Origin of the sequence: Pseudomonas rustica (assembly GCF_049959085.1) — a bacterium.
GTDB lineage: Bacteria > Pseudomonadota > Gammaproteobacteria > Pseudomonadales > Pseudomonadaceae > Aquipseudomonas > Aquipseudomonas rustica.
The window spans coordinates 2259831-2374850 of record NZ_CP188200.1; the positions used below are offsets into that span (position 1 = coordinate 2259831).

The following is a 115020-nucleotide window of genomic DNA, read 5'->3' on the forward strand; positions in this document are numbered from 1 at the left end:
GCAGGTTGTGATGTTGGGGGAGTTGGCGGTGAATAAGGCGCTGGATAATGTCGAGCTGAAGGCTTCGGCTTAGGGCAGTCATTTGTGGTGAGGGGCTTGCTCTTGCTGGGGAGTTGGGGGATCTGGCTTTTCAAAACGGGGCCTGCTTCGCAGTCCAGCGGGAGCAAGCTCCCTCGCCACAAAAGGCTTTACCCCTGAGGTTAGTAGGTTTTAGATGCATTCTGGGGCGTTAGGTCGCCAGCGAAATGATGAAGTCGATCACGCTCAGAGGCACGTAGACCAGGGTGATGGTCGTATAGCCTTTACGCGATCGCGCGAAGAACGCGCAGATTGGCAATACAATCATGATCACGTCCAGCAGGCCCCACAGTGCTAAAGGCGAGGCGTCGAACAACATGACGTTGACGACCATTCCCAGGCACAGATACGTGGACAGCGACAGCAATGCATATCGCCCATCCTGTTCGAAGTAGACACGCAATCCGCTCTGCTCATCCTCGCTACGGCTCGGCAGCAATAATGCGGCCGTGACAAACAGCGACAGTGTCAGCATCACCAGCAGTAAAAACTCGAGAAACGAGAAGGTCTGTTTGACCGTCGACAGTGCGTTGACGGCCCACCAGAATTCCAGTTGCGTGGTGAATAGCATCACCGCCCAGACCAGCGGCACCCAGTCTGGCGCGGCCACGCGGCGGATGCGGAATACCGTGAGAGCGCCGAGCAGGAGGCGAGTGACGGAGAGGCCGAGGATCATCGAGAGAACGGTGGCCACGATCGGGAAGTTGTTCATCAAGCCTCCCGTGGATTCGTACTGGGCGAGGGCGGGGTCGTTGTTGTCACTGACCTTAAATTTAGCGTGGAAAAGCGTTTGGGCAAGTTGCCTTGGCACCCGGCGATCCTGATTTTTGCACTCCGCGGGGTCACACCTGAACAGAGTCAGCGGTGGTCTCATTCAATTCTATTTTTATGCCGTACTTCTTTTTCAGCTTTTCGTCATGGGTGACGATGATCAAGTTGCGTGTATGCAGGGCGAGCCATTCAACGATTTTGTGCGCGGTTCGTTCATCAAGCGCGGCAGTGGGTTCATCCAGTATCAGCGTGGGCTTGTCTCTTAATATCGCCCGGCCGATGGCGATTCGCTGTCTCTCACCACCACTCAATCCGCTGCCGGCGACGTCTATTACTGTTGCCAGCAAAGCGTCAGCGTCAGTGCCTTGCCGTGTGAATCCGAGCAGTTCGACAATTTCCTTCAGCCTGTTTTGGCATACATCACCAGCGCCATACAGCAGGTTATCTTCGAGCGTACCGGACACCAGAACCGGTTTTTGCGGCGCGACGGAAACCTCTGACAGTATGTGTTCGGTGAGTGCCTCACTGATCCGGTGTCCTCTGTAGAGGGCCGTTCCTGTATGGGATTCTTCGAGACCCAAAAGAATGTTTATCAGCGTTGTTTTTCCCGCGCCGGATTTTCCTGAAATGATATTTACGCCAGACATCAACTGACCGTTGATGTTGTTCAGGATGGTTCTGTTGTCCTTTGCCAGTGTTACGCCTGTGAGCGTAAAGCCTTCGACGTCTGCGTGATGCTTCGGGTGGTACTGCTCTTTAATGTCTTCTTCGATGTATTTGATGCCGTCGTTCAACGATATGAGGTGGGCTTGAAGGTTGAACAGTGTGCCCGCCAATAGATGGAGTTGCAGGGTGAACAGGGTGATGTATCCAACGATCATGATGAAATCGCCAGCCGTAAAATTCGTGCGGTAGTACAGGCCGGATAACAGTATGAAAAATGTCACTACGGCGCCAATGGCCAAGCCTTGGCAGGCAATCCGAATGCCCATGCGAAGGTTGGCGTCTCTGATGGTTTTGACGTAGTTGTCGAAGAAGGTTCGGCCAAGAGCGAGTTCCTTGGGCAGGCTGTTGTTGATCTTGATGTCGTAAACCCTGCCAAGCCTTTCGACGGTATAGCTTGAAAGGTTGTTGTCGGCTTCAAACAAGGCGCGATGAATGCTTGAACTGGACTTGGCGACGTAGATGGCCAGGGATGTCAGTGCGACGCAGGCGACGAGAAACAGCATCGCGTAAGCCGCACCCATGATGGTGTAAAGCACGCTGATGGCGACGATGATTTCAACTGCGATAGGAACGATGGTCCAGAAAACGCCAACAGTGATCAGGCTGAAACTGCTGGCCGATCGATTGATGTCAGCCGCCACATAGCCAGGGTCGAGCGTTCGCTGTTTGCTGTGAGCGTACTGAAAAATTCGGGTGAGGATGGTTTCGTAAAGAGTCGCGTCGCACTTGGCGAGTATCCACGCCGAAAAGACGCCGCGGACGCTGGAAAGCACTTGTGAGACTGTCCAGAGTAAGGCGTAGCAACCTGCGAATAAGAGGAATTGGGTGCTTGCGTTCGGAGCGCCGTCAAAGGTGTTCGCGGCATTTCTCAGTAGTATTGGAAGCAAGGAATTAAGGGCACTGCAGAGTATGAACAGTGTGGATACCGCGATGAAGCTGGCGGTAAACCATCGATAGTTGTTCGAGATTATTTTGAAACTTTTCAGGTAATGGCTGACCCAGTTCATATGAATCCGTTCTTGATGGGGTTAAAGCGAGTTGCTTGGGTTGCGGCAAGCGTTCAACGATAGGGTTTGACCTGAGGACAAACAAGTCGGTGAGATCCGAGGTGGCTGTAGGCGATTGCCTGCGATGTTGTAGTTTTTGCGCTTGAGTGGCGGGCACCTTCCAATGATGGTCGGACGTTGGGTTAGGATGATCGGCAATCGGAACGGAAACTCTGAACACAAGGACGCAGCCTTTATGGAATCTGCTTTTTCACAAATCACCGAGCGTTTGCACGACCGTCGATTTGCCGTAGCGAACAACGCGCAAGGGTTGTCGGGGGCTGATACGGTGTTTCATTACCGTGTCGAGGGCTCAGGCATTTTGAGTACTTATCAGGGCGGTCGGATTCGTGCGGGGCATCAGGTTGGCCGGGTCACTGGGGTCGATACGATTGAGCTGCTTTTCCATTGTTTGACGACGGAGGGCGAGATGCTTTCCGGTTGGTCGCGGGGGACGGTGGGGGTTGATGAGGCGGGGCGGACGACGTTGAGTTTTGTCTGGGGCTGGCTGTCGGGGGCGAGTGGGGGTGGGGAGTCGAGTTATGTTGAGGTTGTTGGGGAGTAGTTGAGCGGGATTTATGGCTGTTGGATTTGGGTTGGATGGGCTGACGCCTTCGCGGGCAAGCCCGCTCCCACAGTGTTGGTGGCGGGTTTGGGGGCTGGGTAAGCATGCAAAATCCCTGTAGGAGTGAGCCTGCTCGCGATGGCGGTGGGTCATTCAATGTTGATGTTGGCTGGATAGACGTTATCGCGAGCAGGCTCACTCCTACAGGGGTGGGCGATTAGTTATAGCCCGCCGAAGCCTGCGAACCATGGGAATACCACGTTGCCTTTATGCCCTTTGTAGTGGGCTTTTTGGCTGAGCTGCTTGCGGCAGAGGATCCAGCTGATGAAGGCGGGGAGGAAGATCAGGTTGATCAGCCACTGGAAGGGGTTGGTGGATTGGTAAAGGATGGCGGCCAGGATGTTGATCAGGACGAGGCCCATGATGATGAGGTTGTAGTGGATGTGCCTGCGTTTGATGGCGGCAAAGCTTTCCCAGTCGTCGATGAGCCAGTCGTGGGAGAAGTGGCCGCAGTCGGGGCATTTGTGGGTGGGCGGGATGTGGCTGACGAGATGGTTGCAGTCAGGACATCGGAAGTTCATCGAGGTATCCAGTGGTGGGGGATGCTTAGCGGGGTTGGGGTGAGGTTAGCAGGGTGGGGGTGGTTTTCCATTGTTGCGACTGGGCAGGGTGGGTTAGTTGTTTAGGTGTTGAATGTGCTGGCGTCTTCGCGAGCAGGCTCGCTCCCACAGGTTTCTCAGTCGCACACTAAACTCGGGAGAACACCACGAATCCCCTGTAGGAGTGAGCCTGCTCGCGATGGCGGTGGGTCATTCAATAGTAATGTTGGCTGGATGGACGCTATCGCGAGCAGGCTCACTCCTACAGGAGTTTTGTGCCGAACAGAGAATTCGGGGCACACCACAAATTTACTGTGGGAGCGGGCTTGCTCGCGAAGGCGGTGTGTCAGGTTAGGTGATGTTGGATGTACTGGCGCTTTCGCGAGCAAGCTCGGCTCCTACAGGGGTTGGGGTTGTACTCGGAATTTGGGGTAGGGCGAAGCTCAGTTTCCTTTAATAAGAAATTTTATTAGTTGCGAATGAAACGCGGTGCGCGGTGTTTAGTTGCTAAAAGCTTTAACAACTTCAGCGGCTAAACCCAATCGCACTAACCCAACTTATAAAGTTGCCATTGATCGCTAAAACCCCTCACTCGCCGTTGTGTTTTTGCCAACTGTTCTAGTCTGATTCCCCATCAGGCTGGAGGCATACCAATGCCAACACTCAACGAGCCAAATGAGCCAAAAACTCAGCGCCGCAAGGAAACGCGTCTATTCCTTTTCCTGGTCGTGTGCCTGTTTCCATTGCTTTCCATCGCCATCGTCGGTGGTTACGGTTTCATGATCTGGTTTTTCCAAATGCTTTATGGCCCGCCCGGGCCGCCTAACTGATCGTCCTCAGCACTCTGTTGGAGTCAGCACATGGAAGAAGCGCTGCATATCGCCAGCCTTGTGGTACTTGCCCGGCCAGAACTGTTTGATGCGGTTAAAGCCAACTTGCGTTTGTTGGACGGTCTGGAATTGCATCATGAAAGTGCTGCCGGAAAACTCGTGGTGGTACTTGAAGCCACGCACGAAAACCAGATCCTGCAACGTATTGAACAGATCAATAACTTGCCCGGTGTGCTCAACGCCGCGTTGATCTATCACGAACTCCTCGAACCCGCAGGAGGCTCCCAATGAGCATGTCGCGCCGCGAATTCGTCAAAGCCCAGGCCGCTGCGATTGCGGCAGCGGCGGCCGGGCTGCCGATTGTCACGTCGGCGAGCAATCTGATTACCGAAGCCGACATGGTCACGCTGGACTGGAACAAGGCGCCGTGCCGGTTCTGCGGCACGGGCTGCAGTGTGATGGTGGCGACGCGCGACAACAAAGTCGTGGCCACCCATGGCGACGTCAAGGCCGAGGTCAACCGTGGCTTGAACTGCGTGAAAGGCTATTTTCTGTCGAAAATCATGTACGGAGTCGACCGTCTGACCCAGCCGATGTTGCGCATGAAGGACGGCAAGTTCGACAAGCAGGGCGAGTTTCAGGCGATCAGTTGGGACAAGGCTTTCGACATCATGGAGGAGAAATTCAAGCAGGCCCTGAAAGCCAAAGGTCCCGAGTCCGTGGGCATGTTCGGTTCCGGGCAGTGGACGGTCTGGGAAGGCTACGCCGCCAACAAGTTGATGAAGGCCGGTTTTCGCAGCAACAACATCGACCCCAATGCGCGCCACTGCATGGCCTCGGCGGTGATGGGTTTTATGCGCACGTTTGGCGCGGATGAACCGATGGGCTGTTACGACGACATCGAAGTCACGGACGCCTTTGTGCTCTGGGGTTCGAACATGGCTGAGATGCACCCGATTCTCTGGAGTCGCGTGACCGACCGGCGCTTGAGCCAGCCGAATGTGAAGGTCGCGGTGCTGTCGACTTTCGAGCATCGCAGTTTTGAACTGGCCGATATCCCGATGGTGTTCAAGCCGCAAACCGATCTGCTGATCCTCAATTACATCGCCAATCACATCATCGAAACCGGCGCGGTGAATCAGGATTTCATCAGCAAACACACGCGCTTCGCCAAAGGTGCCGATGACATCGGTTACGGCTTGCGCCCGGACGATCCACGGGAGAAACAGGCGAAAAATGCCGACAAGGCCAACACGTGGACGGACATGTCGTTCGAGCAATACGCCGCGTTCGTCAAACCCTACACGCTGGAGCGCACGGCGAAAGAAACCGGTGTTTCCGCTGAGCGGCTCAAGAGCCTTGCCGAGTTGTATGCCGACCCTAAACGCAAGGTCGTGTCGTTCTGGACGATGGGGTTCAACCAGCACACGCGCGGGGTTTGGGCCAACAACCTGATCTACAACATCCATTTGCTTACCGGCAAAATCAGCGAGCCCGGCAATAGTCCGTTCTCCCTGACGGGCCAGCCTTCGGCCTGTGGCACCGCGCGCGAAGTCGGAACGTTTTCCCATCGTTTGCCGGCAGATTTGGTGGTGACCAATCCCAAACACCGAGCCACGGCGGAGAAGATCTGGAAGCTGCCGGCTGGCACGATTCAGGAGAAAGTCGGCTTCCACGCGGTGCAGCAGAGCCGCATGCTCAAGGACGGCGTGCTCAATGTTTACTGGACGCAGGCCAGCAATAACATGCACGCCGGGCCGAACATCATGCAGGAGGTGCTGCCCGGTTGGCGCAAGCCCGACAACTTCGTGATCGTGTCGGATGTTTACCCGACCGTGTCGGCCCAGGCTGCCGATCTGATTCTGCCCAGCGCAATGTGGGTGGAGAAGGAGGGCGCGTTTGGCAACGCGGAGCGGCGTACGCAATTCTGGCATCAGTTGGTCAGCGCGCCGGGTGATGCGAAGTCGGATCTGTGGCAGTTGATGGAGTTTTCCAAGCGCTTCACCACCGATGAAGTCTGGCCTGCCGAGTTGCTGGCGAGTGCGCCGGAGTACAAGGGCAAAAGCCTGTTCGAGGTGCTGTTCAAGAACGGTCAGGTCGACCAGTTCCCGGTCGAGCAGATTGTGGCCGGCTTCAAAAATGACGAGGCCAAGGCCTTCGGTTTTTACGTGCAGAAAGGTCTGTTCGAGGAGTACGCGCAATTCGGTCGCGGCCACGGTCATGACCTCGCGGCCTTCGATCGTTATCACGACGAACGCGGTTTGCGCTGGCCGGTGGTCGATGGCAAGGAAACCCGTTGGCGCTATCGCGAAGGGCTCGATCCGTATGTCGAGGCCGGCAGCGAAGTGCAGTTTTACGGGTATCCGGACAAGAAGGCGATCATCTTCGCCTTGCCTTACGAGCCGCCGGCGGAAGCGCCAGATGCGGATTTCCCGTTCTGGTTGAGCACCGGTCGGGTGCTTGAACATTGGCACACGGGCACCATGACGCAACGGGTCGAGGAGCTCTATAAAGCGGTGCCGGATGCGCTGGTTTACATGCACCCCGAGGACGCGAAAGCCTTGAAGGCGCGGCGAGGCAGCGAGGTGAAGCTGATCAGCCGACGCGGGGAAATCCGTGCGCGCATTGAAACGCGCGGGCGTAATAAACCGCCGCGCGGATTGGTCTTCGTGCCGTTTTTCGACGCCAACAAGTTGATCAACAAAGTCACGCTCGACGCCACTGACCCGATCTCCAAGCAGACCGACTACAAAAAATGCGCCATCCGCATCGAGTTGATCAGCGCGGCTTGAGGAGAACCGTGATGCCTTTTCGAATCCTGCCGTGGGTATTGCTCGCCGTGATCGGCGTGACGATTGCCGCCGAAGTCGATTACCCGCTGGATGCCCCGGCCCCCGACGGCCGGCGTCTGGGCGGCACCATCACCCAGAACTCGCCCGCGCCGCCGATTGCTAACGACGAGAACAAGGATCTCAAGCGCGAGCGCAATTACCCGGATCAACCACCGACGATTCCGCACAGCATTCGCGGCTATCAGATCGACAAAAACGGCAACAAATGCCTGTCGTGTCACAGCCGTGCAAACAGTGCGCGCAGTCAGGCGACCGCGATCAGCATCACGCATTACATGGATCGCGATGGCCAGGCATTGGCGGCGGTGTCACCGCGTCGCTACTTCTGCAACCAGTGCCACGTGCCGCAAAAAGAGGTACAGCCGCTGGTGGGCAACAGCTTTGAGACCATCGACAAGATCCTGCAAGACGACGCCAATGCTGCGCAGAAACCTTGAGGAGGCGCCATGAAAGCACTGTTCGCCCTGCTTAAGGATTACTGGGGCATCCTCTGTCGGCCGAGCGTTTATTACAGCCTGGGGTTTTTGACGTTGGGCGGGTTTGTTGCCGGGATTATTTTCTGGGGCGGTTTCAATACCGCACTGGAGATGACCAATACCGAGAAGTTCTGCATTTCGTGCCACGAGATGCGCGACAACGTGTACGTCGAGTTGCAGGACACCATCCACTACACCAACCGTTCCGGCGTGCGCGCCAGTTGCCCGGATTGCCACGTGCCGCATGAGTGGACACATAAGATCGCGCGCAAGATGCAGGCGTCGAAGGAAGTGTGGGGCAAGTTGTTTGGCACGATTGATACCCGCGACAAGTTCCTCACACTGCGCCGTGAACTGGCGGAGCATGAATGGGCGAGGCTTAAGGCCAATGATTCACGCGAGTGCCGGAACTGCCATAACTTCGAGTTCATGGACTTTACCCGCCAGGGCAAACGCGCGGCGGCGATGCACTCGACAGCGCTGGCGAATGGCGAGGCGACATGCATTGATTGCCATAAGGGCATTGCGCATAAGTTGCCGGACATGAGTGGGGTGAAGGGGTGGTGATTCAGGGAGATTATTGTTGATCGGGCTGTCGCCTTCGCGAGCAGGCTCACTCCTACAGGTTTCCCTGTCGTACACAAAACCCGAGACGCACCACAAATCCCCTGTAGGAGCCGAGCTTGCTCGCGAAAGCGGTTTGTCAGCCACAGTGATGTTGGATGTGCCGCCGCCTTCGCGAGCAAGCTCAGCTCCTACAGATTTTCTGTCGTACACAAAATCTGAGTCAGAACACAAATCCCCTGTGGGAGCGGGCTTGCTCGCGAAAGCGGTGGGTCAGCTACATTGATGTCGGATGTGCCGCCGCCTTCGCGAGCAAGCTCGCTCCCACAGGTTTCTCAGTCGTACACAAAATCTGAGTTAGAACACCAATCCCCTGTGGGAGCGGGCTTGCTCGCGAAAGCGGTGTGTTAGCCACATTGGTGTTGGATGTGCCGCCGCCTTCGCGAGCAAGCTCAGCTCCTACAGATTTTCTGTCGTACACAAAATCTGAGTCAGAACACAAATCCCCTGTGGGAGTGAGCCTGCTCGCGAAAGCGGTGTGTCAGCCAAGAAGATGTTGGATGTGCCGTCGCCTTCGCGAGCAAGCTCAGCTCCTACAGATTTTCTGTCGTACACAAAATCTGAGTCAGAACACAAATCCCCTGTGGGAGTGAGCCTGCTCGCGAAAGCGGTGTGTTAGCCCCAGTGATGTTGGATGTGCCGCCGCTTTCGCGAGCAAGCTCAGCTCCTACAGATTTTCTGTCGTACACAAAATCTGAGTCAGAACACAAATCCCCTGTGGGAGCCGAGCTTGCTCGCGAAAGCGGTGTATCAGGCACCGTGTTGTTGGATCTGCCGACATCTGCGCGAGCAAGCTCAGCCCCTACACCTGCTAACGAACGCCAGCCTGGCGCAGTGCCGCCGGGGTGTAGCTGGCTGCCGAGGCCGTTGCGCCGAACTCGATGCTGCGTTTCTCTTCGTTCTTCAAGCCCAGCACCGAGTAACGACCCGATTGCAGGTCGTAGAGCGCTTCGGCGGTGTAGCCCGGGACTTGCTTGTGGTAGTACTGCTGGGCGTGGCCTTCGCCGACGCGCCAGAGTTGGCCGCGACCGTCGTAGTGGTCGACTTCCGCCAGTTGCCAGGTGTCTTCATCGAAGTACATGTGGCGAACCGCATAGATGTGGCGCTCGCCCGGTTTGAGTTTGGCCACCACTTCCCAGACGCGGTGCAGTTCATATCGCGTCAGATCCTGGTTGATGTGGCCGGCCTTGAGAATGTCGGCGTACTTGAGGTTCGGCGAGTCGAGCTTGTAGCTGTTGTAGGGGATATACAGTTCTTTTTTGCCGACCAGTTCCCAGGTGTAACGGTCGGGCGCGCCGTTGAACATGTCGTAGTTGTCAGTCGTCGCCAGTCCATCGGCGGCAGTGGCCGGGCCGTCGTAGGCCACTTGTGGCGCACGGCGAACGCGGCGCTGGCCGGCGTTGTACAGCCAGGCATCGCGGGGTTCTTTGACTTGATCGATGGTCTCGTGGATCAGCAGCACATTGCCCGCCAGGCGCGCAGGCCCGGTGATGCGCTGGATGAAATAGAACAGGATGTTTTCGGCTTTGCTCTTGTCGAGGTCAGGCAGTTCGCGCGGATAGGAAATCTCGTCCTCCAGTTGCACCATGTTGAAGTCGCCGTTGGCTTGCGGCTGAACACGGGTGGCCAAGCGGTTGAGGTTGCCGCCGCGATAGCGGGTCAGGTGATTCCACAGCACTTCAACGCCGTTTTTCGGAATAGGAAACGCGTAGTAGCGCGTGTCGCTAAAACCGCTCAGGCCATTGCCGCCGTCGACTTCCTCGGTTTTGACCGCGCTGTTTTTGATCACCGAATAAATGTCCGCCGGCGCGGACGCCGTGCGATGCGTCGGGTAGACCGGGATTTTGTAGGTCTCGGGGTAACGCTTGAACAGCGCCAGTTGCCCGGCCGTGAGCTTGTCTTTGTACTTTTCGGCGGTGGCCGCGGTGATCACAAAAAGCGCTTTTTCATTGGCGAACGGGTCGCTCAAGAAACCCTTGGCATCGACGCTGCCGGCACTGGTCGGCAAGCCACCGCTCCAGGCCGGAATGCTGCCGTCGGCATTGGCGGCTTTCACCGCGCCCATCGGCGTCAGCGTCGTGCCCAACTGCGCGGCTTCTTCGGGAGAAACCTTGGCCATGACACCAGTGGCCAGCAACGAAAGGCTCAAAGTAGCGATATGCGCGAGTGTTTTTGTTGTTTTCATGGTGGGGTACTCATGATTGTGATCGCGTTGAAGTTCGCACCTCGGTTGAACGAGGTGATGTGGGTGAAGCGCAGTTAGAAAAAAGCGATTTATCGACTGAGGAACAACAGGCCGATAACCAGTGCGGCAAGGAACACCGTCTCACCGACCAGCAGGGCAATCGGTCGCCAACCGACCGAGGCGAGTTTTTGCAGCGAGGTTTTCAGGCCCAGCGCTGAGATGGCGATCACCAGACAGCCGCGCGACAATTCATTCATCGCGTCGGACACCGAGGGCGCCAGCAAGCCACCGCTGTTGATCGCCACCAGGCAAACAAACGCCAGGAGAAATCCGGGGATCATCGGCAGCCGTCGGTTGTTGTCAGAGGAGGCTTTGTGCTGACGGCGAAACATCCAGGCAATGACCACCACCGCCGGCACCAGCAACGCCACACGCAACAGTTTCACCACCGTGGCGATGTCACCGGTCGCCGGCGAAATCATGTAGCCGGCGCCGACCACCTGAGCCACGTCGTGAATCGTGCCGCCGAGAAATATCCCGGCCTGCTCGGGCGACAATCCCAACAGTTTGCTGATGATCGGATAGGTGATCATCGCCACGGTCGACAGGCTGGTCACACCGACCACGGTCAACAACGTATCGCGCTCGCTGTCTTTGTGTTTGGGCAAAATCGCCGAGATCGCCAATGCTGCCGACGCGCCGCAGATCGCCACCGCACCGCCGGTCAACACGCCAAGATCGGCGCGCACACCCAACATCCGCGCCAGCAGCCAGCCGATGGAAATCGTCGCGGCCACTGCGCACACCGCAGCAAGGACGGTTTCCCAGCCCAGCGATCCCATCTGCCCCAGGGTAATTCGCGCCCCGAGCAACGCAACACCGATGCGCAGCAGGGCGCGTGCGGCGAATTCAATGCCCGGCAGGCAGCGGCCATCCTCGCTGAGAAAGTGACAGGCCATGCCGAACAGCAGGGCATAGAGCAGCGTCGGGCCTCCGTAATGATCGGCGATAAAGGCTGACGCCATGGCGATTGCCAGACTCACCAGCAGGCCGGGGCCGATCTGTCGGCAACGGCTGAGCAGTTGCCGGGGCGCGCTGATCGGCGCGGCATAAGCTGGGTTTTTTATTGTTTTGTTCATGTCTGTCACGTTCCCGAAAAAGTGCTCGCGTCAATCGGTCGGTGCTTGCTCGAAACACGGCAAGGCGCGGTCGATGGCCACCCACGGCTGCGCTGATCGGCACCACAGATGCATCGCCGGTTGCACCACGGACGGGTCGCTGAGCGTGCCGGCCTTGATGACAAACAGGCCGGGCATCGTCGCCACTTCGCTGTACAGCGCAGAGCCGCAGGCGCCACAGAAGAAACGCCGCACGGGCATGCCGCTGCCGCCATCGCTGGCGAAACTGCTAAGACTGAGGCCCTCAACTTCGAAGCCCTCGGCGGGCACCACGACGTTGATGGAAAACGCGCTGCCCGATTGTTTTTGGCAGTCCGTGCAATGACATACAGCGGTCACCAACGGGGCGGCGAGGGTCGAATACTGAACGTTGCCGCACAGGCAGCTGCCATTAAGGGTGCTCATGGTTAAAGTCTCTTTGGGTCGGGGGAAAGAATCAGGGTTGAGCGATGGATCCGGATTGCCATTGCAGGGCGTTTTGCGCGGTGTGCCGGATGCTGCGCAGGGCGCTGTAAAACACCAGCGCGGCGAGGCTGCAACCGAATAACACGACGCAAAGAATCGAATACTTGATAGCGTTCGGATCCTTGAACACGTAGTCGGTCAGCACGCCGACCATCACCGGCCCGCAGCCGGCGCCCAGCAGGCTCAGTGCGCCGGTGTACATGGCCATGAACTGGCCGCGCATCGGCGCCGGTGCGACTTCGACGATCAGCGCTGCACCGACGCCGAACAGGCAAGTCCACAGGGTCGCCGCCAGCACCAGAAAGGGCACTGCGCGTTCGACGCTTGAAGCCATCAACAGCGGAATACTAACGAGGGCGAGCAGCACGCTGGCGATCGCGGCGATGCGCAGGTTGGCGTTGGTCACGCCGCGATTGCGCCAGTATTCACCCAGCCAGCTGGCGAAGATCACACCGATCGGGCCGCACACGCACATGATCGCGCCCATCAAGGCGCCGATGCGCGCATAGCTCCAGCCGAACTCGCGGACAAAGTAGGTCGGTACCCAACTGCCGCTGCCGTAGACGGCGGTGTAGAAGCAGCCGGCACCAAGGAAAATCGCGGTAAAGGTGCGGCGGTTTTCGCGCAGATAGGCCAGCACCTCGCGCAGCGGAATCTCCACGCGCACGGTCGGGCTGAGCCCCATCGCGTTCTTACGCAGACGCGGTTCTGGCACGCCGATCATCAGTACCAGAACGAGCAAGCCCGGCAGGCCGATCGACATCAGCGTGGTCTGCCACGGTTGCAGCAAGCCCAGCCACGGCAAGGTCAGTGGGTGCGCGGTGAAGTAGCCAAGCACCAGCCCGGTCGCGAGCAACCCGGCGCCGGCACCGAACGAGGCGCCCATGCCGAACACGCCGAGCGCACGTCCGCGATTGTGCGGGGTGAACAAATCGCTGATCAGCGACACCGCGCCCGGCAACAGCACCGCCTCGCCAACCGCCACGCCAATGCGCGCCAGCAGCAGATGCCAGAACTCGGTTGCCAGCCCGCCGGCCGCCGTGGCCAGACACCACAAACCGATGCCGACGGTGATCACCAGCGGCCGATTACCACGGTCGATCAGGCGCGCAATCGGCAGCCCGACCAGTGAGTAAAACGCCGCGAAGGTGAAGCCGTGGAGAACCCCCATCCAGCTGTCGTTGACCTGCAACGAATGCTGAATCGGGCCGACCAGCAGCGTGAGGATCTGCCGATCCATGATCGAAAAAACATAGGCGATCAGCAGAACGCTGACCGTGTAATAAGCCTGCCCACGATGGGTGAGTTCCACGGGCGAGGAGGTGACGGTGCTGGCCTGGAAACCGTTTGTGCTGGACATCGTTGGATGACCTCTTGGCGTGCGTTGTTTTTATTGTTGAACGCTGCCAATGCGCGCGTGTGCGGCGCGCATTGGCCATGGCAATAAACGCTTAGCCGGGTTGCTGCCAGAGATTGTTGTCCTGCCAGATGTTTTCCTTGCGCCAGTGCTCCGGCAGGGTTTCGCCGGTGTGTTGAATGACTCGGCCGATGAGCAATTTCAACTGCTGGGCTTCTTCGTAGTCGAGTGATTCGAGGGCGCTCATTTCTGCCGCTTTGGCAAACGCCAGCCACTGGATGGTCAGTTGCCGTCCGGACTCGGTGAAGTAGATGCGCTCCGATTCTTCGTCAGACGCCTCCAGCGTCAACAAACCCTTGTCGACCCACAGGTCGAGGTGCTCGCGGGGCAGATGCTTGCCAACGAATTCGAACAGGCGCCGCAGTTGCGTCAGGGTTTTGCCTTCGCCGAAGCTGAGCATGCCCAGCAGTTCGAAATCCAGATCACTCATGCCCATCGTCTTGAGTTGCTGACGAATCGGCAATTGCATCTGGTAGTAGGCGCGACCGAGCAGGAAGCCCAGCCAATTCTCGCCGTAAACGCTGTTGTCCACCGCTGGCGCTGGCTGCATCAGGCGCCGGTAACCGCCGCCATGGAACACCAGCGGCGGCGTATCGAAGCGGTCGAAGGCGAGCACTTCGCCGACCAGAATGACGTGGTCACCACCTTCATATTGGTAGGTGGTGCGGCACTGAAAACGTGCCGAACAGCCTTCCAGCAGGGGAATGCCGTCGGGGCCGCGACCGGTGGTGAGCCCGGCGAATTTGTCGACGCCGCGCTTGGCGAACATGTTCGACAGGTGTTCCTGATCGGTGGCCAGAATATGCACGGCGAAGTATTCGGACGCGGTGAACGCGTGGGCGGAGGTCGAGTCCTTGTTCAGGCTCCAGAGCACCATCGGCGGGTCAATCGATACCGAATTGAAACTGTTCGCGGTCAAGCCGTAGTCCTGGCCGTCGGCGCCGCGCGTGGTGACGATGGTGACGCCGGTGGTGAAGGCGCCGAGGGCCTGGCGGAACTGTCTTGGGTCAAAATTCGTATTGTTCATGCTGGGGACTCCATCGCCGCCAACGTATCGGGGCGAATTTATTGTTGTTCTGACAAACACGCATGCTTCAAGGGCAGAGCTTCAGTGATTCACGGGCACAGCAATGGCATGACCAGGCGGCCGAAGCGCTCAGCCTCTTCATGATGCGGGTACCCGGAAAGGCAGAAACCGGTGCAGCCGGCCTCGACAAATTCCATCAGTTGCGCGGCGACTTGCTGGGGATTGCCGACCACTGCAACGCCAGCGCCCGGGCGGACTTCGGTGATGCCAGTCCACAGGTGCGGGGTCATTTTGCGCCCGACGGTTTTCGACAATTCGGCTGCTCGCTGGCTGGCGACCGAGTTACTTTTTGCCGCCATTTGCACGGCGGCGGCCAGTGCCGAGTTTTCTGCACCAGCAATCAGCGCCTCTGCGGCGGCCCAAGCGTCGTCTTCGTTTTCGCGGCAGATGATCTGCAAGCGCATGGCGAATTGCAGTTCATCTTCACGTCCGTATTTGGCGGCGCGGGCGCGCATTTCGATGATCTGCCCGGCGATGCGCTCTGGGTAATCGCCCCAGAACAGGTGCACCGACGAGTGCTTGGCTGAAATCTCCGCCGCCTGCTCCGAGCCGCCGCCGAGGAAGAAGGGCGGGTGCGGTTGCTGGAACGTCGACGGTATGATTTTCGGCCCGTTTACCTGGAAGTATTTGCCGTTGTGCTCGACGTCCTGTTCAGTCCACAGGCGCTTCATCAACTCGACTTCTTCAAGAAGCTGATCGTAGCGCTGTTCTTTTTCCGCAAACTGGCCTTCGGCGACAGCGTCTTTGTCGCTGACACCGGCAATCAGGTTGAGGTAAATGCGGCCCTGGGACATCTGGTCGAAGGTCGCGATCATTTTTGCCTGAGCCACCGGGTGGATGTAGCCAGGCTTGAGCGCGGCGAGCATTTTCAAGTGTTTGGTGCGCGAGGCGAGAAACGCGGCGACCATCCAGGCATCCCAGCAAATCGCGCTGACCGGAATCAGCATGTAGTCGAAACCGGCGTTTTCGGCCGCGATGGCCACGCGCTCGAAGTGTTCCAGCGAGCGTGGAATGTCTTGGCTCGGGTCACCAAAAGCGCTGGTGTCGCCGAGGGTTGGACAGAACCAGCCCATGCTCAGGGGGATTTTATTATTCATTGTGAGGCTCCCGTCAGGTGAACGATGGGTGCACTTCATCAAAGGCTTAACGCTGAGTAAAATGAATAGGTAACATTGCCGGTATGCACAATATTAATATCCGCACGCTCGACCTGAACTTGCTGGTGGTGTTTCTCACGCTCTGGGAAACCCAAAGCGTGACCCGCGCCAGCGAGCGTCTGGCCTTGAGTCAGTCCGCCGTCAGCCATGCCTTGCGCCGGTTGCGTGAGCGCATGGGCGACGAGTTGTTTGTGCTGGGGCGCACTGGCCTGCTGCCAACCTCGCGGGCCACGGAAATCATCGGCCCGGTGCGTGAGGCGCTGGAGAAGATCGATCAAGTGTTGCAGGGCGGCAGCACGTTCTCACCGGGCACCACGCAACGAACCTTTCGGATTGCGGCGGGGGATTTTGTCGAGTTCATGATCTTGCCGAAACTGCTCCAGCACATCAGTACCACGGCCGCCGGGGTCGTCATCGAAGTCGTGCCGTTGCCGGATCCGTTGGCGCTGTCGCTGATGCTGGAGAGCGGGGCGATTGATCTGATGATCAACACACCCGCCGTGCTCGGCGCCGGTGTGCGCAGCGAGAAACTGGCCACCGTGCAGTTGCAGACCCTGATCTGGCAGCGCGAAGGCCTGAAGGCCGGGCGTTTCCCGATGGCGTTGTATCTGGAGCGCCCGCACGTGGTGATCAGCATGCACGAGCGCGGCGGCAACATCATCGACCGCACCCTGGCGGCGCAGTCGTTACGCCGCCCGATTGGTGCGGTGGTGCAGAATTTCATGGCGATGCCGGTGATCGCTTCGCAAACCGGCTACATCTGCAACCTGCCGAGCCCCATCGCACAGGCATTTGCCAAGGCTTACAAACTCAGCTGCCACGCGCCGCCCATCGAGTTTCCGGAGCCGGAACTGATCGTCTGCTGGCACACGCGATTCGACGCCGACGCAGGCCTGCAATGGATGCGCGATCTGGTCAGGCAGTGTGCGCTGGCTTGACGCTCGGCTTTACAGCAAGCTCCACGAAACCCCGACATAAACCCCCATACCTTCCCCCGGCGTCGACCGCGCGGCATCCAGACCTTTGTCGTCATACCCCGGCGTGACCGTGGCGGCGTAGTGTTTGTTGGTCAGATTGCGCATGTCGACCCAACCCTGCCAGTCTCCTTTCGGCGCGTTGTAGCCGAGCGTTGCGCCGAACAGTGCGTACGGATCGGCGTAGTAGCTGTCCGCGTAATCCACGGCAACTTTCGACACCAGTTGCGTATTCACCGCCGCGAAGAACCCCTGCGGCCAGTCGTAGCGCAATTCGCCTTGGTAGTAATGCATCGGCAGGCCCGGCAAGCGGTTGTCGCCGAAGCGGTCGTCGTCGCGATAGTGGAAATCGCTGAAGGTATACGCCTGACGCAGACTCAACTGGCGGCCATCGGCAGCCGACCAGAGTTTGCTGTTGAGGCTCGCTTCAACGCCTTGGTGCACGGTCGGGCTGGCGTTCAACTCATACGGCGTGACGGCGTTGGCATCCGGCAGCACTGAAAGCAGTTCATGCCGAACCTGTGCGTAGTACCACGCCAGGCTCCATTCGCCGATGGCGCTGTCGCCACGCCCGCCGAGCTCCAGCGTGGTCGCGGTCTGGTTTTGCAGTTTGATCGGGTCTTTTTGCGTACCCGTCGCGGCGCCGTTACCGGCAGCGAAGCGCACGTTGGAGCTGTAGATCAGCGACCACGGGTGCGGCGCTTCGACGGAGCGGCTGAGGTTGCCGAACACTTGCAGATCCGGGTTGAGCTGGTAGCGCAGGCCGAGGCGCGGCGCGTAGTCCCAGTCGTTCATGCTGGTTTTGCCGCCGCTTTGCGGATAGGTCACGTCGCTTTCGCGGCGGGTGTAGATCGCGGCGAGGCCGGTGGTCAGCCAAAGATCGTTGGCGATTTCCAGGTCGTTGCCGAAGTGCAGTACGGTGTCCGAACCCTGATAGGTGAAATCGCGCATTTTTGTGCCCGGCGCATAACCGGCGGTGTTGCCGGAGGGGATGCGCACGAATTCGCTGGCGCCGTCATTGGGCAGGTGTTTGGTCACGCGCAGGCCGACGTTGCTGCGGCTTTCCATGCCGAAGATCGTGTCGCGACGTTTGTAGTCGAAGGTGCCGCTGACATCGGTGTAAGCGACTTTCAAACGGTTCGGGCCTTCGCGCAGATCCATCGGGTAGTCGTGGTAGACGAGGCCGGTCTGGATGCTTGAATCGTCGTCGATGTAGAAGGTGGTTTTGTTGCCGATGAAGGTGCTGCCCGGTTGCTTGCGGCTGTCGTCGCGCGCCACGTAAGACGGGTTGGCCGCGCGCGGATCGTGCTCGATGGAGTGCTTGGTCACGCGGCCGGCGAGGTCGTTGTCGGTTTCGCGGTAGCGAATGTAGAAGCGCGTTTCCAGGTTCGGGTTGAAGCGATAACCGAAGTTGGCGATCACGCCTTTGCTTTCGCTGGCGGTGTGATCCTGATAGCCGTCGGCGTTGGAATCGGTCAGCGACACGTAGTAGTCGAAGTCGCCGAGCACTTGCCCGGAACTGACCTGACGCTGCTGATAGCCGTGGCTGCCAGTGGCGTAGCGCACTTGCAGTTTCGGCGCGTTGTAGCCGGTGTGGCTGACGTAATCGATGGCGCCGCCGAGGGCCAGTGAGCCACGGTCGAAACCGTTGGCGCCGCGCAGCACTTCAACGTGATCGACCCACAGCGGTTCGAGCAATTCGTAAGGCGTACCGCCGGGGCCGGTCAGCGGCAGGCCGTCAAGCATGGTGTAAAGGCCCGAGGCGTGGGCGCCCGGCGCGCGATTGATGCCCGAACCACGCACGGAAATCTTCACGCCTTCGTTGCCCGCCGACTGCGCGTAAACGCCCGGTTGATAGGCCAGCACATCCTCATTACTCGAGACGCGGCCCTGCAACGGTTGGCGCATATCGACCACGTTGGTGCCGCCGGGCACTTGCTCGAGGCGTTCTTTGGCTTCTTCAACCGACGCATCCGAACCGCGCTGCTCATCGGCCGAAATCAGCACTTGCCCCAGTTCCAGACCTTGAGTCTCGGCCATCGCCGGGCAGGCAAGGGCCAGGCCCAGCAGGGCAGTGGGCAGGGATTTTGGCGACGGCATCGAAAAACTCCAGACAGGCAAGGGCGGGCAATGAATGAACAGTGCGACGCAGGAAAGAACGAAGGAAACACATGGCAATTTTGCTTTTTACCCGGCGATGGCAAACAGCAGGTCATGAACTAACCTCACGTGTCTGGTGTGTGTCGTCAATAAACATTCTGTTTCTGCATTCATTCGAGAGGGCCGGGTCATGGCAAAAGACAAAAAGAAGGACGCCAAGGCGCCTGAAAGTCCGAAGCTGAAAAACAAGGATTACCTGGAGCAACTGCGCAAACTGCACGTTGAGCTGGTCAAGTTGCAGGAATGGGTGATCGCCGAGGGCGTAAAGGTTTGTATTGTTTTTGAAGGGCGTGATGGCGCGGGGAAGGGCGGTACGATCAAGGCGCTGACTGAGCGTGTGAGCCCGCGGGTTTTCCGCGTGGTGGCGCTGCCGGCGCCGACCGATCGCGAGAAGAGTCAGATGCATGTGCAGCGTTATTTGCCGTATCTGCCGGCGGCGGGGGAAGTGGTGATCTTCGACCGCAGTTGGTACAACCGCGCCGGTGTCGAGCGGGTGATGGGCTTTTGCACGGATGAGCAGGCGGACAAGTTTCTCAAGTCGATCCCGTGGGTTGAGCATGCGATCGTGCAGTCCGGGGTGATTTTGCTGAAGTATTGGCTGGAAGTGAGCCCGGAAGAGCAGACGCGGCGGCTGGAAGCGCGGATCAATGACGGTCGCAAGATCTGGAAACTGACGCCGATGGATCTGAAATCCTACAGCCGCTGGTACGACTACTCGCGGGCGCGGGATGAGATGTTCAAACATTCCGATACCGAGCATGCGCCTTGGCTGGTGGCGGATTCGAATGACAAGCGTCGGGCTCGGCTGAATATCATCACCGATGTGCTGAGTCGCATTCCTTATGAGGATGTGAAGCGCGAGAAGGTCGAACTGCCGAAGCGGCAGAAGGCCGGCAAGTACAAGGATCCGAATTATCCGTATCGGCGTGTGGCGGAAAAATTCTGATACGCAGCCGGGTGCGATGTTGAACCCACCGCCGCCTTCGCGGGCAAGCCCGGCTCCCACAGGGTTCTCGGTCGTATGCAAATCCCCGAACACCCCACAAATCTTTGTAGGAGCTAGCCTGCTGGCGATTGCTTTGGGTCAGGCAACATCTTCGGCACAGACACTCCGCTTTCGCGAGCAGGCTCACTCCTACAGGGTTCTTGGCCGTACACAAATCCCCGATCACCCGACAAATCTTTGTAGGAGCTGAGCTTGCTCGCGAAAGCGGTGGGTCAGTCACCATCTCCGGTACAGATCCACCGCTTTCGCGAGCAAGCTCAGCTCCTACATGGGGCTCGGTCGTACCGAAGATCCCGAACATCCCACAAAACCCTGTGGGAGCTAGCCTGCTGGCGATTGCTTTGGGTCAGGCAACATCTTCGGCACAGACACTCCGCTTTCGCGAGCAGGCTCACTCCTACAGGGTTCTTGGCCGTACACAAATCCCCGATCACCCCACAAATCTTTGTAGGAGCTGAGCTTGCTCGCGAAAGCGGTGGGTCAGTCACCATCTCCGGTACAGATCCACCGCTTTCGCGAGCAAGCTCAGCTCCTACAGGGGGCTCGGTCGTACCGAAGATCCCGAACACCCCACAAATCCCTGTGGGAGCTAGCCTGCTGGCGATTGCTTTGGGTCAGTCACCATCAACGGTACAGATCCACCGCCATCGCGAGCAAGCTCAGCTCCTACAGGTTCTCGGTCGTACCGAAAATCCCGAACACCCCACAAATCCCTGTGGGAGCTAGCCTGCTGGCGATTGCTTTGGGGCAGGCAACATCTTTGGCACAGACACTCCGCTTTCGCGAGCAGGCTCACTCCTACAGGGTTTTGTGGCGTACACAAATTTGCGAACACCCCACAAATCCTTGTGGGAGCTGAGCTTGCTCGCGAAAGCGGTGGGTCAGTCACCATCTCCGGCACAGACATTCCGCTTTCGCGAGCAAGCTCAGCTCCTACAGTTTGGTGTTGTCTGTTTGATTACTTCGACAAACGCCTGCACCCGCGCACTGCGTTCATGCTTGCGCGTCAGCAGCAACAGCGGCGCTACGGCGCCTGGCTCAGCCAGCGGTCGATAAACCACGCCACGCTTAACCAGCGCCCGCGCACATTCAGGCACCACCGCAACCCCTCGACCAGCCGCGACCAACGCAATAATCGAGGTGATCTGTTTGCCCGTCGGCCCAGCGATCGGCGCCAGCCCATGCAGGCGAAAAAGCGCTTCAACGATGTCATTCAACCCCGAACCATAATCCTGCGGGAACGCAATCAACGGATAAGCGCTCAGCTCCGCCAACGTCACCCGATCCTGCAAGGCCAGCGCGCTATCACTGGCAACCGCCGCCACCAACGGTTCATTGCCCAAACAGATCGCCTGCACCCGCGCATCCTCGCCAACCGGCAACAAACGACTCAAGCCAATATCCAGCCGCCCCTCAATCAACTGCGCACACTGATGATTCGAAGCCCCTTCATCCACCGTCACCTGCACTTCGGAATACAACGAACAAAACCGCTTAAGCGTCTCGCTAAACACATCCGACAACGCAATCGAGCTCGCATACCCCACCGCCAAATGCCCGGCAGAGCCCGTCGCCAGCTTACGCGTGATGCCTTCCGTCATTTCCACCTGCTCCAGCAGCGCTCGCGCATGCGGTAAAAAATGTCGCCCCTCTGCAGTGAGCGTGACATTGCGGCTACTGCGATCAAACAGCTGAAACCCCAGCTCTTTTTCCAGTGCCGAAATCTGCCGGGTCAACGGTGGCTGGGCGATGTGCAGACGCGCGGCGGCTCGGCCGAAGTGCAATTCGTCGCTGACAATCAGGAAGTAACGCAGGCGGCGCAGATCGAGCATGTTCATCCTTGGGTATCAATCGGTCGGAAATCGGTATTGGATCCGTGCAGCGTTCATCTTATAAAAATGTTTAAAAATATTTCTGAAAATTCCTGCGGCTTCTCAACATCGCCTTCAGAACTACATGGATATTCAATGAAGACTCTGCTCGAAAGCCTCATCCCGATCCCCGTGGCCGCGCTCGGCGCATGGCTTGGTTACCTCACCGGCCTGCCGCTGGGCGAGCTGATCGGCGCGATCTGCCTGGTCACCGCGTTAAGCAAAATCGGCGTGCGCATGCGTATGCCTTACCCGTTCGTGGCCGCCGTGCAGTTGCTGCTCGGCATCAGTGTCGGCTCGATCGTCACCGCTTCAATGCTCCGCGAGCTGAGCGATTTCAGCATCTTGGTAGGCTTGCTGATCTGCATGACCGCGCAAATCGTCGTCGGCTACAACTGGTTGCGGCGCATGGAACGCTGGGGTCATGTGGAAAGCCTGCTCGGTTCGATACCAGGCGCGATGGCGGCGGTGATGACGGTCACCAGCGATCAAGGCCCGGCCTCGGGGCGCATAGCCTTTGTACACATCGTGCGGTTGCTCGCGTTGTTGCTGGTGGTGACGCTCATCGCGGGCGGTCATGCAGACAACACGGCACCGACTCTGGGCGCGTTGGACGATTACCTGCGAGTGATCCCGCCCGCGCTGGCGGCAGTGCTCGCCGGGTATCTGCTGGAACGCTTCGACGTCCCCGCGCCATACATGCTCACCGGGTTGCTCTGCACAGCCGCGGCCAACGTCGGTTTTCACGCCGATTTGCAGGTGCCGGAGCCGCTGGCGATTGTCGCGCTGATCCTGCTCGGCGGGTTGATCGGTATCCGCCTCAAAGACATCACCCTCAAGGATTTCGTCCGCTACATCCGCGCCGGGCTGGTGGTCACGGCGCTGACGTTCTGCTCGACGCTGGCGATTGCCTTCGCGTTCAGCCAGTTCACCGGCAAGCCGTTTCTCGCACTGTTCATGTCGTGGGTGCCGGGCGGCGTCGAGGTGATGACGGCAGCGGCGTTGCTGCTCAAACTCGACCCGGCGTTCGTGATGCTCAATCACGTGGTGCGCATGTCGATCATCCATCTGTGCCCGGCAGTGCTGCCCAAGCGATTCTTTCAGGAGAATCCGCAACCGGCATAAACACCCTCCATCCGTCGCCCGCGCTGAACGACGCAGGAAGGACTTATCTCTATCGGTGAAGCCCTCGATGAGAAATCCCCTATGTTCGATCAGCGGAAGAAAGAATCACTGGCGGCATGGCGCAAACTGGCGACGCAATCGCAAAAGCGCCTGGATCCGGAAGAACAATATGACGAGTTGCTCAAAGCCGCCGATGACATGGAGGAGCAAGGGCTGATCACCAGCGCCGAATGGCGTCAGTTGGTGCGCGATGCGGGCAGCGTGTTCACGCATCCCGATCAAGCGCGCAGATAAAATCGGCAACGGTTGAGTGATGCCATGGACTCGCTCGACTCAGCGCTGATGGCGGCGCGCAGCCAGTTTGCGATCACCATCAGTTTTCACATCGTGCTGGCCGCGTTCACCATCGGCCTGGCCAATTTTCTGCTGGTGCTCGAGGCGCTTTGGCTAAAGAGCGGACGGCAGATTTATCTCGATGTTTACCGCTATTGGCTGAAAGTATTTGCCCTGAATGTCGCGGTGGGCACTGCCTCGGGGCTGATTCTGGAGTATCAGTTCGGCCTCAACTGGTCGCGGCTGGCGGTTCAGGCGGGCGATATTCTCGGCCCGCTGATGTTTTACGAAGTGTCGGCGGCGTTTTTTCTCGAAGCGGGTTTCCTCGGCATCATGCTGTTCGGCATGAAGAAGGTCGGCCCGCGCCTGCATTTTTTCGCCACCTGCGCGGTGGCGGTGGGCTCGCTGATCAGCGCGTTCTGGATTCTCTCGGCGAATTCCTGGATGCACACGCCGGCGGGGTATTCGATTGCCGCCGACGGCCGTTTTTTCGCCGAAGACTGGTGGGCGATCATTTTCAATCCATCGTTTCCCTATCGGCTGGTGCATATGACGCTGGCAGCGTTGCTCGGCACCGCGACGCTGGTGGCCGGCATCAGTGCCTGGCAATTGCTCAAAAACGCCGACAATCCACGGGCGCGTTTGGGATTTTCCATGGCGCTGTGGCTGCTCGTCGTGCTGATGCCGGTGCAGATGGTGGTCGGCGATCTGCATGGTCAGCACAGCTTGAAAGTGCAGCCGCAGAAAGTCGCCGCCATTGAAGGTTCGTGGACGCGTCCAGCCGAGGGCGCGGGCGAACCATTGCGGCTGTTCGCGTGGCCCGACATGGCGCAACGGCACAATCACTGGGAAGTGGCGATTCCGCGAGTGGCTTCGTTGTACCTGACCCATGATCTCAGCGGCACCATCGCCGCCCTCGATGAATTTCCCGCGCAGGACATTCCGCCCGTGGCGCCGGTGTTTTTTGCGTTTCGGCTGATGGTCGGACTGGGCGTTTTGATGCTGGGGCAGGGCGTGGTCAGCCTGTTTTTCCGTCGTCGTCAGCGCCTGTACACGTCGCGCGGCTGGTTATGGGCCAGCGTGTGCATGGCGCCGGCGGGTTTTGTCGCGATGCTCAGTGGCTGGGTTGTCACCGAGGTGGGTCGCCAGCCGTTTACCGTCTACGGCTTGATGCGTACGGCCGACAGCCTGTCCTCGGTGTCCCGCGCGCAAGTGCTGGCTTCGACCTGGCTGATTCTGCTGTTTTATCTGCTGATTTTTGGCATCGGCCTGTGGGTGTTGCTGCGTTTATTGCGCGAGCCGCCAAAGCAGGACGAGTCCGGGCCGCAGCCGACGCTGGCCGATGAAACGGGGCATTGCTGATGGACACCGACTGGATCACGCTGCTGTGCGCGGGCGCTCTGGCCTTCTCGGTGATGAATTACGTGCTGCTCGACGGCACGGATCTGGGCGTCGGTGTGCTGCTCGGCTTGACCGAAAACAGCCAGCACCGCCGCGCCATGGCGGTAACCATTCTGCCGATCTGGGATGCCAATGAAACCTGGCTGGTGCTGGGCGGCGGCGGGCTGCTCGCGCTGTTTCCGCTGGCCTACGCGATTTTGCTGCCGGCGCTTTATCTGCCTTTTATCCTGATGTTCCTCGCGCTGATTCTGCGCGCGGTGGCGCTGGAATTTCGCGACCATTCGCCCAACGAAGCGATCAAGCGTTGGGTCGATGGCGCGCTGTTGTGCGGTTCTTTGCTGGCGGGCGCGATTCAGGGCGTGGTGTTGGGAACGCTGGTGCAAGGTGTGCCGCATCAGGGCAGCCAATACACCGGCAGCGGTGTGGAATGGCTGGGGGCGTTTCCGCTGTTCTGCGGCGTGGTCTTGGTACTCGGCTACACGTGGCTCGGCGCTTGCTGGCTGTATTGGCGAACCGTCGACGACTTGCAGCGGCGCTGCGCACGCCAGGCGCGGGTGTTGGCGCTGATCACTGTGATGCTGTTGATTGTGCTGGTGATATGGACGGCAACGTTGCAGGCCCAATACATGCAACGTCTGACCGATATTCGCGTCTGGGCGCCGACGCTGATGGTGCTCGCCATTCTTTCAGCGGTGTTCTGGTCGGGGTTTCGCAGCCGCTTCGATGGCGTTCCGCTGTTCGCCGCGCTGGGCGTGTTTGTGCTGGCATTCGCGCTGATGCTGGTTGCGTTGTTTCCGCTGATCATACCGCCGGATCTGACCTTGAAAGCCGCCACGTCCAGCCCGAAAAGCCAATTGTTCATGTTGATTGGTTTCGCCGTGCTGATCCCGGTGACCCTGGTTTACAACACTTTTGGCTTCAAAGTCTTCAGCGGCAAAGTGCGGCCGATCAAGTCTTCTTGAGAGCGTATTGGCTGGCCAGATACTGGCAGATGCGACCTGTCTGTTCTGAAAACGTCAGCCCCGAGAACTTTCATCCCCTCCATCGAGTCGACCAGACAACCACAAAACCGGCCATACGACGGGTCGGTTGAAAACTATAAAAAGGTGTCTGTCATGAGTTGTCTGATTTGTGCGGGGGGCGCTGAGCGCATTCATTGCCAAGGCCCATGGGAAGAACGCGATTGTCCGGACTGCGGGCGCTATCGCGTGGCCGACGAACTCTTGCTGAAACTAATTGAGCAGGGGCAAATCTTCGATGTCGGCAAAACCCGAGGCTGGCTCGACAGTCGCCGCGCCGAGGTGGCGATCCCGTCGATTGAGGTGCATGAGGCGCTGCTCGTCGGATGATGGCGGGGCGCCAGCACGTCGCATCCCTTAATCTGACGTTAGCTGGTAATCTGCCGACCGATTATCTGCAGCTCTCGGGAGCCTTTCATGACTGGCCTTTACGCCGCTTTTCCTCCAGACCTGGCTCCTGGCAATGTTTCGGCGGCGCAAACCGCGCTGTCGGACATCGAGCTGCTGCACAGCATCAGCGTCAGCCTGATCGGCGAGCAGGATCGCGAAGCGCTCTACGGCAAAATCGTCGATGCGGCGGTGTTCATCACCGGTTCACAGTTCGGCACAATGCAATTGCTTTGTACGCCGGAACACGGCGCCGGCCATGGTGGCGAGCTGCAATTGTTGTATGCCCATGGCCTGCCGGCCGAGGCGGTCGGTTTTTGGCATTACGTCAGCCCGGCGGCCTATAGCAGTTGCACCTTGGCGCTGAAACTCGGCCAGCGCGCGATCATTCCCGATTTCGAACAATGGGCCGACATTGCCGGCACCGAAGACCTGCTCGCTTTTCGCCGCACGGGCATTCGCTCGGCGCAGACCACGCCGTTGATGTCGCGCGATGGCCATCTGCTGGGCATGATCTCGACGCACTGGAACAAACCGCACCATCCCTCCGAACGCGATTTGCGTCTGCTGGATATTCTCGCGCGCCAGGCCGCTGATTTGCTCGAACGCACCATCGCGGAAGAGGCGTTGCGTGAAGTCGAAGAGCAGCAACGGCAGACCGCCGCGCGTTTGCGCGAACTCAACGAGACCCTCGAACAGCGTGTCGCCGAGCGCACCGCCGAATTGATGCAGGCTGAAGAGAAACTGCGCCAGTCGCAGAAAATGGAAGCGGTGGGGCAACTGACCGGGGGCCTCGCCCACGATTTCAACAACCTGCTGACCAGTATTTCCGGTGCGCTTGAGCTGATGAACCGGCGCATCGGCCAAGGGCGCCTGAGCGAAGTCGACAGGTACATGGTCGCCGCCCAAAGCGCGGCAAAACGTGCGGCGTCGCTGACCCATCGCCTGCTGGCGTTCTCGCGCCGGCAAACCCTCGAACCGCACGCCACCAACGTCAACACGCTGATGTACGGCATGGCCGAGCTGATCCAGCGTACCGCCGGGCCGGGCATTGTCGTCGAGACGCTCGGCAGCTCGGAGCTGTGGCCGGCATTTGTCGACAAGAGTCAGTTGGAAAACGCGCTGCTGAACCTCTGTCTGAACGCCCGCGATGCCATGCCCGATGGCGGTCGCATCACCCTGGAAACCACCAATCAGTGGATGAATCGCGAGGCAGCGCGCGGCATTGATCTGCCCGAAGGCGATTACCTCTGTGTCAGCGTTCGTGACAACGGTACCGGCATGTCGCCGGACGTCATGGCGCATGTGTTCGAACCGTTTTTCACCACCAAACCGATCGGTCAGGGCACTGGCCTCGGGCTGTCGATGATCTACGGGTTTGCCCAGCAATCCGGCGGGCAGGTGCAGATTCAATCGACGGTGGGTGAGGGCACGCAGGTGTCGATTTACCTGCCGCGCCATCATGTCGAGGCCAGCCAGGACGAACATGACGCTGCCGATGAGTCCGTCGCGGCCTAGCAACTGGGCGAGACCGTGTTGCTGGTCGACGATGAGCCGACCGTGCGCATGCTGCTCGTCGATGTACTGGGCGAACTCGGTTACACGGTGATCGAAGCCGCCGACAGCGTCGCCGGGCTGAAGCTGTTGCGCTCCGATGTGCACATCGATTTGCTGGTCACCGATGTCGGCCTGCCGGGCGGCATGAACGGCCGGCAACTGGCCGAAGCGGGGCTGCAATTGCGCCCGCAGCTGAAGACCCTGTTTATCACCGGTTATGCCGAGAGCGCAGTGTTTGGCGGCGGTCAGCTTGAGGACGGCATGCACGTGCTGACCAAGCCGTTTGCCGTCGATGCGCTGGGTGGGCGGGTGCGCGAGCTGTTGGCGAAATAACGGCGGCCCCCGTCAGCGACCGTTCCCGAAACCGCAAGACTTCCCGCGCAAAAACCGGATAATGGCGGCCATTCGTTTAGCCGTATTCTGGTAATCCCGCATGGAAATCAAGGTCAATTTTCTCGACAACCTTCGACTTGAAGCCAAGTTCGACGACTTCACGGTGATCGCCGATCAGCCGATTCGCTACAAAGGCGATGGCTCGGCACCGGAACCGTTCGACTACTTTCTGGCTTCGTCGGCGTTGTGTGCGGCTTACTTTGTGAAGTTGTACTGCGACACCCGTAGCATCCCCACGGAAAATATTCGCCTGTCGCAGAACAACATCGTCGACCCGGAAAACCGCTACAACCAGATCTTCAAGATTCAGGTCGAGCTGCCAGCGGATATTTCCGACAAGGATCGTTTGGGGATCCTCCGTTCGATTGATCGCTGCACGGTGAAGAAGGTCGTGCAGACCGGCCCTGAGTTCATCATCGAAGAAGTCGACAACCTCGATGCCGATGCGCAAGCCTTGTTGATGCCGGTTTCCACGTCCGAGGCAGGCACCTACATCGCTGGCAAGGATCTGCCGCTGGAGCAGACCATCGCCAACATGTCGGGCATTCTCGCCGACCTCGGCATGAAGATCGAAATCGCTTCGTGGCGCAACATCGTGCCAAACGTCTGGTCGCTGCACATCCGCGACGCGCATTCGCCGATGTGTTTCACCAACGGCAAAGGCGCGACCAAAGAAGGCGCGCTGGCGTCGGCGCTGGGCGAGTTCATCGAGCGGCTGAACTGCAACTTCTTCTACAACGACCAGTTCTGGGGCGAAGAAATCGCCAACGCTGAGTTCGTGCACTTCCCGGACGAGCAATGGTTCAAGCCCGGCGCGAAAGACGAACTGCCGCCGGAAATCCTCGACGAGTACACCCTCGGCATTTACAACCGCGACGGCGAGCTGCGCGGTTCGCACCTGTACGACACCAACTCCGGCAACACTCAGCGCGGCATCTGCTCGTTGCCGTTTGTGCGCCAGTCGGATGACGAAGTGGTGTACTTCCCGTCGAACCTGATCGAAAACCTCTACCTGAGCAACGGCATGAGCGCGGGCAACACGCTGGCCGAAGCGCAGGTGCAGTGCCTGTCGGAAATCTTCGAGCGCGCGGTGAAACGCGAAATCCTCGAAGGCGAAATGGCCCTGCCGGACGTGCCGCAGGAGGTGCTGGAGAAATACCCGAGCATCCTCGCCGGCATCAAAGGTCTGGAAGAGCAGGGCTTCCCGGTGCTGGTCAAGGACGCGTCGCTGGGCGGTGAATTCCCGGTGATGTGCGTGACCCTGATGAACCCGCGCACCGGCGGCGTGTTCGCCTCGTTCGGCGCGCACCCGAGCCTGGAAGTAGCGCTGGAACGCAGCCTGACTGAATTGCTCCAGGGTCGCAGTTTTGAAGGCTTGAACGACTTGCCGCAGCCGACGTTCTCCGGGCAAGCGGTGACCGAGCCGAACAACTTCGTTGAACACTTCATCGACTCCAGCGGTGTGGTGTCGTGGCGCTTCTTCAGTGCCAAGCCGGACTTCGAATTCGTCGAGTGGGACTTCTCCGGACAAGGCGAAAATTCCAACGCCGAAGAGGCCGCGACGCTGTTCGGCATTCTCGAAGACATGGGCAAAGAAGTCTACATGGCGGTCTACGAGCACATCGGCGCCAAGGCGTGCCGCATCCTCGTGCCGGACTACTCGGAGATCTACCCGATCGAAGACCTGATCTGGGACAACACCAACAAAGCCCTGCAATTCCGCGCTGACATCCTCAACCTGCACAGCCTGAGCAAAGTCGGCCTGCGCAACCTCGCCCAAGGCCTGGAAAATAGCGAGCAGGACGATTACACCGAAATCACCACGCTGATCGGCATCGAATTCGACGACAACACGCCGTGGGGCAAGTTGACGATTCTGGAACTGCGTCTGCTGATTTATCTGGCGTTGCAGAAGTTTGAACAGGCGAAGGATCTGGTTGAAGCGTTCCTGCAATACAACGACAACACGGTTGAGCGCGGCTTGTTCTATCAAGCGGTGAACGTGGTGTTGGAGATGGAACTGGATGAAGACCTGCTGCTGGAAGACTACGAAGCCAACTTCCGCCGGATGTTCGGTGACGAGCGGATGGATGCGGCGATTGGCTCGGTGAATGGCAGCGTGCGGTTTTACGGTTTGACGCCGACTAGCATGAAGCTGGAAGGCCTGGATCGGCATTTGCGCTTGATTGAGAGCTATAAGAAATTGCATTCGGCTCGGGCTGATTTTCAGTAGCTTGAATTGTTACCCTCACCCCAGCCCTCTCCCGGAGGGAGAGGGGGCCGACCGAGGTGTCTTGCGTGTTACATCGACCTGAACGACCGGGTCGATTATGGATTCGGTGAAGCGCTTTCAGAAGACCGAGTCGATTCTGGATTTAGCAAAGCACTTTCAGGTCGGCGTACCTCACCAGCATCCCCCAATCAGTCCCCTCTACCTCTGGGAGAGGGCTAGGGTGAGGGGCTCCAGCATCTGCGCAATCCTCATCCGCAGTTCCCCATGCACATCCTCCGCATAAGGCACCGCTGTCTTCCAGTCATAAAACCACGCAGGCATTTTGCGTTTGTCCTCCGGTTCCGTGGCGTAACGGGGAAACAAGTGGCAATGCAGTTCGGGTTCTGAATTACCCAGAATTTCATAGTTCATCCGCAGCGCGCCGGTCACCGCCAATACCACATCCCCGAGGCGCGCCATGTCGAGCAGGTAAACCGCCCGGGCCTCCGCGTCCAGATCATTCAAACTCGGCACAACCGGGTCGGGCAGCAGCAGGCAATAGCCCGGCAAAAACTGCACATCACCCATGACTGCCCAGCCCGAAGCCATGCGGCAGATGACTTTATCGTTGCTGCCGTTGCGGGCCATTTCGACGCGTTGCGAGATAAGCGACATTCACAATCCTTGATGAAAGTTTTGAGTTCAAATTACCTTAACGTCCGTGCGCGGCATCCGCCAATGATCCCGTATCAACGCGCACAAACACCGAATCGCCCACCGCCGTCAGTACATCACCGGCAAACACCTCGCAAATCACCCGGGTCTTGCGCCCGACGTCGCCTTCAACCTTGGCGCGCAAGGTCAGCGGCACACCCATCGGCGTCGGCTTGATAAATTTGATGCCCAGATTACCCGTGACGCAATCGATACGCGGCAGGCTGCCCGGCTCGCGATTTTCGGCACGGTAGTGATAGGCCATCGCCGTCCAGTTGGAGTGGCAGTCGACCAGCATCGCGATCAAGCCGCCGTAGACCAGATCCGGCCAGCCGCAGTATTTGGCATCCGGCACATGCTCGGCGAGGACGTGCACGCCGTCTTCATGCCAGTAGCTTTTGATGTGCAGACCGTGCGGATTGCTACCGCCGCAGCCGTAGCAAACGCCTTCTGGTGCGGCGCTGTCTTGCAAAGCAGTGTCGAGGCTGGTCATGGTGTTTTCATCCTGAAAGTGGGAGCCCGGTGAGGCGAATGCGGTTGCGGCCACCGCGTTTGGATTCGTAGAGCGCGGCGTCGCCTTGTTCGATCAGCGCCGCCAGACTGGCCGGCGGCGCCTCGAACAGAGTGGCGCCGAGGCTCAAGGTGACGGGTTCGGTGGTGGGGAATGTCTGCGCAGTGGTGCCGAGAAACTGCTCGCGCAGCACGTTGCCGAGTTCGACGATACGTTCGCTTGTGGCGCCGTTGAGCAGGATGACGAACTCGTCGCCACCCAATCGAGCTGTCAGCGCATTACGCGGCAGCAGCGAACGAATCATCTCGCTCAAGGCGATCAGCAAGCGGTCGCCGGCGATATGGCCGTACTGATCGTTGACCAGTTTGAAGTTGTCGATATCGATCAGCAGCAGGGCGCCGGGACGTTCAGCCGAGACATCGGCGAGCAAGCGCGGCGCACGTTTTTCGAGGGCGCGGCGGTTGTAGAGGGCGGTCAGAGGATCGCGTTCGGCGAGGCGGGCGATCTCTTTTTCGCGGCGATAGCGCTCGGTGCCGGTCATCGACAGCGCAATCAGCATGATCGCCATCGCGCCTTCGACCAGTGAAATCTGGATGATCTCGCCACGGAATGCCGCCAGATCAATCAGCGTGCCGGGGATGACCACGGTCAGCGCCTTGGCGATATAAAAAGCGCCGTGCACCAGCAACACGTAGCGCAGTTGCACGGCGCCGACGCTCAGGGATTTACCGTGCGGGCGCAGCAGAAAACTGCCTTTGAGCGTCGCCAGTGCCACCAGCAGCGAGTTGGCCGCGAGCATGACTTTCGACCACAGCGGCCCGTCCGGCAGCAGCAACATCACCAGCCAGGTGACGAAAATCAGATACCAAGCGCTCGACAGGCGCGTCTGGGTGAAGCGCGCGACACCGAGCAGGAACAGAAAGTGTGCGGTCACCAGCAGACCGTTGGCGAACCAGATGCCGATCAGCAAAAAGCCGCTGCTGCGTAGCAAGGCGAGGGTGGAACCGACGGTGATCGTGGCGAAACCGGCGCTCCAGAACAGCAGGGAAGGCTCGCGAATGCTGCGCCACTCGATCGCCAGGTACAGCGCCGCGGCGGCTGCAAGCGCAATCGAGATGGTCAGCATTGTAATAGGGTCGAGCGGCATTTCTGAGCGGGCCTGTCTATTGGGCATTAAGACCGGCGATTGTAAGCGTTTGCGGGTGTTTTGGCAGGAGGGCGGCGCGCACGGCAATCGCCGCCGCGCCGAACGGTTACTGACTGGCGTCGAGCACCACGCGATAGCGCGCCTTGCCGCTGCGCAGATGGTCGACGGCCTCGTTGACCTTGCTCATGGGAAACATCTCGACCTGCGGCAGAATCTGATGTCGCGCGCAGAATTCGAGCATGGTCGCCATGGTGCCCGGCGAGCCAACCGGTGAGGCCGACAACGATTTTTGTTGAGGAATCAGATCGAACACATGCACCGGAATCGCGCTGGGTACGATGCCAACGAAGTGCAACCGGCCGTTGCCGCGCAGGGTGGCGAGCATGGCTGGCCAATCGAGGTCGGCGTTGGCGCTGATCAGCAGAAAGTCGAGGGTGCCGGCAATCGCTTTCAACGCGCTGCTGTCGGTGGAGGCGACGACGTTGTGCGCGCCCAGACGCTTGGCTTCGTCCTGTTTGTTGAGCGATGAGGTGAACGCGGTGACTTCGCAGCCCCACGCATTGAGAAAGCGCAGCGCCAGATGGCCGAGGCCGCCGATGCCGACCACGCCGACGCGGTCGGTCGGTTTGACGCCAAATTGCAGCAACGGATTGAACACCGTTGAACCGGCGCAGAACAACGGCCCGACCAGCGCTGGATCAAGCCGTTCCGGCACTGGAATCGCCCACGCCCAGTGCGAACGCAGGCGATCAGCGAAGCCGCCGTTGCTGCCGATGATGGTCGGTTGCGCGGTGCCGCACAGTTGTTGCGAGCCACTGATGCAGGACGAGCAGTGCATGCAGCTGCCCTTGTACCAGCCGATCCCCACGCGTTGACCCATTTTCAGGCCGCGCACTTGTGGGCCCATGCGCACGATTTTGCCAACCACTTCATGGCCCGGCACAAACGGATAGCGGCTGATGCCCCAATCGTTGTCGATCAGCGACTGGTCGGAGTGACAGACGCCACAATATTCAACGGCGACTTCAACGTCTTCTTCGCCCAACGCGCCGGGGTCGTAGCTATAGCGCTCCAGCGGTGCGCCGGCAGCGGTGGCGGCCCAGCCGTTGAATGGGGTGGTTTCGGTGTTGCTCATGGGGCACCTCCGATAGGACTCACAGGGACTGTGACAGCCCGAGGAGTCTAGCCGGTCATTGCGCCGGCGCGAGCCAGGTTTCCACCACCCGTCGATCCAGTTCTTCCCAATAGGCCATGCCTAACACCCGCGTGGTGTTCAGCCCACGCAGGTAGCCGCGCAGTTGATTGGCGGTGTCGAGAATGAGCTGTGGGTCGTGGATGTCTTTGTCGAGTAGGACGCTTTCGTACTGGACAAGGTATTCGGCCACCCGATCACGGAAGTCGGGCAGTACGGCGTCGCGGATCAGATCAAACGTTCTCAAGGAAAGATCCTCAGTGATTATTTTCGTTGGAATTGAGTGTGTATCAATCTACACGGCGCGCAACTATCGCTGGAAGTAATAGTGATCATCACGAAACGGAAGTTCTGCTTTAGCGGCGTTAGGCGGAAAATTGCCTCCATCGAACACGCTGCTCAAGGAATTTGCGCGATGAACACATTGACTCGACTGGCCATGGTCGCCCTGCTGATGGGCGGGGCGGTTGCCGCAGCACCGACCTACGCAGACGACGCCCGGTCGTGTCACTTGCAACCCATTACGGCCAGCAGTGCGGCGTTGAAACACACGCAAACGGTCGGTGTGTTGTACAGCGAAAACACCTTGGAAAATCTGCAATACCTGGCGCGTTACCACGCCATGGCGGCGAACGGCGCAAAAGACGCGCTGGACTCGCGGATTCGTGAAGCGTTTGTCGCCAGTTCCGATCCGGAGTTGGCGGTCGACTGGTTGATCAGTTCGTTGCAGCAGCAGTTTTTGTCGGTAACCGTTTACGACAATCTCGATGCGTTGATTCAGGCGCATCCGGACGTGGTGGTCAAGCTCGACACGTTCAATCGCTTGCTGACCCAGCGTAACAGCCTGGTTGAAGCGCGTTTCACCGCGAAGTTCTACGACGCGAATCTGCAATACATCGGCAAGGCCGAAGGCGCGGTGGAGAAAAACTTGCCATCGGTCTGGGTGCATAACCTGGCAGCGCCTGCTGTTGCTGCACAGATCGACAAGCAGCGTGACCTGCAACTGAATGCGTTGAAGCAGTTCGACGCTTCGCTCAAGGCCCAGGTGGCCGCGAGTTGAACCCAACACAAAAATGGCGACGGCGGCTCCGTGAGGCTGAACCGTTGCCGGTTGAACCGAACCTTTTATTTTCAGGATTGAACCCGATGCGTCCTTTATTTGTGCCTGTTCTGGCGGTTGCTTCCTTGTTGCTCGGCGGCTGTGCTTCCGCCCCTAACACGCCGAGCCTGACCTTGCAGACCAGTAAGACCCCGGCGCAATACGCCGATTGCGTGGTGCCGAAGTTACAGGGCGACGCGCTCAGCCCGACTGTTTCGCAAACCCAGCGCAGCTACCGGATCGTGGTGCCGAGCAAGATTTCCGCCGACAACGTGCTGGAGGCTTACAAGGCCGGCACTGGCGGCAAGGTGTTTATCTATGAACGCCACTTGCTCGCCTCGAACTTGCTGCCGTCCAGTTTTGAACGTGCTGCACAGGATTGCATCTGAAGACTGTGCGAGCACGTATCTGAAAGAGCTCCTTTGGTTGGCCGCAACCAACCAATTCTTTGCCCCGCGCCTTTATTGGGTTGCGGGGTTTTTTTTGCCTCTACGAAATCTCTCATGAGAAAAACCTCTGTGGCATGTGAGGTCATTGTGGCGAGGGGATTTATCCCCGATGGGCTGCGAAGCAGCCCCTCTTTAGATTTAAAAGAAAGGGCCGCTGCGCGCCCCAGCGGGGATAAATCCCCTCGCCACAGGTTCTATGATTGGCCTGAGGTTGTGTGACAGATTGGCTGCTGTAACATGCCGACACCCACCTGTCGCGAGCACTGAAAATGGATTCTCACTCGATTCTGACCTTCACCCTGGTCGGCGCCATCGCAATTGCCAGCCCGGGCCCTGCGACGTTGATGGCGATCAACAACAGCCTGGCCCACGGTCAGCGCAGCACGATCTGGTCTTCCCTGGGCAACGCCAGCGGCCTGTTCTGCCTGTCCGCCGCCGCGATGCTGGGCCTCGGCGCCTTGCTGGCCAGTTCCGAGATGCTCTTCAACGCAGTAAAAATCCTTGGCGCCGGCTATCTGTTCTACCTCGGGGTCAAGCAACTGCTGAAAAAAGGCCCAATGCTCGCAGTTGGCAGTGACAGCGATACCAGCAAAAACCGCCCGAGTCGCGGCAAGCTGTTCAAATCGGCGTTCCTCACCGCAGTGACCAACCCGAAAGCGACGATGTTTTTCACCGCACTGTTCCCGCAGTTCATCGATCAGGACGCGGCGCTGCTGCCGCAGTTTTTCATCCTGACCTCGATCTTCATGGCGCTATCGGTATCGTCGCTCAGCGTCTACGCAGCATTGGCATCACGCGCCAAAGGCGTACTGACCCGACCCGCGTTGTCGCGGTGGGTCAGCCGGGTGGTGGGGACGACGTTCATCGGTTTCGGGGCGGCGATTCTGACGATGCGTCGGTAGACGGTTTTTTTTGATGTGCTGGGTTCCAATTGTGGGAGCGGGCTTGCTCGCGAAGGCGTCGGGTTGGGCGACTGGGCTTTTGTTGCCTGAGTACATATCCATTGCTGCGGTTACGGCGGCTTAGGGTTCCGCCCTTACGGCGGGTCACCTTTTCCAGACGCCGAAAAGGTAACCCAAAAGGCTTTGCCCCAGCGTTCGGCCCGCTCGCTGGGGCTCGGGGTTCCTTCGTTACGGAATTCATCCGGGCGCATCGCCTCCGGTTTGCTGCGCTGCACCTCCTCTCGATGTGTTTGGCTGCGCCAAACGGTCGCTACGCTCCCACCCCCGGATCAATCCCTCCACTCAGCCTGCCGACGGGGCGGGTAGCGCAAGATCAAAAGCTGCAGCCGAGCTCGCGCTCATCCTGTGTAGGAGCTGCCGAAGGCTGCGATCTTTTGATGTTGCTTGTGCTTTTGTAGGAGCCGAGCTTGCTCGCGAAAGCGGTGTACCTGCAACGAGGATACTGAACCTGCCGCCGCCTTCGCGAGCAAGCCCGCTCCCACAGGTTTCTAGGGGTTTCCAAAATCCCGATCATACGAAAACACTGTGGAAGCTGGCTTGCCAGCGATGGCGGCCTGACAGCCGACCAGTCTTAAGCAGCCATCGCCTCAAACCCACTTGAACTGAGCCGGGAACCGCGCCACAAAGTGTGTTCCCGATTCGGCGTCTGAGGTCACGCTCAACGTGCCGTTGTGCGCCGTGGCAATCTGCGCCGCGATATACAGCCCCAACCCCAAACCTTCTTTGCGATGGCCGGCTTCAGAACGGGAAAACGGTTCGAACAGCAGCGGCATCAATTGCGCCGAAATCGGTGTGCCTTGGTTGGTCAGCGAGATCACGATTTCATCGTTCTCCGCGTAGGCGTTCAAGACAATCGGCGCGTGAACCGAACCGTGAGTGGCCGCATTACCCAGAAGATTGGACAGTAACTGGCTGATGCGCAGCGCATCGCAATACACGCCGCTCGGCACATTCAGCGTGTGCGTGAACGTCGCTCGCGGGTGTGACGCCTGCACTTCTTCAAGGGTCAGTTGCAGCGTCTGTTGCAGGTCATCGACCAGTTTGCGCTGGATCGGAATCCCGCCACCCAATCGCCCACGGGCAAAGTCGAGGATGTTTTCAATCAGCACGCCCATGCGCAACGAGCTGTTGCGGATCGCCGAAATCAGATTCAGCGAACGTTTTTCCTCGGTCTTGGTTTCCAGCAGGTCGGCGCTCATGCGAATCGCGCTCAACGGCGTGCGCAGATCATGCCCAAGCACCGCGATGAACTGCTCGCGCAATCGGCCAAGTTCATTGGCATCGGCCAGTTCAACTTTGGTGGCCGCCAGATGGCTTTGCGTATCGAGGCTCATGGCGATCAACTGGGCGAACAGGGTCAGGGTTTTCGCGATGGCCGGTTCATCGAGATTGGCCGGGACTGAGTCGATGGCGCACAGCGTGCCGAAAAAATCGCCATTGGCTTTGACGATCGGAATGGAAATGTAGCTTTCCAGGCCATAGGTTATCGGCGTGTGGTGCGTGGAAAAGATCGGGTGGGTGCTGGCGTGACCGAAGATCACCGGTTGCTGGTGTTGGCGGATTTCGTGACAGATGGTCGATTCCAGCACCAACTCGCCACCAGGTTTCAAGCCGAAATCGATCGAGTCATCGACAGCGCAGGCCACCCAGTTGTGATCAGTGACACGAGCGACCGCCGCAAAGCGCATGCCGGTGAGGTGTTTGACCATGCTCAAAATCACCGGCACGGCGTCTATGCTGCTGATCGCGTCGATGTCGGCTGAGAATTGCGGGTCGGTCATGGCGGGCGCTTCGAAAAGATATCTGTCAAAGACTATCTCTTATTAGCCGACATGACTAATTGCTCCAGAGCAACAAATGCAACGGCGCCGAGAAAATCCCGGCGCCGTTGGTCGTTTTAGAACTTGTATTTGGCGGTCAGCATGTAGCTGCGCGGATCGCCGTAGTTGTCGTTGGAGCCCCACGTGGTGTTGGAGCCGATGGCGGAGTAGTAGACGCGGTCGAAGATGTTGTTGGCGTTAACTTGCAGATCGATGTGCTGGTTGACTTCGTAACCGGCCATCAGGTCGGCGGTGGCATAGCTGCCCTGTTCGACGCGATAGGTGCCGTTGGCGACTGGCACGTCGTTGTACATGCGGCTCTGCCAGTAGACGCTGCCGCCGACGCGGAGTTTTTCCAGGGGGCCTTGCAAGCGATACATCGTCGAAACCTTGAACAGGTGCTCCGGCGTGTCGGTGTCGAACTGCTGATTATCGTTGGCCGGGTTTTCGTCTTTGATGTAGTGCGCGCGGGTGTAGGTGTAGCCGGCGCCCACTTGCCAGTTTTCGGTCAGCGCACCTTGCAGTTCCATGTCGACGCCCTGGCTGCGAACCTTGCCCGAGGCCTGATAACAGGTCATGACCGGGCAACCCAACTGCGTTTCGGCGGTGGTGGCGCGGTTGGTCTGGTCGATCTGGAACACCGCCAGGCTGGCGTTGAGCGCACCGTTGAAGTATTCGCCCTTGATGCCGACTTCGTAGTTTTCGCCAACGATTGGATCGAGCACTTTGCCGGACAAGTCTTTCGACGATTGCGGGCTGAAGATGTCGGTGTAGCTGGCGTACAGCGAGTGATGATCGTCGAGTTTGTAGATCAAGCCGGCGTAGCGCGTCAGGTTGCGGGTGACTTTAAAGTCGCCGTCGCCGCTGCGGTCGTCGTAGTCGTACCAGTCGAGGCGACTGCCGAGGATCAGTGTCAGCGGGTCGGCGAGGCTCAGGCGCGTGGTCAGGTAAACCGCGTCCTGCGTGGTGACGGTGCGGGTTTTGCTGTCGCGCACGAAATCAGGTTTCGGCGCGCCGATCGGCCAGGCGGTGGTGTATGGGTCGTATTCTTTGGAGGTCGCATCGTAGACGCGATTGCTCGCACCGACGACCAGTTCATGGGTGCGGCCGAAGGCTTCAAACGGGCCGCTGGCAAACGCATCGATCGATCTTTGTTTGTCGGTGTTGTGCGACTGGTAGGCGGTGGTTTCCAGCGGGCCGCTGTAGCGCGACAGATAGGTGCCGGAGAATTCGCCGTTCAGCGTCGAGGCGGAACCCGCGACGTGCAGGCGCCAATCGTTGTTGAAGCGGTGCTCGATATCGCCGAAAACGGTGTCGATCTGCAGCTTCTTGTTTTCCCAGTCGGTGCCGGGATAGGTCGAGCGGGGCAGGTCGAGGTGGTGTCCGTCGGTGCCCAGCGGCAAGCCGCCCCAGAAGTAGTTGGTCTGCTCGTTCTGACGCGAGAAGCCCAGGGATGCGGTGGTGCTGTCGCTCAGGTCGGCTTCACCGATGGCGTAGAACAAGCCGTGATCGTTTTGTTCTTTGTCGCGGAAACTGTCGGCGCCCTGATAGGAACCCACCACGCGGCCGCGCAATGTGCCGCTCTCGTTCAACGGGCTGGAGGCGTCGATCTCGCCGCGATAATCATCCCAACTGCCAGCGGCGCCGGTGAGGGTGACTTGCTGCTCGGCCGTCGGGCGTTTGCGCACCATGTTGATCGCGGCCGAAGGGTTGCCGGCGCCGGTGACGAGACCGGTGGCGCCGCGAATGATTTCCACGCGGTCGAACATCGCCAGATTCGGTTGCACGGCCATCGAGAACGGCTGGTACGAACTCGGCAGGCCGTCGTACATGATGTTGTCGATGTCAAAACCGCGCGAGCTGTAAGTCTGGCGGCCCGGGCCGCTGGACTGACTGAGGAACAACCCCGGCGTCGCTTTGACCACGTCGTTGACGCTGGTCATGGCCTGATCGTCCATGCGCTGGCGGGTGATGACGGTTACCGCTTGCGGTGTTTCGCGCATGGTCAGTGGCAATTTGGTCGCGGTCTGCATCGGGCCGGTGGTGTAGGAGCCCGAACCTTCGGTGGTGCTGCTCATTTGCGTGGCGCCGATTTCGGTGGCGCCGAGCTCCAGAACGGTTGCTGCTGTGTCATCTTTCGGCTTGGTTTCAGGCGTTTCATCCGCTGAAACGCTGGTGATGCTGGCCATGCAGATGGCGAGTGCCAACAGGTTAGGTGAACGGTTTGTACGACGGCTTTTGGTGTGAAACGACATCAATCTGCTTCCCCAAGTAATACAAAAACGAATCTGTTGCGACTGCGTGTAGGAATTATTCGCATTAGTCTGGCAGATCGAATCGCTCGAAGAAACCCGTACGAGTCAGTTAGTTAATGAAATTTTCACATTTGGCGCGTTTGAGAACACGGGGGCTGAAGCGGGGAGTCGCTGCCGATCAACGAACATTGTGATCGGCAGCGACGGGGAGAGGGGTCAGCTTAAATCTTCGGCTTGATGGCGCTCAGGCACCTGAGTTGCCTCATCTCCCCACGTGCGATTGACCCGCAGGCCACGAATCACCGCAGGACGATTGGCGATCTCTTCGGCCCAGCGCTGCACGTGGGTGTATTCCTGCGCCGCGATAAACTCCGCCGCTGAATAAACGTTGTTGCGCACCAGTTGGCCGTACCACGGCCACACCGCGATGTCGGCGATGGTGTATTTGTCGCCGGCCAGATACGGGCTTTCCGCCAGACGCCGATCGAGCACGTCGAGCTGACGCTTGGCTTCCATGGTGAAGCGGTTGATCGGGTATTCGAGCTTCTCCGGCGCATAGGCGTAGAAATGGCCGAAGCCGCCGCCGAGATAGGGCGCTGCGCCCATTTGCCAGAACAGCCAGTTGAGGGTTTCGGTGCGTCCAGCCGGATCTTTGGGCAGGAAGGCGCCGAATTTTTCCGCGAGGTAGAGCAGGATCGCACCGGATTCGAACACGCGAGTCGGCGGTTCGGCGCTGTGATCGAGCAGGGCGGGGATTTTCGAGTTGGGGTTGATCTCGACGAAACCGCTGGAGAACTGGTCGCCCTCGTTGATGCGGATTAGCCAGGCGTCGTATTCGGCAGCGGTGTGCCCCAATGCCAGCAGCTCTTCGAGCAGGATGGTGACCTTGACGCCGTTGGGCGTGGCCAGGGAATACAACTGCAAAGGATGCTTACCGACTGGCAGGGTTTTGTCGTGAGTCGGCCCGGCCGTCGGGCGATTGATACTGGCGAACTGGCCGCCGGACGGTGCTTCGTGTTTCCAGACTTTGGGCGGAACGTAGGGCGACTTGCTCATGAAACAGACCTCGTCATCGATGAATGCACGACAAGGAATATACCCAATCAAGGGTGATCCATGTAAAACCGAACCGGCTCCGACACTGATGGTGACTTTGCCGACGCCTTCGCGAGCAGGCTCGCTCCCACAGGGTTCGCGGGCGCACACAAATCCCCGGTCACACCCCAAATCAATTGTGGGAGCGGGCTTGCTCGCGAAAGCGGTGTGTCATTCAACGTATTGGTTGTCTGATACGACGCCTTCGCGAGCAAGCCCGCTCCCACAGTTGTTATGCGCTGCTGGTTAGAGCCAGTAGCTCACGGCGTACCAGCCCAGCAGGCCCATCACGCAGGTGTACGGCAACGCCATCCACACCATCCGCCCGTACGACAAGCGCACCAGCGGGGCAATCGCCGAGGTCAGCAGGAACAGGAACGCCGCTTGGCCATTCGGCGTCGCCACGCTCGGCAGGTTGGTGCCGGTGTTGATCGCAATCGCCAAGGTCTCGAAGTGCTCGCGGCTCATATGCCCGGCGAGGAAGGCCTGTTTCACTTCGGTGATGTAAATGGTCGCGACAAACACGTTGTCACTGATCGCCGACAGCACGCCGTTGGCGATAAACAGCATCCCCGGTTGTTGCTCGACCGGCAGGGCCAGCACCCACTGAATCAGCGGCGCAAACAACTGCTGATCATGAATCACCGCCACCACCGCAAAAAACACCACCAGCAATGCGGTAAACGGCATCGCGTCCTTGAATGCGCTACCGAGACGATGCTCATCGGTGATCCCGGTAAACGCCGTGATCAGCACGATCACCATCAGACCAATCAGGCCGACTTCGGCGACGTGAAATGCCAGGCAACCAATCAAAATCAGTGCCGCCGCACCCTGCACCAGCAAAGCGGCGCGTTGACGCGGGGTACGCTCGGCATCGTCTTCGGCGGCGTAATCGGCCAGCACCGCACGCACGTTGTCCGGCAGCAGCGTGCCGTAGCCGAACCAGCGCAGTTTCTCCAGCAGGACGCAGGTCACTAGACCGGCCGCCAATACCGGCAACGACACCGGCGCGACCTTGCTGAAAAACTCGCCAAAGTGCCAACCCATTTCATGGCCGATCAACAGGTTTTGCGGCTCACCGACCAGCGTGCAGACACCGCCCAGCGCCGTGCCGACCGCGCCGTGCATCAACAGGCTGCGCAAAAACGCGCGGAATTGTTCGAGATCGTCGTGATGCAGTTTGGGTAGGTGCTGATCGTCGGCAAACTCGCTGTCCTGACGCGGATCATTGCCCGAGGCAACGCGGTGATACACCGAATAGAAACCGACCGCCGCACTGATGATCACGGCCGTAACGGTCAAGGCATCAAGAAACGCCGACAGGAACGCCGAGAGAAAGCAGAACATCAACGCCAGCGCCGCTTTCGAGCGAACCCCCAGCAACAGCCGCGAGAACAAATACAGCAACAGATCCTTCATGAAGTAGATGCCAGCCACCATAAACATCAGCAGCAGAATCACCGGGAAGTTGTGCACCAGCTCATCATAGAGAGCCTGTGGCGTGGTCATCTTCAGCAGCAGGGCTTCGATCAGCAGCAGGCCGCCCGGCATCAGTGGGTAGCACTTGAGCGCCATGGCCAAAGTGAAAATGAATTCGATCACCAGCAACCAACCGGCAGCGACCGGGCCTGCGGTAAACAGCACCAGCGCATTGAGGATCAGGAATCCGACGATGGTCGCCTTATACCAACGTGGCGAATGCCCGAGAAAATTTTGCGCGAACGCCTGGGCCATTGAACCGGACATCGGCTGCTCCTTGTCTTAAGAAGCGCGCAAGTTGCCGCATGTGTCGAGCAAGTTCAAGTTGTTAATGACTTGGCTGGAAATCCCTTGTAGGAGCTGTCGAGTGAAACGAGGCTGCGATCTTTTGACTTTAACGATCGCAGCCTCGTTTCACTCGACAGCTCCTACAGGTCGACCGTCCTGCAGCCCGTTATGGGTTGAGGTAGCGCGCGACCATTGCCCGGTAGTTGCCATCCAGTGAATAACCGCCGACCAGAATCCCGCCATCGGCTTGCAGGGCCAGTGAGTTGGCGGTGTCGAGGCTGCGTCCCAGCCGTGTGCGCAGCCAGCCGCTGCCATCGCCGAAACTTGGGTCGAGGTTGCCGTCAGCCAAATAGCGCGCGACGATAAAATCCGCTTCAACGCCGCCGATGGTCGCGCCGACTGCGATCATGCGACCGTCCGCCATGCGTTGGGCAGCGCTCCACTGGCAGCCGCTCGGGCCGATTTCCAACAGCTGCGCAAGCCCGTCATGACTGTGCAGATCCGGGCGGCCGTTATGGTGCAGCGACAATGCCACGCAGCGAATCGGATCACGGCTGCTGCCGAAACAATGCAGGTGTTCCGCCGATTCAATCACTTGGCTGACCTGCGCGCTTCGCCCCTGAGCCTTGAACGCCATAAAGCCGTCCACCGCAAAACGTTCATCCAGACCGCCGTCGGGCAGATAGCGCGCGAGCAGGCCTTCCTGCGGAAAGTCGATCGAACCGGCCACCACGATCCGCCCGTCCTCCTGCAACAGCAGGCTGCTGAGCCAGGTATTGAGCAATAGGTGACGGATCATCACAAAGCCACGGCCGTTGAACGTGTCGTCGAGACTGCCATCGGGTTTGAGGCGAATCAGCATTCCGGCGTGATCGGCCAGTTCGAAATGGTGGTTGGCGATCAGCAGGATGTGCCCGTCAGCCTGCACGGCGAAATCGCAGGCTTCGGCCCCGGGCACGCCCGGCGGTAGCCAGGTATCGCGCGAGCCCATGGACAGATTGCCCGGCAGGCGCACGACTTGCCGGCCATTGTCGCCGAAGGTCGGGTCTGGCTGGCCGTGTGCATCGAAACAGGCGAGGGCGGGGAGTGTTTGATGGGCGCTTTCATAATGCAGGCCGGCGAGCAGGATTCGGCCGTCCGGCAGCGCCAGCACCTTGCTGGCAGCGGCCTCGAAACCGGCGTTGAACTCACCGATCACGCTGCCCTGATGACCGAAAGAAAGATCAGCAGAACCGTCGGCCAGCAATCGCGCCAGGCCAAACCGGCTGCCATGAGCGGTGCCGATTTTTGCGGCGACCAATACACGACCTTGCTGATCAAGTGCCACGCCTTGCGTCATGCTCGACAGGCTGCCGGCGAAATAAACGTGCGCCACGCCGGTCGCAGCGAATGTCTGATCAAGATGTCCGACTTTATTTATGGGGGTTGCCAGCGCAAAAGCATTCGAGCCGAACATGCACGCATCTCCTTGCGAGTTGACCATAACCCGGGAGCCGGGTGGGTAACTGCATGAGCGGAACATTCAATCCCTGATAACAAAGAAGCACAACGGTGATAACTAACAGGCGGAGGGTCGCACTGTGCCGAAACAGTGTCTTTTTGAACCAAATGCAAGCCTGCCAAGCAGTTGTGCCTGGTTTCGTTGCTTAGCGATGTAAAAAAGTGCGCGGGGTTAAAACAACAGGGCAACTAACAAAGAAGAGGGCGGATGACATTGAAGTCATCCGCAATGCCCTCTGCTCAGTGCGGCATCGACCACGATTGCAGCTCGTAACCTTCTTCGCTCAATTGTGCGCGAGCTTGCTGCAAGACCAATTCAAGTTGTGCCGGATCCGAATAGTCACTGCTGGAAATCTGTTTGCGACCAATGTGATTGTTGGTGCGGTCGATGACGGTCAGGCTGACTTCGCCATTGCCGTCTTGTGGGGCCCAAGCCACGCACTGGAAAGGTTTGAACGCGTGGTTGGCAATCAAAAGAGCTTCGTTGATACGGAGCGGGGCGGTCATGGGGTCTTCTCTCTGTCGTGCCCAATCAAGTGATGTGCCGTCGGTTGGGCTTACCGTTCGGCTGGTTACTTGTACTGATGCACGCAACCCGGTGACAGGTCACACCTGAAACAAAGAAATTTCAACTTTCTTTCATATACTCAGTTTGTCGACAGCTATTGAAAGCTGGCTGAAAGATTCAAAGTCGATAGCTGACTAACAACTTCGCTTCTTATAACTGGTTCGCTTGTATCCCTATAAGCAATCGATACAAGGCGCTGTCAAAATCTTGCTAATGTTACAGCCAGGTCTGCCAAATGACTGTTTTTACAATCATTTCTTATAATTTGGCGCCAAGGAACAGTCATGAGCGAAGCGCCTGCATTAAGACGTTTATTGGTCGTCGATCCTTGCGACGATTGTCATCGCCTGTTGCCCGGTTTACGTGCGATAGGTTGGGATGTCGACAGCTGTACTTTGGAAAACGCCGCTGACCGAAGTTGTGATGTTGGTTTGCTGCGCTTGCAGCCGTTTCACCTCGAACGCCCCGAAGCCGTCAAAGAACTGATCAGCCGCAGCGGTACTGAATGGATCGCCGTGCTGAATCAGGAAGTCCTGCGTTTACAGAACGTTGGCGACTTCGTTTGCGAATGGTTTTTCGATTTTCATACCTTGCCGTTCGACGTCTCGCGGGTGCAGGTCACCCTAGGTCGCGCGTTCGGCATGGCGCGTCTACGCGGGCAGGGCACGATCCACGTCGATCAACCAGAGCATGAGTTGCTCGGTGACAGTCGACCGATTCGTGAACTGCGCAAATTGCTCAGCAAACTGGCGCCGACTGAGTCGCCCGTACTGATCCGTGGCGAAAGCGGCACGGGCAAAGAGCTGGTGGCGCGCACCCTGCATCGCCAATCGCAGCGTCACAGCAAACCGTTTGTAGCGATCAACTGCGGGGCGATCCCTGAACATTTGATCCAGTCGGAATTGTTTGGCCATGAGAAGGGTGCGTTTACCGGCGCTCATCAACGCAAGGTCGGGCGCATCGAAGCGGCCAACGGTGGCACGCTGTTCCTCGATGAAATCGGCGATCTGCCGCTGGAGCTGCAAGCCAATCTGTTGCGGTTTCTCCAGGAGAAGCACATAGAGCGGGTTGGCGGCAGTCAGCCGATCCCCGTGGATGTTCGGGTATTGGCCGCGACCCACGTCGATCTGGAGTCGGCGATCGAGAAAAAGCGTTTCCGTGAGGATTTGTATTACCGGCTGAATGTGCTGCAAGTGGTCACCGCGCCGTTGCGCGAACGCCATGGCGATCTGTCGATGCTGGCCAACCACTTCTCGCATTTCTACAGCCACGAAACCGGTCGCCGGCCGCGCAGTTTCAGTGAGGACGCGCTGATTGCGATGGGCAAACACGACTGGCCGGGCAATGTGCGCGAACTGGCCAACCGCGTTCGTCGTGGTTTGGTGCTGGCCGAAGGGCGACAGATTGAAGCGCGAGATCTGGGTTTGATCAGCCAGCAGTCGATCGCCACGCCGATGGGCACCCTGGAAGACTATAAAACCCGCGCCGAACGCCAGGCCTTGTGCGATGTATTGAATCGGCACAGCGACAACTTGAGTGTCGCGGCAAAAGTGCTGGGTGTTTCGCGACCTACGTTCTACCGGTTACTGCACAAACATCAAATTCGTTAAATCAAAAGATCACAGCCTTCTGTAGGAGCCGAGCTTGCTCGCGAAGAGGCCGGTACATTCAACATCAATATTGAATGTACTGACGCCTTCGCGAGCAAGCTCTGCTCCTACCGAATCATGGCGTACGCGCAGTTTAATTTGCACCACAAAACAGTGTAGGAGCCGAGCTTGCTCGCGAAGAGGCCGGTACATTCAACATCAATATTGAATGTACTGACGCCTTCGCGAGCAAGCTCTGCTCCTACCGAATCATGGCGTACGCGCAGTTTAATTTGCACCACAAAACAGTGTAGGAGCCGAGCTTGCTCGCGAAGAGGCCGGTACATTCAACATCAATATTGAATGTACTGACGCCTTCGCGAGCAAGCTCTGCTCCTACCGAATCATGGCGTACGCGCAGTTTAATTTGCACCACAAAACAGTGTAGGAGCCGAGCTTGCTCGCGAAGAGGCCGGTACATTCAACATCAGTATTGAATGTACTGACGCCTTCGCGAGCAAGCTCTGCTCCTACAGAATCATGGCGTACGCGCAGTTTAATTTGCACCATAAACCAGTGTAGGAGCCGAGCTTGCTCGCGAAGAGGCCGGTACATTCAACATCAATATTGAATGTACTGACGCCTTCGCGAGCAAGCTCTGCTCCTACCGAATCATGGCGTACGCGCAGTTTAATTTGCACCACAAAACAGTGTAGGAGCCGAGCTTGCTCGCGAAGAGGCCGGTACATTCAACATCAATATTGAATGTACTGACGCCTTCGCGAGCAAGCTCTGCTCCTACCGAATCATGGCGTACGCGCAGTTTAATTTGCACCACAAAACAGTGTAGGAGCCGAGCTTGCTCGCGAAGAGGCCGGTACATTCAACATCAATATTGAATGTACTGACGCCTTCGCGAGCTAGCTCTGCGCCTACAGAATCATGGCGTACGCGCAGTTTAATTTGCACCACAAACCAGTGTAGGAGCCGAGCTTGCTCGCGAAGAGGCCGGTACATTCAACATCAGTATTGAATGTACTGACGCCTTCGCGAGCAAGCTCTGCTCCTACAGAATCATGGCGTACGCGCAGTTTAATTTGCACCACAAAACAGTGTAGGAGCCGAGCTTGCTCGCGAAGAGGCCGGTACATTCAACATCAATATTGAATGTACTGACGCCTTCGCGAGCAAGCTCTGCTCCTACAGATTTCTGTGGTTAGAAGTAATACGGGAATTTCAGGCTGAAGGAAAAGTCCGGCGCATCTTCGGTCATGCCGATGGACAGGTTAGGCACGATCGTCAAGTTGTCGGTGGCCGCAATGGTCATACCGATGTTGAAGTAACCGGCGTTGGCGTCACTGGAGACAACCGACTCCCAATCGCCGCCATCCTGTTTGATCTTGCTCTTGCGTTGCACCAGGTCGGAGACCGAGAACGACATACTCATCTTCTCGTTCAATGCGAACGCTACACCGGCGCCGATCTGGAAGCTGTCGCCCAGTTGCACTTTACCGCCGATTTTTTCGTTGACCCGTGGACTGATGTCGTCAAACGAATCTTCGAAGTTGTGGGTGTAGGACAAGCTACCGAAGAGCACGGCAGGGTCGAAGGTTTTCACCAGCGAGATGCCCGGCGTGATCGACCAGACGCCGTTACCGGTCGGCAGGCTGTCAGGCACGAAGAGGTTGGTGTTGTCGCCCGGGGCCTGACGCAGCTTGATCCCGAACGGGTCTTTGCCGGTTGGCGCTTTTACGCGCAACGTCACTACCGCATCCGGCAGGTTCGGCGATTCGTCGAGGAATTTGTAGGCAATACCTGCGTTGACATCGCCGAGGGTCGGATCCTGAGTGACATCCTGTTCACTGAGGGCACCCGATGCGCCGCCTTGCGCGCCGCCGGACTGATAAGTCGAGTCGCGGTAAATGACCGGGGCGTTGATATCGAACTGCCAACGGTTGTTGTAGTTGTAGCGCGCCGTCAGGTCGAGGGTCCAGGTATCGGCCTTGATCCGGTCCAGGTTGATGCTGCCGAGGAAGATCGAATCCAGCGCCAGAAAGCCGTTAAGCGCCAGTTGACGGGTGTCGTAGCGCGAATAGGTGATGCCGGTTTCAACGCTGAAACGACCGCCACCGAAGAAGCCGCTGGCCTCGTCGTAAAGGTTGGATACCGATTGCGCGGGTTGCGAATCATCGGCCAGTGATTGGCCATAAGAACTGCCCGTGCCCCCTCCGGCTGCGCCCCCCGACGCGGCTGCTGCACCAGTCCCTGTTGCGGCCGCCACTTTTTGAGTTCTGAGGTCGGCCGGCGATTTCACCAGGCGTTTGGGTTGCGGCGCAGCGGGTTGGTCTTCGACCTGGCGGACACGTTGTTCAAGGACCGCCAGGGCTTTTTGTTGCACTTCGTATCGTTGCTTGAGTTCCATCAGTTCTTGTTTTAGCGCTTCTACATCGGCGTCAGGTGCAGCTTGCAACATTGCCGCCGGGAGAAGCGTACTCAGACATACAGCAGCACGCAGTGATACTGATCGATACATGAAAAAGCCGTCCCTTTAAGCCCAATGATCGAGACTCAGCGTAGTTCAATATCCTATGTTGCGTAGGGCCCTGAGTTGAGTCAGGTTGCAATCCAGTGCGCCGGCGCTCATGCCGTTATTGTTCAACACAACGTTGAGTTGAGTCATGTTATTGACTACGTTCGAACTGCCCAGTAAACGGGTGTTCTGCAGCAGCCCGCTCTGGGCAACCTGTTGCAGAGCGGCGCCCTGGTTGCCGCTGGCCTGAATTGCCATTTGCACGCCACCGCCGGTGGCGGAAACCGCGACATTGCCGGCGGCGTTGCTGCCGGTGATGGTCTGGCCTGCGACCAGAGCTTGGCCTTGGGAAGGCGTAATGGCCGGAGCTTGGCTGGCTTCTTTGACGTTGATCGCAACGTTGTTGTACGCCGTGTTGTCATCGCCGGCAGCGCGCACGCTTTGCGTTACGCCCTGGCTGGTATTCAAGGCTGCGCCACCAATGATGGTGCCGGTGCCTTGTTGTTGGGCCGGTTGGGTCGTTGGGGCGGCGCCGCCATTGTTGGCGCTCGCGACGGCGTTCTGCGCCGAATTGACGATATTGCCGGCCTCTTTGATGGTCGAAACATAGAATTCGGGTTTGATCGTGGATTGCTGGATCTGCATCGAGGCGGCTGCACCGATCAGATCGCCACTGGCGTTGCGCCAGGTACTGCTCATAACAATGCCGAAGCTGATAATCCGCCCCGGCATGACATACCGACCACGCAGCTCAGAGAGCTCCTGATCCTTTATTTCGATGGGTGTGAATCCTGCATTGGCATAGCCTGACGCACTCGCGGCCAGGCAGGCGGCGGCCAGCCAGTATGAGGTTTTCATCTGCTGCTCCCGGGACATCCAGTCCCATTTTTTTATAAGCGGCGATTAAAAGAAGTCGCTCTGAATGAATCCGAAGTCCATCAATTCAGCATCTTTGACAGGGTTGAAGCCATCCAGCTTGTTCTTCGCCGTCAGCGGTACCGGTGGGCTGCGTAGTGCGTTTGCCTTGTCATAACCGGGGCCCACAATGGCGAAGACGATGCCGTTCCAACCTTTGACAAAATCATCATGTTTATAGCGTTTGTGTCCCAGCACCGGGTCTCCGATGTAAACCCAATCCTTATCCGAACGCTGTAGCACGACGAAATGCTTGTAGCCGCGAATTTCCATCAGTACCACCACCGGGATTGTTACTGCGTCGAGCTTCTCCGGTGGAATCTTGTAGCCCCTGGCGCGCATGCCGATGCTTTCTATGTAGCGCTTCATGTCGAGCATGGAAAAACCTTGAGTACGGACAAGGTCCTGGTCAGCGTTGACCAGCATGCCTTTGATGATGTGCTCCTCATCGACGTCGAGCCAATAGGCCTGGCGTAACACCGTCGCCAGTGCAGCAGCGCCGCAGCTGAAGTCGGTTTTCTGTTCGACGATGTCGGCAAACTTGCGCTCACGAATGCTCTGCACATCCTTGTAAATGAGTACGCCACCCGGGAGGGCGGCCACTGGCATTTGCGCGGCCTGGCTCAAGCCAGACAGGCAAAGCAAAGCGATAAGGGCAGTTTTACGCATGATCGATACGCCTTGGCGGACTGAAGGAAAAGCCCCGTTGCCGGGGCTTTCAGTTCGATCGCGATTACATGCAGGCTTTGCAACCTGCGGCGATGGACAACGAGTTGCTTTGTTGGTTGCCAACACCGGCGGCGTTGTTGAAACCAGCGTTGCCGGAGAAGTTGTTGCCAACATTGCTCAGGGTGGCATTGTTGGTTACAGGGTTTTTCCAGCCGTCTGGAGTCATCACTTGTTGAGTGGTTACGCCAGCCAGACCGAAGACACCCACAGCTTCGAAGGTAGCTTTCTGATCTTTGCTACCACCGTTGCCACCGTGGCCACGATCGTCATAGCCGCCACCGCCGTGACCGCTATCACCTTTGATGGTTGCTTCGCCAACTGCACCGAACGCGCCAAGAGCGGCGACAGTACCGGTGAGGGTAGTGGTTTTGTAGGTTTGAGTGGCGGAGTTGGCCACAGTCAGACCGGTGGAGCTTTGGTTGGCTGCAGCGGCAGCATTCGCTACACGGCCACCCGATACAGCAATTGCCAGGTTGTTTTTCTGTTGGTTGAAGTTGCCGGCACTGTTGTTGATGCCAATGTTGCCGGAACCGCCGTTACCCACATTGTTCAAGCTTGCATTGTTGGTCGTCGAGGCGTTAGCCACAGCGTTGTTGTTGTTAACCTGGGTAGCGCTGGAAACAGCAACGGCAGTGCCGAAGATGAAGCTTTCGTCAGCGGTGGCCAGTGCAGCAGCGTTGTCTTGCTGGTTGCCGTCGCCGGCGGTGTTGTTCATGCCCAGGTTGCCGTTGGAACCGTTCGCCGAGTTATCGACAGTGGCATTGTTTTTAGTGCCCTGGTTGCCAACGATGTTGCTATCGCTGTTTTGCGAGTCGAGTACAGCAGCCCCAGCGCCGGCCCCGATTTGCAGAAGCTCTTCGAGAGTAGGGCCTTTTGGTTGATTGTTATGACCACCGTTATTGTGGCCGCCGTTACCATGACCGTGATCGTCATCACGACCGCCTGCCTGTGCTGCGATTGCCATCACTGCTGCAAGTGCGAAAACCAGTGGTTTGAGAGCCATTGTAGGTTTCATGGTGTTTCTCCATCGTGCTTATTAGTTGGTTAAGTGTTGGTACTTTCTAATTGCACAGCTTTTATTGTTTGGGTCAGTCTGCGACCCGGATGCTCAGGGTGTTAGCCATACGGTTCCCCACCCCGGCACTCTGGTTCACCTGGATTACCCCGCGGCTGCCGGTGAAGGCCTGATCACTTGTGGTGACCTGGCGACTGCCGATTGAGGTACCAGTTGCTCCTGAGCTCGGTAACAACGCCACGTTCTGTTGCGAAAGGGCGCTATCGTCAACGCTCTGCGGGGCAGCACTGATGCTGACGCGCGTCACGTTGGCCATTTGGTTGTTGGCCCCGGCACCCTGGTTCACGCCCAGAATCCCGTTACCATTACTGAAAGAGTTGCCGCCGATGTTCGCGCTGGCATTGGCCGAGCGTTCGGCCGGGGTGTCGATGCGCTGAATCACGCTGGTCGATGCGCTGGCACTGGTGCCGATGGCGATTGCTTTGGTGTTGGTTTGTTGCATCTGGTCGCCGGCGGCCTGGTTAACGTTGTAGTTACCTTTGTATTGGATGCCGGTGTTCTGAATGTCTGCGTTGTTGTTGCTGGAGTCGGCCATGGCGCTGGTGCAGCTGAGCAGGGCCAGAATGAGTAGAGTGCGATTCATCTCATTGGCCTCCAGCCATGCGCGTCAGCGGGGCGAGACCGGTGCTCAGAGAGCGATTGATGGTGTTGGAAATGCTGCTGCCGCTGCCGCCACCGTGACCAGCACTCATACCGGGCAACCCGTTGGGGTTGGTGATGACGTTGGTACCGGGCAGCGCACCGTTCTGATTCATGATGGTGCCGCTGATGGAGGAACCGCTGGCGACGCTGGCAAACTCGCCATCGCTGAGTTCACCGCTGTTCACGGCCTGATTGACGCGTGCCGAAGGGTTGGCGTTGACGGTGGTTGGGTAGGGGTCTTTGCCCCTCTCGCGGCCGATCGAATGAACCTGCACATCGCGATTGAGCACAATCACGCCGTTGCCTTCGGCCTGAGCGTTGAAACTGATGAATGTGCTGGCTGCAGATCCGATCAGCACCAGGCAGGTGAAGCCTTTTTTGATATTCCCCACGGCGGCAATTCCTTCTTCAGTGGGCTGGCCCTAGTCAGCGTTGGGAAGGAGAGAGCGAAAGCTGTGCCGCTTTTTAAAAAAGACGGTTTTTCAATGGGTTATCGGAAAAGTTCGCAGGGCTGAAACACGTGATGTTTCATCACTGAAACAGTGCTTGGCCAGAAGACCTGTCTGTTCGCTGAACAAAGCTCTGGAACAAGGGTTTGCGGGGATGTGTTTCATCAGCGTAACAAGCGGCATGACAAAACGATGAAGGGCGTTGAAACGGCCACTTTGCACTCGGGCGAGTGTTTCAGAAACGGACACAATTCCCCCAAAACAGGGTGAAATGGTGGGGCAAAAGCCCCACCTCGATGATCAGTCAGCCAATAGATGTGCGACCGCGGCTACGGCTTGCGCCTGTCGCTCGGCCCAATTGCCTTGAATGATTTGAAAGGGCTGCCGGTGTTTTTCCAGCCAATTTTGGGTGGCTCGAAAGAACGCCAGACGTTCCTGCAGATCCGGTTGGCAGCGCTGACCGTCATCCGTCCAGTCGATCTGCTCAGGGGACAGCAACAGGTGCAGATCGTAATGCCGCGCCAACAACTCGGGCTCCAGCCAGGCCGGACAATCACCGAACAGCGTCTGACTCCAGAGGATATTACTCAACAAGTGGGTGTCGAGAATCAGCAGCGCTGGCCGCTGCGCGCGCGCCTTGTCTTCCCATTGCAACTGGCCACGGGCGATCGCGGGAATGTCAGCCAGACAAGTATCGCGCGGATTCTCTTCGATGAACCGGCGCACGTACTCATCCACCCGAACCCCGCCAAACTGCTTTTGCAGGCCGGCAGCGAGCCAGCTCTTGCCCGTCGATTCAGGGCCGGTGAGCACCACGACTTTCATGTGCGCAACGCCGGATCAGCTCGCCATTCACGCCAGCCTTGCACCGCGATCAGGGTGAACAAGGCGTACAGCGCAGCGGTGAGGTACAGGCCTTTATAGATGAACAGGCCGACAAAAATCACGTCGAGCACAAACCACAACGCCCAGCATTGCAGACGTTTCTGCGCCATCCACAACTGTGCGACCAGGCTAAAACCGGTGAGCGCTGCGTCCAGCCAAGGTTGCGCGGCATCCGTCCAGTGCGCCATCGCCGCGCCCAGGAACAAACTGCCAACCGCGCCGACACCCAGCCCCAACAGAATCGAACGCTGATCGAGGCGGGTGACCTGCCGACCGTCATGCATCGTCCCGGCCCGCGTCCACTGCCACCAGCCGTAGATTTGCAGGGCGGCGTAGATCACTTGCAGCAACATGTCCGAATACAGCTTCACCTCAAAGAAGATCCAGCTGTAGAGCAACACCATGACCAGCCCGATCGGCCAGCACAGCGGATTCTGTTTAACCGTCAGCCACACGGCAATCACACCGAGAGCGGCGGCAAACAGTTCGAGCCCGGACATGAGTCTTCCTTGGGGGAGTTGAAGGGGGGCGGATTGTACCCAGAGACGGCTAAGGGGCGTTAGCTACCGCACACGCACTGTTGGCAACAAATTTCCCTGTGGCGAGGGGATTTATCCCCGATGGAGTGCGCAGCGCTCCCAAAACCAGCCAACGCGTTCTGGCAGTTAGAACGCGCTGGCTGGTTTTACGACGGCTACGCCGCCGATCGGGGATAAATTCCCTCACCACAGGATTAGTGTTCCACAGGCAATTGGGGGGTTAGACACGGAATTGGCGCAGCAAGCCGTTCAGCTGTTCGCTGAGTTGCGCAAGCCTTATGCTGGCCACACTCGACTGTTCCGCCGCCAACGCCGTGCTGTGCGACAGCCCGGCCGCTTGCGTCACGTTCTGGTTAATGTCCTCAACCACATGCGCCTGTTGCAGCGTGGCGCTGGCAATCGAAGCGTTCAAGCCATTCAGATTGCGCAGTGCCTGGCCAATCGCACTCAAACTGGCCCCGGCCAGTCCTGCTTGCTCAATGGTCAGCTGCGAAGCCTTGCTGCTGTCGCCAATCACCTTCACGGCCGCTTCGGAATGATTTTGCAAACGCTCAATCATCGTCTGAATTTCCGCCGTCGACTTCTGCGTCCGTTGCGCGAGCAATCGAACCTCATCCGCCACCACCGCAAAACCGCGACCCTGTTCACCAGCACGCGCCGCTTCGATAGCAGCGTTGAGCGCGAGTAGATTGGTCTGCTCGGCAATCGAACGAATCACTTCCAGCACACTGCCAATCTGCGTGCTCTCAGCAGCCAATGTGCGAATCACTTCAACCGCCTGATCAATCGTCCCCGACAGTTTGTCGATTTGCTGCAAGCTGCCATCGATATTGATCTGTCCCTGTTGTGCCTGCGCTTCGGCGTCGCGCATTTCGGCGGCCGCGTGCTCGGCGTTTTTCGCCACGTCCTGCACGCCGTAGGTCACCTCGTTGATCGCGGTGGCCACCAACTCCATTTGCTGCGATTGCTGCTGACTGCGTTGCTGCGCCTGCGAGGCATCGTTGCCCAGTTCGCTGGACGACACCCCCAGCGCACTGGCCGAGACCTGCAAGTCGCCGATCACCCTACGCAGCTTGGCCGTGAAGGCGTTGAAGTGGTGCGCCAACTCAGTGACTTCGTCCTGACCGTGGGTATCGAGACTGCGAGTCAGGTCGCTTTCGCCGCTGGCGATGTTGGCCATGGCGTTCACGGTTTCCTGCAACGGCCGAACGATGCTGCGCGCGATCAGAATCACCAGCAGCGCCATGATCACGGCAATCGCCAGACCAATCGCCGAGGCTTTGATCACCTGGCCCTGAAATTCGGCCTGCACATCGTCGATATACACGCCGGAGCCAAGTACCCAGCCCCACGGCTCGAACAGTTTGACGTAGGACGTCTTGGCCACAGGTTCGCTGGCACCGGGTTTTGGCCAACGGTAATCCACCATGCCGGCGCCCTTGGCTTTGGCGATGGCGACCATCTCGTTAAACACCGCAAAACCGTCCGGATCGCGGATTGCCGAGAGGTTCTGGCCTTCAAGTTTGGGGTTGGTCGGGTGCATGACCATCACGGGCGTGAGGTCGTTTATCCAGAAATAGTCGTTCTGGTCATAGCGCAGGCCGCGGATCGCAGTCAGCGCCTGCTTCTGCGCGGCCTCTTTGCTCAGGGTGCCGGCGGTTTCCAGGTCGTGGTAATAGGTCAGCAGACCGCTGGCGGTTTGCACCACATGCTGGGTTTTCTGGGCTTTGGCGTGATAGAGGTCGGCGTGGATCTGCTTGAGCATCAAGGCGCCCAAGGTCAACAACATGACCACCGCTACCACCAAGATGAGCCACAAGCGTCGGCTGATCGACACACTGCGCAAGCTGTTCATAACGCTGTCACTCCGGGTTCTTTTTATTGTCATAAACCATCGCCAGCATCCAACCACGATTCGGTGATGCGGCCTACGCGACCCAAGTCGTATAACGCGGCAGCGCTTTTACGGCTTGTCTGATAGGATTTCGGCCCCGCGCGTAAAAACCTGAATCCAAGTTGATATTTCACGGAATTTTGACCATTTCGTGTGGATCCTGTGCGCGCGGAATCGGTACAGCCATAAACAGCTACGCTGATCGCAGTGAACGTAAGAAAAATACTATCGGGGCATGCCGTCGTGCATCGCTCTTTGGGGGATTGATGGATCTTTGGACCGCCTTGCAGGCACTGATACTTGGAGTTGTAGAGGGGCTCACGGAGTTTTTGCCCATTTCCAGTACCGGACACCAGATCATCGTTGCCGACTTGCTCAACTTCGGCGGCGAACGGGCCATGGCGTTCAATATCATCATCCAGCTCGGCGCGATCCTCGCGGTGGTCTGGGAGTTTCGCCGCAAGATTCTCGACGTGGTCATCGGTTTACCGACCCAGCCGAGCGCGCGGCGTTTTACCGCTAATCTGCTGATCGCTTTCTTGCCGGCAGTGGTATTGGGGGTGATTTTTGCCGACCTGATCCATGAGTACCTGTTCAACCCGATCACCGTTGCGGCGGCTCTGGTCATTGGCGGCATCATCATGTTGTGGGCGGAAAAGCGTCAGCATGAAGTGCATGCCGAAACGGTCGATGAGATTCGCTGGACGGACGCCTTGAAAATCGGTTTCGCCCAATGTCTGGCAATGATTCCAGGGACTTCGCGCTCCGGCTCGACGATCATCGGTGGTTTGCTCTTCGGTCTGTCGCGCAAAACCGCAACCGAGTTCTCGTTCTTCCTCGCCATGCCAACCATGGTCGGTGCAGCGGTTTACTCGGGCTTCAAGTACCGCCACTTGTTTGTGCCGGCGGACTTTCCAGTATTCGCCATTGGTTTTGTCACCGCCTTCATCTTCGCCATGATCGCGGTGAAAGGCTTGCTCAAGTTCATCGCCAGCCACAGCTACGCGGCGTTCGCCTGGTACCGGATCGTCTTCGGTCTGGTGATTCTGGCGACCTGGCAGTTTGGCTGGGTGGACTGGTCGGCAGCCAAGCCATGAGTGATTCCCGCGCACGCCGGCCGGAAGGGCGACCTTCGGGCGGCAACATTCAGCATCTGAAATTGAAACTGGTGGTGCTGCTGATCGTTCTCGCGTTGCCGTTGTTCGGCTCGCTGTCGATGTGGATGCGCGGGATCTCGCTGGTGCCTTTGGCGGCATACGGCATCGTTAGCGTGCTGGCGTTCTTTCTGTACTGGGCAGATAAACGCAAGGCGCGCGCCGATGCCTGGCGCACGCCGGAGAACATCCTTCACGCGGTGGAACTGGCCGGCGGCTGGCCGGGTGCGTTGATCGCCCAGCAAGTGTTTCGGCACAAGACGCGCAAGGTGTCGTTTCAGGTGCTGTTCTGGATGATCGTTGCGCTGCATCAAGTGTTCTGGATCGACCAGATATTCCTCGGCTCGAACCTGCTGGCCCTGTTCTAAACAAATACCGACTCCCCCTGTAGGAGCTGCCGAAGGCTGCGATCTTTTGATTTTTCTTTTTAAACATCAAAATCAAAAGATCGCAGCCTTCGGCAGCTCCTACAGGGGGTTGGGGTCACAGCAGTAGGCCGATCTGGGTTTTCTTGGGCAATTTGCTCACCACCAACTGGTGCGAGCGCTGCAACAATCCGCGCAACTCCTCAGCGCCCAGCGGGTAGGGCGGGTGCATGATGATCCACTGCGCCCGCGCCAAATACGGCGCCGGGTGAATTCCCGGGCGGTCGCAATGGCCGAGGAACAGATCCTTGTCGACCTTGAACGCCAGCGAATCACCGCGCAGTCCCTGCAAGGCAAACATCTTGTTGCCGGCAATCGAGAACACGCGCACGCCGCCCCATTTATAATCTTCCCGCGCACCGGGCAGGCCCAGGCAAAACGCAGCGACGTCCGCTTCGCTCATTTTTCCTTTCGTCATAGCAACCGCTCCCCACAGGCATTGAACGACTCGACCAGATGATCGATCCACGCGCGCACCGCCGGCATCACCCCGCGGCGATGCGGGTACACCGCTTGCAGCCAGCCGCCGGGCAGCGACCACTCCGGCAGCATCTGCACCAGCGTGCCGTTTTGCAGTTCGCTTTCGCAATACATCATCGGCAACAGCGTAAAGCCCTGACCGGCCAGTACGCAGGCCTTGCGCACCACAAAATCGTCAATCCCCAGCCGTGCCTCCATACTCAGTTCGAAGCTCTTGCCGTGTTGATCGAGCAAGCGCACATGCACCATGCGATCAGCTTCCAGCGCGCCGAGCACCGGCAGATTTTTCAGGTCTTGCGGATGTTCGATCGTCTTGCCTTCAAGAAAAGCCGGGCTGGCGATCACCACCATTTGCGCCTGACGCAATCGTCGAGTCACCAGCAATGGATCTTCGTCACCCAGTTCTCTGACGCGCAACGCGACATCAATCCCTTCGGTGACCAGATCCACCCGGCGATTGAGCAGCACCACTTCCAGTTGTACCTGCGGAAATTTGCCGAGAAAGTCGCTGATGACCATCGGCAACATTTCATGGGCCAACCCGGTAGGGCACGACACGCGCAATCGACCGCGCGGTTCGCTGGACATGCTCGCCACGGCCTCGTCAGCCATTTCCGCTTCCAGCAACATCGCCTGACAGTGGCGCAGATAACGCTCGCCGACCGCAGTGAGATTGAGCTGGCGCGTGGTGCGCTGCAGCAGACGCGCGCCGAGTCGCTCTTCGAGTTCGGCAATTCGCCGCGACAGTCGTGACTTGGGAATGCCCAGCAAACGGCCCGCCGCCGCAAAGCCACCGGCCTCGACGACTTTGGCGAAATAGTAGAGATCGTTGAGATCTTGCATCAGGGAAATCCAACTGTTCTATCAGTGGGACAAACTATCGCATTGTCGGCGGCTAATCATCCATTGGTTTCTTGCGTAGGATTGTCTCCATTCGGTCGCCACAGGCGATTCATTCCAGGAGATTCCGCATGAAACTGCTGCATATCGATTCGAGCATTCTGGGCGACAACTCGGCTTCCCGTCAGTTGAGCAGCCAAGTCACCAAAGCCTGGCAAGCCGCCGAGCCGAGCGCCGTGGTCACTTACCGCGACCTGGCCGCTGACGCCATCAGCCACTTCTCGTCGACCACCCTGGTTGCCGCCGGCACCACCGCTGAACTGCGCAACGCCGCACAACAGCACGAAGCCGACCTGAGCGCGACCACCCTGGCCGAATTCATCGCGGCTGACGCGATCGTCATCGCCGCACCGATGTACAACTTCACCGTGCCAACCCAACTCAAAGCCTGGATCGACCGCATCGCCGTTGCCGGCCAGACTTTCCGTTACACCGAAGCCGGCCCTGAAGGCCTCTGCGGTGGCAAGAAAGTTGTCATCGTGTCCACCGCTGGCGGCATCCACGCCGGTCAAGCGAGCGGCGTTGCTCACGAAGACTACTTGAAGCTGGTGCTGGGTTTCCTCGGCATCACCGACATCGAAATCGTTCGCGCTGAAGGTCTGGCGTACGGCGACGAAGTTCGCAACAACGCGATGACCGCTGCTCAAGCGAAAATCAGCGAGCAACTGTTCGCCGCTGCGTAAGGCTTGCGTAAAGAACAGCTGTTGTTCAGGTAACACCCAAAAAACTCTGTATTCTGGTTCTGCAAGGGCCAAATACAGAGTTTTTTGTTTCTGACTGTTACATAATCTGGCCCGGGTTATGCAGTTAAACGAACAGCGTCTGAGTGTATTGCCTTCGCCTAAGGCCGAATCCTCGGCGCTTCGGCGTTCGCAACACGGCGGATCTTTCGATTGAGTAACAACAGGGTGGGGCATCCGATGATGCGTCTTTGTGCAACGTTACTGATTTGCCTGCTAGGCAGCCTGAATACAGTGCACGCCGCCCCCGGGTTGCATCCACGCTGGAGCGTCGGCTACCACGAGATGACGTTCCTTGATCCACTGGATCTGCAACCGATGCGCGCCATCGCCTTCTATCCTTCCAGCGATCGCGAGCACACCGCGCTGCTTGAGGGCTACACAGTCGAGGCGGGTGAAGACACCAAAATCGCCATTGGCCGTTTTCCCATGCTGATGTTGTCCCATGGCAACACCGGGACGCCGCTCGCATTGCATGACCTCGCGACCTCACTGGCGCGTAAAGGCTTCGTCGTCGTAGCGGTCATTCACCCCGGCGACAACTCCAAGGATCACAGCCGGCTCGGTACCCTCAGCAACCTCTACGGGCGGCCGATCCAGATATCCGAAGCGATTACCGCCACGCTTGGCGACCCAATGCTTGCGCCATTCGTCAACGCCGACCAGGTCGGGGTGATCGGCTATTCGGCAGGCGGTGAGACCGCGCTGATCCTTTCGGGGGCGCAGCCGGATCTGGATCGCTTGCGTCGCTACTGCCAAGAGCGTCCTGACGATCGCGACGCCTGCAACACTAAGGGCGAGTTGATTGTGGATCGCGATGATTTACAGCCTGTCGCCGATCCGCGCGTACATGCCTTGCTGTTAATGGCGCCGCTGAGTCTTAAATTCGGCCGTCATACCTTGGCCGACGTGCATGTGCCGGTGCTTCTTTATAGCGGTGATGGCGACAAACTGGTGGCTTTCGACAAAAACGCCGCCGCGCTGGCGCGCAAACTGCCGACCGCGCCGGACTTCAAGTTGCTGGCCGGGGCAGGGCACTTTGTGTTTATGGCGCCGTGCACGGAAGAGCAACTCATGGCGATGCCGGCGTTGTGTACCGACGCTGATGGCGTGGACCGCGAAGACATCCATCGCAACCTGATCTCCGAGGCTGGCCGGTTTTTCTCGCATGCGCTGGGTAAACCGACTCGGGCGGGGATGCAGACCGCAGATCAGTAGCTCGATAGATCAAAAGATCGCAGCCTTCGGCAGCTCCTACATGAGAGGGTATTCCCTTGTAGGAGCTGCCGAAGGCTGCGATCTTTTGATCTTGATTCAACCCATTGCTCGGCGTTTAAGCAGTAGGGTCAGCCCCAACCCGATCACCGACAGTAGCGCCGCACTGAAGAAAATCCACGAATAGCCCAGATTCAACGCCACCGCACCCATCAGCGGCCCGGCAATCGCCAACGCCAGATCAAAGAACACCGCATAAGCCCCCAGCCCCGAACCACGGCTGGAACTCGGCACGCGCTTGATCGCCTCAACCCCCAGCGCTGGATACACCAGCGAAAGACCAAACCCCGCCAACCCGGCGCCAATCAAGGCGAACGCGGTGGAGGGCGCGAGCCACAACATCACCAGTCCCACAGTCTCGATGGTCATGCAGGCAATCGCCGAGGTAAAACCGCCGAAACGACTGATCGCTGAGATAAACAGCAGTCGCGACAGAATGAAGCACACGCCAAACACCGTCAGGCAGTACGCCGCGCCACTCCAGCCACGGTTGAGGTAATAAAGCGTGATAAACGTGGTGAGCGTGCCGTAACCGATCGACGCCAAGGTCAGGCTTGCGCCGAACGGGGCAATGCGCCCAAACACTGCCCAGAACGGCAGGCGTTCGCCACGAATCACTGGTACCGAAGGTTTGTTGCGGATCAACAGCAACGCGCCGGCGGCCAATACCGACAGGGCAATTCCGAGGCTGGCGAAGCCGTATTCAGCGACCATCACCACGCCCAGCGGCGCGCCAATCGCAATCGCGCCATACGAGGCGATGCCGTTCCAGCCAATCGATTTTGCCGTGTGTTCGACGCCGACCTGGCCCATGCACCAACTGATCGTGCCGACACCAATGAGGCCCTGCGCGACCCCCAACAACAAACGCCCGACGATCAGAATCAGCAGGCTGGTCAGTGGAAAACTTTGCAACAGCGTCGAAATCAGGGTGAGCACGCCACTCAGCACAATCCCTAGCAAGCCATACACGATCACCCGTTTGGTGCCGATGGTGTCCGACATGCGCCCGGCCATCGGGCGGCTGAGCAGGGTGGCCAGGTACTGTGAACCGATGACCAGCCCGGCAATGATTGCGCTGAAACCCAGTTGCTCGTGGACGTAACCGGGCAACACCGCGATCGGCAGACCGATGCAGAGGAAGGCAATAAAGGTATAGAAAACGATGGAAACGATCTGCAGGGTGATCGCCATGGAGCTTTGCGGTGGCAGTTGCTGCGCAGACATGAGGACTCGTTCGCGGGCGGCGGTGGGAGAGTTCGCATGATGGCGTGGGTGAGGGATAAAAGGAAGCAGGCTAACTATTTATCCTTGGATTGATGGCGCTGCTGACGGCCCCTTCGCGAGCAGGCTCACTCCTACATTTGAAATGCGTTCCCCTGTAGGAGTGAGCCTGCTCGCGATGGTTTCCGTACCAACAAATGACTTGCCATCGAAATACAAAAAGCCCCGTCACATGGACAGGGCCTTTAACTTGCAGCTAGCAGCTCAAACCTCGAAGCTGCTTTTAGAACACCACACCCTGGCTACGCAGGTAGTCATCGTAGGTGCCGCTGAAGTCAGTCACGCCATCCGGGCTCAGCTCGATAATGCGCGTGGCCAGGGACGATACGAACTCACGGTCGTGGCTGACGAAAACCAGCGTGCCCGGGTAGTTTTCCAGCGCCAGGTTCAGCGCCTCGATCGATTCCATGTCCAAGTGGTTGGTCGGTTCGTCCATGATCAGCACGTTCGGCTTCTGCAAAATCAGCTTGCCGAACAGCATGCGACCTTGCTCACCACCGGAAATCACTTTAACCGACTTGAGGATCTCGTCGTTGGAGAACAGCATGCGGCCCAAAGTACCGCGAATCATCTGCTCGCCTTGAGTCCACTGACCCATCCAGTCGAACAGGGTGACATCGTCTTCGAAGTCGTGCGCGTGATCCTGAGCGTAGTAGCCCAGTTCAGCGGCGTCGGTCCACTTGACGCTACCGGCATCCGGGGTCAGTTCGTTGACCAGAGTGCGCAGCAGGGTGGTTTTACCGATACCGTTCGGGCCGATGATCGCCACGCGCTCGCCGGCTTCAACCTGGAAGCTGAAGTCTTTGAACAATGGTTTGCCGTCGAAGCCTTTAGCCATCTTCTCGACGATGACTGCCTGGCGGTGCAGCTTCTTGTTCTGATCGAAGCGGATGAACGGGCTCACGCGGCTCGAAGGCTTGACCTCGGCCAGTTGGATCTTGTCGATCGCCTTGGCGCGGGAAGTCGCCTGCTTGGCTTTCGAGGCGTTGGCCGAGAAGCGGCTAACGAACGATTGCAGCTCGGAAATCTGTGCTTTCTTCTTGGCGTTGTCCGACAGCAGTTGCTCGCGGGACTGGGTCGCCACAGTCATGTACTCGTCGTAGTTGCCCGGGAACAGGCGCAGCTCGCCGTAATCCAGGTCAGCCATGTGCGTACACACGCTGTTCAGGAAGTGACGGTCGTGAGAGATGATGATCATCAGGCTGTTACGCTGGGTCAGGATGTTTTCCAGCCAGCGAATGGTGTTGATGTCCAGGTGGTTGGTCGGTTCGTCGAGCAACAGCACTTCCGGATCGGAAAACAGTGCCTGAGCCAGCAACACACGCAGCTTCCAGCCTGGCGACACTTCGCTCATCGGGCCGAAGTGCTGCTCGATGCCGATACCCAGACCCAGCAGCAGCTCACCGGCGCGGGACTCGGCGGTGTAACCGTCCATCTCGGCGAATTCGGTTTCCAGCTCGGCCACGGCCATGCCGTCTTCTTCGCTCATTTCCGGCAGCGAGTAGATGCGGTCGCGCTCAGCCTTGACCTTCCACAGCTCTTCGTGACCCATGATCACGGTGTCGATCACGGTGAATTCTTCGTAGGCGAACTGATCCTGACGCAACTTACCCAGGCGTACGTTCGGCTCAAGCATGACCTGACCACCGGACGGATCGAGATCACCGCCGAGGATTTTCATAAAGGTCGACTTGCCGCAACCGTTGGCGCCGATCAGGCCGTAGCGGTTACCCGCGCCGAATTTGACCGAAACGTTTTCGAACAGCGGCTTGGCGCCGAACTGCATCGTGATGTTAGCTGTAGAGATCAAGAGTTATTCCTGCGAAGCATTCTGAGTAGCGAGGGTGCGGCCGGAGCGCTTGGCCCGAGTCAAAGTGCGCTGAGGCGGGAAAGTCCCGGCATCAACCAAGGGGGCGCGTAAAGTTTGGCGGCAATTGTACTGGTCTGGCGCTCTTAACGATAGGGCGAACACGCCATGACCGCTGATTGGCGCACACCCGGGACAGTTTTTAACACTTACAGGTTCACTATCGGATACAAAGTGTGGCTAAAATGCCATCCATTCACCCAGCGGCCTTCAACGGCGCGGGCTCAGGGACGTGCCATTTGTAATCCGACCACTGCATCAGACGCCGGGCCAGAGGCCTTCAGGCGCGCAGTTTGTTCACTACTGACATGTGACGATTTCCGTGAAACTCATCATTGCTGCTATTTATGTCATTTCCATTGCATACGTTCATCTTCGTGGACGGGTGCGGCACAAATTGGGTCGCCAACTGAGCGATCATTCGTCGTTTCTCGCGCCGATCAACTGCTTCCTCTATCTGTTTTCGAAAAAACCGAACAAGCCTTATCTGGATCCGTCGGAGTTTCCCGATCTGAGTCCGTTGCAGGAACATTGGCAGGAAATCCGGGAAGAAGGCCAGAATCTGCTGCGTGCCGGCGAGATCAAACGCTCAGATCAGTACAACGATGTCGGCTTCAATTCGTTCTTCAAGACCGGTTGGAAGCGCTTCTACCTGAAGTGGTACGGCGACAGCCATCCGTCGGCGATGAAACTGTGCCCGCGTACCACCGAACTGGTGCAAAGCATCGGCTCGATCAAAGCGGCGATGTTTGCCGAACTGCCACCGGGCTCGAAACTGGTGCGCCACCGTGACCCGTACGCCGGTTCGTACCGTTATCACTTGGGTCTCGATACGCCAAATGATGCTGGTTGCTACATCAACGTCGATGGCGAAAACTACCACTGGCGTGACGGTGAAGCGGTGATGTTCGACGAAACGTTCATTCACTACGCGGAAAACACCACTGATAAGAACCGCATCATCCTGTTCTGCGACATCGAGCGTCCGATGAAATATCGCTGGGCGGCGGCGTTCAACGGCTGGTTCAGCCGTAACGTGATGTCGGCAGCCGGTGCGCCGAACGATGCCGGTGACCGGACTGGCGGTATCAACCGTCTGTTTGCCAGAATCTACAAGATTCGTCTGCGTGGTAAAGAGCTGAAAAAACGTAATCGCAAGCTGTACTACATGGAAAAGTGGGCGATCTTCGGTAGCTTGTTGGCGATCTTTATCCTGATCTGATCCTCCTGTAGGAGCTGTCGAGTGCAACGAGGCTGCGATCTTTTGATCTTGTTTTTTAAACACTTCAAAGTCAAAAGATCGCAGCGTGCCGCAGCTCCTACATAGCTTTTGCTCGGCCGGGTCAAATGACTCTCGCAAAAGCAACCTGTCAGTTGGCTGACGCTTTCTTCGTTTTCTTCGCTGGCGCAGCTTTTCCCTTCGGCTTCGGCGCCGCTTTCCCGCCCAGACTGCGTTTCAGCAGCTCCGTCAAATCGATCACATCGGCCGTCTTACGCTCTTCCTCGCCACCCACCGTTTCGACATCCTCGATCTTGCCTTCATGGGCTTTCTTCTCCACCAGCGCCATGATCTTGTCTTCAAACTCGTCGTTGTAATCTTCAGGCTTCCAGTCCGCGCTCATGTCCTGCACCAGCCGTTTGGCCATGTCGAGTTCGCCCTTGGCCAGTTGCGGCTTGGTCACTTCACTCCCAAGCTCTAGCGTATCGAGGCTGCGCACCTCCTGCGGCCAGCGCAGCTTCACCAACACCAGTGCCGACTCCAGTGGCATCAGCGCCGCCAGGTATTGACGAGTATGTAAAACGACGCGGGCAAGGGCGACCTTGTTGGTTTTGCTCAGCGTCTCCCGAAGCAGCGCATACACCTTGCCGCCTCGTTTGTCGGGCGCCAAGTAGTAAGGTGTGTCGATGTTTTGCAGGGGAATCTGCTCAGCATCAACAAAAGAAAAGATATCAATGGTTTGCGTGGAAACCGGGTGTGCCGAACGGATTTCCTCTTCGCTGAGCACTACGTAACGACCTTTTTCATAGGCCACACCTTTGACGATATTTTCTTTGGTGACCTCTTTACCGGTGACCTTGTTGACCCGTTTGTAGCCCACCGGATCCATGCTGCGGCTGTCGAGCCAGTCAAAGTCCACGCCTTGGGACGATGTCGCTGAAACCAGCGCGACGGGGATGTGAACCAGTCCAAAACTGATCGCGCCTTTCCAGATTGCCCGAGCCATGGTGATGATCTCCCAAGTGATGATCAGGTGACCTGTGGCCCAGCGTGAAAGTTTCCAGTGATTGCGCGGGCTCTGGGGCCAGCGGTCGTGTCTGGTTACATGTTGTTTAAAGCCTGTGACTTAACAAATGCGAACCCTGGGCGTAGCGTGGACTCGAAGGCTCTAATCCACTTGCATCGAGAGGTTGCCCCATGAACCGAATTCAGCTTGGCATCGCCGTCCTCGGCTTGAGCGTGGGTTGGACTCATGCGGACGTCTCGGTGCCAGCCTCGACGCTGTGGCTGGCGCAGAGTCCGACCGGCAACAGTAATAATCCCTACAACAGCCCGATCCGCCGGGCCAACCCCAACAGCATGCAAGGCACTCAGCCGAGCAACCCGCCGATTCGTGGCCCGAGCACTGCGCCAACGCCGCGTACGCCCACCGTGGAAAACCGTGGCATCGGCAACGGCCAGCCGATTCGTTCGGTGCCAAGTACACCGCCGACGTTTATTCCCAATCCACCCTCACGGGGTACCGACAGCAACCGTTGAACGGCAGGACTGAGGTTCTGTCAGCCTTTCAAGCGAACATAAGGAATCGTGCATGTTGCGTAAAACCCTACTGGCCAGCCTGTGTGCCGGCGTTCTGATCAGTGCTCCGGTATTCGCCGCAGCGCCCAAAGAGCTGAAAAGCGAGCAGGGCATCCTCGAAGTCACCACGATTACTCAAGGACTCGACCATCCTTGGGCGTTGGCTTTTTTGCCGGATCGCCAAGGCATGTTGGTGACCGAGCGGCCGGGCAATCTGCGTGTAGTGGGCACGGACGGCAAGTTGTCCGAGCCAATCAGTGGCGTACCGCAAGTCTGGGCCAAGGGGCAGGGCGGTTTGCTTGATGTAGCGCTGTCGCCGGACTTTAAACAGGATCGCATGGTGTACCTGTCTTACGCCGAAGGTGGTGGCAAGGGCGACAAGGCCGGCACAGCGGTCGGGCGGGGGCGCCTGTCGGATGATTTGAAAACGCTGAAGGATTTCAAAGTGATCTTCCGCCAGGAGCCGAAGCTCTCGGTTGGCAATCACTTCGGCTCACGGCTGGTGTTTGATCGCGACGGCTATCTGTTTATCACCTTGGGTGAAAACAATGATCGATCAACCGCTCAGGATCTCGACAAGCTGCAAGGCAAGGTCGTGCGCATTTATCCCGATGGCCGAGTGCCGGACGATAACCCCTTTGTCGGGCAATCCGGTGTGCGTCCAGAAATCTGGTCTTATGGTCAGCGTAACCCGCAGGGTGCGGCGCTCAACCCTTGGAACGGCACGCTCTGGGAAAACGAGCACGGCCCACGCGGTGGCGATGAGGTGAACATCATCGAACGTGGGAAGAATTATGGCTGGCCGCTGGCGACTCACGGCATCAACTATTCGATGCAGCCGATCCCTGAAGCGCAGGGTAAAACGGCTGAAGGCACGGTTGCACCGCACCATGTCTGGGAGAAATCACCGGGTGTGTCTGGCATGGCGTTTTACGATGCTGACCGGTTTAAACCGTGGCAGCACAACGCGTTTATTGGTGCATTGGTGACGCAGGAGTTGATCCGGTTGCAGTTTGATGGCGATAAGGTAGTGCATGAGGAACGTTTGCTCGGCGAGCTTAAAGAGCGGATTCGGGATGTGCGCCAAGGGCCGGATGGTTATTTGTATGTGCTTACGGATGAGTCGAAGGGTTCGTTGTACAAGCTTGGCTTGAAGTAAGGCGCTGAGAGCGCTCTATACCTGTGGTGAGGGGATTTATCCCCGATGGATTGTGCAGCTTCTCCAGGAAGAGAGGGCTGCTTCGCTGCCCATCGGGGATGAATCCCCTCGCCACAGGGGTTTTGGTGGCTATAGGTTTTGGGGGAATAGCACCACTGCGGCGCGTAGTTTTCCTCGGCCAAATCGGCACATTTTTTCAAACTCGCCATGACTGACTGGCACGTGCTGGCAGTCCATCGGTTGTCGGTGCTGGCTGTGATCGACATCGGGATCATGCAGGTAAACGAAGTCCTCATCGCAATCGGTCACTACAACCCAGTGCGGTGATTTTGAGCGGGTCAGACGATAGCTGCTGATCAGCACCAAAGGCTGGCCACCGGCGTCGAGCAATCGCGGCAAATCTACTGTTGCGCCGATCACACGTTCCACATCGGTTTCTGCCAGTTGCGCAGTGAACTCTTCATGCACCAAACGCATGACGTCTTTTTTATGCGTATCGCGTACGCCATCAAGGAACAGCGGCCCCTCCAGGCTCAGCTCCAAACGCACGCGAAAACCTCTGCGCCACGCCGCCAGTGCCAAACCTTGAGGGCTGCAGCCGCCATGGCCCGAGGTCATGAACACGGTCGTCGCCTCACGCCAGATCTGTAATTCCTCACGACGCTCCAGCAAGCGTCCGGCCTGCAAGGCGCCCATGGCCATCAACAGACAGGCCGGGCCGCAGGTGAAGTCAGTGGTCTGCGCGTAGTAAGGCACCGTGATGCTGCGTGAGTCGCGGTGCTGGAGAATGCGTTTCTCCAAGCGCAACGCATCGGCGTGGTCTTCGTAGTAATCGTGGATCAGCGCAAAACGTCGGTAACCGCTGCGCTCATAAAGGGCAATGGCGGTGGGGTTGTCGGTACGCACTTCCAAACGCAGATACGCGCAATCATGTTCCAGCGCGCAGGCCTCGATTTTCTGCAGCAATTGCTTGCTCAGCCCTGTGCCGCGAGCCTCGGCAGCCAGGGCTATCGAATACAGCCGCGCCAACGAGGTGCCGCGATGAAACAGCACCAGCGCGTAACCGAGCAGATGTTCATCGCGTTCTGCGACCAGCAGCTGCGCATGGGCGCGCGTAATCATCCAGTGAAAACTGCGACTGGTGAGCCGATCCGTGGTGAAACATTGCATTTCCAATGCCAGCAACGCCGGCAAGTCTTCAACTACGGCCAAGCGAAAAACAGTACTCATATGACCACCGTAAAAGTTGCGTAACGAAACGAGACTTTCGTAAAACTTCGTGCTTAATAGAAAAGGTCTTGTTCTCCAACGGATCAATCTCTATGTCAGCGGTACAGGGTCATTGGCGCGAAGTATCCGAGCAAAGTTTGCCGACGGCAACTTATTTAAAACCAGCGGTTAGAACCTCCAGTCAAGTGTTGATCATTGTCGAGCGCAAGGAAGATTGGGCTTCTTATTTTCCCAGCGAAGACATCGTCACCGCTCAGGAATACCTCGAGCAAACACGCGAAAGCGAGCCCGGCAAACGGGTTCAGGTGATCAACCTGTGCCGCAGCTACAAGTACTTGGGCCATGGCTACTACTGCTCGCTGCTGGCGGAAGCCCGTGGGCACAAGGTTATTCCGTCGGTGCGCACCATCAGCGAGCTGACAAAAAAATCCCTCTACGGTCTGGCACTGGATGACCTGGATAAAACCCTGGAAAAAGCCCTTAGTCACCACCTCTACAGCGATACCGAAGGGTTTACCTTGACACTGTATTTCGGCAGGACTCATATCGAGCCGTTGCAGGATCTGGCGCGGCAGTTGTTTGAAGTGTTTCCTTGTCCGATTCTGTTAGTTGAGTTTCGCCGAACTAACGGTTGGCACATCGAGGGCGTGAAGTCCGGTGCGTTGCACAAGTTACGCGATGATCAGGAAGATCAGTTTGCCAATGCGCTGGACGGTTTCAGCCGTAAAGTCTGGCGTGTGCCGCGCTCGCCGCAAGTTGCGCGTTATGACCTGGCTATTCTTCACGACCCACAGGAAGCCTTGCCGCCGTCGAACCCCAAAGCACTGGAAAATTTCGTCCGGGTCGGCAAAACCATGGGCATCGATGTCGAGTTGATCGAGCGCAAGGATTACGCGCGATTGGCCGAATACGACGGGCTGCTGATTCGCGAAACCACCAGCGTCGACAACCACACCTACCGATTCGCCAAGAAGGCCGAGAGCGAAGGGCTGGTGGTGATGGACGATCCGACGTCGATCCTGCGCTGCACCAACAAGGTCTATCTGACGGATCTGCTCAACAGCCATCAACTGGGCATGCCCGCCACCGAAATCCTCTACAAAGAGCGACCCGAAGACTTCGAACGGGTCGGCGAGCGCCTCGGTTTTCCCTTGGTGTTGAAGATCCCCGACGGCTGTTTTTCACGCGGCGTGATCAAAGTCGAAAGCCAACAAGCGCTGCTCGAAGCCACCGCGGAATTGTTCGAGCACTCGGTGTTGTTGCTGGCCCAGGAATTCTTCTACACCGAATACGACTGGCGCATCGGCGTGCTCAATCGCAAACCGATCTTCGCCTGCCAATACTTCATGTCCAAGGGCCACTGGCAGATCTACAACCACAAAGCCAAAGGCCAGGACGTTAACGGCGAATGCCGAACCATGGCGATCCATGAAGCGCCGCGTGCGGTCGTCGACCTCGCGGTGAAAACTGCCAACCTGATCGGCGATGGCCTCTACGGCGTCGACCTGAAACAGGCCGGCGACAAAGTGGTGGTGATCGAAGTCAACGACAACCCGAACCTCGATGCAGGCATCGAAGACGCGTATTTACAGGACGATTTGTATTCGCTGGTGCTGGAAGAGTTTGTGCGGCGGCTGGAACTCAAACGTCGCGGGCAAGCGTGGTGAGCCGCCGATGATCAGCAGTTTCTCACTGAGCCACGGCGCGTTACAGCGGGTTGAACGATTGGACGCCGAGGTGATGCTGTTCAGCAATCCCGACGCCGCCGAGCGCGATTTGCTGCACAGTCATTTCAAGGTCGATGAGCATGCGTTGGCCTCGGCGCTCGACCCGGATGAAGTCTCGCGCATAGAGTTTCACCCCGACCATTTGTTCCTGATCTGGAAGCGCCCGGAAAACTATTCCGGTGGCGGTAGCCTGGCCTTTGAGGTGTCGTCCTGCGGCTTGCTGTTCGCGCCGGGGCAATTGCTGGTGATCGCCACCGACGACACGCCGCTGCATGGTCTCGGCACTCGCCAGCCATTAACCACGCCGCTGGATGTGCTGCTTGATCTGCTGTTCAACAACATCCATCACTACCTCGGCCACCTGAAGGTGATCAAACTGGTCGCCCGCGAGTTGCAGCAAAAATTCAACGCCTCGATGCAGAACCAGCATCTGGTGCAGATGTTCAACCTCAGCGAGAGCCTGATCTATTACATCAACGCCCTGCACAGCAACGGCGCAGTGCTGACACGGCTGCGTAATCACGCCGAGAAACAGCATTTTTCCAGCGAGGCGCTCGGCCTGATCGACGACCTGATCATCGAAAACAACCAGTGCTACAAACAGGCGGAAATCTACTCCACGGTGTTCTCCGGGCTGATCGACGCGCGCGGCAACCTGATGAACAACAGCATGAACAACCTGCTGCGCAAACTGACGTTGATCAACGTGGTGTTTTTGCCGCTTAACCTGATCGCGAGTATTGGCGGGATGTCGGAGTTCAGCATGATGACGGCGGGGACGCCGTGGTGGGTGTCTTATCCGGTGTTTTTGCTGGTGATGTTGATGGGGGCGGGGGGGATGTTGTTTGGGCTGAGGCGCTTGGCCAGGTGATTTGTGTTTTCTGGCCCGGCCCCATCACGAGCAAGCTCACTCCCACAATGGATCTCTGGTGTGGCGAAGAACCCCTGTAGGAGTGAGCCTGCTCGCGATGAGGATCTCAAAATAAACAGGTGATTTCAGATCAGCCCACAGCCGCGGAATTGCTGACTTTCCTACGCTCCCGAACCCCACGAACCACCAGATATAACAACGGCCCCACCGACACAAACACCGCCGTCAGCAACAGATACGGAACCACCGACCAAACCGACTGCCCGCGAGCCTTGGCATCCTTGACCATCCAAACCCCGGCCAACGTCGCCAGCAGGTACAAATCAATCACCACCTGTGCCGTATCCGGCCGCGACATCAAGCTGATCCCAAAATCAATCAGCGACTGTTCAGCCTGGAGCATCACCGAAACGGTGTAACCGGAAAAAGCCAGCAAAGCCGTGAGGGGCAGGGCGACAGACATCATGCATTCCTTCCTTGAACTGATGAGCAGAATCGCCAGATTACCCGCGCCACGCAAAATTGGCCATTGACGTGCCAGCAGCGTTCAGGCTAATTTTCAGGCCATGACTACCTACGTATTGCGCTGCCAGCCAAGCATTATTATTACCGCCATTCCTCACTTGGCGGGCTAGCTCACGACTGCAGCACCCAACCCGCCCTAGAGGCGGGTTTTTACTTTCTGTCTCCAGGGTTCGAAACACCGCTCATGTGGGAGCTGCCGTAGGCTGCGATCTTCAGGATCAAAAGATCGCAGCCTTCGGCAGCTCCTACGCAGGGTGTGTGAAATCGCTATCAAGGAGATCAGCATGAGTTACACCAACGACCAGCAAGCCCTGCTTGAGCACTACGTGAAAAGGATTCTCGCCGCTCCCGTGTACGACCTCGCCGTTCGTACGCCATTGCAGGCAGCCCCGGCGTTATCCGAAGCGCTGGGCAACCGGATCCTGCTCAAGCGCGAAGACCTGCAACCGACGTTCTCTTTCAAGATCCGTGGCGCCTACAACAAACTGGTGCAACTGAGCGATGCGCAGAAGGCACAAGGCGTCATCACCGCATCGGCCGGCAACCACGCGCAAGGCGTGGCACTGGCGGCGCGCGAACTGGGCATCGCCGCGACCATCGTCATGCCGTGCACCACCCCTGAACTGAAGGTGCTGGGCGTACGCAGTCGAGGCGCGGAAGCGCGGCTGCACGGTGAAAGCTTTCCCTTCGCGTTGGCCTATGCCCTGCAATTGGCCGAAGAAACCGGCCGCACCTTCGTGTCCCCCTTCGATGACCCGGACGTGATCGCCGGACAAGGCACCGTGGCCATGGAAATCCTTCAGCAACACCAAGGCGTGCTGGATGCCATTTTCATCCCGGTAGGCGGTGGCGGCTTGATCGCCGGCATCGCCGCGTACATCAAATACCTGCACCGTGAAGTGCGGATCATCGGCGTTGAATCCGAACATTCCGCGTGCCTGAAAGCCGCTCTGCACGCAGGCGAACGTGTCGTGTTGCCCAGCGTCGGTACCTTCGCCGACGGTGTGGCCGTGGCGCAGATCGGTGAATACGGTTTTGAAGTGTGTCGTTTCTGCGTGGACGAGGTGATCACCGTCAGCAACGACGACCTCTGTTCCGCGATCAAAAACATCTACGACGACACGCGCTCAATCACCGAACCCTCCGGCGCCCTGGCCGTCGCGGGGATCAAACAATACGTGGCGCGAAGCGGCGTGCGCGGTCAAACCTTCGTGGCGATCGACTCAGGCGCCAACATCAATTTCGACAGCCTGCGTCACGTCGCCGAGCGCGCCGCTGCGTGCGGCGTCCCGGCGTAACGGTGTTCAGGGCAGCAGCGGGCGCAGGAACGTGCGCTCGTAGCTGACGATGAACTTTTTCTCGACCAAAGAGGCGACCAGCGCAGTACTCTCGGGATCGGTCATCGCGATATGCCGATAGCTTTCGTAATCCGCCAGTGACGGAAAACTGAACAGGCAATACGCAATGTTGCTCGCACCCTCCGATGGCAAAAAATAGCCATGATGGCTGCCGCCCAAGCGTTCAACGATACCGAGCCAGGCCTTGGCGTAAGCCTCGAACTCGGTCAGTTGGTACGGGTCGATCACGTATCTGACGTGGCAAGTAATCACTGCACGTGCTCCTTGCCCGGTTATTCCTGAATGGCTGTGTTGACCTTGTCCGAGGCCGACCAGATGCGGTAGCGCACTTCGACGTCCGTTGGGGCGTAGACCACGATCGGCAATTTGCTGTTGTAACGCACGGTGAAACCATCACCGACGACCGGCACGAACGCGCGCTTCTTCTTGCTGCCGGGCGGGCAGGCCATCAGCGTGCTCATCGGGCCAATGACTTTCTCGAGGCGATAATACGGATAGCCCCAGCCTTGCAGATTTTTCTCGTCGAGCACGCCACCGAGCTTCGGACGATTGCAGTCCACCTCAAGGGTCTTGCCGGCAAGAATCTCGACCTGGAAGTTTTCTTCATTCTCTTGCTTCGGCAAATGAATGACCTGACGGGTAAAGCCCGCCTCAGCCTTCGGGTAAGGTGCGACGTCTTCAAGTTTCGCCGCGTGGGCGAGGGTGGACAGGCTGGCGATAATCAGCCCGGTGGTCGCGTAAGCGCGTAAAGAACCCATGGATGCCTCCTTGCGGGTGTAGGGTGGTTTGACAAGCATTCTTACCGTCATGGGTGATGAATGCAAACCCGCAACAGATTGCAAAATGCAACGCGCAAAAGGGCTCAACCGGCATTTTGCACGTAGCGAAATACTGGCCTTTGCGCCAAGTGATTGATTTTTATGTGGGTCAGAATGACCCGATGAAAGGCACGCTTTATGCGTCTTTTCAGTGCGGCGCACCGGGTTTGGGCGCCTACACTCCAATGGGCATTTCGCCGTACCACCATTTGCCGCACCATGGAACCAGCGGGGACACACCCGTGCAGGCGCAGCAAAGGTCAGCGTGAATACTTGATTGGCAATCTCACAGTAAGGAGAGGGTTCGCCATGTTTTTGTCTGCCTTGGAACTTCGTAACATCGTTGAAAGCAGTTTCCTGCCAAAGCGCTGCCAGTGCACGCTGTCGCCGGAGTTGCTGATGACCGTCAAAGTGTTTGGCGATCACCAGACCGATCAGGTCGATCTAATGGTTCGTGACATCGACGCCAGCCACCTCAACGGCTGTCGCGAGATCAATGAACTGATCGCAGGGCTGCGTTCGGATCTGAACAAGCAAAGTACACCGCACCACTACAGTCCGCGATCCAGAGCCGTTTAACCTACTGTTTCAGCCAGTTCGACCGTCACGCGCCGGGCCTGCACAAAACCAAGGCCCAGCGCGAGCTCGACCAGCACCGCCAGCAAAATGCCGGGGCCGGCATGGCCATTGAGCCATTCGCCAAAACCCAGTACAGCCAAGCCAAAACAACCGACGATAAACCCGTTGCTCAGCGCACTGCGAGCCACCGACGGCGGTGCATGGCGCACCAGAAAAAACATCACCCCCAACGCCGCAAACAACACCGCGCTGCGCCGCGCGACAAACCCGACTGCGGTCGAATACTCAATGCTCCAGATCGCCAGCAACACTTCGGGGAAAAAGCCCCAGGCCAGCGCCAGCAAAAAACACAACGAAGAGGTAATGCCCGACAACGCGCGAAACGACAACTGCATGGCTAATCCTTGCGGCAGTGAGGAGGGCCCCGAGCATAACCCCCGAAACACCCCACGCCTACCGCAACGCCAAAAATCAGAACGTTCTGTCAGTTTTGGAAACTGCACGCGTCAGACATTTTCTGATAACTGATCTCCTCAGCCTTGCCGGCGTTATCGATGTACTTCATATCAGCTGTAATCACCTTGCATTGCTGAGTGGCCGGCTCAGTCAACGAAATCACCTTCGCCACATGCAGCGGCATGCCGTACTCATAAGGCACCGCTTTCGATGTGGCCGACGTGTCATTGGCCTGGGCCAACCCGGCAAAAGCCGCGCAGGCGAGGGCAGTGGTGAGCAGAAACGGACGAATGTTCATGAAAAGACTCCCGTGCGACGCGAAGAGAGTTCGGTGCAATACAAACCGAACCTGCCGCACTGGGCGTCAGCCAACGGCTGAGGGCGTGCGGTTCAGTACAGTTTTCGACCACGGCGTTAAGCGATGGTTAACCCGGCTGAACGCCGGCTGTCAGGGAGTGAGGCGGTTTTCTTCGCGCGGTTTGGCGAATTCCTACAGAAGCTGCTGCTTTGTCTGCTTTCGGGGTCTGGAGCGGGGCGGGTATTGTCGGGTGTCGCTGCAAAATCAGCGGCTCGGGTTTGGTCACCTGAGAAGAGTTCATTGCATATGTGCCATCATTTGCACGGCGAACTTCTATGTTCGTGAGGTGCACTGCTGTGGCGGCTGTGTGCAGGACGCCTTCGGGCGAGCTGAGTTTGAACTGTTCTCGGTTGACCAAGCCTGCACACGGCCGCCTCCCACCGTTTGGTCACGGTTTTGGCGGTTACCTACGAAACAGTTGAGTAATCAAAATGCCAAAATTGAATCCGCTTCCAAACCGCTATCACCCACTAAACAGCAACATCACTGAAAGCCCGACGCTGCTAATAGACACCGAAGCCAACCCCAAAGACATCCTTGAAGCCGCTGTCCAGCGCATCCGCGCGTGCAGCGATCTGCTCGAGACATTGCACTGTCTGTGCTTCAAGCAAGCCGACGTGGAAGACATTCCGCACATTACCCATGCGCTGTATTTGCTGGCGCAGGATGGCAATGATTTGCTGCAGGTCGCGCAGCAACAGATGGTGAGCTGGAAGGCGCCGGTTTGATGCAGTAAAGAATTTGGCAGGAGTGAACGGTTGGAGAGATTTAGGCTGATTCACTGCTGCCGACTGGCGAGGTTCAAAATTTCAAAACCCGAATTTTCTGACAATGAGAGTGGTGGATGCGTGTATTACCATTGTTAGTAAATTTTTTGGTTTCCAAAGTTCTTCTGAAAATGCTCGCCCTAATTGCAATTAAATAATCTTACAGAACCGCAGATTCGCTTTAAGCGAAGCTTCTGTTCCAAAATTAGAATCCGGTTTTTTTGGGGAAAAAAGAAAGGGGTGGATGGCTAGCTTTCCATTCAATCGCAAATTTTTTTGCTTCATCTATTTGAATTGATGACATTTTCTTTGCTATTCGAGGTAATTTTTCTTCAACGTAAACCTGAATATTTCCGCCACCGTCTAGCTCTTGAAGCAGAGAAGTCAGCGCGTATCCTTTTATGAGGTCAATAGGATAGCCAACCTTGTCGGGGGTATGAGACAAGTACGCTCCATAGCTAGCAACTGCGTTTACATAACCGGTTTTTGCGGCCACCTCCCACCAATAACGAACAGCTTCTAGGTCATTTCTTTGAGAAAGAATCGAAATGTACTCAATCATTGCTGGTGCATAACCCCCTTCAGAAGCAGACTTTAATAGTTCCTCCTCCGCATCTGCTCTCTTCCAAGGTAAAAAGAATATGCCCTCTCCTTCGTAATAGCGATTGGCGAGCAACCATTGTGACGGCGCATACCCGGCCTCCGCTGATTTTTCCAACCATTCCAGACCCGGTGTTACGTTGTATAACGCGGCCATCGCCTCGCCATCCCCATTTAAAGCCAGAGGCATTACAGTTTTTTTAAATATCTCTAGCCATTCACTGGGTTTTTTACTTGACGGGGGGCATCGATCAGTCACTTTGCATAAATTTTCTGAGGCAGTAGCAAGTCTAAAAATCGCGTAATAATTGCCCTGTAAGGCAGAAGCTTCATACCACTTTTGCGCTTCGGTTGTGATGACCTGTTTTTGTAGTCGATATTCTTCTGCTAAATAATACTGCGCCTCCGCATCCCCTCCCTCTGCTGCAATGCGAAGTTCCGTTTCGGCAGGCTTATATTGATTGAATAGCATTATGCCTTGGCGTTTCGCATGCTGCTGCACTGATAATTCAGCGTTTGCAGTAAGGCAAAATAGAGTGCAATAAAGCGCAAGGCTCAAAAATGAAGCGCCGAATGGTTTTTTACGGTTCGGCGTTCGAGGCGGATCATATTTCATTCGAGGGTTCTCACTAAATCAAAAGTTAAATATGTCCGGATTAAATAGAAGTGTGGGGTGGGGGCTCTACTTTGTCGCGTAATTTATTGTATCTAATTTCTGTAGGTTACATTTTCCCGGACGCACCGGGAGCACTCTTTAACGTCTTCTTGCGCCGTCACGCCACCATTTAGTTCTTTTGAAAGAGGAGTTAAAGCACAGTCCCCTTTTTTTTAGATCTGTGGCGTCGGGATCTAATGATAAAAGTAGACAAGTGTATAGATGTCCGCTGCGTAACTAATCGATACGGCGTTTTCTACCCAGTATTGGGCTTGGTCGAGGTTATCTTTTTCTCGATATAAGCTGAATAGGGTCAAAAGCCAAATTTCCCAGGGTAAAATGAAAGCGGTGGATGCGTAGCTTTCCATTGGCTTGCAAAAACTTTAGCTTCCGCAATTTGTGAAGAGGTCATTTTCTGCGCAATTTCTGGGAGTACTTCATCCACATACGGTTTAACGTTGCCGCCACCATCAAGTTCTAGTAAGAGCGATGTCAATGCATAGCCTTTTACTACGTCCAGTGGGAAGTCATAGAGTGCTGGAGCGTGAGCCAGGTATGCACCATAGCTGCTTACGCCAGATTGATAACCGGTTTTTGCAGCCTCCTCAATCCAGTGTCGAGCAACGCTCAGATCACCACCGTTTTCATATAAAAAAGCGGAGTATTCGAGCATTCCATCTGGGAAACCATTTTCTGCAGATGCTTTCAACCAGCGACCAATTTCATCATTACGTTTCCAAGGCAATAAAAATTTCTCACCCTCCTTATAGCGATTTGCCAAAAGCCATTGGCTTCTTCCAAAATCGGCTTCTGCTGATTTTTCGAGCCACTCCAATTTTCCGGTCACTAAATACATGATGTACATAGCTTCCCCGTCGCCATTGTTCGATCGGCGCTCAGCCTCTTTGATCAAAAAAATACGCCATTCTTCTTTTGTTTTTGAACCTTCAGGGCAATTATTTATGACTGCGCATAAGTCGTTATTTGACTTTGATAGTCGTAGTGCAGCATAAAGCTCGCCTTGGCTTGCAGCGGCTTCATACCATTTTTGCGATTCTTCAGTTATGTATTGTTTTTGCTGGCGTAATTCTTCAGCTAGAAAATACTGGGACTCTGCGTCTCCTGCGTCTGCGGCAATTCTCAGTTCAACAGTCGCAGGTTTGTATTGATTGTACAGCGCTAGGCCTCTTTCCTTCGCCGATTGTTGAGGCGGTGTAAGTTCAGCGAGCGCTTGATTGCTCATAGATAATACGATTGCTGTAGCGTAGAAAAATCTAGATAGCATGATTAACCTTCGAATTGCTGAGCTGGGCCGATATAAGTAGCTTGGCCGCGGGGCAGATAGGTATTGCCGTAGTATTTTATTCTTTTGCAGAAGCCATCCAGGCGGGCGCCGAGAATCTCTATATGTTTTTTATATCGGCCTCGCATACGGTCGTTATCTGGACTTGCTAACCTAAGCACGGCCTCGGACATGAAGTTGTCCATTGATAGTCTGTTTTCGCAGTATATCTGTTCTGCGTCGCTTGCAGCCTTCGTACCAAATCGGTTCATGCTCATGCAGGCCTCTTCAAATTGTGCTTGTGCGAACGGAACTGTGCCTTGCGCTTGAGCTTGGTTAACAATTAGACCCAAGATACGCTCAATCGCTTGCTGTTGTAGTAGTTGGCACTGCACTTTTGAGTAGGATTTTTCTTTCGATGAATCTTGTCCTTCGTATTCCCCGATTTTAAACGCCTCGGCCTCTGAGATAAGCGTCATGAACATTGGGCCAAGTGCACCCGGAGTGGCTGTCAGGATCCATTGATCAAGCTCTGCTTGATTCCGATAGGTCATAATTGTATGTGCAATAATCGCCCCTCTACCCCCTCCAGTCAGCGCTTCATACAAAGACATCACCACATCTATGCCCTGCATATACGCCATCGCCACTTCCATACCTGCAGCCCCGAGGAAGTTCAGCTTGTCGATATAGTCAGCGGCATCGTCAGTCACAAACATCAGCGACTTGTCCTGATTTTTATGCATTTCGCGACGCAACAGGTTAATCAGGTCAGTCACCCCGTCATACCCCACTTCAAACTGGAATTCGCCACCAGCGCCTGCTCCGACAATTACGAATGCTTTGAACCGCATGATGAAGCGACCTTCATGCAGTGAAATGCCGATGTCGGCGCTGGTACCGAGGCCGTACGCGGCGGTAAAGCCTGCGGTAAGTCTGGCCAAGCTCGACCATTCGCTGGCTTTTGTACTGTTGACGCTGTTGCCCATCCCCGGTGTTTGCGCAGTGCGTAACGCGGCGATCTCCTTTGGTGGCGCCCAATTCAAGGCGCCTGTCAGCAGAATACCTGCCTGCACTCCCGCAAAGAGGTTGAATTGGGCTTTGGCACCATCTTCTACCCGAACCTTGGCGGCGTTGCCTTCCAGTACCGGTTCGCTTCTTACGGTTGCAGCGGTTGCATTAGTCGTGTCCGGACGTTTTGCATCGGTGATTTCCGGAAGGTTTAGTCCGCCCTGCACGTTTGCGCGACCCAATTGAACGCTGGATGAAAGGAGGAGGGTGGCGCCGGTATAACCCCAGGCGCGTGCGCCCAAATGGATCGAGAATCGACCGAGGTTGAGGTTTTTGCGGTTTTTCTCGTAATCGAGGTAGGGAATAAGGATGTCTTTCGCCTGATCTCTACCCGGCAGATCCATTTTCATCAGTTCAACTTCGCCACGGGCGAGGTCGATACCCAAGCTGACCTCGGCTTTGGCGGAAGCTTTGAAGTTGTCGGTCACGCTGAATGCCGGTCCGGTCACTTTCGTGCCGGTGTGAATCGATGATTGCGGCGGTGTCAGTGCACGAACGAGTTGTGCTTGCGGGCTGTTGTCGAACAGGCGCAGCGAGCTTCTGACTTCTTCTTTGAACAGCAACTGACGCAAGCGAAGGCCCCAATCTTTGCGGGCACCGGCGTCCTCAAAAGTGTCGACTTTGTAATTTTTCGATTTCAGATAAGCGTGAAAGAGTTCTACGTCAAACCAGCCTTTCTCATCAAACCAGTCACTTTGCTGGTCTTTGATGGCGATGGCGCCTTCGCGCCGTAACCATTCATGGAAAGGGTTGTCGTCTGTGTCCGTCGCGGCCTGACCACTGCTGTTGCCGGGGAGCTTCTGCGCATCTTTGGCCATCGAGGCGCCGATTTCACTGGCGTCTTTTTTCAATACTTTGGTGATGCCCTCGAGATTGAGCATGCTCAGGTGTTTGACGGGGCTGTTGGGGCTGTTGAAAAGCGCGACTTCACGCAGCGGAAATCCTGCTTTGACCAGGCGCTCTTCGGGTTTTGGCTGGAACTGTTCAGGTTCCCAGAGCAGGTGCCGCAGTGGCAGAGCGGCGGCTACGGCGGCCTCCGCATCATCGCGCAGCTTGATGCGGTCTTGTTGAATGCGATGCCATTCGGCTCGCTCGACCTCGACGATACCGGCCGGCGGCGCGACGTTTTGTCCGCTGGCATCAATCCATGCTTTGTATTTTGTGCGGATCTGCTCACTGAGCGTGATCTGCCGTTGCTCCATTTCAAGGTAGGCCTTGAACTTCTCAACCCCGGCGCTGATGTCGCCAGTGTCTGGAATGAGCGCGAATTCCGGGACAGCGAGACCGTAATCGGCGACCTTCAAGATCGACTCGATATAGGCGGCGAAGTCTTTTTCGACTTTTTTGCGCTCACTGGCGACATCCGCCAAATAACCACACATCCGGGCTTTGCCGTCGATGACGCAGTTTGTGGCGTCGAGATAGGCCTTCTTGTTTTTCTGGAAGTCTTCCTCTTTCAGCGTGGTGAGCTTGCCGCTGGCTGTAAGTGCTGCACGCGCCTTCAAGTAAGTCTGTACGCGACTTCTTGCTTCAAGTGCACCGGGGGAAAACAGATTACCGCTTTCGTAGGTGTAACCGGCGATCTTAGCCTGAGCGATGGCGACGGTCTTCAGCTTCTTCCACTCGCTGTAGAGCCGCTGCAGCTTTTGCCCTTCGGAGTTGGCTTCAAGCAAGCTAGCTTGTTGTTGGTTGGCCAATTCCCGATTGCGCGCGTACTCGCTTTGATCCGGCAAGTTGTCCAGCGCAGCACTGTTTCGGGCTTCTCTACCAACAGCTTTAAGGCGCATGGCCATTGTCGGTTGAGCGATATCAGGTTCTTGAGCCTCGATTTCGAGCATTCGGCTTTTTTGTTCGCCTTGCAGGAAGTTAGAGAGCTTGGGCTCCAGGAAATACTCCAGCAGTCCTGCGCTGTTCATGCCCTTGAGGCGTTCTTCTGGTGACTTGCTTGCGCTGATGTGTTGCTCAAGCTCGCTCATTGCTTCTTTGATCGAGCTGGCCGCGCGCTCAGGCAACAGATAGAACATCTTTTCTTTGGTGGCGTAGATCACTTCGCCGTAGGACGTCGAGCAAGCTGTTTTGACTTTGTCGAACGCGTTGGAGCAACTGGCAGGCGCTTCAGGTTGGGGATCAAGTTCCAGAGCCGGGTTGGTCTCGACCGGTGCGGCAGGGGTCGATGCGGTGGCAGCTGGGCCGTTGAGTTCTACCTTGGGTGCTTCTGAGAGATCAGTTTCCATTTCGATTCCATTCATTCTTTACGCGGACGGGGGTCATCAAGCGGCGCTACTAGCCAGTTGCTGCAGCTGCTGAACCTTGATGAACGACTCTTCCCTGGATTGCAGGATGGCCATTGCCTGAGGCTGCGTTTCGAGCAGCGGGCCGTTAGTGATCGGCCCCAGTTTCAGTAAATGACGACCTTCGTAAATGTTGTGGGCCACCAGCACGTTGAGGTTTGCCACGAGGTTGGGCAGTTCTTCATCGGTCGGTTCGCCGTAGGCGGCGTATTGCGCGTCCGTCCAGTAGATCCAACCCAAATGTTCCTGAACCTTCGGCGCGTCCGATGGCAGGTTGAACGCTGAGACGTCGCCGAGCCATTCGAGTTCCGAGACGGAGCGCCAGCTCAGCCAGTGACCACGGTTACGGCCGAAGTGGACTGGCGCTGGGGTGTAGACGTGTTGCCACGGGCCGAACAGTTGCTGTGAGTTTTCCACGGCGGTGTAAGCCAGCGCGGCCCACAGGCTCGGTTTGTGGTAGCTCAGCAGGCTTTGGCCGCCGGAACCGTCATTGGCGCGCAGCAGCCAGCGGGCGTGGGCCAGTGCTTTGTCCGGGGCGGCGGTGGTGAGCGCGATGCCGGCGTAGTTTTCTTCGCAAAGTTTTGCCGCTTCATGGGCGAGGCGGCTGCCCCATGGTGCGGTCAGCCACAGCGGGCCGTCAGCGGCCATTTCCGCGAAGTCGGTGCCGAAGAACAGGCCTTGCGAGTTCATCGGTTCGCCGATGCGGTAGAGGCGGCTCATGGCCTCAGGTTGACGGGCGCGGTCGATGATGAAGCACAGACTCTGGCCGGAGCTTTCACGTGGCAATTGCTCGAACGAATGGCGCGGGGCTTCGAGGAGGGCGCTCAGCGCTTTTACATGCATGTGCAATCCTTACGGCTGCAAGCGCCGTTGTTTTGTTTGCCGCACAACGGTGTGATACCGGACTCGCTCAAGCGTTTCGGTAGCGGCATGAGGACTTTCCCCGCCTTATCCGCATCCGCCACTTTCATCGGCCCCGGCAACAACGGCGCCGCCGGCGTACCCGCACCCGGCCCACCGCCAGAGTTCACCTTCACCTCGGCCCCGCTGATGGTCACACCCCCGGCATCCACCTTCACAAAACTCCCGCCAGCCTTGGCCGTGAGTTCCATGCCGCCTTCCATCACAACCTTTTCGCCAGCGTTGTAGTGAATCTCCGTCCCGGCCTCAACGAACTGCGCTGTGCCAACCTTGACGTGCTGAGTCACCGCAACCGTCAGGTGGTCGTTCGCGCGCATTTCGCTTTTGCGGTCGAGGTGGGTGATGCGGTGTTCTTCGACTTTGAATTCGCTGTAGGTGTTGGCCTCGACGGTGTCGTGGCGTTCATTGCCGACGCGGATTTTCTGGTCGTGTTCGATGTTTTCGTCCCAGTCGCGCTGGGCGTGCAGGTAGATCTGTTCGGCACCTTTTTTGTCTTCGATGCGGAATTCGTTGTAGCCCTTGCCGCCCGGGGAGCTGAGGGTTTTGAAGGTGCTGCGGGTTTTGTTCGCCGGCAGGTCGTAGGGGACGACGTTTTCCTTGTGGTACAGGCAGCCGGTGACCAGTGGCTGGTCGGGGTCGCCTTCGAGGAAGGTGACGAGGACTTCCATGCCGATGCGCGGGATGGCGATGCCGCCGTAGGCTGCGCCGGCCCAGCCGCTGGCGACGCGCATCCAGCAGGAGGTGTTGTCGTCGGACTGGCCTTCGCGATCCCAGTGAAATTGCACTTTGATGCGGCCGTATTGGTCGCAGTGGATTTCTTCACCTTTGGGGCCGGTGACGACGGCGGTCTGGCTGCCGAGGACTTTCGGTTTCGGGTGTTCGAGGGCAGGGCGGTAGTGCGCGTCCCACGGGGTCGCGAGGAAGCTGTTGCGGTAGCCCTGGTGGAAATCGCTTTTGTGGTCGGTGACGTCGCTGGTGACGTTTTCGCCGAGCACTTGCGGTTGTTTGCCTTCGTGGAAGACTTCCAGCAGCAGCCACAGGTCGTTCCATTCGGCGCGCGGGTGTTCGGCGAGGGTCAGGAAATGGCCGCTGGTGAGGGTTGGCTCGTCACCTTTGCCGTCGGCGAGTTTGTAGTCGCTGCGATGGCGTTCGAGGGCGCGGGTGGTGAGGAATTTGCCGCGCTCGCGGGTGGTGAAGCGGCCGGGGTAATCGTAGTCTTCGAGATCCGGGCTGAACTCGGTTTTGTTCGCGGCCTCGGGGAGGATCTTCGGTTTCTCGAAGTCGTAATCGCGGCGGCTGACGCGGGTGGTGCGGGTTTCCAGGCGCAGGTTGAAGCGCTTGATCACTGGTTTTTCCGCGGCCATGCCGGAGTCTTGCTGGTAGCTGACGGCTTTCAGTTTGCGAAACACTGTCTGGTCGTCGCCAAACACCAGTTTGTGGCCGCTGCTGCTGTGCTGGAAGTGGAAGTGGATGCCTTCTTCTTCGCACAGACGCTGAATAAAGTGCAGGTCGGACTCGTCGTACTGCACGCAGTATTCGCGTTGCGGGTATTCGGCGCCGAGCTGGAAGCTATAAGCGTCGGCAAGAATGCCGCGTGCTTCGAGCACCTGACCGATGATTTTCGGCACGGTCAGGTTCTGAAAGATTTGCTGATCGTGGTTGTGGTGCAGGTAGGCGAGTTGCGGCACCAGGCTGATGCTGTAGCGGGTCAGCGTCTTGCCGGAATCGCCTTGCTCGATGCGATAGACCAGGCCGTGGATGATGCCTTCGCCGGTGGCGCCGAAGGTCAGAACGCCGGGTTTGTGCAGCAGCTCTTCGAGTTTCAGGTCAGGGCGGGCGCTGACCAGTTCGAGGTCAAAACGGAAGGGCTGATTGAGGGCTTCGCGACCGGTGAAGCTGAGTACTTGCAGGTCAGCGGAGGCGCCTTCGAGCGTGAGGGTAATGTGGGTTGCGTTGGCGTCCAACATGCCTTGAATTCCGTCCTTGAATAAGCAGAGCCCGGATGGTGCAGCATTCAACCGCCTCGTTCAAGGCGCAAATGCCGTAGACGTTGGCCCTTGTCGGTATGGGGGAAACCCTTAGTTGGGGGCTTTCGCTCAATAAAACCGGGCGCTTCGCTGCACTGAAAAGCGCGTGCGGCGAGGGCATCTATCCGACCGGGCGCACAGGAAATCGTGGGTCAGATTCAGACTAAAGTCGTCTTTGGCCCGTCAAAGCCATCTGCCATCATTGTCGTTCACCCCCGTGTTTCCACTTCTGTCCGGCTCGGTTTTCTGACCCGGATCGGGAGCTATTTCTGGCTTATTGCGCGCTTGCGCAAACGCTGCAGTGTTGGAGTTTTTCATGCGACCCCCATTTCCCCTCATCACCCCGCGCCAGTCGTTTGGCTTCGGAGCCTTTGTGCTGTGCGCCGGTTTTACCGCGCCGGTTCAGGCCAGCGGTTTTCTCGAAGACACCACGGCGAAAATCGAATCGCGCACGGTGTACTTCAACCGCGACTTCCGTGATGGGCACACTTCCACCGAGCAGGGCGCGTCGAAGCGTGAAGAGTCGGCTCAGGGTTTTATTCTCGATCTGCAATCGGGTTACACCGAGGGTACGGTGGGCTTTGGTATTGATGCGCTGGGCATGCTCGGTTTCAAACTCGATTCCAGTGCTGACAGCAGCAACAGTGGTTTGCTGCCATCAAGCGGTCAGGATCCGCGCGGTTCGAAAGATCAGTACGCGAAGATGGGCCTGACCGCCAAAGTGCGCGTTTCTGATTCGGTGTTGAAGTACGGCGCGTTGCGGCCGGATCTGCCGCTGCTCAAGTACAACGACGGGCGATTGCTGCCGACGATGTTCAACGGCGCGATGTTGACCTCGAAAGAGGTGAAGGATCTGACCTTTATGGCGGCGCGTCTGGACAAGTACACCGCCCGCGATTCCACCGATTCGCAAGACATCCGCGTGCACTGCAAGAACAAGCGTTACGCATGTAACACCACGGCCGATCATTTCGACATGTACGGCTTCGATTACAAGATCAATGATCGTCTGACCGGCCAATATCACTACGCGGAACTGGAAGACATCTACCGTCAGCACTTTGTCGGGTTATTGGCCAATCAGCCGTTGGCGGGCGGTGTCTTAAAGGCTGATCTGCGCTTGCTCAAGAGTGCTGACAGCGGCGATGCGAAGGCCGGTTCCATCGATAACCGTGCGTTGAGCGGTTTGCTGTCTTTCGCACACAGCGGTCATACGTTCAGCGCGGGTTGGCAGCGTATGAACGGTGATAACTCGATGCCGTACCTCGATGGCAGTAATCCATATCTGGTCAACTATGTGCAGGTCAACGACTTCGCCGCGGCGCAGGAGCGTTCGTGGCAGTTGCGTTATGACTATGACTTCAAGGCAATTGGCATTAATGGTTTGAGCTTCCTGACCCGTTACGTCAACGGTGATCACATCAAAGTGCTGGGCAGTGATCAGGAAGGCAAAGAGTGGGAACGTGACAGCGAGTTGAAGTATGTGATTCAGGAGGGGACGTTCAAGGATGTCAGCGTGCGGTTGAGGAATGCGACGTATCGCACGAACTACGAGCAGTTTGCGCGGGATGTGGATGAGACGCGGGTGATTGTGAGTTATAGCTTTTCGGTGTTGTAGGGCTGGGATTTGTAGTGCCTGATCGGGCGCTTTCGCGAGCAGGCTCGCTCCCACATTGGACTTCTGCCGTCCACAAAAACTGAGCTTGCCGCGCACTTTGTAGGAGCTGCCGAAGGCTGCGATCTTTTGATCCTTAAAATAACAAGATCAAAAGATCGCAGCCTTCGGCAGCTCCTACAGGAGTCAGAGCCAATGCCAGAACCGGCTCCAGAACCCGCGATTCAGCTCTTCCTTACACCCGGCATATTGCTGGGCTTAAAGATTGGAGTGTGGGTGATTGTGAGTTATAGCTTTTCGGTGTTGTAGGGCTTGGATATTTAGCGTCTGATCGGGCGCTTTCGCGAGCAGGCTCGCTCCCACATTGGATTTCTGTCGTACACAAAAACTGAGCTTGCCGCGTACTTTGTAGGAGCTGCCGAAGGAGTCAGAGCCAATGCCAGAACCGGCTCCAGAACCCGCGATTCAGCTCTTCCTTGCACCCGGCATATTGCTGGGCTTAAAGATTGGAGTGTGGGTGATTGTGAGTTATAGCTTTTCGGTGTTGTAGGGCTGGGATTTGTAGTGCCTGATCGGGCGCTTTCGCGAGCAGGCTCGCTCCCACATTGGACTTCTGCCGTACACAAAAACTGAGCTTGCCGCGTACTTTGTAGGAGCTGCCGAAGGCTGCGATCTTTTGATCTTGCTTTTTAAAGATCAAAAGATCGCAGCCTTCGGCAGCTCCTACAGGGGGATTCAGAGCCAATGCCAGAACCGGCTCCAGAACCCGCGATTCAGCTCTTCCTTACACCCGGCATATTGCTGGGCATACATATTCGAGCGGGCCTGCACCTTGCGCGCCGTCGGCAGTAGCCAGGCTTTGCTCGCATAAGTCTTGTTGCGGTAACCACCCCAGCCCTCGTGGTAGTTGAGGTACTGGTTGTAAGCGTCGTACTTGTAGACGCCATTGATCGTGGTGGTCTTGTCCATGTACCAGCCGATGAAGTCGATGGCGTCGTCGAAGTCTTCACGATCGGCCCAGTTGCGGCCGGTGCTTTTCTGGTAATCCGACCAGACTTCATCTTTCGCCTGCGCATAACCCGACGCGGTGGTCACGCGGCCCCACGGAATCACCCAAAGCAGATATTTGCGCGGGGTTTTGGCGTCGTAACGGTAGCCGGACTCTTGGTACATGATCGCGAAGGGCACCTGAATCGGCACACCCCAGCGTTTTTGCGTGACTTGCGCCGCGTCGTACCAGTCGCTTTTTTCACGAAAGATATCGCAGAGATTTTCCGGCGAACGCGGCGGTGAAGTGCCGCAACCGGTCAATAACCCTGCGAGTGTCAGTAGTCCAAGCGTCTTTCCGTAATTCAAAAGCCGTTATCCCGTCATGCGCAAAAAAGGCGACAGTCTACGCGTTCAGGACAGTTGATGACGATAAGGCAAGTCTGGACCGGTTTTGCTACACGTCAGCGCGGCGGCTTGCACGGCGAATTTCAGCATCGCGTCGATCTGCTCGCGCGCCAGTTGCTGTACGCCTTCTACCGAATCCAGACCGTGTTCGGTCAGCCAAGTAATCAAGGCGGCCTGGAAGGTGTCGCCAGCGCCAACGGTGTCGGCGATTTTCACCGAACAGGCCGGTACTGACCACGAACCATGCGCGCGACTGAACACCGTCGCGCCTTCACCGCCACGGGTGAGGAAGACAATTTGGCAGCGGTGCTCCAGCCAGCTTTCGATCACCCGCTGCGGATCCTGCTCGGGGTAAAGCAGGCTCAAATCTTCGTCGCTGACTTTGATCAGATCGGCCAGTTGCACCAGCGTCGCAATGCGTTCGCGCCACAACTCGATGTTCGGTTCCGGGTTGAGGCGCACGTTCGGGTCGAGGCTGATCAGGCGTTTACCGCTTTCACGCTGGACGAGTGCCAGCAGGGTGTCGCCAATCGGCTGCACCACCAATGAGAACGAGCCGATGTGCAGGCCGCGCACTTCCGGGCCCAGCGTCGGCAGATGCGCGAGGCTCAGTTGCCGATCCGCGCAACCTTCGCCACGGAAGCTGTAATGCGGCGAACCGTTGGCACCGACGGCGACCATCGCCAGGGTGGTCGGCGCGGCGAACTCCACCAGGTAATCCGGGCGCACGCCTTCGTCCTGCAACACTTGCTGCAAGCGGCGGCCGAGGTAGTCGGTGGACAGACCGCCGAGCAGCGCCGAGTCCACGCCCAAACGGCGCAAACCCACGGCGACGTTGAACGGCGAGCCGCCGGCAATCGCCTTGAAATTCACTTTCGAAGCCAGACCGCTGGCATCGTCTTCGCTGAAGAAATCAAACAGGGCTTCGCCACACACCAAATACATAATTGTTTGCTCTTTATAGGGTTGCGACATGCTGTTGATAGCGTTCATAGACCTGCTGGAACGCCGCGACATTGGCGGCGATCGGCAGGGTTTCACTGCTCGGATCGAGTTTGACGCAACGCTGACACAGATCGGCCAACGTTTCTTCATGGCCGTTCGACCAGGATTTGCACCACGCCGCCTGAATCGCTGCGCCAAGGGCAGCGGCTTCGCTTTGTTCGGTGCAGATCACCGGGGTGTTCATGATGTCGGCGACGATCTGTCGCCACACCGCGCTTTTCGAGCCGCCGCCAATCAGGCAAATGCTGCGGCTTTGTAAACCATTCTGCCGTAGCAAATCCAGCCCGTAACGTAAACCGAAGGTCGTGCCTTCGACGGCGGCGCGGCACAGATTGGCCTGGGTCAGGTTGTCCATGGTCAAACCGTGCAGGCTGCCGGTGGCGTGGGGCAGGGCGGGGACGCGTTCGCCGTTGAGGAACGGCAGCATGCTCACCCCGTCGGCGCCGATCGGGGTTTGGGCGACGAGGTCGTTGAAGCGTTCGAGGTCGAGGTCGAACAGCTCGCGTATCGCGCCGGTAGCGTTGGTCAGGTTCATGGTGCAGATCAGCGGCAACCAGCCGCCGCTGGAGGAACAGAACGTGGCGACGGAGGCGTCCGGGGAGACTTTCGGGACTTCGGAATAGGCGTAGACCGTGCCGGATGAACCTAGGCTCATGGTGATCGCGCCGGGCTGAATATTGCCGGTGCCGATGGCGCCCATCATGTTGTCGCCGCCGCCGCTTGCGACCAATGCAGCGGGGTTGATGCCCAAGCGCTCCGCAATTGACGGCAGGATGGTGCCGACGGCTTGGTGGGCGTCAATCAGTTCAGGCAACGCTGCTTGCAAGCGGCCGCTGGAGTCGATGTCGCGCAGTAACTGCAAATCCCACTGACGGGTGCGCACGTTGAAATAGCCGGTACCGGAGGCGTCGCCGTATTCGCTGCACGCGCGGCCGGTGAGCCAGAAGTTGAGGTAATCGTGGGGCAGCAGGATGCGCGCGATGCGGGCGAACACGTCGGGATGCTGTTCTTTGGTCCACAGCAATTTGGAAACGGTGTAGCCCGGCGCGATGACTACGCCGAGGCGTTCCAGCGAGCCTTTTTCTCCGCCCAGATGTTTGAGCAGTCGATCGTTTTCGGCGCTGGTTTCGGTGTCGCACCAGAGCTTGGCCGGGCGCAGGACTTGGCCTTGGTCGTCGAGCAGTACCAGACCGTGTTGTTGGCCGGAGACGCCGATGCCGAGGATGGATTGGCCATCGACGTTTGCCGCGAGGAGTGCGCGGCGGGTGGCGAGGGCGAAGGCTTCCAGCCATTGATCGGTGTGCTGCTCGCGGCGGCCGTTGGCGCCACTGATCATCGTGTGATTGGCGGCGCCCTGGCCGAGGACTTGACCGCTGGCGGCGTCGAGGATGATGGCTTTGCTGCCTTGGGTGCCGCAGTCGATGCCGAGGAAGAGGTTTTGGGTTGTCATGTGTGGACCACTCGGGGTGTGGTGAAGATCAAGAGCTTACCCCCTCACCCCAGCCCTCTCCCCCAAGGGGGCGAGGGGGAAAGGGAGCCGATCGGGGGCTGTTCAGAGGCAAGGTCGACGCCGGATATCTCACTCAGAGGCTGTTCAAAGCTTGAGTTCGACTCCGGACTTTCAGGTCGACGGAGCTTTTACAAACCACTCGGTCAGTCCCCTCTCCCTCCGGGAGAGGGCTAGGGTGAGGGGGTTTTCACTCCAGAATTCGCTGCAAAGTCCGCGTCACGCCTACCTCTCGCAAACTCTCACAGCACCACTCAAACGCCGCCACAAACGCCGCCGAACGCGGTATCGCCGTGCCAAAAATCTCCTCCACCGCCAACAACCGCTCAGTCATCAACCCATCATCCGCCACCAGCGCCTGACAAAACGTCGCCCGTGGATCAGGAATCGAATAGGTATCCCCATTCTCATCGACCCCCTTCAAATACAGCGCCCAGGCCGCCACCACCAGCGCCGCACGTTTGGTCTCGCGATCATCGGCAATCAACCGGTTAATCGTCGGAATGGTGAACTTGGGAAACTTCGACGAGCCATCCGAACACACTCGCTCAAGCTGATCGGCAATCGCCTGATTGGAAAACCGCGCGACCAGCGTGTCCTTGTATTCACTCAGATCAATGCCCGGCACTGGCGCCAGTTGCGGGGTGACGTCCAGATCCATGTAAGCGCGCATGTAACGCACAAACAGCGGGTCGTTCATGGTCTCGTGGACAAACCGATAACCCTTCAAAAACCCCAGATACGTCAGCGCCAGATGACTGCCGTTGAGCAATTTGATCTTCATCTCTTCGTACGGCGAAACGTCGTCGGTGAACTGCACGCCCACCTTTTCCCACGCGGGCCGACCGTTGACGAATTTGTCCTCCAGCACCCACTGCACAAACGGTTCGCAAACCACCGGCCAGGCATCGTCCACCCCGTGTTTGTCGGCCAGTTGCAGGCGATGCGCAGTGCTGGTCATCGGCGTGATGCGGTCGACCATGGCGTTGGGGAAACTGACGTTTTGATCAATCCAGTCACACAGATTACCGTCGAGTAAGGACGCGAAGGCCAGCAGTGCTTTACGAGTTACCGCGCCGTTATGCGGCAAGTTATCGCAGGACATTACGGTAAACGCGTCAGTACCCGCCCCACGGCGTTTGGCCAGCGCCGCGCAGAGGAAACCGAACACGGTTTTCGGCGATTGCGGATTCGCCAGATCGTGCTGAATCTGCGGCAGATGTGCCATGAATTCGCCGTTGCTGTCGTCGATGCAATAACCGCCCTCGGTGATGGTCAACGAGACGATACGAATCGCTGGATCGGCGAGTTTGTTGATCAGCGCCTGCGCACTGTCCTGCGCCAGCAACATGTCGCGGATCGAGCCGATCACCCGCACTTCGGTGTCGTCGCTGTCACCCAGTTCGAACAGGGTGAACAGGTAATCCTGCTCTTTTAGGTCGTCGCGGGCGCGCTGGTCTTCAGCGCGCAAGCCGACGCCGCAGATGGCCCAGTCGAGGGCCTCGCCGGTGTTCATCAGCGCATCGGTGTAGTACGCCTGATGCGCGCGATGGAAGCCGCCGACGCCAATGTGGGCGATGCCCTGGCGGGTGTCGCTGAGGTTGTAGGCCGGCAGTTTTACTTCGCGCGCCAGGCCGTGGAGATTCTGTTGGTTGAGCTTCATTGGGCAAGTCTCTTGAAAATCAGGCTGCGGCACGCAGGGGACGGGTCAGCGCCACGCCTTCGGCATCGAATAAATGGCAGTGGGCGGCGTCGAGGTGCAGGCTCAGTTGCTCGCCGTAACGGTTGGCCAGATCACCGCGCACGCGCATGGTCAGGGCTTCGCCGGCACTGGTGGTGACGTGGCAGAAGGTGTCGCTGCCCAAGCGTTCGCTGACGTCGGCGGTGACTTGCAGGGTGCAGTCGCCCGGTTGTGCCAGTTCCAGATGCTCCGGGCGAATGCCGAGGGTCACGGTGCTGCCGACGCTGAGGTTGGCGGCGTTGAACGGCAAGGTGACGCGGGTGCCGGCGTCCAGCGAGACTTCGCAGCTTTGCGCATCGACGCGGGCAATCTTGCCTTTGAGGAAGCCCATTTTCGGCGTGCCGAGGAACCCGGCGACAAACAGGTTGGCCGGTTGGTGATAGAGATCCAACGGCGAGCCGACCTGCTCGATCTTGCCGCCATTGAGTACCACGACTTTGTCGGCCATGGTCATCGCTTCCACCTGATCGTGGGTCACGTAAATCATCGTCGCTTGCAGGTCTTTGTGCAGACGCAGCAGTTCCAGGCGCATTTGCACGCGCAGGGCGGCGTCGAGGTTGGACAGCGGTTCGTCGAAGAGGAAGATTTTCGGATTGCGCACGATAGCGCGGCCAATCGCGACACGTTGACGCTGGCCGCCGGAGAGCTGTTTCGGTTTGCGCTCAAGCATCGGCCCGAGTTCGAGGATGCGCGCGGCTTCGCCGACTTTCTTCTCGACTTCGGCTTTCGGCACGCCGGCTAGATCGAGGGCGAACGACATGTTCTTTTTCACGGTCATGTGCGGGTACAGCGCGTAGGTCTGGAACACCATCGCCAGATCGCGCTTGGCCGGGCTGACTTCGGTGATGTCGCGGCCATCGAGTTCGATGGTGCCGCCGCTGACTTCTTCCAGCCCGGCGATCAGGCGCAGCAGGGTGGACTTGCCGCAACCGGACGGGCCGACGAAGACCACGAATTCCTTGTCGTTCACCTCAAGGTCGATGCCTTTGATGATGGAAAAACCTTCGAAGCCTTTTTGCAGATTCTTGATTTTCAGGTTGGCCATGATGATGGGCCTCCGCGTTGTTGTTTTTTTAAGATCAAAAGATCGCAGCCTGCGGCAGCTCCTACAGAGGGGGGGCTGCATGCTTTATGTAGGAGCTGCCGAAGGCTGCGATCTTTTGCTTTTCAATATTCATTTCACGGCGCCGAAGGAGAGGCCGCGCACCAGTTGTTTCTGGCTGATCCAGCCGAAGATCAGAATCGGCGCACAGGCCAGCGTCGACACCGCCGACAACTTGGCCCAGAACAAGCCTTCGGGGCTCGAGTACGAGGCGATCAACGCGGTCAGTGGCGCGGCTTTCGACGAGGTCAGGTTCAGCGACCAAAACGCTTCGTTCCAGCACAGAATCAGCGACAGCAACACAGTGGAGGCGAGGCCACCCTTGGCGATCGGCAGCAGCACACGCACCATTTCCTGCCATAACGTGGCGCCGTCGAGACGGGCGGCTTCGAGGATGTCTTTGGGGATGTCCTTGAAGTAGGTGTAAACCATCCAGACCACGATCGGCAGGTTGATCAGCGTGTAGATCACGATCAGTGCGATGCGCGTGTCGAGCAGGCCGAACGTTTTGGCCAACAGGTAAATCGGCATCAGCACGCCCACCGGCGGCAGCATTTTTGTCGAGAGCATCCACAGCAACGTGCCTTTGGTGCGCTGGGTTTCGTAGAACGCCATCGAGTACGCCGCCGGCACCGCGATCAACAGGCACAGCGCGGTGGCGCTAAAGGAAATCACCACCGAGTTCCAGGCGAAACTGAAGTAGTCGCTGCGTTCGTTGATGTGCAGGTAGTTCTCCAGCGTCGGCGTGAAGATGAACTGCGGCGGCGTCGCGAACGCGTCGATTTCGGTCTTGAAACTGGTCATCACCATCCAGAAGATCGGGAAGAAAATCACGATCGCGATGGCCCAGGCCAGGGTGCCGAGCAGCAGGCTTTGCAGCCGGCGGGATTGTTGAAGAGTCATGGCGGGCCTCAGGCTTTGTCAGTCAGGTTTTTGCCGATCATCCGCACCAGAATGATCGCGGCGATGTTGGCGATGACCACGGCAATCAAGCCGCCCGCCGAGGCCATACCGACGTCGAACTGCACCAGCGCCTGGTTGTAAATGAGGTAAGCGAGGTTGGTCGAGGCATAGCCGGGGCCGCCGTTGGTGGTGGTGAAAATCTCGGCGAACACCGACAGCAGGAAGATCGTTTCGATCATCACCACCACGGCAATCGGTCGTGCCAGATGCGGCAGGGTGAGGTGCCAGAAGATTGCGATCGGCCCGGCACCGTCGAGGCGCGCGGCTTCCTTTTGTTCCTGGTCAAGGGACTGCATGGCGGTCATCAGAATCAGGATCGCGAAGGGCAGCCACTGCCACGAGACAATGATGATGATCGACAGCAGCGGGTAGTGGGCGAGCCAGTCCACCGGTTGCGCGCCGAAGAGTTTCCAGATGTAGGCGAGGATCCCCGAGACCGGGTGGAAAATCAGGTTCTTCCAGATCAGCGCACCGACCGTGGGCATGATGAAGAATGGCGAAATCAGCATGACCCGCACGATGCCGCGACCGAGAAATTCGCTCGCTTCCAATAGCGCACTGATAAGCACGCCGAGCACCACGCTGATCAGCAACACACTGCCGACCAGCAACAAGGTGTTGGTCGCACCGGGCATGAACCCCGAATCCGTCAGGAAGTAAGTGAAATTCTCCAGCCCGACGAATTCGTTTTCACCAGGGTAAAGCAGGTTGTAGCGGATCAGCGAGAAGTAAATGGTCATGCCCAGCGGCACGATCATCCACAGCAGCAACAGGGCCACCGAAGGGCTGACCAGAAACCAGCCGGGATTGCGCACGCGCACTTTGCGCTGCGGCTGGGACAAGTCGATGTGGGCTTTGGCAGTTGAAGTATTCATGGCGATCACAACCGAGTCATACAGACCTATGGAGATCTAATGTAGGAGTGAGCCTGCTCGCGATGGCGGTTTTCCATCTAACACAGTCGGTGACTGATACACCGCTATCGCGAGCAGGCTCACTCCTACAAAAGGCAGGAGCGAACGGTGCGGGTTATTTTGGATAACCGGCGCGCTTCATCTCGCGTTCAGTGGATTGCTGCGCGGCAGCGAGGGCTTGATCCACCGTGGTCTGGCCGATCAGCGCTGCCGAGAACAGCTTGCCGACCTGGGTGCCCACTGCCTGGAACTCAGGAATGGTCACCAGTTGAATGCCGATGTACGGCACCGGTTTCAGCGTCGGTTTGCTCGGATCGACAGCCTTCAGCGATTCCAGCGTGATCTTGGCGAATGGCGCGGCGCTCATGTACGCATTGCTGTAGGTCGAGGCGCGAGTACCCGGTGGAACGTTGGCGATGCCATCGGTCTTGGCGACCAGATCGCCATACTCTTTGGACGTTGCCCAGGCGCTGAATTCTTTCGCGGCGTCTTTGGCTTTGGAACTGGTCGGAATCGCCAGTGCCCACGAATACAGCCACGCCGAGCCTTTATCAGTCACCTGATGCGGGGCGAAAGTGAAGCCGACGTGATCAGCCACTTTGCTTTGAGTCTTGTCGGTCACGAACGAGCCGGCGACGCTGGCATCAACCCAGATCGCGCACTTGCCGCTGTTGAACAGGGCGAGGTTTTCGTTGAAACCATTACTTGTAGCGCCCGGTGGGCCGGACTTCTTCATGGTGTCGACGTAGAAGTTCAGCGCGTTTTTCCATTCAGGGCCGTTGAATTCCGGCTGCCACTTCTCATCGAACCAGCGCGCGCCGTAAGCGTTGGCGACGGTGCTGATCAGCGCCATGTTCTCGCCCCAACCGGCCTTGCCGCGCAGGCAGATGCCGTACTGCTCTTTATCTTTGTTGGTGAGTTTTTCCGCGAAGCCGGCGATCTCTTCCCAGGTCGGCCGCTCCGGCATGGTCAGCCCGGCGTCCTTGAACAGGTCGGTGCGGTAATAGGTGATCGAGCTTTCGGCGTAGAACGGCAGGGCGTACAGCGAACCCTTGACCGACAAACCTTCACGCACCGACGGGAACACATCGTCGAGGGCGTAACTGGCCGGCAGATCTTTCATCGGCTCCAGCCAGCCTTTTGCGCCCCAGAGTGCAGCTTCGTACATGCCGATGGTGAGCACGTCGAACTGGCCGCCCTGGGTGGCGATGTCGGTGGTCAGGCGTTGACGCAAGACGTTTTCTTCGAGCACCACCCAATTGAGCTTGATGTCCGGATGCTCGGTCTCGAAGGTCTTCGAGAGCTTCTGCATGCGGATCATGTCGCTGTTGTTGACGGTGGCGATGGTCAGGGTCTGGGCGCCAAGGCTGACGCTGCTGAGGGTCATGCAGGTGAGGGCAAGCAGAGCTTTTGCAGTGGGTTGCATCGTGCACTCCTTTTCTGCACCCAGCGGGTGACAGAAGGACAGTTATTGTTTTTGTGTCTTCCGACTGCAGGAAGAATGTGCACTGATTACAGCCTTCAATGGCCGGGCTGACAAATCATCCCTAGCACTGGAATCGATACTTTTTTGCACTGGGGTTTGAAGGGGTAAACGCAGGGAAGGGGTTTTCAGCGGTGCGGGGCGATCGGATGTGTACAGGTTTGTATGGATTGTGTGGGAGCGGGCTTGCTCGCGAATGCGGTGGGTCAGTGCCATGTAGGTTGGCTGACACGACGCTTTCGCGAGCAAGCCCGCTCCCACAGGGGGGGAAAGCGTGTCAGCCGTGATTTTGCTCGGTCAGGCGCTGTACAGCCAGGCGGCGATAGTGCGACGGCGTCATGCCTTTGAGTTGTTGAAAACGCCGGTTGAAGTTGGAGATATTGTTGAACCCCGACTCGAAACACACCTCCGTCACCGGCTTATCGCCATCGGCCAACAGTTCGCAGGATTTGCTGATGCGCAGTCGATTGACGAATTCGATGAAATTACGCCCCGTCGCCTGTTTGAACACCCGGCTGAAGTAGGTCGGCTTCATGTTCAGATGCTCGGCGACTTCTTCCAGTGTTATCTCGCGGGCGTAATGCGTGAAGATATAATCGACCGCGCGGTTGGTGCGATCAATGTTGTGCTCGTCTGCCAGTTGCGGGGTCGTCGCGCCGGACAGCAACTGAAAGTCATCACTGGCTGCCAGCAGCTCCATCAGAATGAAAAAATGCCCGAGCCGCGTGATGCCTTTGGTGTCAGCGATTCGTTGCATCAATGTCATGGCTTGACGAATGGTGCGTTTGCAGCGGAATTCGATGCCGTACTGCGCACGCTCCAGCAACGGCGCCAGAGTTTTCAGCTCGGCGAAAATCTGATTGCCGCTTTCGAACAGATCGTCTGTGAAGTTGACCAGCATGTCGCGCTTCTCCACGACTTCATCCTCCGCGACCTGGCTGATCCAGTTGTGCGGCAGATTCGGGCCGGTGAGAAACAGCGTTTCCGGGTAAAAGTTACCGATGTAATCGCCAATGAACACCTTGCCGGAACTGGCAACGATCAGGTGCAGTTCGTATTCCTTGTGAAAATGCCAACGCACCAATGGGCAAGGGAAACCGTGCTGGCGGTAAATGATGGACAACCCGTTGTGGTCATCCATCAACTCGTAAGAGGGGTCGGTCACTCGGGCTGTTCGGGACATGGCTGGGCGCTTTTTTTGTTATCGCACGCCAATCATGCCCCTTTCTGCCCGGGTTCTACTACCCGTGTCATGGATTTGCCTGGATTCTGGAATGCAGTGCCTCGCCGTAGACCGCTTTCATGCTGGTGGCGCTCCAGCACAGGCGGACGATGTCTGACTCCTCGAAAAAATCAGTGCTGATGATGCTGCAACGGGTGACCCAGTCTCGCGTGGTGTCAAACCAGTCGTTGATGTGGTTCTTGATGCGCTGTGGGCCGCCGAGCACCGAATAGCTGGTGGCCGATAGCGACCAGAGTGACAGGGGATAGGGTGCGCCTTCCAGCGACGTGCGGATGTGGGTTTGCAGATCCGTGGTATCGGTGAAGCGTTTGCCGCTCCATTTGTGTTTGATCCGGAACCAGAAGTAGTCCTCGTCCAGCTCACGTTTGGCAGGTGCCGCCATGATGATGCGGCGTTGCGTGCTGTTGCGTTTCAATTGGGCAATGGTTAGCAGGCTGTCCGAGGGCGATATGGCGCGCGAGCCGAGGCGCGCCATAATCACGTCATTGAAGCGCTGGAAATCGAACGGCTTTTCAGCGTCGCCCAACTCATGAAAATCAAGCACGATGAATTCATCGCGATTCCGATCGAGGAACGTGGTGAGCGCCGTCATCAGTTCATCGAGGGTGCGACCGGATGAATAACCGTTGTGGTGGCAGTAGAACTGCGGCTGTTGCCAGTGAGCGGTGTAGCCGAGGCGAAGGTCAAACGCTCTCGCGCCATTGGCCAATTGCCAGGCGAAGGAATCGTTCTGGCAGGTTGTCCAGTTGCCGGATACGCTGTCGTAATCAGGGGCTTTGCGATCCATGCCGCTGTTATGTGTGCCGGGCCAGACGATATCGGTCAACCTCAGCCGCCCGATATCCAGTACGTTGCCCATCCAGGTGTTTTTGTCGAGTGCGCCTGTTGCAATGCTGTTCATGAGCCATCCTTGTCGTTCTTATCACACCATTCCATGGCGCAATACATTCATGATGCGGATGTGACGGTGTTGCACATCCGCTGTTTCCCGGTGGTTACCGGATTTCATGAACCAGCTTAGAGCCTGTCAGTACTTTTGCCAGTGTTTGAAATATCTGCACAAATATAGCGATTTAATATTAACGGGATGGCACTCAACGTCCCTTGAGCAGATTGACGACTCGGCAGAAGTTAACGATCTGTGATTCTTCAATGAAGTCGACATTAATGATGTTGCACTTTCGCGCCCAGTCACTTTTCTGCGGGTCAAACATTAAATCCAGATCTTTGTGTATGTCAACAGGGCCGCCCGTACCGCTGTAACAGGTGGCGGAAAGTGTCCAGTTATTGTAATTGCCAGGCGGATTACTCATCACGTCAGTGATGAAACTGCGTAGGTCACTGACATTCGAGGTGGACAGCCCAGACCATTTACTTTGCACCTCGTCATGAAACAGGCTGGCGTCGAGCTCGCTGTATCGAGGAGCGCAGACCAGCACACGTTGGAGCGGGCTGATTCTCTTCAGATCGCCTAGCGTGAGGTGTTTGTTTCGGGCAGGAATCATGCGTGGCTCCAACGCTTGCACGATCAGCCTGTTGAACAACGAGAAGTCAAACGCGCCTTTGCCATTTTTGAAGTTTTTGAAGTCGAGAATAATAAACTCGTCAGGATTGACGGACAGAAAGTCCCAGACATCTACGACGAGATTTTTCAACGTGCGCGACGACAGGTACTCGTTATGGTGAAAGCGGAATCGATCAAATCCCTCCTTGGCCCCGGCGTCGTAACACAAGCGCACATCCAGCGCCCGGGAACCGTGATTCAGCTGGCTGGCGAAAGACTGGTGCTGACAGACAAGCCAGTGTTTTCCCGGTATCAGTGCATAGGATGCTTGCCAGTCACAACCGGCGTTGTGAGTACCGGGTAGCGTCAACTCGCTAAGCGTGAGTCGATCAACTTCTCGTGTTGCAGTCATCCAGTTTTTGTTTGGGTAATTGTCCATGTGTTTGCGTCCCTGCATCGGTGGGTTATTTAAGTCGCACATTAACGCTGGTTGCATTAGTGCGAAAAGTGCAGGGTTTTTATAAGGCTTGGCGCAGGCTGTGCCAAGCATCGGAGTAATGCGAAGTGTGTGAATTGCGGCTATTTCGAGTTCTTTGCTTCAATCCACTGCGACATGTATTGAGTGCTCTTGTGCAAGTGATGGCGCAACATGCTGCCAGTGAAGTTGTTGGTTCTAAGTTGCGATAAGTTTTTTGTGCAATGCAGTAATTTGTTGATCAGCGCCGGGCCGTGCACGGAATGTTTATATCGATCCGCTAATAACACGTAGCCCGCCGATTGCGCCTTCTGCCAATGCGCCTCATCGTGGTATAGCCGAACCGCTTCCTCCGCCAGTGCTTGCGCCGAAACACTGACCGCCCCTGGCCACGAATGATCGCCGTGCATGGCTTCCGCTCCAATCGGCGTGGTTACGCTTGGCGTACCACAGAGCATTGCATCGACCAGTTTGCCCTTGATCCCGGCACCGAAACGCAGCGGCGCCAGGCATACGCGCGCCTCGGACATTACTTGCAACGCATCCTCTGCCCAGTTCATCACATGAAAGCCTTGTGCTGGATTGTGCAGCGCCGTGGCTTTCGGCGGCGTGTAGGCACCATAAAGGTGTAGTTGCGCCTTGGGCAATTGCGCGCGGATCAAGGGCCAGACGGTCGACTTCATCCAGAGCACCGCGTCCCAGTTGGGCGCGTGACGGAAGTTGCCAATGCTCAGGAAGTGTTCGCGATCATCGAAAGTCCGAGGCGTGGCAGTCGGCGGATCGATCATCAGCGGACACCAGTGCAGCAAATCTGCCGGCAAGCCGAACTGGTCTTGCAGCAACTGGATCTCCACTTCGGAGATCATCAGGTTGAGGTCGCAGCGATACAGCGCGGCGATTTCCCGTTTGGCCAGATCAGTGTTGGCCATCAGATCGAACTCTTCGCGCAGCGCCGGCGCGAACAGTTCGCTGAAGTCATTTTCGTCGGCGCTGGCCTTCAGGCGATCTTTAAGACGCTGATGACGAGCATGCCGCAAGCTTTGCAGATCGGAGGTCTCGAGTACGCGCAAGGCATCAGGGCAGTGCTTTTCAACACGCCAGCCGAACTGTTCTTCCATCATGAACTGGTCAAACAGGACGATATCCGGCGCGAGCTCAGTAATAAAGGTATCGAATGTGCTGCTGTTCAGCTCGATAGGCACTTCGCGAATGCCCAGTTCGGCCAGATCAGCCTTGTGCTCGCCAGGGCCGGCAGGGCTGCTGAACGTGATCTCCCAACCTTGCTGCAAAAACGTTTCAAGGATTTGCATGACGTGCCCACTGGCAGCCGAAGAGCGTGGTTCCGGCCAGACGTAGCCAATAACCAGGACTTTGGTGGGGTGGGGCTGGTGCATGCGGGTATTTCCTTGAGACGGGCTGTGGCCAAAAACGGGGCGCAATTAAACCACAGCCAGCCTGGGTCTTAGTTGTCCGGGTTGAGGACAGCCTTGACCTTGTCGCGCAGTTGATCGATTGAGAAAGGTTTGCCGATCACGTGCATGTCCGCCGGAACCTCGATGGTTTCGGCGTAGCCGCTGGCGAACAGGATCGGTAGGGCAGGGCGCAGTTTGCGCGCTTCAGTGGCCAGTTGCTTGCCGTCCATGCCGGGCAAACCAACGTCGGTCATCATCAGATCAATGTGCTGACCGCTATCCGCGAGTTTCTCCAGCGCCTGCTCGCTGCCGTCCGCCTCGAGCACACTGAATTCCAGTTCCTCCAACACATCGACGATGAGCATGCGCACGATGTCGTCGTCTTCTACGACAAGGATGGTGGCGGAGGTGGCGGGCATAATAAAGGCTCTCAAGGGGTGAATTCGGGGGCGCCGGTCGATCAAAAATGCCGGGCTCTTGCATGAGTAAGTGGCGCATAGCCACAAGTTCCCGAACGGATACAAAAAAGAATAGCGACAAGGATACCGGTTGGTCGCTGTGATAGCGCTGGCAAATGTAGAAAAATGCGCCAGAAACGATGAGAAAAATGGATCCATGCCGGGGTTTTGGGGCAAACTCTCGGGTTTTCAACAGTTCGACAAGGCTGCCCCATGTCCACTCCGTCTTCGGTTGATGAGCAACGGTTTCGCAAACTTCTGAGCCGCAACATCGGTCTGCCGCTGGGCGTCGGTGTGCTCAGTGCCGTGTTTTTCGTGTCGCTGATCACTTATTTGCTGTCGGTCATCCAGTGGGTGGAACACACCGACCGGGTGATCAATAACGCCAACGAAGCGGTGAAACTCACCGTTGACCTGGAAACCGGCATGCGCGGCTTCCTGCTCAGCGGTGACGAGCATTTCCTTGATCCGTACGAGACGGCCAAGCCGCGCATTGCCGTAGCGCTGAAAACCCTGACCGAACTGACCATCGACAACCCGGTGCAAACCGATCGTTTGCGCAGGCTGGAGGCCTTGCAGACCGAATGGGCCAATTACGCGCAATCGATGATCGATCTGCAGCGATCCAGCGGCGATTATCGGGGCGCGGTGAAGGCTGGGCGGGGCAAGCGCCTGACCGACGAAATCCGTAAGCAATTCGAAGACGTGATTGAAACCGAGCAAGTCCTGCGCACTACGCGTAATGAGGACGTGCGCCGTACGACGATCTGGAGCATCAGCCTGTACCTGCTGTTTATCGCCGGTATCAGTGGTTTGCTGGCCTACATTGGCCGTCGTGACCTGATGACGTTGTCGGGAAACTACAGCGCCAATCTCGCCGCACAACAGGCCAGCGCCGAACGTCTGGAGCAGCAGGCATGGCTGCGCAACGGTCAGACCGAACTGGCCGAGCAAGTGCTGGGGCAACTGACGCTCAATCTGCTGGGCCGCAACATTCTGCAGTTCTGCGCGCAATACCTCGGTACCGCCGTAGCCGCTCTTTATGTCCGTGAAGAACACGGCGGGCTCAAACGCGTGGCCACTTACGGCTTCTCCCGCGAGCAGGAAGAACAGGATCAATCGATTTACAGCGGCGAGGGCATAGTGGGCCAAGTGGCACAAACGTCGCGTCTGATCCGTCTTGATTCAGTGCCGGTCGACTATTTCAAAGTCAGCTCCGGGCTGGGTGAGGGTTTGCCGCACAGTGTGCTGGTGGTGCCGACCAGCGATGATGATCGGGTCAATGGTGTGATCGAACTCGGTTTCCTGCGCCCGCTCAATGACCGCGACATCGAATTACTGGAGTTGATCGCCGGCAACATTGGTACCTCCATCGAGGCCGCGCGTTACCGTCAGCGTTTGCAGGAAGTGCTGGCCGAGACCCAGCAGCTCAACGAAGAGTTGCAGGTGCAGCAGGAAGAGCTGAAAACCGCCAACGAAGAGCTGGAAGAACAATCGCGGATTCTCAAGGAATCCCAGGCGCATCTGGAAACCCAGCAAGTCGAGCTGGAGCAGACCAACGAGCAGCTCGCCGAGCAGGCGCAGACACTGGCCGAGCAGCGCGACGCCATGGATGAGAAGAACACCGCCCTCAATCAGGCGCAGGTACAGCTCGAAGAACGCGCCGAAGAGTTGCAGCGTTCAAGCAAATACAAATCCGAATTCCTCGCCAACATGTCCCACGAACTGCGCACGCCGCTGAACAGTTCGTTGATCCTGGCCAAACTGCTGGCGGAAAACCCGCAGGACAATCTCAGCGCCGAACAGGTGAAGTTTGCCGAGTCGATCTATTCGGCCGGCAACGATCTGCTCAACCTGATCAACGACATTCTGGATATTTCCAAGGTCGAGGCCGGCAAGCTTGAAGTGATCCCGGAGAACACCAGTGTTGCGCGTCTGGCCGATGGCCTGCGTGGCGTGTTCGAGCCGATGGCCAAAGACAAACAGCTGACCTTCACCGTCGATTTGCAGCCGGGCACGCCAGGCATGATGTTCACCGACCGGCAGCGTCTGGAGCAGGTGATCAAAAACCTGCTGTCCAACGCCGTCAAGTTCACCGAGAAAGGCGCGGTCAGCCTGACCATTGCCGGCCAGCCGAATGACCAGATCGCGTTTGTTGTGCGTGATTCGGGGATCGGCATCGCGGCGGATCAGCAGGAAAGCATTTTCGAAGCGTTCCGTCAGGCCGACGGCACCACTAACCGCAAGTACGGCGGCACCGGGTTGGGCCTGTCGATTTCCCGCGATCTCGCAACGTTGCTGGGCGGTTCGATCAGCGTCAGCAGTACGCCGGGGCAGGGCAGTGTGTTCACCCTGTTGCTGCCGCTGCAGTACAGCGAGTCGGGAGAAATCTCGACTGCACCTTTAACGTTTACGCCGCCAGCGCCGACCGCGCCTGTACCTTTGGCGCCGATCGTCTCGCCATTGGCCCCGGTTCACATTCCGCGTTTTGCCGATGACCGCGATAAAGCTCCGTTCGCCACACGCTGCATTCTGGTGGTGGAAGACGAACCGAATTTCGCCCATATCCTTTATGACCTGGCCCACGAGTTGGGCTATCAGTGCCTGGTTGCTCACGGCGCGGATGAAGGCTATGACCTGGCGAAAGAGTTTATTCCGGACGCCATCCTCCTCGACATGCGCCTGCCCGATCACTCCGGTCTCACCGTGTTGCAGCGTCTGAAAGAACGCGCCGAAACCCGCCACATCCCGGTGCACGTGATTTCGGTCGAAGACCGCGTTGAAGCCGCGATGCACATGGGCGCCATCGGCTATGCAGTCAAACCGACCACCCGCGAAGAGCTGAAAGACGTGTTCGCGCGTCTCGAAGCGAAGCTGACGCAAAAGGTCAAACGCGTGCTGTTGGTTGAAGACGACGATTTGCAGCGCGAAAGCATCGCGCGATTGATTGGCGACGAGGACATCGAAATCACCGCCGTCGGTCTGGCGCAAGACGCCCTGGAGCGGCTGCGCGAGACGGTTTACGACTGCATGATCATCGACTTGAAGCTGCCAGACATGCTTGGCAACGATCTGCTCAAACGCATGGCCACTGAGGACATCTGCTCGTTCCCGCCGGTCATCGTTTACACCGGGCGCAACCTGACCCGCGATGAAGAGGCCGATCTGCGCAAGTATTCGCGCTCGATCATCATCAAGGGTGCGCGTTCGCCTGAGCGTTTGCTCGACGAGGTCACACTCTTTCTGCACAAAGTCGAATCGCAGTTGTCCCATGAACGGCAGAAGATGCTCAAGACCGCGCGCAGCCGCGACAAGGTCTTCGAGGGTCGCAAGATCCTGCTGGTGGACGACGATGTGCGTAACATTTTCGCCCTGACCAGTGCTCTGGAAACAAAAGGCGCAGTCGTGGTGATCGGCCGTAATGGCCGCGAAGCGATTGAAAAACTGAATGAAGTCGAGGACATCGATCTGGTGTTGATGGACGTGATGATGCCGGAAATGGATGGTTTCGAAGCCACCATTGAAATCCGCAAGGATCCGCGCTGGCGCAAGCTGCCAATCATTGCAGTGACGGCCAAGGCCATGAAGGACGATCAGGAGCGCTGCCTGCAAGCGGGTTCCAACGATTATCTGGCCAAGCCCATTGACCTGGATCGCCTGTTCTCGCTGATTCGTGTGTGGTTACCGAAGATGGAACGTATTTAGTGGAAGGCAGCAGTCCAGCCGAACGAAACAGCGAAATCGAATTACGGTTGCTGATTGAGGCGATCTACCTCAAGTACAGCTACGATTTTCGCGATTATTCCGGCGCTTCGATCAAGCGCCGGGTGCAACACGCGTTGAGCCAGTTCGAGTGCGCGACCATTTCGGCGTTGCAGGAAAAGGTGCTGCACGATCCGACCGCGTTCATGCAGTTGCTGCAACTGCTGACGATCCCGGTCAGCGAAATGTTTCGTGATCCTTCGCACTTCCTCGCGATTCGCAAGGAAGTGGTGCCGTTGCTGCGCACCTATCCGTCGATCAAAATCTGGATCGCCGGCTGCAGCACGGGTGAGGAGGTCTATTCGATGGCGATACTGCTGCGCGAAGAAGGCCTGCTCGATCGCACGATCATTTACGCCACGGACATCAATCCGCGCTCGCTGGACAAGGCCAAGCAGGGCATTTTCTCGATGGAGAACGTCCGTGCCTATACCGCCAACTACCAGCAGGCCGGCGGTCAGCGTTCATTTGCCGAGTACTACACTGCCGCGTATGGCTACGCGATATTCGACAAAACGCTGTGCGAGAACGTGACGTTTGCCGACCACAGCCTGGCGACCGACAGCGTGTTCTCCGAAACCCAGCTGATTTCTTGCCGCAATGTGCTGATCTATTTCAACAAGAAGTTGCAGGATCGCGCCTTCGGGCTGTTCCATGAATCGCTGTGCCATCGTGGTTTTCTGGTGCTCGGCAGTAAAGAGACGCTGGATTTTTCCAGCTATGCCAATCAGTTCGAGCCGTTGGTCAAACAAGAACGGATTTACCGCAAAACATGAACGAGGCCGTGGCTTTACCTCGCGTCGAGGCGATTGTGGTCGGTGCTTCCGCCGGTGGCGTTGAGGCGTTGCTGAGCGTGCTCGGCCCACTGCGCAGCGGGTTTGTGCTGCCGATTATCGTTGTGCTGCACTTGCCCGAAGAGCGTCGCAGCCAATTGGCCGAAGTCTTCGCGCGGCGTCTGGACATGCCGGTGCACGAGGCGATCGACAAGCAGGACATTGCCGCCGGTACCGTGTATTTCGCCACACCGGGCTATCACCTGTCGGTGGAGCAGGATCGCAGCCTGTCGTTGAGCCTTGAGGATCGTGTGCATTACTCGCGGCCTTCGATTGATTACCTGTTCGAGTCCGCCGCTGATGCCTACGGCTCAAAGCTGGCCGCTGTATTGCTGACCGGCGCCAATCACGACGGTGCGCGCGGGCTGGCGCAAGTCAAACGTCGCGGAGGCCTGACCATTGTCCAGGATCCGCAAGAGGCGCAAGTCGCCACCATGCCTCAGGCTGCGCTGAACATTCAGCAGCCCGATCATGTCCTAACCCTAAACGGCATCGGCCGTCTGCTTGTCGAGCTGGAACGAATCGCATGCTGAGTAATATTCAAGCCAAATTGCTGATCGTCGACGATCTGCCGGAAAACCTGCTGGCGCTCGAAGCCTTGATCAAACGCGAAGACCGCACCGTCTACAAGGCGTTGTCGGCGGACGAAGCGTTGTCGTTGCTGCTGCAGCACGAATTCGCCATGGCCATCCTCGACGTGCAGATGCCGGGGATGAACGGCTTCGAACTCGCCGAGTTGATGCGCGGCACCGAGAAAACCAAGAACATCCCGATTATCTTCGTCAGCGCCGCCGGTCGTGAATTGAACTACGCGTTCAAGGGTTACGAGAGCGGCGCGGTCGACTTCCTGCACAAGCCGCTGGATATCCATGCGGTGAAAAGCAAGGTCAACGTTTTCGTCGATCTGTACCGCCAGAGCAAGGCGATGAAACAGCAGGTCGAAGCGCTGGAGCAGGCCCGTCGGGAGCAGGAAGCGCTGTTGCAACAGTTGCAGAGCACTCAGTCGGAGCTGGAGCAGGCGGTGCGGATGCGCGATGACTTCATGTCAATCGTCGCCCACGAAGTGCGTACGCCGCTCAATGGCCTGATACTCGAAACGCAGCTGCGCAAGATGCACCTGGCACGGGACAACGCGTCGGCGTTCACCCTCGACAAGATGCACGCCATGGTCGATCGCGACGAGCGGCAGATCAAAAGCCTGATCCGCTTGATCGAAGACATGCTTGATGTTTCGCGCATCCGCACCGGCAAGCTGTCGATTCGGCCGAACCGTTTCGATCTGGTGCAGTTAGTCAGCAATCTGTTGCAGAACTTTGCGCAACAGATCGACGCGGCGGAAACCGAAGTATCGTTCACGGCGCCAGAGCCGGTCGAAGGTCACTGGGACGAGTTCCGCATCGAGCAAGTGGTGTCGAACCTGATCACCAATGCCTTGCGTTACGGCGGTCGCAGCCCGGTCAAGGTGCGTGTTTACCGCGAAGGCGATGAGGCGCGCATCGAGGTCGAGGACAATGGCATCGGCATCAGCGCCGAGAATCAGAAGCGAATTTTCCAACAGTTCGAACGGGTGTCCGCCAAGACGGTAGTCGCCGGGCTCGGGCTGGGTCTGTTCATTTCCGAGCAGATCGTCGCCGCCCATGGCGGTTCAATCGTCGTCGAGAGTGAAATCAACGAGGGCGCCCTGTTTCGCGTTTGTCTGCCGATCGAGGAAAACGGCAAATCTGACGCAACCTCTGATTGACCGCACGGTCGTATCAGCAGCTATTGACCGAACAAAGGCTTCCCATGAGCGTAGATGCACAAGATGTAGTACTCGTCGTCGAGGACGAACCGGTTATCTTGATGGTCCTGACCGATTACCTGTCGGGCCAGGGTTACCGCGTGTTGCAAGCGGAAAGCGGCGAGCAGGCGTTCGAGATTCTGGCGAGCAAGCCGCATCTGGATGTCCTGATCACTGACTTCCGGCTGCCTGGCGGTATTTCCGGCGTGCAGATCGCCGAGCCAGCCGTCAAATTGCGACCGGATCTAAAAGTGATCTTCATCAGCGGTTACCCGCAGGAGATCCGCGAAACCGGCAGCCCGATCACGCGCAAGGCGCCGATTCTGGAAAAACCGTTTGATCTGGATGTCCTGCAGGAGAAAATTCAGGAGCTATTGGCCTGAAAACAGGGCGGTTGGTGGCGTACCTGTAATTTCTGACAGTTGACTTGACTGACGCCATTGCTCAATAACGACCTCGATATCCACGTCGGGGTCGTGCTCCATTCATCGAGAGACACCAGTGCTCAGTGCCATTGACCCTTGCGGTCGGTTGCTGCGCAAGGTCGCTTATCATCGGCGCGCTCCGACGGATCCGGCCGAGCCGCGCATTACCCATCAAATGTTTGACCCTGCCGGGCGTGTGACGCGAATACGTGATCCGCGCCTTTTCTTGATGGCGGGGCGTCATTCTGAAGTCGCCAGTCAGCGCATGCTGTACAGCCTCTCGGGTACCCCGTTGTTATCTGACAATAACGATGCCGGCTTCCGACTGAATTTGCTTGCCGAAGCCGGACACGCCGTCCATCACTGGGATCAGGAAGGTCACCAAAGGCGTCTGGTTTACGACGATTTTTTGCGTCCCGAGCAAATTTTTGATCAGGCTCATTCCGAGGCAGAGTGCCGTACCGTTTGGTTCACTTACGCGGATGCCAGTCCGGCATCTGCTGCCAGAAATTGTTGCGGCAAGGTGATTCGTCACGATGACGAGGCTGGAACGTTGCATTTCCGTGAATTTGGCGTGTCCGGAACAGTGCTTGAGCAGTCGCGGCGTTTTCTCAATTCACCGGAACGGCCTGACTGGCCAAGTGAAGAAAACGCACGGGATCTTTTGCTCGAACCGCAAAGCGCCACTTCGAAATCAGCGCTGAATGCTGTCGGCGAGCCGATTTTCCTTACGGATGCCAAGGGCAATGAGCAAATCCTGCGTCAGACGAAGGCCGGCGAGTTGTATGAAACCTGCTTGAAAATGGCGGGCTCGGGTAATCTGCTTACGCTGCTTCGCGATATCCAATACAACGCCGCCGGTCAAATCGAACAGCAGACCAACGCCAATGCTTTGGTGACCATCTGTTGTTACGAACCGGCGGACGGCAGCTTGATCATGCTGAGGACGCACGCTGCGAATACCACGCCCTTGCAGGATCTTCGTTACCTCTACGATCCTGTTGGTAACCCCGTCAGAATCACCGATGCAGCCTTAGGCGTTCAGTACTTTCGCAACCAGCGCGTCGCCGCTACCAGCACCTATGGGTATGACACCTTGGGTCAATTGATCAGCGCAACCGGGCGACAAAAAATCAGTGCTCTCGGTGGCCCTCAACTCCCTCAGTTTGTTTCACCGCCTGATGCGAACCAAATGGAAAACTACACACAGGATTTCCACTACGACGCGGGCGGCAACTTGCACACTTTGTTGCACCACGCCAACGGCGGTAGCCGAACCGAGCGTACCGCTGTGGCCGCACTTAATAATCGCAGCCTGCCTTTTGTAAATGATTTGCCACCGACTGAAGAGGTTATCGGTCAGGGCTACGACCGCAATGGCAACCTCAAGGCATTGCAACGTGGGCAAACGTTGTTTTGGGGGACGCAAAACCAATTGCGTCGAGTGGATCAGGTCATCCGGGAGGAGGCCGCGAATGATGCCGAAATCTATGTCTATGACGGTACCGGGCAGCGCGTACGAAAGATCCGTAGCACAGTGACGTCCAAGCGCACCCTGACTCATGAAACGCGTTATCTGCCTGGACTGGAAATCCGCACAAGCCCCAAAGAAACGCTGCACTTAATCAGTGTCCAGGCTGGACGTTGCCGAGTTCAGGTTTTGCATTGGGAGCAGGTACGAAGCGCAGACAATCCACCGGATCAATATCGCTACAACCTGTTGGATCATTTGAGTTCCAGCACTCTGGAACTGGACGGTGACGGAGGGCTGATCAGTCAGGAGAGCTATTACCCTTACGGCGCAACGGCGTGGTGGGCGGGAGCGAACAGAATACAGGCCAGCTATAGAACCCTTCGTTACTCAGGCCAGGAGCGTGACGCAACGGGGCTTTATTACTTTGGTCGGCGTTACTACATTCCCTGGCGACAACGTTGGGTCAGTGCGGATCCGGTGGGTATCGAGGATGGTTTGAATCTGTACGGCATGGTCGCGGGTAATCCTGTGAGGTATGTCGATTTGCAGGGACTGTCACGATGGGACACGGTGAAAGCGGCGGGATGGGCCGGGGCCGTGGACTTCGGCGCGAAACTGGTGGGATCCGGCATGAAGCTCCTCCTTGCCCAAGCGTTGACAAAATGGAATCCGGCAAGTCGTTTGCTGGTTGCTGTCGGGGCGGGGTCAGCAGTCATCAACGGAGCGATCGCAGGCGCTTCGTGGGTCAGTGCAAACCAATCTGAAGAAATCGGCAATCCGCGGCGGTATCTCGAGCGTACGGCGGGAGCGGTCGGTGGCGGGTTATTCACAGTTGCGCCAATTGTGCTGGAGGAAATTTTGAGCCCGGGAGCGAATATGGCGGCCATCACACAGATTACTAAGTTGTTCGGTAATGTCGGTTTTGAAGGTGTCGCTCAAATGGCCCCCAACGTACCGAACAACGCTTGGGCGGGCGTGCCTCCAGGCGCGGGAATCAAGGCTGAGATAGCGGCGGTAGTCATCACAAAAGGCGCCGCGAAGATTCTTGAAAATAAAGTGTTCGATGCTCCCGTTGGAACAGAGGTAAACCTGGTCCAGAATCTGCTTTACCCTGCGGTCACCAAAGGTGCTGCCGCTATGAGCATGAGTGTTGCGCGCAGTTTTTTTCCGGAAGACGCGCCCTATGCAGAGGCTCAGGACGGGGCGCCAGAGTTCTCGACAATAAAAGAAATCAGTAATGTGGCCGCTCGCGATTTCTTCGACGCTGGGCCTCGAATGATCAACCAGTTAGTGCAATCCACAGCCAATCCCGAGGCGGTGGGTGAGGGCGCGCTAACGGGCGTCTTGAGTTTTGGCGTCAGCTCCGCATTTCAGATTACGCGAAATGCCTACAAGCGAGACATGAAATCGGGCCTTGAAAAAATGTTGACGTCGCCGTCCGTGCTGAATAAAAAGCCGCCGCGAAGTTACGGGACTTTGACTCCTCGATGATTATCCTGGCTTTTTTTACCAGTTCTACCTGACAGTTCTGACAGTTGACGTGGACGATGTAACGGCGAATAAAGGATGCACAGATCTTCGTGCCTGCCACGTGTCACGCGGGCGAACCAAACCTGAGGGATGGCGAACATGGATCGTTGCACACCCGCACTCGCTGTGATCGACTCCAGCGGTATGGCCGTTCGCTCGGTTGCCTATTGCCGGCAATCGGAGACGGATGCGCCTCAGGCCCGTATCACCCAAAACATTTATGAACGGCAAACCCGTACCTGCCATAGCCGCGATCCCCGACTGTTTACGCTGTTTCAAAATGACTCCACGCAGCCTGCTAACCAGGCGACCTTGTCCAGCTTGTCCGGCACCTCGTTGCTGTCGGTCAACGCTGACGCCGGTTGGCGTCTGAGCCTGGCCGGCGCCAGCGGCCAAGCGCTGGAAAGTTGGGGGCAGAAGCTTAATCACCGCCGCGTGGCTTACGATGAGTTGCTGCGGCCAGCGTTCCTTTTTGAGCAGGAGGCGGGTGAGGAGATCCGGCGCAGCGAATGTTATGGCTGGGCCGACGCAAGCGCCGAATCCGCCCTGCACAACGTTAGCGGGCAACTGATTCGTCATGATGACGGGGCGGGTACAAGCTCTCTCGATGAGTGCAGTGTCTTCGGTTCGCCACTTGCGCAGACGCGGCGGTTTCTCGACGCGCTGGAATTGCCCGACTGGCCGGAAGATCCCGCCGGGCGCGACGTCCTGTTGGAAGTTGAACGCGCGACCACGCGTAACAGTTATAACGCGGCGGGTGAGCAGATTCGCCATATTGATGCGTTGGGCAATGAACAATTACTGCGTCAGACTCGGGCAGGGGAGCTATTCGAAACCTGTTTGAAGTTGTCTGGCGCTGGCGGTTATACCTCATTGGTGAGCGACATTCGCTACAGCGCCACTGGCCAGATCGAACAGCAAACCGCGGGAAACGGGGTGGTAACGCGCAGTGCTTTTGACGCTCAAAGTGGACAGATCATCAGTTTGATTGCGCAAGTTGCCAGCAAGCCGCCGCTACAGCAACTGACCTACGCCTATGATGCAGTGGGTAACCTTCTCAGCATCAGCGATGCTGCCCAGCCGATCCGCTATTTCCGTAATCAGCGTGTCGCTCCTCTCAATACCTACCGCTATAACACGCTTTATGAACTGATCGAGGCCAGTGGCCGGCAATGCGTCAACGCGTTGGGTGGGCCACAGTTGCCGGAGTTCATATCGCCCCCGGATTCCACTCAACTGGAAAACTATCAGCAGACGTTCGATTACGACGCCGGCGGCAATCTACTGACGCTGCAGCACATTGCTGACAGCGGTCAGCGCACAGAGCGCACCGCTGTCGCCGCCTATAGCAACCGCAGTTTGCCGTACACCGCGGCCGATGTGCGTCCGGGAGAGGGCGATATCGCCGCAGGGTACGACGGCAATGGCAATCTCAATGTCCTGCAAAAAGGTCAGAACCTGTTGTGGAACGGACGTGACCAGTTACGCCAGGTCGATCAAGTGATTCGCAATGCAGAACCCAACGACGCTGAGCGCTATATCTATGATGGCGGTGGTCAGCGTGTGCGAAAAATTCGCACGGCTTACAGCTCCCGCCGAACCCGTACCCATGAAACCCGCTACTTGTCCGGGGTGGAAATTCGTACAACGCCGGAAGAAATTTTGCACGTCATCAGCGTCGCGGCCGGGCGCTGCACCGTGCAGATTCTGCATTGGGAAAAAGGTCGACCGGTGGACATTCCCGACGATCAAGTTCGCTACACCCTGACGAATCATCTCAACTCCAACAGTCTGGAGCTTGATGCCGACGCTCGGCTTATCAGCCAGGAAAGTTACTATCCTTACGGCGGTACTGCCTGGTACGCCGGGCGCGACAAAGTCGAGGCGAGTTACCGGACGGTGCGTTATTCCGGACAGGAGCGGGATGCAACCGGACTGTATTACTACGGGTTTCGCTAT

Annotated in this window: 98 protein-coding genes and 2 pseudogenes (2 of these 100 running past the window's edge); 40 read left to right on the top strand and 60 right to left on the bottom strand. The window is 57.7% G+C overall.

What is annotated here, in order from left to right:
- Window positions 1-73, top strand: partial view of a DUF6124 family protein gene (locus ACP3TY_RS10515; RefSeq protein ID WP_426619905.1) — the 3' end only. Its footprint begins 293 nt before the window's first position; 73 of the gene's 366 nt are visible here — the last part of the coding sequence; its start codon lies beyond the left edge, outside the window; it ends in the stop codon at window positions 71-73.
- A gap of 156 nt (window positions 74-229) precedes the next feature.
- Here the strand turns inward: ACP3TY_RS10515 and ACP3TY_RS10520 are convergent, their stop codons facing one another.
- Together ACP3TY_RS10520 and ACP3TY_RS10525 are read right to left on the bottom strand one after the other, a co-directional pair.
- Window positions 230-790 carry a hypothetical protein gene (locus ACP3TY_RS10520; protein ID WP_426619906.1) on the bottom strand — a complete coding sequence of 187 codons (561 nt, stop codon included), beginning with the start codon at window positions 788-790 and terminating at the stop codon, window positions 230-232.
- Window positions 791-920: 130 nt separating this feature from the next.
- Window positions 921-2582, bottom strand: a complete 1662-nt coding sequence (locus ACP3TY_RS10525; protein ID WP_426619907.1) for an ATP-binding cassette domain-containing protein — start codon at window positions 2580-2582, stop codon at window positions 921-923.
- Between the two features lie 235 nt (window positions 2583-2817).
- On the opposite strand from ACP3TY_RS10525, the gene ACP3TY_RS10530 reads away from it, so the two are divergent.
- A complete protein-coding gene (locus ACP3TY_RS10530; RefSeq protein ID WP_426620457.1) occupies window positions 2818-3186 on the top strand; it encodes a hypothetical protein in 369 nt (122 codons plus the stop codon).
- A gap of 221 nt (window positions 3187-3407) precedes the next feature.
- Here ACP3TY_RS10530 and ACP3TY_RS10535 read toward each other — a convergent pair whose 3' ends face one another.
- The gene (locus ACP3TY_RS10535; RefSeq protein ID WP_426619908.1) at window positions 3408-3767 is read right to left on the bottom strand and encodes a hypothetical protein; all 360 of its coding nucleotides are present in this window, start codon (window positions 3765-3767) and stop codon (window positions 3408-3410) included.
- Window positions 3768-4438: 671 nt separating this feature from the next.
- On the opposite strand from ACP3TY_RS10535, the gene napE reads away from it, so the two are divergent.
- The 5 genes from napE to ACP3TY_RS10560 are packed head-to-tail and all read left to right on the top strand — an operon-like array spanning window position 4439 to window position 8510.
- Window positions 4439-4615, top strand: coding sequence for a periplasmic nitrate reductase, NapE protein (napE, locus tag ACP3TY_RS10540; RefSeq protein ID WP_159814494.1), 177 nt, complete (start codon window positions 4439-4441; stop codon window positions 4613-4615).
- A gap of 30 nt (window positions 4616-4645) precedes the next feature.
- Complete coding sequence (locus tag ACP3TY_RS10545) at window positions 4646-4906, top strand: chaperone NapD (RefSeq protein ID WP_426619909.1); 261 nt, start codon at window positions 4646-4648, stop codon at window positions 4904-4906.
- Window positions 4903-7407: a nitrate reductase catalytic subunit NapA gene (gene napA / locus ACP3TY_RS10550; RefSeq protein WP_159814499.1), complete on the top strand. Its 2505-nt coding sequence runs from the start codon at window positions 4903-4905 to the stop codon at window positions 7405-7407. Before ACP3TY_RS10545 ends, napA begins: the two co-directional genes overlap by 4 nt.
- An 11-nt stretch (window positions 7408-7418) precedes the next feature.
- Window positions 7419-7904: a nitrate reductase cytochrome c-type subunit gene (locus tag ACP3TY_RS10555; RefSeq protein ID WP_159814501.1), complete on the top strand. Its 486-nt coding sequence runs from the start codon at window positions 7419-7421 to the stop codon at window positions 7902-7904.
- A gap of 9 nt (window positions 7905-7913) precedes the next feature.
- Window positions 7914-8510 (top strand): cytochrome c3 family protein, encoded by a 597-nt coding sequence (locus tag ACP3TY_RS10560; RefSeq protein WP_159814502.1) that lies wholly within the window; start codon window positions 7914-7916, stop codon window positions 8508-8510.
- Between the two features lie 868 nt (window positions 8511-9378).
- Here the strand turns inward: ACP3TY_RS10560 and ACP3TY_RS10565 are convergent.
- The 6 genes from ACP3TY_RS10565 to ACP3TY_RS10590 all read right to left on the bottom strand — a co-directional run bounded on the left by ACP3TY_RS10565 (window position 9379) and on the right by ACP3TY_RS10590 (window position 15996).
- Entirely contained in the window at window positions 9379-10752 is a 1374-nt protein-coding gene (locus tag ACP3TY_RS10565) for a DUF1329 domain-containing protein (RefSeq protein ID WP_212544487.1), read from the bottom strand.
- A gap of 89 nt (window positions 10753-10841) precedes the next feature.
- Window positions 10842-11891, bottom strand: coding sequence for a YeiH family protein (locus ACP3TY_RS10570; RefSeq protein WP_212544486.1), 1050 nt, complete (start codon window positions 11889-11891; stop codon window positions 10842-10844).
- A gap of 30 nt (window positions 11892-11921) precedes the next feature.
- On the bottom strand, window positions 11922-12335 hold the full coding sequence (locus ACP3TY_RS10575) for a GFA family protein (RefSeq protein ID WP_212544485.1): 414 nt from the start codon (window positions 12333-12335) through the stop codon (window positions 11922-11924).
- 31 nt (window positions 12336-12366) lie between these two features.
- On the bottom strand, window positions 12367-13755 hold the full coding sequence (locus tag ACP3TY_RS10580) for an MFS transporter (RefSeq protein WP_426619910.1): 1389 nt from the start codon (window positions 13753-13755) through the stop codon (window positions 12367-12369).
- A 91-nt stretch (window positions 13756-13846) separates the two neighbouring features.
- Window positions 13847-14839 carry a flavin reductase gene (locus ACP3TY_RS10585; RefSeq protein ID WP_426619911.1) on the bottom strand — a complete coding sequence of 331 codons (993 nt, stop codon included), beginning with the start codon at window positions 14837-14839 and terminating at the stop codon, window positions 13847-13849.
- A gap of 89 nt (window positions 14840-14928) precedes the next feature.
- On the bottom strand, window positions 14929-15996 hold the full coding sequence (locus ACP3TY_RS10590) for an LLM class flavin-dependent oxidoreductase (protein ID WP_426619912.1): 1068 nt from the start codon (window positions 15994-15996) through the stop codon (window positions 14929-14931).
- A gap of 83 nt (window positions 15997-16079) precedes the next feature.
- On the opposite strand from ACP3TY_RS10590, the gene ACP3TY_RS10595 reads away from it, so the two are divergent.
- The gene (locus ACP3TY_RS10595) at window positions 16080-16994 is read left to right on the top strand and encodes a LysR family transcriptional regulator (protein WP_426619913.1); all 915 of its coding nucleotides are present in this window, start codon (window positions 16080-16082) and stop codon (window positions 16992-16994) included.
- A gap of 9 nt (window positions 16995-17003) precedes the next feature.
- On the opposite strand, the gene ACP3TY_RS10600 is transcribed toward ACP3TY_RS10595, so the two are convergent.
- Window positions 17004-19130 (bottom strand): TonB-dependent receptor family protein, encoded by a 2127-nt coding sequence (locus ACP3TY_RS10600; protein WP_426619914.1) that lies wholly within the window; start codon window positions 19128-19130, stop codon window positions 17004-17006.
- Between the two features lie 190 nt (window positions 19131-19320).
- Between ACP3TY_RS10600 and ppk2 the strand changes: the two genes are divergently transcribed.
- Window positions 19321-20136, top strand: coding sequence for a polyphosphate kinase 2 (gene ppk2 / locus ACP3TY_RS10605; RefSeq protein ID WP_159812131.1), 816 nt, complete (start codon window positions 19321-19323; stop codon window positions 20134-20136).
- Window positions 20137-21122: 986 nt separating this feature from the next.
- Here the strand turns inward: ppk2 and ACP3TY_RS10610 are convergent.
- A complete protein-coding gene (locus ACP3TY_RS10610; RefSeq protein ID WP_426619915.1) occupies window positions 21123-22028 on the bottom strand; it encodes a LysR family transcriptional regulator in 906 nt (301 codons plus the stop codon).
- Window positions 22029-22163: 135 nt separating this feature from the next.
- Here ACP3TY_RS10610 and ACP3TY_RS10615 point away from each other — a divergent pair, with 135 nt between their 5' ends.
- The 7 genes and pseudogenes from ACP3TY_RS10615 (at window position 22164) to ACP3TY_RS10645 (ending at window position 30515) form a co-directional block, all read left to right on the top strand.
- A complete protein-coding gene (locus ACP3TY_RS10615; protein ID WP_426619916.1) occupies window positions 22164-23192 on the top strand; it encodes an AbrB family transcriptional regulator in 1029 nt (342 codons plus the stop codon).
- 81 nt (window positions 23193-23273) lie between these two features.
- Window positions 23274-23486: a hypothetical protein gene (locus tag ACP3TY_RS10620; RefSeq protein WP_053120791.1), complete on the top strand. Its 213-nt coding sequence runs from the start codon at window positions 23274-23276 to the stop codon at window positions 23484-23486.
- 24 nt (window positions 23487-23510) lie between these two features.
- Window positions 23511-24887 (top strand): cytochrome ubiquinol oxidase subunit I, encoded by a 1377-nt coding sequence (locus ACP3TY_RS10625; protein WP_426619917.1) that lies wholly within the window; start codon window positions 23511-23513, stop codon window positions 24885-24887.
- Window positions 24887-25888 (top strand): cytochrome d ubiquinol oxidase subunit II, encoded by a 1002-nt coding sequence (gene cydB, locus ACP3TY_RS10630; RefSeq protein WP_426619918.1) that lies wholly within the window; start codon window positions 24887-24889, stop codon window positions 25886-25888. The genes ACP3TY_RS10625 and cydB overlap by 1 nt, the downstream gene beginning before the upstream one ends.
- 153 nt (window positions 25889-26041) lie before the next feature.
- Window positions 26042-26275 carry a hypothetical protein gene (locus tag ACP3TY_RS10635; RefSeq protein WP_426619919.1) on the top strand — a complete coding sequence of 78 codons (234 nt, stop codon included), beginning with the start codon at window positions 26042-26044 and terminating at the stop codon, window positions 26273-26275.
- An 87-nt stretch (window positions 26276-26362) separates the two neighbouring features.
- Window positions 26363-28222 (top strand): annotated as a pseudogene (locus ACP3TY_RS10640) (ATP-binding protein).
- Window positions 28223-28322: 100 nt separating this feature from the next.
- Entirely contained in the window at window positions 28323-30515 is a 2193-nt protein-coding gene (locus ACP3TY_RS10645; RefSeq protein ID WP_426619920.1) for an OsmC domain/YcaO domain-containing protein, read from the top strand.
- A gap of 198 nt (window positions 30516-30713) precedes the next feature.
- Here the strand turns inward: ACP3TY_RS10645 and ACP3TY_RS10650 are convergent, their stop codons facing one another.
- The 5 genes from ACP3TY_RS10650 to ACP3TY_RS10670 form a co-directional block, all read right to left on the bottom strand.
- Window positions 30714-31169: an HIT family protein gene (locus ACP3TY_RS10650; protein ID WP_426619921.1), complete on the bottom strand. Its 456-nt coding sequence runs from the start codon at window positions 31167-31169 to the stop codon at window positions 30714-30716.
- Between the two features lie 37 nt (window positions 31170-31206).
- Window positions 31207-31701, bottom strand: coding sequence for a PaaI family thioesterase (locus ACP3TY_RS10655; protein WP_426619922.1), 495 nt, complete (start codon window positions 31699-31701; stop codon window positions 31207-31209).
- 7 nt (window positions 31702-31708) lie between these two features.
- A complete protein-coding gene (locus tag ACP3TY_RS10660; RefSeq protein ID WP_400645626.1) occupies window positions 31709-32866 on the bottom strand; it encodes a GGDEF domain-containing protein in 1158 nt (385 codons plus the stop codon).
- A gap of 106 nt (window positions 32867-32972) precedes the next feature.
- On the bottom strand, window positions 32973-34001 hold the full coding sequence (gene ahr, locus ACP3TY_RS10665; protein WP_426619923.1) for an NADPH-dependent aldehyde reductase Ahr: 1029 nt from the start codon (window positions 33999-34001) through the stop codon (window positions 32973-32975).
- A gap of 55 nt (window positions 34002-34056) precedes the next feature.
- A complete protein-coding gene (locus ACP3TY_RS10670; RefSeq protein WP_212544471.1) occupies window positions 34057-34305 on the bottom strand; it encodes a hypothetical protein in 249 nt (82 codons plus the stop codon).
- 168 nt (window positions 34306-34473) lie between these two features.
- Between ACP3TY_RS10670 and ACP3TY_RS10675 the strand changes: the two genes are divergently transcribed.
- The 3 genes from ACP3TY_RS10675 to ACP3TY_RS10685 all read left to right on the top strand — a co-directional run bounded on the left by ACP3TY_RS10675 (window position 34474) and on the right by ACP3TY_RS10685 (window position 36508).
- Window positions 34474-35118 carry an ATPase gene (locus ACP3TY_RS10675; RefSeq protein ID WP_426619924.1) on the top strand — a complete coding sequence of 215 codons (645 nt, stop codon included), beginning with the start codon at window positions 34474-34476 and terminating at the stop codon, window positions 35116-35118.
- Window positions 35119-35204: 86 nt separating this feature from the next.
- Window positions 35205-35546: a hypothetical protein gene (locus ACP3TY_RS10680; protein ID WP_159812108.1), complete on the top strand. Its 342-nt coding sequence runs from the start codon at window positions 35205-35207 to the stop codon at window positions 35544-35546.
- Between the two features lie 329 nt (window positions 35547-35875).
- Complete coding sequence (locus tag ACP3TY_RS10685) at window positions 35876-36508, top strand: LysE family translocator (RefSeq protein WP_159812107.1); 633 nt, start codon at window positions 35876-35878, stop codon at window positions 36506-36508.
- 647 nt (window positions 36509-37155) lie between these two features.
- Here the strand turns inward: ACP3TY_RS10685 and ACP3TY_RS10690 are convergent.
- The 6 genes from ACP3TY_RS10690 to ACP3TY_RS10715 all read right to left on the bottom strand — a co-directional run bounded on the left by ACP3TY_RS10690 (window position 37156) and on the right by ACP3TY_RS10715 (window position 45515).
- Window positions 37156-38349 (bottom strand): GAF domain-containing sensor histidine kinase, encoded by a 1194-nt coding sequence (locus ACP3TY_RS10690; RefSeq protein WP_401238491.1) that lies wholly within the window; start codon window positions 38347-38349, stop codon window positions 37156-37158.
- 116 nt (window positions 38350-38465) lie between these two features.
- Window positions 38466-40643 (bottom strand): TonB-dependent siderophore receptor, encoded by a 2178-nt coding sequence (locus ACP3TY_RS10695; RefSeq protein ID WP_426619925.1) that lies wholly within the window; start codon window positions 40641-40643, stop codon window positions 38466-38468.
- A 216-nt stretch (window positions 40644-40859) separates the two neighbouring features.
- Window positions 40860-41699, bottom strand: a complete 840-nt coding sequence (gene yghU, locus ACP3TY_RS10700; RefSeq protein WP_426619926.1) for a glutathione-dependent disulfide-bond oxidoreductase — start codon at window positions 41697-41699, stop codon at window positions 40860-40862.
- Between the two features lie 285 nt (window positions 41700-41984).
- Window positions 41985-43487, bottom strand: a complete 1503-nt coding sequence (nhaB, locus tag ACP3TY_RS10705) for a sodium/proton antiporter NhaB (RefSeq protein WP_426619927.1) — start codon at window positions 43485-43487, stop codon at window positions 41985-41987.
- A 187-nt stretch (window positions 43488-43674) separates the two neighbouring features.
- Window positions 43675-44964, bottom strand: a complete 1290-nt coding sequence (locus ACP3TY_RS10710) for a hypothetical protein (RefSeq protein WP_426619928.1) — start codon at window positions 44962-44964, stop codon at window positions 43675-43677.
- A 284-nt stretch (window positions 44965-45248) separates the two neighbouring features.
- A complete protein-coding gene (locus ACP3TY_RS10715) occupies window positions 45249-45515 on the bottom strand; it encodes a hypothetical protein (RefSeq protein WP_053119811.1) in 267 nt (88 codons plus the stop codon).
- 345 nt (window positions 45516-45860) lie between these two features.
- On the opposite strand from ACP3TY_RS10715, the gene ACP3TY_RS10720 reads away from it, so the two are divergent.
- Window positions 45861-47186 (top strand): sigma-54 dependent transcriptional regulator, encoded by a 1326-nt coding sequence (locus ACP3TY_RS10720; protein WP_053119813.1) that lies wholly within the window; start codon window positions 45861-45863, stop codon window positions 47184-47186.
- Between the two features lie 1195 nt (window positions 47187-48381).
- On the opposite strand, the gene ACP3TY_RS10725 is transcribed toward ACP3TY_RS10720, so the two are convergent.
- From ACP3TY_RS10725 to ACP3TY_RS10765, 9 genes are all read right to left on the bottom strand, one after another.
- Window positions 48382-49698: a hypothetical protein gene (locus ACP3TY_RS10725; RefSeq protein ID WP_159811365.1), complete on the bottom strand. Its 1317-nt coding sequence runs from the start codon at window positions 49696-49698 to the stop codon at window positions 48382-48384.
- A gap of 45 nt (window positions 49699-49743) precedes the next feature.
- Window positions 49744-50553 carry a hypothetical protein gene (locus tag ACP3TY_RS10730; RefSeq protein ID WP_426619929.1) on the bottom strand — a complete coding sequence of 270 codons (810 nt, stop codon included), beginning with the start codon at window positions 50551-50553 and terminating at the stop codon, window positions 49744-49746.
- A 45-nt stretch (window positions 50554-50598) separates the two neighbouring features.
- Window positions 50599-51279, bottom strand: a complete 681-nt coding sequence (locus ACP3TY_RS10735) for a C39 family peptidase (protein ID WP_053119820.1) — start codon at window positions 51277-51279, stop codon at window positions 50599-50601.
- A 64-nt stretch (window positions 51280-51343) separates the two neighbouring features.
- Window positions 51344-52354: a hypothetical protein gene (locus ACP3TY_RS10740; protein ID WP_053119822.1), complete on the bottom strand. Its 1011-nt coding sequence runs from the start codon at window positions 52352-52354 to the stop codon at window positions 51344-51346.
- Window positions 52355-52427: 73 nt separating this feature from the next.
- On the bottom strand, window positions 52428-52997 hold the full coding sequence (locus ACP3TY_RS10745; protein ID WP_282357597.1) for an adhesin: 570 nt from the start codon (window positions 52995-52997) through the stop codon (window positions 52428-52430).
- A 1-nt stretch (window position 52998) separates the two neighbouring features.
- Window positions 52999-53448 carry a hypothetical protein gene (locus ACP3TY_RS10750; protein WP_426619930.1) on the bottom strand — a complete coding sequence of 150 codons (450 nt, stop codon included), beginning with the start codon at window positions 53446-53448 and terminating at the stop codon, window positions 52999-53001.
- Between the two features lie 357 nt (window positions 53449-53805).
- Entirely contained in the window at window positions 53806-54330 is a 525-nt protein-coding gene (locus tag ACP3TY_RS10755; protein WP_426619931.1) for an AAA family ATPase, read from the bottom strand.
- Window positions 54327-54890 (bottom strand): nicotinamide riboside transporter PnuC, encoded by a 564-nt coding sequence (pnuC, locus tag ACP3TY_RS10760; RefSeq protein ID WP_426619932.1) that lies wholly within the window; start codon window positions 54888-54890, stop codon window positions 54327-54329. Before pnuC ends, ACP3TY_RS10755 begins: the two co-directional genes overlap by 4 nt.
- Window positions 54891-55149: 259 nt before the next feature.
- Complete coding sequence (locus ACP3TY_RS10765) at window positions 55150-56784, bottom strand: methyl-accepting chemotaxis protein (RefSeq protein ID WP_426619933.1); 1635 nt, start codon at window positions 56782-56784, stop codon at window positions 55150-55152.
- Between the two features lie 305 nt (window positions 56785-57089).
- On the opposite strand from ACP3TY_RS10765, the gene ACP3TY_RS10770 reads away from it, so the two are divergent.
- Together ACP3TY_RS10770 and ACP3TY_RS10775 are read left to right on the top strand one after the other, a co-directional pair.
- Window positions 57090-57920 carry an undecaprenyl-diphosphate phosphatase gene (locus tag ACP3TY_RS10770; protein WP_282357602.1) on the top strand — a complete coding sequence of 277 codons (831 nt, stop codon included), beginning with the start codon at window positions 57090-57092 and terminating at the stop codon, window positions 57918-57920.
- Window positions 57917-58345 (top strand): DUF1294 domain-containing protein, encoded by a 429-nt coding sequence (locus ACP3TY_RS10775; RefSeq protein ID WP_426619934.1) that lies wholly within the window; start codon window positions 57917-57919, stop codon window positions 58343-58345. The genes ACP3TY_RS10770 and ACP3TY_RS10775 overlap by 4 nt, the downstream gene beginning before the upstream one ends.
- A 115-nt stretch (window positions 58346-58460) precedes the next feature.
- On the opposite strand, the gene ACP3TY_RS10780 is transcribed toward ACP3TY_RS10775, so the two are convergent.
- Window positions 58461-58820: an MmcQ/YjbR family DNA-binding protein gene (locus ACP3TY_RS10780; protein ID WP_159811356.1), complete on the bottom strand. Its 360-nt coding sequence runs from the start codon at window positions 58818-58820 to the stop codon at window positions 58461-58463.
- Entirely contained in the window at window positions 58817-59725 is a 909-nt protein-coding gene (locus ACP3TY_RS10785) for a LysR substrate-binding domain-containing protein (protein WP_400748601.1), read from the bottom strand. Before ACP3TY_RS10785 ends, ACP3TY_RS10780 begins: the two co-directional genes overlap by 4 nt.
- 128 nt (window positions 59726-59853) lie before the next feature.
- On the opposite strand from ACP3TY_RS10785, the gene ACP3TY_RS10790 reads away from it, so the two are divergent.
- On the top strand, window positions 59854-60465 hold the full coding sequence (locus tag ACP3TY_RS10790; RefSeq protein ID WP_053119839.1) for an FMN-dependent NADH-azoreductase: 612 nt from the start codon (window positions 59854-59856) through the stop codon (window positions 60463-60465).
- Between the two features lie 237 nt (window positions 60466-60702).
- Window positions 60703-61740, top strand: a complete 1038-nt coding sequence (locus ACP3TY_RS10795; RefSeq protein WP_282357606.1) for an alpha/beta hydrolase family protein — start codon at window positions 60703-60705, stop codon at window positions 61738-61740.
- 96 nt (window positions 61741-61836) lie between these two features.
- Here ACP3TY_RS10795 and ACP3TY_RS10800 read toward each other — a convergent pair whose 3' ends face one another.
- The gene (locus tag ACP3TY_RS10800; RefSeq protein ID WP_426619935.1) at window positions 61837-63024 is read right to left on the bottom strand and encodes an MFS transporter; all 1188 of its coding nucleotides are present in this window, start codon (window positions 63022-63024) and stop codon (window positions 61837-61839) included.
- A gap of 280 nt (window positions 63025-63304) precedes the next feature.
- Window positions 63305-64891, bottom strand: a complete 1587-nt coding sequence (locus tag ACP3TY_RS10805; protein WP_082341426.1) for an ABC-F family ATPase — start codon at window positions 64889-64891, stop codon at window positions 63305-63307.
- Between the two features lie 379 nt (window positions 64892-65270).
- Here ACP3TY_RS10805 and lpxO point away from each other — a divergent pair, with 379 nt between their 5' ends.
- Window positions 65271-66170 carry a lipid A hydroxylase LpxO gene (gene lpxO, locus ACP3TY_RS10810; RefSeq protein ID WP_053120461.1) on the top strand — a complete coding sequence of 300 codons (900 nt, stop codon included), beginning with the start codon at window positions 65271-65273 and terminating at the stop codon, window positions 66168-66170.
- Between the two features lie 148 nt (window positions 66171-66318).
- Here the strand turns inward: lpxO and ACP3TY_RS10815 are convergent, their stop codons facing one another.
- Window positions 66319-67173 carry a Ku protein gene (locus tag ACP3TY_RS10815; protein WP_426619936.1) on the bottom strand — a complete coding sequence of 285 codons (855 nt, stop codon included), beginning with the start codon at window positions 67171-67173 and terminating at the stop codon, window positions 66319-66321.
- A 191-nt stretch (window positions 67174-67364) separates the two neighbouring features.
- On the opposite strand from ACP3TY_RS10815, the gene ACP3TY_RS10820 reads away from it, so the two are divergent.
- Window positions 67365-67706 carry a hypothetical protein gene (locus ACP3TY_RS10820; protein WP_426619937.1) on the top strand — a complete coding sequence of 114 codons (342 nt, stop codon included), beginning with the start codon at window positions 67365-67367 and terminating at the stop codon, window positions 67704-67706.
- A 52-nt stretch (window positions 67707-67758) separates the two neighbouring features.
- On the top strand, window positions 67759-68904 hold the full coding sequence (locus tag ACP3TY_RS10825; protein WP_159811350.1) for a PQQ-dependent sugar dehydrogenase: 1146 nt from the start codon (window positions 67759-67761) through the stop codon (window positions 68902-68904).
- Window positions 68905-69033: 129 nt separating this feature from the next.
- On the opposite strand, the gene ACP3TY_RS10830 is transcribed toward ACP3TY_RS10825, so the two are convergent.
- Window positions 69034-70134 (bottom strand): GNAT family N-acetyltransferase/peptidase C39 family protein, encoded by a 1101-nt coding sequence (locus tag ACP3TY_RS10830; protein WP_426619938.1) that lies wholly within the window; start codon window positions 70132-70134, stop codon window positions 69034-69036.
- Between the two features lie 92 nt (window positions 70135-70226).
- Here ACP3TY_RS10830 and ACP3TY_RS10835 point away from each other — a divergent pair, with 92 nt between their 5' ends.
- On the top strand, window positions 70227-71801 hold the full coding sequence (locus tag ACP3TY_RS10835; protein WP_053119852.1) for a RimK family protein: 1575 nt from the start codon (window positions 70227-70229) through the stop codon (window positions 71799-71801).
- 7 nt (window positions 71802-71808) lie between these two features.
- Window positions 71809-72732: a magnesium transporter CorA family protein gene (locus ACP3TY_RS10840; RefSeq protein WP_426619939.1), complete on the top strand. Its 924-nt coding sequence runs from the start codon at window positions 71809-71811 to the stop codon at window positions 72730-72732.
- Between the two features lie 130 nt (window positions 72733-72862).
- On the opposite strand, the gene ACP3TY_RS10845 is transcribed toward ACP3TY_RS10840, so the two are convergent.
- The gene (locus tag ACP3TY_RS10845) at window positions 72863-73198 is read right to left on the bottom strand and encodes a DUF2834 domain-containing protein (RefSeq protein ID WP_282357614.1); all 336 of its coding nucleotides are present in this window, start codon (window positions 73196-73198) and stop codon (window positions 72863-72865) included.
- Between the two features lie 343 nt (window positions 73199-73541).
- On the opposite strand from ACP3TY_RS10845, the pseudogene ilvA reads away from it, so the two are divergent.
- Window positions 73542-74531 (top strand): annotated as a pseudogene (gene ilvA / locus ACP3TY_RS10850) (threonine ammonia-lyase, biosynthetic); the annotation flags it as partial.
- Window positions 74532-74561: 30 nt separating this feature from the next.
- On the opposite strand, the gene ACP3TY_RS10855 reads toward ilvA, so the two are convergent.
- Together ACP3TY_RS10855 and eco are read right to left on the bottom strand one after the other, a co-directional pair.
- Entirely contained in the window at window positions 74562-74867 is a 306-nt protein-coding gene (locus ACP3TY_RS10855) for an NIPSNAP family protein (RefSeq protein WP_159811344.1), read from the bottom strand.
- Window positions 74868-74887: 20 nt separating this feature from the next.
- On the bottom strand, window positions 74888-75373 hold the full coding sequence (gene eco, locus ACP3TY_RS10860; RefSeq protein ID WP_053119858.1) for a serine protease inhibitor ecotin: 486 nt from the start codon (window positions 75371-75373) through the stop codon (window positions 74888-74890).
- Window positions 75374-75742: 369 nt separating this feature from the next.
- Here eco and ACP3TY_RS10865 point away from each other — a divergent pair, with 369 nt between their 5' ends.
- On the top strand, window positions 75743-76012 hold the full coding sequence (locus tag ACP3TY_RS10865) for a DUF1652 domain-containing protein (protein ID WP_426619940.1): 270 nt from the start codon (window positions 75743-75745) through the stop codon (window positions 76010-76012).
- On the opposite strand, the gene ACP3TY_RS10870 is transcribed toward ACP3TY_RS10865, so the two are convergent.
- Window positions 76009-76407, bottom strand: a complete 399-nt coding sequence (locus tag ACP3TY_RS10870; protein ID WP_212549430.1) for a hypothetical protein — start codon at window positions 76405-76407, stop codon at window positions 76009-76011. The genes ACP3TY_RS10865 and ACP3TY_RS10870 overlap by 4 nt on opposite strands.
- Before the next feature lie 89 nt (window positions 76408-76496).
- Window positions 76497-76766 carry a DUF2790 domain-containing protein gene (locus ACP3TY_RS10875; protein WP_426619941.1) on the bottom strand — a complete coding sequence of 90 codons (270 nt, stop codon included), beginning with the start codon at window positions 76764-76766 and terminating at the stop codon, window positions 76497-76499.
- 491 nt (window positions 76767-77257) lie between these two features.
- On the opposite strand from ACP3TY_RS10875, the gene ACP3TY_RS10880 reads away from it, so the two are divergent.
- Window positions 77258-77554 carry a hypothetical protein gene (locus tag ACP3TY_RS10880; RefSeq protein ID WP_426619942.1) on the top strand — a complete coding sequence of 99 codons (297 nt, stop codon included), beginning with the start codon at window positions 77258-77260 and terminating at the stop codon, window positions 77552-77554.
- Between the two features lie 244 nt (window positions 77555-77798).
- On the opposite strand, the gene ACP3TY_RS10885 is transcribed toward ACP3TY_RS10880, so the two are convergent.
- The 5 genes from ACP3TY_RS10885 to ACP3TY_RS10905 all read right to left on the bottom strand — a co-directional run bounded on the left by ACP3TY_RS10885 (window position 77799) and on the right by ACP3TY_RS10905 (window position 86380).
- Window positions 77799-78809: a tetratricopeptide repeat protein gene (locus ACP3TY_RS10885; protein WP_426619943.1), complete on the bottom strand. Its 1011-nt coding sequence runs from the start codon at window positions 78807-78809 to the stop codon at window positions 77799-77801.
- Window positions 78810-79161: 352 nt separating this feature from the next.
- Entirely contained in the window at window positions 79162-80091 is a 930-nt protein-coding gene (locus ACP3TY_RS10890; RefSeq protein ID WP_426619944.1) for a tetratricopeptide repeat protein, read from the bottom strand.
- A 44-nt stretch (window positions 80092-80135) separates the two neighbouring features.
- The gene (locus ACP3TY_RS10895) at window positions 80136-83435 is read right to left on the bottom strand and encodes a hypothetical protein (protein ID WP_426619945.1); all 3300 of its coding nucleotides are present in this window, start codon (window positions 83433-83435) and stop codon (window positions 80136-80138) included.
- A gap of 36 nt (window positions 83436-83471) precedes the next feature.
- Window positions 83472-84335, bottom strand: coding sequence for a DUF4123 domain-containing protein (locus ACP3TY_RS10900; protein WP_426619946.1), 864 nt, complete (start codon window positions 84333-84335; stop codon window positions 83472-83474).
- Complete coding sequence (locus ACP3TY_RS10905) at window positions 84326-86380, bottom strand: type VI secretion system tip protein VgrG (protein ID WP_426619947.1); 2055 nt, start codon at window positions 86378-86380, stop codon at window positions 84326-84328. The genes ACP3TY_RS10900 and ACP3TY_RS10905 overlap by 10 nt, the downstream gene beginning before the upstream one ends.
- A 376-nt stretch (window positions 86381-86756) precedes the next feature.
- Here ACP3TY_RS10905 and ACP3TY_RS10910 point away from each other — a divergent pair, with 376 nt between their 5' ends.
- On the top strand, window positions 86757-88058 hold the full coding sequence (locus tag ACP3TY_RS10910) for an OprD family porin (RefSeq protein ID WP_426619948.1): 1302 nt from the start codon (window positions 86757-86759) through the stop codon (window positions 88056-88058).
- Between the two features lie 732 nt (window positions 88059-88790).
- Here ACP3TY_RS10910 and ACP3TY_RS10915 read toward each other — a convergent pair.
- The 13 genes from ACP3TY_RS10915 to ACP3TY_RS10975 form a co-directional block, all read right to left on the bottom strand.
- The gene (locus ACP3TY_RS10915; protein WP_400748556.1) at window positions 88791-89411 is read right to left on the bottom strand and encodes a hypothetical protein; all 621 of its coding nucleotides are present in this window, start codon (window positions 89409-89411) and stop codon (window positions 88791-88793) included.
- A 45-nt stretch (window positions 89412-89456) separates the two neighbouring features.
- Window positions 89457-90395 carry a carbohydrate kinase family protein gene (locus ACP3TY_RS10920; RefSeq protein ID WP_426619949.1) on the bottom strand — a complete coding sequence of 313 codons (939 nt, stop codon included), beginning with the start codon at window positions 90393-90395 and terminating at the stop codon, window positions 89457-89459.
- A 13-nt stretch (window positions 90396-90408) separates the two neighbouring features.
- A complete protein-coding gene (gene xylB / locus ACP3TY_RS10925; RefSeq protein WP_426619950.1) occupies window positions 90409-91905 on the bottom strand; it encodes a xylulokinase in 1497 nt (498 codons plus the stop codon).
- A 247-nt stretch (window positions 91906-92152) separates the two neighbouring features.
- Complete coding sequence (locus tag ACP3TY_RS10930) at window positions 92153-93625, bottom strand: mannitol dehydrogenase family protein (RefSeq protein WP_426619951.1); 1473 nt, start codon at window positions 93623-93625, stop codon at window positions 92153-92155.
- A gap of 19 nt (window positions 93626-93644) precedes the next feature.
- Complete coding sequence (locus tag ACP3TY_RS10935) at window positions 93645-94748, bottom strand: ABC transporter ATP-binding protein (RefSeq protein ID WP_426619952.1); 1104 nt, start codon at window positions 94746-94748, stop codon at window positions 93645-93647.
- 129 nt (window positions 94749-94877) lie between these two features.
- Complete coding sequence (locus ACP3TY_RS10940) at window positions 94878-95708, bottom strand: carbohydrate ABC transporter permease (RefSeq protein WP_159811330.1); 831 nt, start codon at window positions 95706-95708, stop codon at window positions 94878-94880.
- Window positions 95709-95716: 8 nt separating this feature from the next.
- The gene (locus tag ACP3TY_RS10945) at window positions 95717-96643 is read right to left on the bottom strand and encodes a carbohydrate ABC transporter permease (RefSeq protein WP_053119886.1); all 927 of its coding nucleotides are present in this window, start codon (window positions 96641-96643) and stop codon (window positions 95717-95719) included.
- 154 nt (window positions 96644-96797) lie between these two features.
- Window positions 96798-98108, bottom strand: a complete 1311-nt coding sequence (locus ACP3TY_RS10950) for an ABC transporter substrate-binding protein (protein ID WP_426619953.1) — start codon at window positions 98106-98108, stop codon at window positions 96798-96800.
- 334 nt (window positions 98109-98442) lie between these two features.
- Complete coding sequence (locus ACP3TY_RS10955; protein WP_159811328.1) at window positions 98443-99348, bottom strand: AraC family transcriptional regulator; 906 nt, start codon at window positions 99346-99348, stop codon at window positions 98443-98445.
- 67 nt (window positions 99349-99415) lie between these two features.
- Window positions 99416-100309, bottom strand: a complete 894-nt coding sequence (locus ACP3TY_RS10960; RefSeq protein ID WP_426619954.1) for a phospholipase — start codon at window positions 100307-100309, stop codon at window positions 99416-99418.
- Window positions 100310-100502: 193 nt separating this feature from the next.
- Window positions 100503-101351 (bottom strand): phospholipase, encoded by an 849-nt coding sequence (locus ACP3TY_RS10965; protein WP_426619955.1) that lies wholly within the window; start codon window positions 101349-101351, stop codon window positions 100503-100505.
- A gap of 140 nt (window positions 101352-101491) precedes the next feature.
- Window positions 101492-102781, bottom strand: a complete 1290-nt coding sequence (locus ACP3TY_RS10970) for a glycosyltransferase (protein WP_426619956.1) — start codon at window positions 102779-102781, stop codon at window positions 101492-101494.
- Window positions 102782-102849: 68 nt separating this feature from the next.
- Window positions 102850-103218, bottom strand: a complete 369-nt coding sequence (locus ACP3TY_RS10975; RefSeq protein ID WP_426619957.1) for a response regulator — start codon at window positions 103216-103218, stop codon at window positions 102850-102852.
- Between the two features lie 252 nt (window positions 103219-103470).
- Between ACP3TY_RS10975 and ACP3TY_RS10980 the strand changes: the two genes are divergently transcribed.
- The 7 genes from ACP3TY_RS10980 to ACP3TY_RS11010 form a co-directional block, all read left to right on the top strand.
- A complete protein-coding gene (locus tag ACP3TY_RS10980) occupies window positions 103471-106962 on the top strand; it encodes a response regulator (RefSeq protein ID WP_401237764.1) in 3492 nt (1163 codons plus the stop codon).
- Window positions 106962-107795, top strand: coding sequence for a CheR family methyltransferase (locus tag ACP3TY_RS10985; protein ID WP_053119903.1), 834 nt, complete (start codon window positions 106962-106964; stop codon window positions 107793-107795). The genes ACP3TY_RS10980 and ACP3TY_RS10985 overlap by 1 nt, the downstream gene beginning before the upstream one ends.
- Window positions 107792-108385 carry a chemotaxis protein CheB gene (locus ACP3TY_RS10990; protein ID WP_053119905.1) on the top strand — a complete coding sequence of 198 codons (594 nt, stop codon included), beginning with the start codon at window positions 107792-107794 and terminating at the stop codon, window positions 108383-108385. Before ACP3TY_RS10985 ends, ACP3TY_RS10990 begins: the two co-directional genes overlap by 4 nt.
- Entirely contained in the window at window positions 108379-109593 is a 1215-nt protein-coding gene (locus ACP3TY_RS10995) for a hybrid sensor histidine kinase/response regulator (RefSeq protein ID WP_159811323.1), read from the top strand. The genes ACP3TY_RS10990 and ACP3TY_RS10995 overlap by 7 nt, the downstream gene beginning before the upstream one ends.
- Before the next feature lie 44 nt (window positions 109594-109637).
- Window positions 109638-110015, top strand: coding sequence for a response regulator (locus ACP3TY_RS11000; RefSeq protein WP_053119909.1), 378 nt, complete (start codon window positions 109638-109640; stop codon window positions 110013-110015).
- A 118-nt stretch (window positions 110016-110133) separates the two neighbouring features.
- Window positions 110134-113022, top strand: coding sequence for an RHS repeat-associated core domain-containing protein (locus tag ACP3TY_RS11005; protein WP_426619958.1), 2889 nt, complete (start codon window positions 110134-110136; stop codon window positions 113020-113022).
- A 138-nt stretch (window positions 113023-113160) separates the two neighbouring features.
- Window positions 113161-115020, top strand: partial view of an RHS repeat-associated core domain-containing protein gene (locus ACP3TY_RS11010; protein WP_426619959.1) — the 5' portion only. 1116 nt of this gene lie beyond the right edge of the window; 1860 of the gene's 2976 nt are visible here — the first part of the coding sequence; the start codon lies at window positions 113161-113163; its stop codon lies beyond the right edge, outside the window.

What these genes read in the sequence shown, in the direction of transcription:
- ACP3TY_RS10960 (WP_426619954.1), bottom strand. Translation starts at nt 100,309, where the DNA reads ATGAACAGCATTGCAACAGGCGCACTCGACAAAAACACCTGGATGGGC.
- ACP3TY_RS10765 (WP_426619933.1), bottom strand. Translation starts at nt 56,784, where the DNA reads ATGAACAGCTTGCGCAGTGTGTCGATCAGCCGACGCTTGTGGCTCATC.
- ACP3TY_RS10675 (WP_426619924.1), top strand. Translation starts at nt 34,474, where the DNA reads ATGAACACATTGACTCGACTGGCCATGGTCGCCCTGCTGATGGGCGGG.
- ACP3TY_RS10685 (WP_159812107.1), top strand. Translation starts at nt 35,876, where the DNA reads ATGGATTCTCACTCGATTCTGACCTTCACCCTGGTCGGCGCCATCGCA.
- ACP3TY_RS10715 (WP_053119811.1), bottom strand. Translation starts at nt 45,515, where the DNA reads ATGACCGCCCCGCTCCGTATCAACGAAGCTCTTTTGATTGCCAACCAC.
- ACP3TY_RS10955 (WP_159811328.1), bottom strand. Translation starts at nt 99,348, where the DNA reads ATGTCCCGAACAGCCCGAGTGACCGACCCCTCTTACGAGTTGATGGAT.
- ACP3TY_RS10990 (WP_053119905.1), top strand. Translation starts at nt 107,792, where the DNA reads ATGAACGAGGCCGTGGCTTTACCTCGCGTCGAGGCGATTGTGGTCGGT.
- ACP3TY_RS10560 (WP_159814502.1), top strand. Translation starts at nt 7,914, where the DNA reads ATGAAAGCACTGTTCGCCCTGCTTAAGGATTACTGGGGCATCCTCTGT.
- ACP3TY_RS10595 (WP_426619913.1), top strand. Translation starts at nt 16,080, where the DNA reads ATGCACAATATTAATATCCGCACGCTCGACCTGAACTTGCTGGTGGTG.
- ACP3TY_RS10945 (WP_053119886.1), bottom strand. Translation starts at nt 96,643, where the DNA reads ATGAATACTTCAACTGCCAAAGCCCACATCGACTTGTCCCAGCCGCAG.
- ACP3TY_RS10910 (WP_426619948.1), top strand. Translation starts at nt 86,757, where the DNA reads ATGCGACCCCCATTTCCCCTCATCACCCCGCGCCAGTCGTTTGGCTTC.
- ACP3TY_RS10780 (WP_159811356.1), bottom strand. Translation starts at nt 58,820, where the DNA reads ATGACGAAAGGAAAAATGAGCGAAGCGGACGTCGCTGCGTTTTGCCTG.
- ACP3TY_RS10650 (WP_426619921.1), bottom strand. Translation starts at nt 31,169, where the DNA reads ATGTCGCTTATCTCGCAACGCGTCGAAATGGCCCGCAACGGCAGCAAC.
- ACP3TY_RS10655 (WP_426619922.1), bottom strand. Translation starts at nt 31,701, where the DNA reads ATGACCAGCCTCGACACTGCTTTGCAAGACAGCGCCGCACCAGAAGGC.
- ACP3TY_RS10690 (WP_401238491.1), bottom strand. Translation starts at nt 38,349, where the DNA reads ATGACCGACCCGCAATTCTCAGCCGACATCGACGCGATCAGCAGCATA.
- ACP3TY_RS10930 (WP_426619951.1), bottom strand. Translation starts at nt 93,625, where the DNA reads ATGAAGCTCAACCAACAGAATCTCCACGGCCTGGCGCGCGAAGTAAAA.
- ACP3TY_RS10695 (WP_426619925.1), bottom strand. Translation starts at nt 40,643, where the DNA reads ATGTCGTTTCACACCAAAAGCCGTCGTACAAACCGTTCACCTAACCTG.
- ACP3TY_RS10920 (WP_426619949.1), bottom strand. Translation starts at nt 90,395, where the DNA reads ATGTATTTGGTGTGTGGCGAAGCCCTGTTTGATTTCTTCAGCGAAGAC.
- ACP3TY_RS10545 (WP_426619909.1), top strand. Translation starts at nt 4,646, where the DNA reads ATGGAAGAAGCGCTGCATATCGCCAGCCTTGTGGTACTTGCCCGGCCA.
- ACP3TY_RS10740 (WP_053119822.1), bottom strand. Translation starts at nt 52,354, where the DNA reads ATGAAACCTACAATGGCTCTCAAACCACTGGTTTTCGCACTTGCAGCA.
- ACP3TY_RS10905 (WP_426619947.1), bottom strand. Translation starts at nt 86,380, where the DNA reads ATGTTGGACGCCAACGCAACCCACATTACCCTCACGCTCGAAGGCGCC.
- napA (WP_159814499.1), top strand. Translation starts at nt 4,903, where the DNA reads ATGAGCATGTCGCGCCGCGAATTCGTCAAAGCCCAGGCCGCTGCGATT.
- ACP3TY_RS10950 (WP_426619953.1), bottom strand. Translation starts at nt 98,108, where the DNA reads ATGCAACCCACTGCAAAAGCTCTGCTTGCCCTCACCTGCATGACCCTC.
- ACP3TY_RS10585 (WP_426619911.1), bottom strand. Translation starts at nt 14,839, where the DNA reads ATGAACAATACGAATTTTGACCCAAGACAGTTCCGCCAGGCCCTCGGC.
- ACP3TY_RS10785 (WP_400748601.1), bottom strand. Translation starts at nt 59,725, where the DNA reads ATGCAAGATCTCAACGATCTCTACTATTTCGCCAAAGTCGTCGAGGCC.
- ACP3TY_RS10775 (WP_426619934.1), top strand. Translation starts at nt 57,917, where the DNA reads ATGAGTGATTCCCGCGCACGCCGGCCGGAAGGGCGACCTTCGGGCGGC.
- pnuC (WP_426619932.1), bottom strand. Translation starts at nt 54,890, where the DNA reads ATGTCCGGGCTCGAACTGTTTGCCGCCGCTCTCGGTGTGATTGCCGTG.
- nhaB (WP_426619927.1), bottom strand. Translation starts at nt 43,487, where the DNA reads ATGTCCGGTTCAATGGCCCAGGCGTTCGCGCAAAATTTTCTCGGGCAT.
- ACP3TY_RS10980 (WP_401237764.1), top strand. Translation starts at nt 103,471, where the DNA reads ATGTCCACTCCGTCTTCGGTTGATGAGCAACGGTTTCGCAAACTTCTG.
- ACP3TY_RS11000 (WP_053119909.1), top strand. Translation starts at nt 109,638, where the DNA reads ATGAGCGTAGATGCACAAGATGTAGTACTCGTCGTCGAGGACGAACCG.
- eco (WP_053119858.1), bottom strand. Translation starts at nt 75,373, where the DNA reads ATGGGTTCTTTACGCGCTTACGCGACCACCGGGCTGATTATCGCCAGC.
- ACP3TY_RS10975 (WP_426619957.1), bottom strand. Translation starts at nt 103,218, where the DNA reads ATGCCCGCCACCTCCGCCACCATCCTTGTCGTAGAAGACGACGACATC.
- ppk2 (WP_159812131.1), top strand. Translation starts at nt 19,321, where the DNA reads ATGGCAAAAGACAAAAAGAAGGACGCCAAGGCGCCTGAAAGTCCGAAG.
- ACP3TY_RS10635 (WP_426619919.1), top strand. Translation starts at nt 26,042, where the DNA reads ATGAGTTGTCTGATTTGTGCGGGGGGCGCTGAGCGCATTCATTGCCAA.
- ACP3TY_RS10890 (WP_426619944.1), bottom strand. Translation starts at nt 80,091, where the DNA reads ATGAGCAATCAAGCGCTCGCTGAACTTACACCGCCTCAACAATCGGCG.
- ACP3TY_RS10845 (WP_282357614.1), bottom strand. Translation starts at nt 73,198, where the DNA reads ATGATGTCTGTCGCCCTGCCCCTCACGGCTTTGCTGGCTTTTTCCGGT.
- ACP3TY_RS10565 (WP_212544487.1), bottom strand. Translation starts at nt 10,752, where the DNA reads ATGAAAACAACAAAAACACTCGCGCATATCGCTACTTTGAGCCTTTCG.
- ACP3TY_RS10590 (WP_426619912.1), bottom strand. Translation starts at nt 15,996, where the DNA reads ATGAATAATAAAATCCCCCTGAGCATGGGCTGGTTCTGTCCAACCCTC.
- ACP3TY_RS10535 (WP_426619908.1), bottom strand. Translation starts at nt 3,767, where the DNA reads ATGAACTTCCGATGTCCTGACTGCAACCATCTCGTCAGCCACATCCCG.
- ACP3TY_RS10745 (WP_282357597.1), bottom strand. Translation starts at nt 52,997, where the DNA reads ATGAATCGCACTCTACTCATTCTGGCCCTGCTCAGCTGCACCAGCGCC.
- ACP3TY_RS10820 (WP_426619937.1), top strand. Translation starts at nt 67,365, where the DNA reads ATGAACCGAATTCAGCTTGGCATCGCCGTCCTCGGCTTGAGCGTGGGT.
- ACP3TY_RS10940 (WP_159811330.1), bottom strand. Translation starts at nt 95,708, where the DNA reads ATGACTCTTCAACAATCCCGCCGGCTGCAAAGCCTGCTGCTCGGCACC.
- ACP3TY_RS10790 (WP_053119839.1), top strand. Translation starts at nt 59,854, where the DNA reads ATGAAACTGCTGCATATCGATTCGAGCATTCTGGGCGACAACTCGGCT.
- ACP3TY_RS10900 (WP_426619946.1), bottom strand. Translation starts at nt 84,335, where the DNA reads ATGCATGTAAAAGCGCTGAGCGCCCTCCTCGAAGCCCCGCGCCATTCG.
- ACP3TY_RS10525 (WP_426619907.1), bottom strand. Translation starts at nt 2,582, where the DNA reads ATGAACTGGGTCAGCCATTACCTGAAAAGTTTCAAAATAATCTCGAAC.
- ACP3TY_RS10660 (WP_400645626.1), bottom strand. Translation starts at nt 32,866, where the DNA reads ATGCCGCTCGACCCTATTACAATGCTGACCATCTCGATTGCGCTTGCA.
- ACP3TY_RS10830 (WP_426619938.1), bottom strand. Translation starts at nt 70,134, where the DNA reads ATGAGTACTGTTTTTCGCTTGGCCGTAGTTGAAGACTTGCCGGCGTTG.
- ACP3TY_RS10645 (WP_426619920.1), top strand. Translation starts at nt 28,323, where the DNA reads ATGGAAATCAAGGTCAATTTTCTCGACAACCTTCGACTTGAAGCCAAG.
- ahr (WP_426619923.1), bottom strand. Translation starts at nt 34,001, where the DNA reads ATGAGCAACACCGAAACCACCCCATTCAACGGCTGGGCCGCCACCGCT.
- ACP3TY_RS10735 (WP_053119820.1), bottom strand. Translation starts at nt 51,279, where the DNA reads ATGCGTAAAACTGCCCTTATCGCTTTGCTTTGCCTGTCTGGCTTGAGC.
- ACP3TY_RS10625 (WP_426619917.1), top strand. Translation starts at nt 23,511, where the DNA reads ATGGACTCGCTCGACTCAGCGCTGATGGCGGCGCGCAGCCAGTTTGCG.
- ACP3TY_RS10580 (WP_426619910.1), bottom strand. Translation starts at nt 13,755, where the DNA reads ATGTCCAGCACAAACGGTTTCCAGGCCAGCACCGTCACCTCCTCGCCC.
- ACP3TY_RS10795 (WP_282357606.1), top strand. Translation starts at nt 60,703, where the DNA reads ATGATGCGTCTTTGTGCAACGTTACTGATTTGCCTGCTAGGCAGCCTG.
- ACP3TY_RS10730 (WP_426619929.1), bottom strand. Translation starts at nt 50,553, where the DNA reads ATGAAAACCTCATACTGGCTGGCCGCCGCCTGCCTGGCCGCGAGTGCG.
- ACP3TY_RS10870 (WP_212549430.1), bottom strand. Translation starts at nt 76,407, where the DNA reads ATGCAGTTGTCGTTTCGCGCGTTGTCGGGCATTACCTCTTCGTTGTGT.
- ACP3TY_RS10575 (WP_212544485.1), bottom strand. Translation starts at nt 12,335, where the DNA reads ATGAGCACCCTTAATGGCAGCTGCCTGTGCGGCAACGTTCAGTATTCG.
- ACP3TY_RS10520 (WP_426619906.1), bottom strand. Translation starts at nt 790, where the DNA reads ATGAACAACTTCCCGATCGTGGCCACCGTTCTCTCGATGATCCTCGGC.
- napE (WP_159814494.1), top strand. Translation starts at nt 4,439, where the DNA reads ATGCCAACACTCAACGAGCCAAATGAGCCAAAAACTCAGCGCCGCAAG.
- ACP3TY_RS10530 (WP_426620457.1), top strand. Translation starts at nt 2,818, where the DNA reads ATGGAATCTGCTTTTTCACAAATCACCGAGCGTTTGCACGACCGTCGA.
- ACP3TY_RS10865 (WP_426619940.1), top strand. Translation starts at nt 75,743, where the DNA reads ATGTTTTTGTCTGCCTTGGAACTTCGTAACATCGTTGAAAGCAGTTTC.
- ACP3TY_RS10875 (WP_426619941.1), bottom strand. Translation starts at nt 76,766, where the DNA reads ATGAACATTCGTCCGTTTCTGCTCACCACTGCCCTCGCCTGCGCGGCT.
- ACP3TY_RS10970 (WP_426619956.1), bottom strand. Translation starts at nt 102,781, where the DNA reads ATGCACCAGCCCCACCCCACCAAAGTCCTGGTTATTGGCTACGTCTGG.
- ACP3TY_RS10935 (WP_426619952.1), bottom strand. Translation starts at nt 94,748, where the DNA reads ATGGCCAACCTGAAAATCAAGAATCTGCAAAAAGGCTTCGAAGGTTTT.
- cydB (WP_426619918.1), top strand. Translation starts at nt 24,887, where the DNA reads ATGGACACCGACTGGATCACGCTGCTGTGCGCGGGCGCTCTGGCCTTC.
- xylB (WP_426619950.1), bottom strand. Translation starts at nt 91,905, where the DNA reads ATGACAACCCAAAACCTCTTCCTCGGCATCGACTGCGGCACCCAAGGC.
- ACP3TY_RS10600 (WP_426619914.1), bottom strand. Translation starts at nt 19,130, where the DNA reads ATGCCGTCGCCAAAATCCCTGCCCACTGCCCTGCTGGGCCTGGCCCTT.
- ACP3TY_RS10965 (WP_426619955.1), bottom strand. Translation starts at nt 101,351, where the DNA reads ATGGACAATTACCCAAACAAAAACTGGATGACTGCAACACGAGAAGTT.
- ACP3TY_RS10615 (WP_426619916.1), top strand. Translation starts at nt 22,164, where the DNA reads ATGAAGACTCTGCTCGAAAGCCTCATCCCGATCCCCGTGGCCGCGCTC.
- ACP3TY_RS10815 (WP_426619936.1), bottom strand. Translation starts at nt 67,173, where the DNA reads ATGGCTCGGGCAATCTGGAAAGGCGCGATCAGTTTTGGACTGGTTCAC.
- ACP3TY_RS10885 (WP_426619943.1), bottom strand. Translation starts at nt 78,809, where the DNA reads ATGAAATATGATCCGCCTCGAACGCCGAACCGTAAAAAACCATTCGGC.
- yghU (WP_426619926.1), bottom strand. Translation starts at nt 41,699, where the DNA reads ATGAGCAAGTCGCCCTACGTTCCGCCCAAAGTCTGGAAACACGAAGCA.
- ACP3TY_RS10570 (WP_212544486.1), bottom strand. Translation starts at nt 11,891, where the DNA reads ATGAACAAAACAATAAAAAACCCAGCTTATGCCGCGCCGATCAGCGCG.
- ACP3TY_RS10755 (WP_426619931.1), bottom strand. Translation starts at nt 54,330, where the DNA reads ATGAAAGTCGTGGTGCTCACCGGCCCTGAATCGACGGGCAAGAGCTGG.
- ACP3TY_RS10725 (WP_159811365.1), bottom strand. Translation starts at nt 49,698, where the DNA reads ATGTATCGATCAGTATCACTGCGTGCTGCTGTATGTCTGAGTACGCTT.
- ACP3TY_RS10720 (WP_053119813.1), top strand. Translation starts at nt 45,861, where the DNA reads ATGAGCGAAGCGCCTGCATTAAGACGTTTATTGGTCGTCGATCCTTGC.
- ACP3TY_RS10995 (WP_159811323.1), top strand. Translation starts at nt 108,379, where the DNA reads ATGCTGAGTAATATTCAAGCCAAATTGCTGATCGTCGACGATCTGCCG.
- ACP3TY_RS10825 (WP_159811350.1), top strand. Translation starts at nt 67,759, where the DNA reads ATGTTGCGTAAAACCCTACTGGCCAGCCTGTGTGCCGGCGTTCTGATC.
- ACP3TY_RS10835 (WP_053119852.1), top strand. Translation starts at nt 70,227, where the DNA reads ATGTCAGCGGTACAGGGTCATTGGCGCGAAGTATCCGAGCAAAGTTTG.
- ACP3TY_RS10840 (WP_426619939.1), top strand. Translation starts at nt 71,809, where the DNA reads ATGATCAGCAGTTTCTCACTGAGCCACGGCGCGTTACAGCGGGTTGAA.
- ACP3TY_RS10620 (WP_053120791.1), top strand. Translation starts at nt 23,274, where the DNA reads ATGTTCGATCAGCGGAAGAAAGAATCACTGGCGGCATGGCGCAAACTG.
- ACP3TY_RS10770 (WP_282357602.1), top strand. Translation starts at nt 57,090, where the DNA reads ATGGATCTTTGGACCGCCTTGCAGGCACTGATACTTGGAGTTGTAGAG.
- ACP3TY_RS10555 (WP_159814501.1), top strand. Translation starts at nt 7,419, where the DNA reads ATGCCTTTTCGAATCCTGCCGTGGGTATTGCTCGCCGTGATCGGCGTG.
- ACP3TY_RS10710 (WP_426619928.1), bottom strand. Translation starts at nt 44,964, where the DNA reads ATGTTCGGCTCGAATGCTTTTGCGCTGGCAACCCCCATAAATAAAGTC.
- ACP3TY_RS10680 (WP_159812108.1), top strand. Translation starts at nt 35,205, where the DNA reads ATGCGTCCTTTATTTGTGCCTGTTCTGGCGGTTGCTTCCTTGTTGCTC.
- ACP3TY_RS10895 (WP_426619945.1), bottom strand. Translation starts at nt 83,435, where the DNA reads ATGGAAACTGATCTCTCAGAAGCACCCAAGGTAGAACTCAACGGCCCA.
- ACP3TY_RS10880 (WP_426619942.1), top strand. Translation starts at nt 77,258, where the DNA reads ATGCCAAAATTGAATCCGCTTCCAAACCGCTATCACCCACTAAACAGC.
- ACP3TY_RS10610 (WP_426619915.1), bottom strand. Translation starts at nt 22,028, where the DNA reads ATGCTCGATCTGCGCCGCCTGCGTTACTTCCTGATTGTCAGCGACGAA.
- ACP3TY_RS10800 (WP_426619935.1), bottom strand. Translation starts at nt 63,024, where the DNA reads ATGTCTGCGCAGCAACTGCCACCGCAAAGCTCCATGGCGATCACCCTG.